Source organism: Amycolatopsis sp. NPDC102389, assembly GCF_044765885.1.
Taxonomy (GTDB): Bacteria; Actinomycetota; Actinomycetes; order Mycobacteriales; family Pseudonocardiaceae; genus Amycolatopsis.
Genome location: NZ_JBIWKX010000032.1, coordinates 1 through 94,452, shown reverse-complemented (window position 1 = coordinate 94,452; position 94,452 = coordinate 1). Strand labels below are relative to the sequence as shown.

General features: G+C 69.3%; 84 protein-coding genes, 2 pseudogenes and 1 riboswitch. Of the genes and pseudogenes, 45 read left to right on the top strand and 41 right to left on the bottom strand.

Annotated elements, in window-relative coordinates; translation table 11 throughout:
• Positions 1-121: 121 nt before the first annotated feature.
• From ACIRGA_RS25320 to ACIRGA_RS25300, 5 genes are all read right to left on the bottom strand, one after another.
• Complete coding sequence (locus tag ACIRGA_RS25320; protein ID WP_400945080.1) at positions 122-1,972, bottom strand: glycosyltransferase family 39 protein; 1,851 nt, start codon at positions 1,970-1,972, stop codon at positions 122-124.
• A gap of 3 nt (positions 1,973-1,975) precedes the next feature.
• Positions 1,976-3,226 carry a glycosyltransferase gene (locus tag ACIRGA_RS25315; protein WP_400945078.1) on the bottom strand — a complete coding sequence of 417 codons (1,251 nt, stop codon included), beginning with the start codon at positions 3,224-3,226 and terminating at the stop codon, positions 1,976-1,978.
• A 74-nt stretch (positions 3,227-3,300) separates the two neighbouring features.
• Entirely contained in the window at positions 3,301-5,148 is a 1,848-nt protein-coding gene (locus ACIRGA_RS25310) for an ArnT family glycosyltransferase (protein ID WP_400945076.1), read from the bottom strand.
• A gap of 10 nt (positions 5,149-5,158) precedes the next feature.
• On the bottom strand, positions 5,159-6,679 hold the full coding sequence (locus ACIRGA_RS25305) for a sensor histidine kinase (protein WP_400945074.1): 1,521 nt from the start codon (positions 6,677-6,679) through the stop codon (positions 5,159-5,161).
• Between the two features lie 162 nt (positions 6,680-6,841).
• The gene (locus tag ACIRGA_RS25300; RefSeq protein ID WP_400945104.1) at positions 6,842-8,854 is read right to left on the bottom strand and encodes a fatty acid desaturase; all 2,013 of its coding nucleotides are present in this window, start codon (positions 8,852-8,854) and stop codon (positions 6,842-6,844) included.
• A gap of 453 nt (positions 8,855-9,307) precedes the next feature.
• Between ACIRGA_RS25300 and tig the strand changes: the two genes are divergently transcribed.
• From tig to ACIRGA_RS25270, 6 genes are all read left to right on the top strand, one after another.
• Positions 9,308-10,678: a trigger factor gene (gene tig, locus ACIRGA_RS25295; RefSeq protein WP_400945072.1), complete on the top strand. Its 1,371-nt coding sequence runs from the start codon at positions 9,308-9,310 to the stop codon at positions 10,676-10,678.
• A gap of 172 nt (positions 10,679-10,850) precedes the next feature.
• Positions 10,851-11,453 carry a ClpP family protease gene (locus ACIRGA_RS25290; RefSeq protein ID WP_016332353.1) on the top strand — a complete coding sequence of 201 codons (603 nt, stop codon included), beginning with the start codon at positions 10,851-10,853 and terminating at the stop codon, positions 11,451-11,453.
• A 28-nt stretch (positions 11,454-11,481) separates the two neighbouring features.
• Entirely contained in the window at positions 11,482-12,153 is a 672-nt protein-coding gene (locus ACIRGA_RS25285; RefSeq protein ID WP_016332354.1) for an ATP-dependent Clp protease proteolytic subunit, read from the top strand.
• 221 nt (positions 12,154-12,374) lie between these two features.
• The gene (gene clpX / locus ACIRGA_RS25280; protein ID WP_400945069.1) at positions 12,375-13,670 is read left to right on the top strand and encodes an ATP-dependent Clp protease ATP-binding subunit ClpX; all 1,296 of its coding nucleotides are present in this window, start codon (positions 12,375-12,377) and stop codon (positions 13,668-13,670) included.
• Positions 13,671-13,773: 103 nt separating this feature from the next.
• Positions 13,774-14,154, top strand: coding sequence for a hypothetical protein (locus ACIRGA_RS25275; protein WP_400945067.1), 381 nt, complete (start codon positions 13,774-13,776; stop codon positions 14,152-14,154).
• Positions 14,155-14,229: 75 nt separating this feature from the next.
• A complete protein-coding gene (locus tag ACIRGA_RS25270) occupies positions 14,230-15,150 on the top strand; it encodes an anti-sigma factor RsbA family regulatory protein (protein WP_400945065.1) in 921 nt (306 codons plus the stop codon).
• On the opposite strand, the gene ACIRGA_RS25265 is transcribed toward ACIRGA_RS25270, so the two are convergent.
• Together ACIRGA_RS25265 and ACIRGA_RS25260 are read right to left on the bottom strand one after the other, a co-directional pair.
• Entirely contained in the window at positions 15,147-16,088 is a 942-nt protein-coding gene (locus ACIRGA_RS25265; protein ID WP_400945063.1) for an alpha/beta hydrolase-fold protein, read from the bottom strand. The genes ACIRGA_RS25270 and ACIRGA_RS25265 overlap by 4 nt on opposite strands.
• A 99-nt stretch (positions 16,089-16,187) precedes the next feature.
• On the bottom strand, positions 16,188-16,886 hold the full coding sequence (locus tag ACIRGA_RS25260) for a TetR/AcrR family transcriptional regulator (protein ID WP_400945061.1): 699 nt from the start codon (positions 16,884-16,886) through the stop codon (positions 16,188-16,190).
• A gap of 71 nt (positions 16,887-16,957) precedes the next feature.
• Here ACIRGA_RS25260 and ACIRGA_RS25255 point away from each other — a divergent pair, with 71 nt between their 5' ends.
• On the top strand, positions 16,958-18,397 hold the full coding sequence (locus tag ACIRGA_RS25255) for a carotenoid oxygenase family protein (protein ID WP_400945059.1): 1,440 nt from the start codon (positions 16,958-16,960) through the stop codon (positions 18,395-18,397).
• A gap of 1 nt (position 18,398) precedes the next feature.
• Here ACIRGA_RS25255 and fdhD read toward each other — a convergent pair whose 3' ends face one another.
• A complete protein-coding gene (fdhD, locus tag ACIRGA_RS25250) occupies positions 18,399-19,229 on the bottom strand; it encodes a formate dehydrogenase accessory sulfurtransferase FdhD (protein WP_400945057.1) in 831 nt (276 codons plus the stop codon).
• 102 nt (positions 19,230-19,331) lie between these two features.
• On the opposite strand from fdhD, the gene ACIRGA_RS25245 reads away from it, so the two are divergent.
• Genes ACIRGA_RS25245 through ACIRGA_RS25230 form a run of 4 tightly spaced genes read left to right on the top strand, consistent with a single transcriptional unit; the run spans position 19,332 to position 23,027 of the window.
• On the top strand, positions 19,332-20,693 hold the full coding sequence (locus tag ACIRGA_RS25245; protein WP_400945055.1) for an OFA family MFS transporter: 1,362 nt from the start codon (positions 19,332-19,334) through the stop codon (positions 20,691-20,693).
• On the top strand, positions 20,690-20,818 hold the full coding sequence (locus tag ACIRGA_RS25240; protein ID WP_400945053.1) for a hypothetical protein: 129 nt from the start codon (positions 20,690-20,692) through the stop codon (positions 20,816-20,818). The genes ACIRGA_RS25245 and ACIRGA_RS25240 overlap by 4 nt, the downstream gene beginning before the upstream one ends.
• A 13-nt stretch (positions 20,819-20,831) precedes the next feature.
• Complete coding sequence (locus ACIRGA_RS25235) at positions 20,832-21,575, top strand: SDR family NAD(P)-dependent oxidoreductase (protein WP_400945051.1); 744 nt, start codon at positions 20,832-20,834, stop codon at positions 21,573-21,575.
• Positions 21,576-21,623: 48 nt separating this feature from the next.
• Complete coding sequence (locus ACIRGA_RS25230) at positions 21,624-23,027, top strand: LCP family protein (RefSeq protein ID WP_400945049.1); 1,404 nt, start codon at positions 21,624-21,626, stop codon at positions 23,025-23,027.
• Between the two features lie 162 nt (positions 23,028-23,189).
• Here the strand turns inward: ACIRGA_RS25230 and ACIRGA_RS25225 are convergent, their stop codons facing one another.
• The 4 genes from ACIRGA_RS25225 to ACIRGA_RS25210 form a co-directional block, all read right to left on the bottom strand.
• Positions 23,190-23,423, bottom strand: a complete 234-nt coding sequence (locus ACIRGA_RS25225; protein WP_400945047.1) for a hypothetical protein — start codon at positions 23,421-23,423, stop codon at positions 23,190-23,192.
• A 37-nt stretch (positions 23,424-23,460) separates the two neighbouring features.
• Complete coding sequence (locus ACIRGA_RS25220) at positions 23,461-25,767, bottom strand: FdhF/YdeP family oxidoreductase (protein ID WP_400945045.1); 2,307 nt, start codon at positions 25,765-25,767, stop codon at positions 23,461-23,463.
• Between the two features lie 99 nt (positions 25,768-25,866).
• On the bottom strand, positions 25,867-26,187 hold the full coding sequence (locus ACIRGA_RS25215) for a hypothetical protein (RefSeq protein WP_400945043.1): 321 nt from the start codon (positions 26,185-26,187) through the stop codon (positions 25,867-25,869).
• A gap of 28 nt (positions 26,188-26,215) precedes the next feature.
• Positions 26,216-27,190 (bottom strand): hypothetical protein, encoded by a 975-nt coding sequence (locus ACIRGA_RS25210; protein ID WP_400945041.1) that lies wholly within the window; start codon positions 27,188-27,190, stop codon positions 26,216-26,218.
• A gap of 107 nt (positions 27,191-27,297) precedes the next feature.
• Here ACIRGA_RS25210 and ACIRGA_RS25205 point away from each other — a divergent pair, with 107 nt between their 5' ends.
• Positions 27,298-29,931, top strand: coding sequence for a valine--tRNA ligase (locus tag ACIRGA_RS25205; RefSeq protein WP_400945039.1), 2,634 nt, complete (start codon positions 27,298-27,300; stop codon positions 29,929-29,931).
• 60 nt (positions 29,932-29,991) lie between these two features.
• Here ACIRGA_RS25205 and ACIRGA_RS25200 read toward each other — a convergent pair whose 3' ends face one another.
• Both ACIRGA_RS25200 and ACIRGA_RS25195 read right to left on the bottom strand, forming a co-directional pair.
• On the bottom strand, positions 29,992-30,867 hold the full coding sequence (locus ACIRGA_RS25200) for an SGNH/GDSL hydrolase family protein (RefSeq protein ID WP_400945037.1): 876 nt from the start codon (positions 30,865-30,867) through the stop codon (positions 29,992-29,994).
• Between the two features lie 107 nt (positions 30,868-30,974).
• Positions 30,975-31,604, bottom strand: a complete 630-nt coding sequence (locus tag ACIRGA_RS25195; RefSeq protein WP_400945035.1) for a class I SAM-dependent methyltransferase — start codon at positions 31,602-31,604, stop codon at positions 30,975-30,977.
• A 70-nt stretch (positions 31,605-31,674) separates the two neighbouring features.
• Here ACIRGA_RS25195 and ACIRGA_RS25190 point away from each other — a divergent pair, with 70 nt between their 5' ends.
• Together ACIRGA_RS25190 and ACIRGA_RS25185 are read left to right on the top strand one after the other, a co-directional pair.
• Positions 31,675-33,351, top strand: coding sequence for a bifunctional folylpolyglutamate synthase/dihydrofolate synthase (locus tag ACIRGA_RS25190; protein ID WP_400945033.1), 1,677 nt, complete (start codon positions 31,675-31,677; stop codon positions 33,349-33,351).
• Entirely contained in the window at positions 33,348-33,746 is a 399-nt protein-coding gene (locus tag ACIRGA_RS25185) for a DUF4233 domain-containing protein (RefSeq protein WP_034316250.1), read from the top strand. The genes ACIRGA_RS25190 and ACIRGA_RS25185 overlap by 4 nt, the downstream gene beginning before the upstream one ends.
• 61 nt (positions 33,747-33,807) lie before the next feature.
• Here the strand turns inward: ACIRGA_RS25185 and ACIRGA_RS25180 are convergent, their stop codons facing one another.
• Positions 33,808-35,052, bottom strand: coding sequence for a DUF222 domain-containing protein (locus ACIRGA_RS25180; RefSeq protein WP_400945031.1), 1,245 nt, complete (start codon positions 35,050-35,052; stop codon positions 33,808-33,810).
• A gap of 188 nt (positions 35,053-35,240) precedes the next feature.
• A complete protein-coding gene (locus ACIRGA_RS25175) occupies positions 35,241-35,438 on the bottom strand; it encodes a chaplin family protein (RefSeq protein WP_400945102.1) in 198 nt (65 codons plus the stop codon).
• 183 nt (positions 35,439-35,621) lie between these two features.
• On the opposite strand from ACIRGA_RS25175, the gene ACIRGA_RS25170 reads away from it, so the two are divergent.
• The gene (locus ACIRGA_RS25170; protein WP_400945029.1) at positions 35,622-37,184 is read left to right on the top strand and encodes an alkaline phosphatase D family protein; all 1,563 of its coding nucleotides are present in this window, start codon (positions 35,622-35,624) and stop codon (positions 37,182-37,184) included.
• On the opposite strand, the gene ACIRGA_RS25165 is transcribed toward ACIRGA_RS25170, so the two are convergent.
• A complete protein-coding gene (locus ACIRGA_RS25165; RefSeq protein WP_400945027.1) occupies positions 37,138-37,980 on the bottom strand; it encodes an NAD(P)-dependent oxidoreductase in 843 nt (280 codons plus the stop codon). The genes ACIRGA_RS25170 and ACIRGA_RS25165 overlap by 47 nt on opposite strands.
• 97 nt (positions 37,981-38,077) lie before the next feature.
• On the opposite strand from ACIRGA_RS25165, the pseudogene ACIRGA_RS25160 reads away from it, so the two are divergent.
• The 4 genes and pseudogenes from ACIRGA_RS25160 (at position 38,078) to ACIRGA_RS25145 (ending at position 43,122) form a co-directional block, all read left to right on the top strand.
• Positions 38,078-38,375 (top strand): annotated as a pseudogene (locus tag ACIRGA_RS25160) (winged helix-turn-helix transcriptional regulator).
• A 64-nt stretch (positions 38,376-38,439) separates the two neighbouring features.
• On the top strand, positions 38,440-38,850 hold the full coding sequence (ndk, locus tag ACIRGA_RS25155) for a nucleoside-diphosphate kinase (protein ID WP_005158515.1): 411 nt from the start codon (positions 38,440-38,442) through the stop codon (positions 38,848-38,850).
• Positions 38,851-38,905: 55 nt separating this feature from the next.
• A complete protein-coding gene (locus ACIRGA_RS25150) occupies positions 38,906-39,649 on the top strand; it encodes a maleylpyruvate isomerase family mycothiol-dependent enzyme (RefSeq protein WP_400945025.1) in 744 nt (247 codons plus the stop codon).
• A gap of 128 nt (positions 39,650-39,777) precedes the next feature.
• Positions 39,778-43,122, top strand: coding sequence for a phosphodiester glycosidase family protein (locus ACIRGA_RS25145; protein ID WP_400945100.1), 3,345 nt, complete (start codon positions 39,778-39,780; stop codon positions 43,120-43,122).
• Between the two features lie 81 nt (positions 43,123-43,203).
• On the opposite strand, the gene ACIRGA_RS25140 is transcribed toward ACIRGA_RS25145, so the two are convergent.
• Positions 43,204-44,211 carry a M14 family zinc carboxypeptidase gene (locus ACIRGA_RS25140; RefSeq protein WP_400945023.1) on the bottom strand — a complete coding sequence of 336 codons (1,008 nt, stop codon included), beginning with the start codon at positions 44,209-44,211 and terminating at the stop codon, positions 43,204-43,206.
• Between the two features lie 118 nt (positions 44,212-44,329).
• On the opposite strand from ACIRGA_RS25140, the gene ACIRGA_RS25135 reads away from it, so the two are divergent.
• The 3 genes from ACIRGA_RS25135 to ACIRGA_RS25125 are packed head-to-tail and all read left to right on the top strand — an operon-like array spanning position 44,330 to position 46,888.
• Complete coding sequence (locus ACIRGA_RS25135) at positions 44,330-45,244, top strand: ABC transporter ATP-binding protein (RefSeq protein ID WP_400945098.1); 915 nt, start codon at positions 44,330-44,332, stop codon at positions 45,242-45,244.
• On the top strand, positions 45,244-46,059 hold the full coding sequence (locus ACIRGA_RS25130) for an ABC transporter permease (protein WP_400945021.1): 816 nt from the start codon (positions 45,244-45,246) through the stop codon (positions 46,057-46,059). Before ACIRGA_RS25135 ends, ACIRGA_RS25130 begins: the two co-directional genes overlap by 1 nt.
• Before the next feature lies 1 nt (position 46,060).
• The gene (locus ACIRGA_RS25125) at positions 46,061-46,888 is read left to right on the top strand and encodes an ABC transporter permease (RefSeq protein ID WP_400945019.1); all 828 of its coding nucleotides are present in this window, start codon (positions 46,061-46,063) and stop codon (positions 46,886-46,888) included.
• Positions 46,889-46,892: 4 nt separating this feature from the next.
• On the opposite strand, the gene ACIRGA_RS25120 is transcribed toward ACIRGA_RS25125, so the two are convergent.
• Positions 46,893-48,323, bottom strand: coding sequence for a S8 family peptidase (locus ACIRGA_RS25120; RefSeq protein WP_400945017.1), 1,431 nt, complete (start codon positions 48,321-48,323; stop codon positions 46,893-46,895).
• A 525-nt stretch (positions 48,324-48,848) separates the two neighbouring features.
• Here ACIRGA_RS25120 and ACIRGA_RS25115 point away from each other — a divergent pair.
• The 5 genes from ACIRGA_RS25115 to proB all read left to right on the top strand — a co-directional run bounded on the left by ACIRGA_RS25115 (position 48,849) and on the right by proB (position 55,419).
• Positions 48,849-51,953, top strand: a complete 3,105-nt coding sequence (locus tag ACIRGA_RS25115) for a translation initiation factor IF-2 N-terminal domain-containing protein (protein WP_400945015.1) — start codon at positions 48,849-48,851, stop codon at positions 51,951-51,953.
• 174 nt (positions 51,954-52,127) lie between these two features.
• Positions 52,128-52,442, top strand: coding sequence for a 50S ribosomal protein L21 (gene rplU, locus ACIRGA_RS25110; RefSeq protein ID WP_005158538.1), 315 nt, complete (start codon positions 52,128-52,130; stop codon positions 52,440-52,442).
• A gap of 38 nt (positions 52,443-52,480) precedes the next feature.
• Complete coding sequence (rpmA, locus tag ACIRGA_RS25105) at positions 52,481-52,738, top strand: 50S ribosomal protein L27 (RefSeq protein WP_003067129.1); 258 nt, start codon at positions 52,481-52,483, stop codon at positions 52,736-52,738.
• A 111-nt stretch (positions 52,739-52,849) separates the two neighbouring features.
• Positions 52,850-54,313 carry a GTPase ObgE gene (gene obgE / locus ACIRGA_RS25100; RefSeq protein WP_400945012.1) on the top strand — a complete coding sequence of 488 codons (1,464 nt, stop codon included), beginning with the start codon at positions 52,850-52,852 and terminating at the stop codon, positions 54,311-54,313.
• On the top strand, positions 54,310-55,419 hold the full coding sequence (gene proB / locus ACIRGA_RS25095; RefSeq protein WP_400945010.1) for a glutamate 5-kinase: 1,110 nt from the start codon (positions 54,310-54,312) through the stop codon (positions 55,417-55,419). Before obgE ends, proB begins: the two co-directional genes overlap by 4 nt.
• Before the next feature lie 53 nt (positions 55,420-55,472).
• On the opposite strand, the gene ACIRGA_RS25090 is transcribed toward proB, so the two are convergent.
• Positions 55,473-56,108 carry a TetR/AcrR family transcriptional regulator gene (locus ACIRGA_RS25090; RefSeq protein ID WP_400945008.1) on the bottom strand — a complete coding sequence of 212 codons (636 nt, stop codon included), beginning with the start codon at positions 56,106-56,108 and terminating at the stop codon, positions 55,473-55,475.
• 91 nt (positions 56,109-56,199) lie between these two features.
• On the opposite strand from ACIRGA_RS25090, the gene ACIRGA_RS25085 reads away from it, so the two are divergent.
• Positions 56,200-57,474: an FAD-dependent oxidoreductase gene (locus tag ACIRGA_RS25085; RefSeq protein WP_400945006.1), complete on the top strand. Its 1,275-nt coding sequence runs from the start codon at positions 56,200-56,202 to the stop codon at positions 57,472-57,474.
• On the opposite strand, the pseudogene ACIRGA_RS25080 reads toward ACIRGA_RS25085, so the two are convergent.
• The 3 genes and pseudogenes from ACIRGA_RS25080 to ACIRGA_RS25070 form a co-directional block, all read right to left on the bottom strand.
• Positions 57,469-58,851: pseudogene (locus ACIRGA_RS25080) on the bottom strand (arginine--tRNA ligase). The gene ACIRGA_RS25085 and the pseudogene ACIRGA_RS25080 sit on opposite strands and share 6 nt — an antisense overlap.
• 70 nt (positions 58,852-58,921) lie before the next feature.
• Entirely contained in the window at positions 58,922-60,208 is a 1,287-nt protein-coding gene (locus ACIRGA_RS25075) for an MFS transporter (RefSeq protein WP_400945004.1), read from the bottom strand.
• Positions 60,209-60,293: 85 nt separating this feature from the next.
• A complete protein-coding gene (locus tag ACIRGA_RS25070) occupies positions 60,294-62,399 on the bottom strand; it encodes a RecQ family ATP-dependent DNA helicase (RefSeq protein WP_400945002.1) in 2,106 nt (701 codons plus the stop codon).
• Between the two features lie 161 nt (positions 62,400-62,560).
• On the opposite strand from ACIRGA_RS25070, the gene nadD reads away from it, so the two are divergent.
• The 7 genes from nadD (at position 62,561) to ACIRGA_RS25035 (ending at position 69,090) form a co-directional block, all read left to right on the top strand.
• Entirely contained in the window at positions 62,561-63,193 is a 633-nt protein-coding gene (gene nadD / locus ACIRGA_RS25065; protein ID WP_073846459.1) for a nicotinate-nucleotide adenylyltransferase, read from the top strand.
• Between the two features lie 22 nt (positions 63,194-63,215).
• A complete protein-coding gene (gene rsfS, locus ACIRGA_RS25060) occupies positions 63,216-63,620 on the top strand; it encodes a ribosome silencing factor (RefSeq protein WP_005158575.1) in 405 nt (134 codons plus the stop codon).
• Positions 63,617-64,231 carry a histidine phosphatase family protein gene (locus ACIRGA_RS25055; RefSeq protein WP_400944999.1) on the top strand — a complete coding sequence of 205 codons (615 nt, stop codon included), beginning with the start codon at positions 63,617-63,619 and terminating at the stop codon, positions 64,229-64,231. The genes rsfS and ACIRGA_RS25055 overlap by 4 nt, the downstream gene beginning before the upstream one ends.
• Before the next feature lie 3 nt (positions 64,232-64,234).
• Entirely contained in the window at positions 64,235-64,963 is a 729-nt protein-coding gene (gene octT, locus ACIRGA_RS25050) for a diglucosylglycerate octanoyltransferase (protein WP_400944997.1), read from the top strand.
• A gap of 10 nt (positions 64,964-64,973) precedes the next feature.
• Positions 64,974-65,819: a DegV family protein gene (locus tag ACIRGA_RS25045; RefSeq protein ID WP_400944995.1), complete on the top strand. Its 846-nt coding sequence runs from the start codon at positions 64,974-64,976 to the stop codon at positions 65,817-65,819.
• A 146-nt stretch (positions 65,820-65,965) separates the two neighbouring features.
• On the top strand, positions 65,966-66,688 hold the full coding sequence (locus ACIRGA_RS25040) for a helix-hairpin-helix domain-containing protein (RefSeq protein WP_400944993.1): 723 nt from the start codon (positions 65,966-65,968) through the stop codon (positions 66,686-66,688).
• A complete protein-coding gene (locus ACIRGA_RS25035; protein ID WP_400944991.1) occupies positions 66,685-69,090 on the top strand; it encodes a ComEC/Rec2 family competence protein in 2,406 nt (801 codons plus the stop codon). Before ACIRGA_RS25040 ends, ACIRGA_RS25035 begins: the two co-directional genes overlap by 4 nt.
• Positions 69,091-69,142: 52 nt before the next feature.
• On the opposite strand, the gene thrC is transcribed toward ACIRGA_RS25035, so the two are convergent.
• Positions 69,143-70,408, bottom strand: coding sequence for a threonine synthase (gene thrC, locus ACIRGA_RS25030; RefSeq protein WP_005158594.1), 1,266 nt, complete (start codon positions 70,406-70,408; stop codon positions 69,143-69,145).
• 12 nt (positions 70,409-70,420) lie between these two features.
• Positions 70,421-70,553: riboswitch (SAM riboswitch) on the bottom strand.
• Between the two features lie 135 nt (positions 70,554-70,688).
• Between thrC and holA the strand changes: the two genes are divergently transcribed.
• A complete protein-coding gene (gene holA, locus ACIRGA_RS25025; RefSeq protein WP_400944989.1) occupies positions 70,689-71,672 on the top strand; it encodes a DNA polymerase III subunit delta in 984 nt (327 codons plus the stop codon).
• 68 nt (positions 71,673-71,740) lie between these two features.
• Here holA and rpsT read toward each other — a convergent pair whose 3' ends face one another.
• Positions 71,741-72,001, bottom strand: coding sequence for a 30S ribosomal protein S20 (gene rpsT / locus ACIRGA_RS25020; RefSeq protein ID WP_007034798.1), 261 nt, complete (start codon positions 71,999-72,001; stop codon positions 71,741-71,743).
• A gap of 360 nt (positions 72,002-72,361) precedes the next feature.
• On the opposite strand from rpsT, the gene ACIRGA_RS25015 reads away from it, so the two are divergent.
• Both ACIRGA_RS25015 and ACIRGA_RS25010 read left to right on the top strand, forming a co-directional pair.
• Complete coding sequence (locus tag ACIRGA_RS25015) at positions 72,362-73,240, top strand: EamA family transporter (protein ID WP_400944986.1); 879 nt, start codon at positions 72,362-72,364, stop codon at positions 73,238-73,240.
• A 22-nt stretch (positions 73,241-73,262) separates the two neighbouring features.
• Complete coding sequence (locus tag ACIRGA_RS25010) at positions 73,263-73,637, top strand: VOC family protein (RefSeq protein WP_400944984.1); 375 nt, start codon at positions 73,263-73,265, stop codon at positions 73,635-73,637.
• Here ACIRGA_RS25010 and ACIRGA_RS25005 read toward each other — a convergent pair.
• Positions 73,634-74,221: a class I SAM-dependent methyltransferase gene (locus ACIRGA_RS25005; protein WP_400944982.1), complete on the bottom strand. Its 588-nt coding sequence runs from the start codon at positions 74,219-74,221 to the stop codon at positions 73,634-73,636. The genes ACIRGA_RS25010 and ACIRGA_RS25005 overlap by 4 nt on opposite strands.
• 113 nt (positions 74,222-74,334) lie before the next feature.
• Here ACIRGA_RS25005 and lepA point away from each other — a divergent pair, with 113 nt between their 5' ends.
• The gene (lepA, locus tag ACIRGA_RS25000) at positions 74,335-76,176 is read left to right on the top strand and encodes a translation elongation factor 4 (protein WP_400944980.1); all 1,842 of its coding nucleotides are present in this window, start codon (positions 74,335-74,337) and stop codon (positions 76,174-76,176) included.
• Between the two features lie 49 nt (positions 76,177-76,225).
• Here the strand turns inward: lepA and ACIRGA_RS24995 are convergent, their stop codons facing one another.
• Together ACIRGA_RS24995 and ACIRGA_RS24990 are read right to left on the bottom strand one after the other, a co-directional pair.
• A complete protein-coding gene (locus ACIRGA_RS24995) occupies positions 76,226-76,672 on the bottom strand; it encodes a pyridoxamine 5'-phosphate oxidase (protein WP_400944978.1) in 447 nt (148 codons plus the stop codon).
• 60 nt (positions 76,673-76,732) lie between these two features.
• A complete protein-coding gene (locus ACIRGA_RS24990; protein WP_400944976.1) occupies positions 76,733-78,496 on the bottom strand; it encodes a family 20 glycosylhydrolase in 1,764 nt (587 codons plus the stop codon).
• Positions 78,497-78,649: 153 nt separating this feature from the next.
• Between ACIRGA_RS24990 and ACIRGA_RS24985 the strand changes: the two genes are divergently transcribed.
• Positions 78,650-79,699 carry an NAD(P)H-dependent flavin oxidoreductase gene (locus tag ACIRGA_RS24985; RefSeq protein WP_400944974.1) on the top strand — a complete coding sequence of 350 codons (1,050 nt, stop codon included), beginning with the start codon at positions 78,650-78,652 and terminating at the stop codon, positions 79,697-79,699.
• Here ACIRGA_RS24985 and ACIRGA_RS24980 read toward each other — a convergent pair.
• The 3 genes from ACIRGA_RS24980 to ACIRGA_RS24970 all read right to left on the bottom strand — a co-directional run bounded on the left by ACIRGA_RS24980 (position 79,674) and on the right by ACIRGA_RS24970 (position 83,421).
• Complete coding sequence (locus ACIRGA_RS24980; protein ID WP_400944972.1) at positions 79,674-81,149, bottom strand: amino acid permease; 1,476 nt, start codon at positions 81,147-81,149, stop codon at positions 79,674-79,676. The two genes, ACIRGA_RS24985 and ACIRGA_RS24980, sit on opposite strands and share 26 nt — an antisense overlap.
• A gap of 79 nt (positions 81,150-81,228) precedes the next feature.
• Positions 81,229-82,272 (bottom strand): alpha/beta hydrolase, encoded by a 1,044-nt coding sequence (locus ACIRGA_RS24975; RefSeq protein ID WP_400944970.1) that lies wholly within the window; start codon positions 82,270-82,272, stop codon positions 81,229-81,231.
• 183 nt (positions 82,273-82,455) lie between these two features.
• Positions 82,456-83,421 (bottom strand): zinc-binding dehydrogenase, encoded by a 966-nt coding sequence (locus ACIRGA_RS24970; RefSeq protein WP_400944968.1) that lies wholly within the window; start codon positions 83,419-83,421, stop codon positions 82,456-82,458.
• 59 nt (positions 83,422-83,480) lie between these two features.
• Between ACIRGA_RS24970 and ACIRGA_RS24965 the strand changes: the two genes are divergently transcribed.
• From ACIRGA_RS24965 to ACIRGA_RS24955, 3 genes are read left to right on the top strand one after another with little or no spacing between them, the layout of a single operon-like run.
• Positions 83,481-83,684 carry a hypothetical protein gene (locus tag ACIRGA_RS24965; RefSeq protein WP_400944966.1) on the top strand — a complete coding sequence of 68 codons (204 nt, stop codon included), beginning with the start codon at positions 83,481-83,483 and terminating at the stop codon, positions 83,682-83,684.
• 11 nt (positions 83,685-83,695) lie between these two features.
• The gene (locus ACIRGA_RS24960; protein WP_400944964.1) at positions 83,696-84,166 is read left to right on the top strand and encodes a ribonuclease domain-containing protein; all 471 of its coding nucleotides are present in this window, start codon (positions 83,696-83,698) and stop codon (positions 84,164-84,166) included.
• Complete coding sequence (locus ACIRGA_RS24955) at positions 84,163-84,519, top strand: barstar family protein (RefSeq protein ID WP_400944962.1); 357 nt, start codon at positions 84,163-84,165, stop codon at positions 84,517-84,519. The genes ACIRGA_RS24960 and ACIRGA_RS24955 overlap by 4 nt, the downstream gene beginning before the upstream one ends.
• Here the strand turns inward: ACIRGA_RS24955 and ACIRGA_RS24950 are convergent.
• The 10 genes from ACIRGA_RS24950 to ACIRGA_RS24905 all read right to left on the bottom strand — a co-directional run bounded on the left by ACIRGA_RS24950 (position 84,516) and on the right by ACIRGA_RS24905 (position 92,509).
• Positions 84,516-85,289, bottom strand: a complete 774-nt coding sequence (locus ACIRGA_RS24950) for an enoyl-CoA hydratase family protein (protein WP_400944960.1) — start codon at positions 85,287-85,289, stop codon at positions 84,516-84,518. The two genes, ACIRGA_RS24955 and ACIRGA_RS24950, sit on opposite strands and share 4 nt — an antisense overlap.
• 79 nt (positions 85,290-85,368) lie before the next feature.
• Complete coding sequence (locus ACIRGA_RS24945) at positions 85,369-85,992, bottom strand: cyclase (RefSeq protein ID WP_400944958.1); 624 nt, start codon at positions 85,990-85,992, stop codon at positions 85,369-85,371.
• A gap of 192 nt (positions 85,993-86,184) precedes the next feature.
• On the bottom strand, positions 86,185-86,934 hold the full coding sequence (locus ACIRGA_RS24940; protein ID WP_400944956.1) for a sirohydrochlorin chelatase: 750 nt from the start codon (positions 86,932-86,934) through the stop codon (positions 86,185-86,187).
• Positions 86,931-88,193 (bottom strand): sulfate adenylyltransferase subunit 1, encoded by a 1,263-nt coding sequence (locus tag ACIRGA_RS24935; protein ID WP_400944954.1) that lies wholly within the window; start codon positions 88,191-88,193, stop codon positions 86,931-86,933. The genes ACIRGA_RS24940 and ACIRGA_RS24935 overlap by 4 nt, the downstream gene beginning before the upstream one ends.
• Complete coding sequence (gene cysD / locus ACIRGA_RS24930) at positions 88,193-89,113, bottom strand: sulfate adenylyltransferase subunit CysD (RefSeq protein ID WP_400944952.1); 921 nt, start codon at positions 89,111-89,113, stop codon at positions 88,193-88,195. The genes ACIRGA_RS24935 and cysD overlap by 1 nt, the downstream gene beginning before the upstream one ends.
• An 11-nt stretch (positions 89,114-89,124) precedes the next feature.
• On the bottom strand, positions 89,125-89,820 hold the full coding sequence (locus tag ACIRGA_RS24925; protein ID WP_400944950.1) for a phosphoadenylyl-sulfate reductase: 696 nt from the start codon (positions 89,818-89,820) through the stop codon (positions 89,125-89,127).
• Positions 89,817-89,969, bottom strand: a complete 153-nt coding sequence (locus ACIRGA_RS24920) for an Insertion element protein (protein WP_400944948.1) — start codon at positions 89,967-89,969, stop codon at positions 89,817-89,819. The genes ACIRGA_RS24925 and ACIRGA_RS24920 overlap by 4 nt, the downstream gene beginning before the upstream one ends.
• Positions 89,966-91,660 carry a nitrite/sulfite reductase gene (locus tag ACIRGA_RS24915; protein WP_400944946.1) on the bottom strand — a complete coding sequence of 565 codons (1,695 nt, stop codon included), beginning with the start codon at positions 91,658-91,660 and terminating at the stop codon, positions 89,966-89,968. Before ACIRGA_RS24915 ends, ACIRGA_RS24920 begins: the two co-directional genes overlap by 4 nt.
• Before the next feature lie 36 nt (positions 91,661-91,696).
• Positions 91,697-91,783, bottom strand: coding sequence for a putative leader peptide (locus ACIRGA_RS24910; RefSeq protein WP_350573702.1), 87 nt, complete (start codon positions 91,781-91,783; stop codon positions 91,697-91,699).
• Positions 91,784-91,936: 153 nt separating this feature from the next.
• Positions 91,937-92,509: a TetR/AcrR family transcriptional regulator gene (locus tag ACIRGA_RS24905; RefSeq protein ID WP_063272848.1), complete on the bottom strand. Its 573-nt coding sequence runs from the start codon at positions 92,507-92,509 to the stop codon at positions 91,937-91,939.
• Positions 92,510-92,588: 79 nt separating this feature from the next.
• On the opposite strand from ACIRGA_RS24905, the gene ACIRGA_RS24900 reads away from it, so the two are divergent.
• Both ACIRGA_RS24900 and hemW read left to right on the top strand, forming a co-directional pair.
• Positions 92,589-93,002 (top strand): VOC family protein, encoded by a 414-nt coding sequence (locus tag ACIRGA_RS24900; protein WP_400944944.1) that lies wholly within the window; start codon positions 92,589-92,591, stop codon positions 93,000-93,002.
• A gap of 113 nt (positions 93,003-93,115) precedes the next feature.
• Positions 93,116-94,330, top strand: coding sequence for a radical SAM family heme chaperone HemW (gene hemW, locus ACIRGA_RS24895; RefSeq protein ID WP_400944942.1), 1,215 nt, complete (start codon positions 93,116-93,118; stop codon positions 94,328-94,330).
• Positions 94,331-94,452: the final 122 nt, after the last annotated feature.

Sequence of the window (94,452 nt, the reverse complement as noted above, 5' to 3'; positions counted from 1 at the left end):
GGGGTTGGGGTGGTGGGGGGTGGGGGGGGTGTGGGGGGGGGGGGGGGGGTGGGCCCCCCCCCCCCCCCCCCCCCCCCACGACCCACCCGCACCGACCATGCCACGTTTGACTTACCCCTCTTTAAGAGAGCAGGCGGTACACCGTCTGTTCGCCGACCGTGGTGGCGGTGAAGTTCGCGGCGACCCATTCGGCGATCTCGTTCGAGCCGCCACCCGGCCCGCCGCCACGGCCGCCCTCGACGTAGTAGGTGATGTCGCCGTTCGCCACGTACTGCTGGAATTCCGCCAGCGTCGGCGCCGGATCCGAGCCGCTCCAGCCGCCGATGCCGATCACCGACTTCCCGCTCGCGAGCTCGAGACTCGCCGCCGACTGCGAACTCGCCGTCGCGGCCGCCCATTTCGTCGTGGTCGCCGCGAGTGCGGCCCCGATCTCCGCCGAGGAATCCTCTTCCATTCCCATACCCATTCCCCGCTCGCCACCGGTGGACGGGCCGGAGATCGGGATCGAGCCGGAATGCGACTGCGAAGCGGTTTCGATGCCGTACGCGGTGGTGCCGAGACCGATGGTCAGCACGCTGACCGTCGCGACGACGGCGACAAGCTTGCGCAGCGGCGGGACACCCACCAGCACGACGGTGGCGGTCACCAGGCCGAGCGCGACAATGGTCCAGCGCAGGGCGGGCAGCCAGTCCGCGTCACGGTCCAAGAGGATGTACGCCCAGACGGCGCTGGCCGCGATCATCAGCGACAGGAACACGCGGGGCGCGAGGTGTGCCCGGCCGCGCCACAGCGAGGTCCCGGAGATCGCCACCACCGCGGCGATCGACGGCGCCAGCGCGACCGCGTAGTACGGGTGCACGATCCCGCTCATGAAACTGAACACCAGCGCGGTGACGAGCATCCAGCCGCCCCAAACGATCAACGCGGCCCGAGTCCGGTCGGTCCCGGCGGCCCGCCTGGTGAACCACAGCCCGGCGACCAGCCCGATCAGCGCGGCGGGCAGCAGCCACGACACCTCGCCGCCGAAGCTGGCGCCGAACATCCGGGTCAGGCCGCTCTCGCCGCCGAAGCCGACATTCCCGCCGCCGGAACTCACGGAGCCGCCGGGGCCGCCGACCATCATGCCGCCGCCCATGCCGAAGATCCGGCCGAGCCCGTTGTAGCCCAAGGCCAGTTCGAGCAGGCTGTCTCCGTCCGAGCCGCCGATGTACGGCCGCGAATCGGTCGGCCACAGATCGACCAGCGCGATGAACCAGCCCGCCGAGACGACCACCGCGGCCACCGCGCCGGCCAAGTGCAGCAGGCGTTTGCCGAGCGAGGTCGGCGCCGCGACCAGGTACGCGAGCCCGAACGCGGGCAGCACCAGGAACGCCTGCATCATCTTGGTCAGGAAGCCGAATCCGATGGCGACGCCGGCGAAGGCCAGCCAACGCGGGCTCGCCTTTTCGATCGCGCGGATCGTGCAGTAGCCGCCGGCGATCAGCAGCAGCGTCAGCAGCGCGTCCGGGTTGTTGAACTTGAACATGAGCGCGGCGACCGGCGTGACGGCGAGCGCCGCCCCGGCGAACAGACCGGCGACCGGTCCGGAGGTCCGTTTCACCGTCAGGTACAGCAAACCGACCGAAGCGACGCCCATCAGCGCCTGCGGGGCCAGCACGGTGAAGCTGGAGAAACCGAAGAGCCGGGCGAACGCCGTCGTGACCCAGAGCGCGGCCGGTGGTTTGTCGACGGTCAGCACGTTCCCCGCGTCGAGGGAACCGAACAGCCACGCCTTCCAGTCCTGTGTGCCCGATTGCACGGCCGCCGCGTAGAACGAGTTGCCGTAGCCGGAGGCGGTCAGATTCCAGAAGTACAGCAGCGCGGTGGCGGCGAGCAGGCCGAAAACGGACGGCCGGACCCATCGGCCGGGTGGCTTCGTGGCGTTTTCCCCGACGTGGCCGGGTTCCGCCCGGGAAGCGAGTGCGGTGGTCATGGATCAGCTCTCCATCTCGGTGGCGGGACGGCGGCGGAACACCCAGCCGCGCAGCAGCAGGAAGCGCAGGACGGTGGCCGCGAGGTTCGCGAGCACGAGCGCGGTGATCTCCAGCGCCAGCCCCGGCGCGGTCATCGTGTGCAGCAGTGCCAGTGCGCCACTGGTGAGCGCGAGCCCGAGACCGAACACGATGAGCCCCTGGAACTGGTGCAGCCCGGCGCCTTGCCTGCCGCGGATGCCGAAGGTCAGGCGCCGGTTGAGCGCGGTGTTGCCGATCGCGGTCACCAGCAGCGCGAAGAGGTTCGCCGCCTGCGCGCCGGTGAACGTCCGTAGCAGCAGGAAAAGCACGAGGTAGGCGACGGTGCTGGCGACCCCGACGGCGGCGAATCGCACCAGCTGCCGCACGAGGCTCGGTGCCACCCCCGGTGCCCGAACCTGGATCGGCGCGCGGCCGAGTTGTTCGCGCAGACCGCTGATCGGGATCCGCCCGGTCATCGTGGCCTTGGTCAGCCGTGCGATGCCTTTGAGGTCGGCGGTCGCGGTGGCGAGGATGTTCACCGACGAGTCCGGGTCGTCCACCCAGTCGACCGGCACCTCGTGGATCCGCAGCCCGGCCTTCTGTGCCAGCACGAGCAGCTCGGTGTCGAAGAACCAGCCGGTGTCCTGGATGTGGGGGAGCAGCCGTTCGGCGACGTCGGCGCGGATCGCCTTGAACCCGCATTGCGCGTCGCTGAACCTCGCCGCCAGCGTGCCGCGCAGGATCAGGTTGTAGCAGCGGGAAATGAACTCCCGCTTCGGTCCGCGCACCACCCGCGCGCCGCGGGCGAGCCTGCTGCCGATGGCGAGATCGGAATGGCCGGAAAGCAATGGCGCGATGAGTGGCCCGAGCGCGGCCAGATCGGTCGAGAGGTCGACGTCCATGTAGGCGAGCACCGGAGCGTCCGAAGTGGACCAAACGGCACGCAACGCGCGGCCGCGGCCCTTTTCGTCGAGGTGCCGGACTTCGACGTCGTCGAACTCGCGGCTCAGCCGTTCGGCCACCCGCAGGGTGCCGTCGGTGCTGGCGTTGTCCGCCACGGTGATCCGGAACGGGTACGGGAACTGCTCCACGAGGTGGGCGTGCAGCCGCCGGATGCACGGTTCGAGGTCGGCTTCCTCGTTGTAGACCGGGATGACGACGTCGAGCACGGGGGAGCCGTCCGGGGCGATGGCGGGGCGGCCGGTGTCGGCGCCGGAGAGGATCGCGGTTGTCATAGCGTCAATCTCGGCCATCGCGCTGAGGTCGCCTTGTGCCCGAGCTGTGCTGTCGCTGTGTCCTGTCACGGGATTCACCGGCTCAGGTCGTAGACGGCGACACCGTCCACAGTGGTCGGTGTATAGGTCTCCGCGACCCAGTCGGCGATCCGCTCGGCGGCGTCGCTGCCGGTCTCCCCGCGCATCATCATGCCTTCGCCGAGGAAGTAGTGGATCTGTCCACTTCGGACGTATTCCTGGAACTGTTCCAGTGTGGGAGCCGGGTCCGTGCCGTTGAATCCGCCGACGGCCATGATGGGCGCGCCGCTGCCCAGCTGATAGCCCGCGGCGTTGTTGGAGCCCACGGTCGCCGCCGCCCAGGTGTATTTCGCGCTGTCCTGCCGGATCAGGGCGGCCAGCTCGTCGCCGGGCAGGCTCGTCCCGAGCAGCCCGCCGCCACCCATCCGCATACCCCGGCCCGTATCCGGCCCGGCGGAGGGAAGCGCGCCGGAATGCGGAGTGGCGGCGGTCGCGACCGTGTACGCCCCGGTGCCTGCGAGAACGGTGACCAGCGCGCCGACGGCGACCAGACGCCTTGCCACGTCAGGCAATCGCGAGGCGAAGAACACCAGGAACGCGCACAGCAGACCGGCCACGAGGATCGCGATCGCGAGCCCGGGGAGCCAGTCGGATTGCCGCGACAACAGGAGATACGCCGTCAGAGCGCTGAGGCCGATTCCCGCGCTCAACGCGCCCGCGGCGGCCGGATTCCCCCGTGCACGCCACAATTGGGTGCCCGCGATCCCGACGAGCGCGGCGACCGCCGGGGCGAGCGCGATCATGTAGTACGCGTGGATGATGCCGCCCATGTAGCTGAACACCACCGCGGTCACCTGGAACCAGCCGCCCCAGACGATCAGCGCCGCGCGTCCGCGATCGGTGCGCGGGGCCCGGCGCGTGAACCACAGCCCGGCGGCCAGCGCGACCGCGGCGGCAGGCAGGAGCCAGGCGATCCCGCCCGCCATCTCGCTGCCGAACAACCGATCCCAGCCCGTGCCGCCCCAGCCGCCGTTGGGATTCCCGCCGACGCTGCCGACTTCGTCACCGGTGATGCGACCGAAGCCGTTGTAGCCGAAAGCGAGCTCCCACAGGCTGTTCTCCTGCGAGCCACCGATGTAGGGCCGGTCGGCGGCGGGCCACAACGCGACGACGGCGAGATACCAGCCCGCGGAGACGAGGGTCGCGCTCAAGGCTCCGAACAGGTGCAGCAGGCGTTTGCCCATCGATGTCGGCGCGGCGATCAGGTAGGCGAGCCCGAACGCGGGCAGCACCAGGAACGCTTGCAGCATCTTGGCGAGGAAGCCGAAGCCGACGGCGACCCCGGCGAGCGCCAGCCAGCGCGGGCTCGCCTTCTCCAGCGCGCGGACGACGCAGTAGGCGCCCGCGGTCAGGAGCAGGACGAGCAACGCGTCGGGGTTGTTGAAGCGGAACATCAGCGCGGCGGCCGGGGTGAGCGCGAGGACGGTGCCCGCCAGCAACCCCGCGGCCGGACCGGATGTCCGGCGCACGGCGGCGTACAGCAACGCCACCGAGCCGACGCCCATCAACGCCTGCGGCACCAGGACACTCCAGGCGTCGACGCCGAACAGGCGCGCGGAAAGGCTCATCACCCACAACGCGGCCGGTGTCTTGTCGACCGTGATCGCGTTCGCGGCGTCGCTGGAACCGAAGAACAACGCCTTCCAGCTCAGCGATCCGGCCTGCGCGGCCGCCGAGTAGAAGGCGTTGGCCCAGCCGGATTCCCCGAGGTTCCACAGGTACAGCACGGCTGTCGCGAGCAGAAGCGCGGCAAGGGACGGCCGGACCCAGCGCGGGTCGGCGGGCCTGCCTCGGGCGGGGGGAGCGGTTCGATCGGCTTCGTCGCGGGAGGCGAGGAGGGTCATGGCCTCAGCGTCAGGGGCCGACCTGGGGTGTGGTTGTGCCGAAGCTGTGCACCCGCTGTGAGGATTCGATCACCGGCAGATGGACGGCGAACTCGGTGCGCCCGGGACGGCTGTGCACCTCGATCGTGCCGTGGTGGGCCACGACGATGGCCGACGCGATCGCCATCCCGAGCCCGGTGCTCCCCGCCGTCCGCGACCGGGAGGAGTCGCCGCGGGCGAAGCGTTCGAACACGCTCGGCAGGAGGCCCGGGTCGATACCGGGGCCGTCGTCGGTGACGGTGAGCACCGCGGCCCCGCCGTGCGCGCGGGTCAGCGCGGTGATCACCCTGGTACCCGGCGGGGTGTGCGTGCGCGCGTTGGACAGCAGGTTCGCCAGCACCTGGTGCAGGCGCTGGACGTCGCCGCGGACGAGGACCGGGACCGGCGGGAGCCGGAGTTCCCATCGATGGCCCGGACCCGCCACGTGCGCGTCGCCGACGGCGTCCGCGGCCAGCCGGGCGAGGTCGACCTCGCCCGCTTCGAGCGGCCGCCCGGCGTCGAGTCTCGCCAGCAGGAGGAGGTCCTCGACCAGCGTCGTCATCCGGGCCGCCTCGGAGTGGATCCGCGACAGTGAACGCGCGATCTCCGGCGGCGCCTGCGCGCCGCCGCGGCCGGCGAGTTCGGCGTACCCGCGGATCGCCGCGAGCGGGGTGCGGAGTTCGTGGCTCGCGTCGGCGACGAACCGGCGGACCCGGGTCTCACTGGCCTGCCGGGCTTCCAGCGCCCGCGAGATATGCCCGAGCATGAGGTTCAGCGCCGAACCGACCTGGCCGACCTCGGTCCGCGGATCGGTGTCGATCTCGGGCACGCGCACGGAAAGCGCGACCTGACCGCGGTCGAGCCGCATCGCCGACACCCGGCCCGCGGTCGCCGCGACCCGGTCGAGCGGCCGTAGCGTGCGCCGGACGGCGAACGCGCCGAGGAAACCGGCGCCGGTCACCCCCGCCGCCGCGACCCCGAAGAGGATCCATCCGACGGTGGCCAGCGTGTCCTGCATCGGCCCGAGCGGGAGCCCGGTGACGACCACGCCGCCGGGGATCGAGGCGGCTTGCACGCGATAGTCGCCGAGCCCGCTGAGCGTCATCGTCATCGGCGGCCGGTCCGCCGGGATCGAGAACAGCCCGGATTCCTGCTCGGTCGACAATCCTTGCGGAAGTCCTTGCACGGTAAGGACTCCCGCGTAGAGCACGTGGTCACCGGAGACGCGCACGCTGAGCGTCCCGGAGGCCTGGCCCGGCGCGTTGAGCGGATTGGGACCGAGGCCGTCCTCCGGTGGCCGGTTCGCGAAGTCGTGGGCGCGGGCCGACGCGGCCGAAAGCTGATCGTCGATCTGGCGGGTGAGGAACGACCGCAGGGCGATCTCGCTGGCGACGCCGATCACCAGGCAGACGAAGGTGAGCAGCAGCACCATCGAGCCGGTCAGCTTGGCGCGCAGGGAAAGCCGCCCGGGCCGGGTCCACCGGCGCGGGCCGGTGGTCGGACCGGATGCCATGGCCCGAGGGTGCGCCGCGGTCGTATGCGCGCGTTGTGTCCCGCCTGTGAGCCCGCTGTGCGCTGTGGTCACGGGAACGCCGGTCCGTGAAGGCCTCCTTGCCTACCCTGAGGGTAGTGAAGGAGGCCTTCACTACCTGGGGGCGCGCGGAGAAGGCAGGGGTCAGCGGTCGTAGTCCACGGCCAGTTCGGGAGAGGTGGCCACCGCCCGGCAGGTCAGGATCCGCCCCGCCGCGACCTCGTCGTCGCCGAGCGCGTAGTGCACGTCCATCCGCGCGTCGCCTCGCACCACCGTCGCGCGGCAGGTGCCGCAAGCCCCGCCGACGCACGCGTACGGCGCGTCGACGCCGTGCCGGAGCGCGGCGCTGAGCACGGTTTCGCCCACCGTCGCGGGGATTTCGACGGTCTTGCCGCCCGCGGTCACCGTCAGGGTCGAGCCAGGGCGCCGCGAGGGCCGGACGGGAAGCGCGCCCTGGAACAGTTCGAAGTGGACGTTCTCCTCAGGGACGTCCCGGTCTGCCAGTGTCCGGCGGGCCATGTCGACGAGGTCGCGCGGGCCGCACAGGAACCAGTCGTCCACCTTCGCCGGGTGCAGCCGCGCCTGCAGCAGCGCGCGGAGGCGGGTGCTGTCGAGGCGGCCGCGCTGGTAGCGCTCGTGCGAGATGGCCAGCGCCTCGCCGACGATGTCGAACGGCTTCTCGATCCGTTGCGTGCGCAGGTCCGGGTCGCGTTCGTCGGTGCGGTAGTGCACCACGTGCAGCCGTCCGCCGAGGCGGGCGGCGAGGGCGCCGAGCTCGTCGGCGAACATCGTGCTGGCGCCGGAAGTGTTGATGTACAGCAAGGTCGCCTTGCTGTTCGGTTCGTTCCGCAGGGCGGCGGTCAGGATCGAGAGGATCGGCGTGATCCCGCTGCCCGCGGCGAGCGCGACGTAACGGCCGGCCCGGCCCCGCTCCGGGGTCAGCGTGAACTCCCCGTCCGGCGGCAGAACGTCCAGTACGTCGCCCGCCGCGAGTTCCGTGGTGGCGAACGTCGAGAACGCGCCGCCCAGCTGATGCTTGATCGCGATCCGCAGCACACCGGAGTCCGGCGTCGAGCAGATCGAGTAGGCGCGCCGCACCTCTTCCCCGTCGACCTCCGCGCGGATGACGAGGTGCTGGCCGGGAACGAACCTGAAGGTCTCCCGCAGCCGTTCCGGCACTTCGAACGTCACGGTGACGGCGCCCTCGCACAGCGGCCGGACCTCGGCGACCCGCAGCGAGTGGAACCGGCTCGGCCGCAGGGGCTGGGGTGCGGGCGGTTCCTCGTCGAACGAGCCGGTGAGCCGGCGCCATTCGCGGTACTCCGCCGAGGTCAGCTCGCGGCCCCACGGCGTCGCGATCGGCACGTCCCTGGCGAGGTAGGCGTCGCGGTTGTCCCGCCACGTGCGCAGGTACCGGTAGAACGGGATCGCCGGGTGGAGATGGTGCACCAGATGGTAGTTCTGGCACAGCATGATCGGCGTCATCAGCCATTCGAGCCCGACGCGGACGCGGGTGGCGCCGAACCGGTTCTGCCGCTGCGCGCCGAGGTCGTGATGCGGGAGCCAGTCGAACCACCAGGCCAGCACGGCCAGCCCGACGCGCTGCGGGATCAGGTAGACCATCAGCAGTTCCCAGCCGTACCCGCTCACCGTCAGCCAGGCGAAGGCGGCGAGGCTCAGCGCGACGACGGCCGCGGTCTCGATCCGCTCCGACGGCGGCCGCGTGCGCTGCCGAGCCACGTAGAAGCGGGCGTACCAGAAGTCGATGGTCAGCCAGCGCAGCGGCAACTGCCACCAGGGGCCGTGCGCGGTCCAGGCGTCGGGGTCGGTGTGCGCGTCCTCGTTGGTGTTGCGGTGGTGCTCGAGATGGATGTAGCGCACCAAGGGGAAGGAGCCGTAGGCCGCCACGAACGGCATCGCGAGCCTGCCGAGCAGTTCGTTGACCCAGGTGAGCTGCCCGGCCGCGTGATGCGTCGATTCGTGCAGCACGGTGAACATGGTGAAGGTGACGAGCGCGTGCAGGGGAATGGTCACCCAGAGCGGCGCGGCTTCGGTGACGACCAGCCAGGTGGCGCCCGTCCAGACCATGGCGCCGCCGGTGAACAGCAGCACCGTCGGCACCGAGACCATCGGCAGCGGCAGCCGCGGTTTGGGCACACCGCGTCCGGGTCTTCTCTCGGGCGATTCCCCCGTGTCCTCGGACCGGGTTACGGCGATGGTCATCGATCGTTCCCCCTCGGCCGATGGCTACCGGGACAAGCCGTCACACCGTAGACAATTAGTACTGGTTTGTAAACTTCATCCGAGTGCCGAAACGCCTCGTCACGGCGCCCGATGGTGAAGCGTCGCACGCATCCGTGTCCAGGAAAGGGTCGGTTCGTAACAGAGAAGAACCGAAAACTGGTCCGATCGGGTGGTCGGAGGCCTCTTGGTCCGAGGCTGTTCGAAACCTGTGACCGGCGGCGAGGGCGGGCTGGTGGCCCCGGGCCCGGACCGGTAAGCGACACGGCCTAGACTCGGACGGCCCGGTCTGCAAGGTGACCTGGGCACATCCGCCGTCGAAGACATGCGGATGCTCAAACACATCGTTTACCGCTCGAGGAGAATACGTTGAAGAGCACCGTCGAGCAGCTCAGCCCGACGCGAGTCAAGATCAATGTCGAGGTGCCGTTCGACGAGCTCAAGCCGAACTTCGACCGCGCCTACCGCAAGATCGCCCAGCAGGTGCGCATCCCCGGCTTCCGCCCGGGCAAGGCGCCGGCTCGCGTGCTGGAAAGCCGGATCGGGCGAGCCCCGGTGCTCGACGAGGTCGTCAACGAGGTCATTCCGGCCAAGTACATGGAAGCCGTGCGCGCGGGCGAGGTCCGCACGCTGGGCCAGCCCGAGTTCGAGGTGACCAAGCTGGAGGACCGTGAGGTCCTCGAGTTCACCGCCGAAGTGGACATCCGCCCGGAGATCTCGCTGCCCGACCTCGAAGGCTTCGCGGTCAGCGTCGACGACGTCGAACTGACCGACACCGAGGTCGACGAGCAGCTCGACGAGCTGCGCGCCCGCTTCGGCACCCTGACCGGCGTCGACCGCCCGGCCGAGAACGGCGACTTCGTCTCGATCGACCTCGCGGCCACCGTCGACGGTCAGGAGGTCGAGGAGGCTTCGACCACCGGGCTGTCCTACGAGATCGGCTCCGGCCAGCTCGTCGACGGCATCGACGAGGCGATCATCGGCGCGAAGGCCGGCGAGACCAAGACCTTCACCACGAAGCTGGTCGCCGGCGAGCACGCGGGCAAGGACGCCGACGTCACCGTCACCGTGCAGACCATCAAGCAGCGCGAGCTGCCCGAGGCGGACGACGAGTTCGCCCAGATGGCGAGCGAGTTCGACACGATCGACGAGCTGAAGGGCGACCTTCGCGACCGCCTCGGCCGCGTCAAGAAGATGCAGCAGGGCGTCCAGGCCCGCGACAAGGTCCTCGAGGAGCTGCTCGAGCGCACCGAGGTCGCGATCCCGGAGAAGGTCCTCGAGGCCGAGATCGAGAACCGCAAGCACGACGCGATCCACCCCTTCGACCACGACGAGGCGCAGTTCGCGAAGGCGCTGGAGGCCGAAGGCCGCACGATCGAAGAGTTCGACACCGAGGTCCGTGAGGAGTCGGAGAAGGCGGTCCGCACGCAGCTGCTGCTGGACAGCATCGCCGACGCCGAGCAGACGTCGGTCAACGACGGCGAGCTCACCGAGCGGATCATCTACCAGGCGCAGCGTTTCGGCGTCAGCCCGGACGAGTACGTCCAGCGGGCGCAGCAGTCCGGTCAGCTGACCGCGATCTACGCCGACGTCCGCCGCGGCAAGGCGCTGGCCTCCGTGGTCCGCAAGACCACCGTGACCGACGCTTCCGGCGCCACGGTCGACCTCGAAGAGCTCTTCGGCCCCGCAGCCGAGGAGACGCAGGTCACCGAGGAGACCGCGAAGACTGCGGCCGAGTAGGGAATATCCGGTCCGGGCGAAACGGACCGTAAAGCTGTAAGCGAACTTGGGCGGTGTCAGGCATTCTGCACCGCCCAAGTTCGTTAGGGTCGGTTGCAAGATCCTCAAGCATCTGGACATACGCGGCGGCGAACGTTCCACCCGCCGCCGTCGGCGAAAAGGCAGGCATGACGTGACGCAGCACACGCCCCAGGCGCGGACCGGTACCGCAGGGCTCAACCTCACCGACTCGGTCTTCGAGCGGTTGCTCCAGGAGCGCATCGTCGTCCTCGGCTCCGAGGTCAACGACGAGGTCGCCAACCGGATCACCGCCCAGTTGTTGCTGCTCGACGCAGACGACTCCGAGTCGGACATCCGCTTCTACATCAACTCGCCCGGTGGCTCGGTCACCGCGGGTTTCGCGATCTACGACACCATGCAGCTGATCCGCCCGGACGTCGCGACCTACGCGATGGGCCTGGCCGCGTCGATGGGGCAGTTCCTGCTCTCCTCCGGCACGCCCGGCAAGCGGTACGCGCTGCAGCACGCGCGCATCCTCATGCACCAGCCCTCGGCGGGTGTCGGCGGCACGGCCTCCGACATCGCCATCCAGGCCGAGGTGTTCGGCAAGTGGAAGCAAGAGCTGGCCCGGATCACCGCCGAGCAGACCGGCCAGACGGTCGAGCAGATCGTCAAGGACGGTGACCGCGACCGCTGGTTCACCGCGCAGGAGGCGAAGGACTACGGCTTCGTGGACCAGGTCCTCACTCGTGAGAACCCGCTTCCCAACAGCTGATCCGCGCCCGGCACACAGGAGAATTTCAATGAGCAACTTCCAGCTTCCGATCGGGTCGCAGGCGCCCGGGATGCAGTCGCGGCTCCAGCTGCCGCAGTCGCGGTACGTCCTGCCCTCGTACGTCGAGCGCACGAGCTACGGCATCAAGGAATCGAACCCGTACAACAAGCTGTACGAAGAGCGTCAGATCATGCTCGGCGTGCAGATCGACGACGCGTCGGCGAACGACGTGATGGTCCAGTTGCTGCACCTCGAGCACGAGGACCCGGACCGCGACATCATGATCCTGATCAACTCGCCCGGTGGCTCGTTCACCGCGCTGATGGCGATCTACGACACGATGCAGTACGTCCGCCCGGACATCGTCACCATGTGCATCGGCCAGGCCGCTTCGGCCGCCGCGGTGCTGCTGGCCGCCGGTACCCCCGGCAAGCGGTTCACGCTGCCGAACTCGCGCGTGCTGATCCACCAGCCCGCCACCGAGGGCACCTACGGCCAGGTGTCGGACCTGGAGATCCAGGCCAACGAGATCCAGCGGGTGCGGCGCCAGATGGAGGTCATCCTGGCGAAGCACACGAACAAGGACGCCGACGAGGTCAAGAAGGACATCGAGCGCGACAAGATCCTGACGGCCGACGAGGCCAAGGCGTACGGGATCGTCGACGAGGTGCTCGAGTACCGCAAGGCTTCGAGCAGCTGATCGCGGGAGGGGGACCGGTGCGTGTCGGGTGACGACACGCACCGGACCCCTGGTCTATGGTCAGCTTCTGGCGTGCTCAGATGTGACGTTGGTTCTCCCGTCGGCGGCATCGGACGGGTACCGTCAGTGGCAGTGTGTGAGGCTCCGAGCGGTCATCCGTGACCGGGGCGGTAAGACAGTCAGGCGCGTACATCGCGCCGGAGGGGACGAGGTCAACGGCCATGGCACGGATCGGTGACGGCGGCGACCTGCTGAAATGTTCTTTCTGCGGCAAGAGCCAAAAGCAGGTGAAGAAGCTCATTGCCGGCCCCGGGGTCTACATCTGCGATGAGTGCATCGATCTCTGCAACGAGATCATCGAAGAGGAACTGGCCGAGGCCGGTGAGGTCAAGCTCGACGAGCTGCCCAAACCCGCCGAGATCCACGAGTTCCTCGAGCAGTACATCATCGGCCAGGACGACGCGAAGCGATCGCTGGCCGTGGCGGTGTACAACCACTACAAGCGTGTGCAGTCCGACGACAAGGCCGGGCCGAAGGATTCCAAGGACGAGACCGTCGAGCTGGCGAAGTCCAACATCCTGATGCTGGGCCCGACGGGCTGCGGCAAGACCTACCTGGCCCAGACCCTGGCGAAGATGCTGAACGTCCCGTTCGCGATCGCGGACGCCACGGCGCTCACCGAAGCCGGGTATGTGGGCGAGGACGTCGAGAACATCCTGCTCAAGCTGATCCAGGCGGCGGATTACGACGTCAAGCGCGCCGAGACGGGCATCATCTACATCGACGAGGTCGACAAGATCGCCCGCAAGTCGGAGAACCCGTCGATCACCCGCGACGTGTCGGGCGAGGGCGTGCAGCAGGCGCTGCTGAAGATTCTCGAAGGCACCACAGCGTCGGTGCCCCCGCAGGGCGGTCGCAAGCACCCGCACCAGGAGTTCATCCAGATCGACACGACGAACGTGCTGTTCATCGTGGCCGGCGCGTTCGCCGGGCTGGAGAAGATCATCAACGAGCGGGTCGGCAAACGCGGCCTCGGGTTCGGCGCGGAGATCCGCACCAAGGCCGAGATCGACGAGAGCGACATCTTCTCCGACACCATGCCGGAGGACCTGATCAAGTTCGGGTTGATCCCGGAGTTCATCGGCCGGCTCCCGGTCGTGGCGACGGTGACCCACCTCGACAAGGACTCGCTGGTCAGCATCCTGACCACGCCGCGCAACGCGCTGGTGAAGCAGTACAAGAAGCTCTTCGAGATGGACAACGTCGAGCTGGAGTTCACCAAGGCCGCGCTCGAGGCCATCGCCGACCAGGCCGTGCTCCGCGGCACCGGTGCCCGTGGCCTCCGCGCGATCATGGAAGAGGTCCTGCAGCCGGTCATGTACGACATCCCCAGCCGCGACGACGTCGCGAAGGTCGTCATCACCGAGCAGACCGTCCGCGAGAACGTGAACCCGACGATCGTGGCACGTCAGCCGTCACGCCGTCGCAGCAGCGAGCGCGGCGAGAAGTCCGCCTGAGAGCGAGCTTTCCCCACCGATGCCCCGGCCGGATCCCTCCGGCCGGGGCATCGGTTTCTCCGGCCCGGTCCGGCCGGTGACCGGACCGGGATAGGATGCGAAGGTGCCGCTGACTCCCACGAAGGACGAGAACGAGGCTCCCGAGCTGGCAGCCGCGAGTCCACGCGAAGTCAGGGGACTCGTCGAACTCACCGAACGCATCGTCGTCGGGGCCTACCGCGGGCATCCGTGGATCCCGCGCGCGCTGACGATCGCGCTGGGCGTGCTGGTGGCGACCTGCCTGGTGGCCGGTGTCGTCCGGTTGTCGCCCCTGCCGCTGATCCCGCTGCCGTTCTTCGCCGTTTCGGCGTACGCGCTAGTCCGGCTCAAGGCGGCGCGGAGCGCGGAGGCGAACCAGCCGCTCGTCGCCTGGACCGGGCTGTTCACCGGCGCGACGCTCGCCGGCTTCTGGTTGATCTCGATGGCGGGACGTTGGCTCGGCTGATCGGCCCGGCTCCGTTTCCGGACTTCCCTCCGTTAGCAGGGTTTCAGAATCGTCTACACGGGGTAAGACGAGTCCGTGACAGTCACCGCGGGCCCCTTCTCCCACGTGGGCCTGCTCTACTCCGGTGACGCCGAGTACCTGGACGGTACGGTTCCGTACATCCTGGAGGGTTTGAAGCTCGGCGAGCCCGTCGCGGTGGCCGTCCCCGGCCGGAACCTGACGCTGATCGAAGCGGCCCTGGGCGATTCCGCCGCCGAGGTCGAGCTCATCGACATGACCGAGGCGGGCCGCAACCCGGGCCGCATCCTCCCGGGTGTGCTGCTCGCGTTCGCGGACAACCGCCCTGGCCCGGTCCGGATCATCGGCGAGCCGATCTGGGCGGGCCGGTCGGCTCTCGAGTACCCGGCGTGCGCGCAGCACGAGGCGCTGATCAACTTCGCCTTCGGGGAGCGTGAGCTCGGCATTCTTTGCCCGTACGACCGGAACCGGCTCGAAGACGACGTCCTGGCCGACGCCGAGCGGACCCATCCGACCCTCTCCGGCGCCGGAGGGGATCGCCCGAGCGCGGGTTACGCCCCCGACGCGGTCGTCGAGAAGTACAACCTCCCGCTGCCCGAACCGCGGGCGGCCGACGCGTTCCGCTTCGACCTCGCCCGGCTCGGCGCGGTGCGGAGTTTCGCGCAGGTCCGGGCCGTGGAGAGCGGACTCGAGCGGGAGCGGGTGGAAGACCTCGTACTCGCGGTGGCGGAACTGTCCGCCAACAGCGTGCTGCACGGTTCCGGTCACGGCGTCGTCCGCATCTGGCGTGAAGAGGGCTACGTGCTCTGCGAGGTCATCGACGAAGGCACGCTGAGCGATCCGCTGGCGGGCCGCCGTCCCGCCTCGCCGGGACAGATCGGCGGCCGCGGTCTGGTGCTGGTGAACCAGGTCGCCGACCTGGTCCGGCAGTACCTCAGACCGGGCTGGACCGTGACCAGGATCTACTTCCGCGCCTAGGCGTTCTTCGGGACGTGCTTGCCGAGGAACGCGATCAGGCTCGGCACGACCGTCCGGTTGAAGGTGTCGCCGTGTTTGCCGCGCGCGGTGTGCGCGACCATGGGCCGCGCCTCGGAGATGAACTTCCGTACCCCGCCGATGAACGGGTCTTCGGTCCCGCACCAGATCCCGGTCGGCACGCTTTTGGTGACGTCGATGTGGCGCAGCGGGTCCAGCGAGCCCCAGTCGGCGGCGTCGCGGAACGCGCGTCGTTTGCTCATCTCGGCCCACGAGGTGATCAGCGCGGGCGCGAGGGCCGCGACCGCGGCGGGCGGGCGACGGCGTTCCAGACGGCGCCGGGTGTACAGCAGTGCGCCGAAGCCGCCCATCGAAAGCCCGGTGGCGGCGAACGGCAGCCCGTCCCGGCCGCCGAGGCCGCGGGCGGCCAGCCAGCGGGGGACCTCTTCGAGCAGCATCGCCATCGGGTTGTCGCCCGGTTTGTTCTCGTGCCAGTAGTGGTCACCGCCGTCGACGGCGACGAACCCGAACGGGGGCACGGCCTTGCGGGCGACGTCGCTGCCGAGCTGCTTCAGCAGCCCTGTCGGGGCCGCGTGCCGCGCGGTGCCGTGGAGGCCGTGCAGCATCAGCGACATCGGCAGGCCCTTGGGCGGCGCCTTGGTGGGCAGCATGAGCACGAGATCGACCTCGCGGCCGCGGGCTTCGGAGTAGACGCGTTCGACACGGGGGCTGCCCAGCTGGGTGGCCGGGGTCGGCGACGCGACGCCGAGCGCCCGCTGGAGCGCTTCGCTGAACGGCAGGGCTCCGGTGGCGGTTCCGGCGGCGAGCCCGGCGACGCCGAGACCGGAGGCACCCGCGATCAGCACGGAACGACGGCTCAGCCACCGGCGGGCACCGTCCACCCCCGGCAGCGTCGTGTGCCCCTGGTCGTCCTCGTTCACCGATCCCCGTTCCCCCGTGTTGAGCTTCCACCAGGTCAGACGCGCGTTTCCGCTCGAAGGTTGCACGGTTCACCGACCTGTGACCGGGGTATCGCCGGATCAGGTGCCGATGTTTCCCTCTTTCGCGCGCCACGCCTCGATCGAGACCCGCGCGGACCGCGTCGCGGCCTCGTAAGTGTCGCCCAGACCCACGCCCAAGGCGGTGGCCAGGGGAATCAGGATGTGGTCCACACCATTCTCGCCGTCGCCGAAGTGGCCGGCGACCTCCAGCGTGATGTAGCCGTGCACGGCGCTCCAGAGCTGGGCGGCGACTTCGAACTCCGGGGCGGGGCGGAACCGGCCGGCGTCGATCACCCGTTTCGCGGCGCGGACGAGGTAGCCGAAGGCCTCGATGCCCTCTTCGCTGGCGTTCTGGCGGGTCTCCTCGCTGGTCATGTCGCCCAGGGTCGCCTTCTGCCCGTTGGGCTGGCTCTGGCCGAAGGTCACCGCGTAGAGGTGCGGTTCGTCCAGCACGGTCCGCCGGTACGCCAGCGCCAGGGTGAGGATGTCGGCCGCCGGGTCGGCGGTCTCCTCGACCTCGCCCAGATTCGCCGACAGCCGCCGGAATCCCTCGCGCGCGACTTCGTCCACGAGCGCGCCCATCCCGCCGAAGTGGGTGTACACGGCCATGGTGGACGCGCCGATCTCGGCCGCCAGCTTGCGGGCCTGGAGTGCCTCCGGGCCGCCGTCCGAAAGCAGCCGGATCGCCGCCTCGATCAGCTTGCGCTTGACCTCGGCGGCCGAAGGTTTCGGTGCCATGCTTGCCAGTATCTCATAACCCTGTTATAAATGAGCGCATAACATCGTTATTCCAGGGTAGGGGGTCTGTGATGGGCAACAAGTTCCTCGAAGGCAACTTCGCTCCGGTCAGCCGTGAGCACACGATCACCGAACTGCGCGTCACCGGGCACATCCCGGAGTACCTGGACGGGCGTTATCTGCGGAACGGGCCGAACCCGCTGTCCGAAGTGGACCCGGCGACGTACCACTGGTTCATGGGCGACGGCATGGTGCACGGCGTCCGGCTAAGGGACGGCCGCGCCGAGTGGTACCGCAACCGCTGGGTGCGCACTCCCCGGTTGTGCGGGGAGATCGGCGAGCGCTGGGAAGGCGGGCCGGTCGACGGCGTCGCGTCCATGGGGGCCAACACGAACGTGATCGGCCACGCGGGCAAGACCCTCGCGCTGATCGAGGGTGGCCCCACGAACTTCGAACTGACCGACGAGCTCGACACCGTCGGTGCCTGCGACTTCGACGGCACCCTTCCCGGCGGCTACACCGCGCATCCGAAACGCGATCCGGAGACCGGTGAACTGCACGCCGTGTCGTACTTCTTCGGCTGGGGCAACAAGGTGCAGTACTCGGTGATCGACGCGCAGGGCCGCGCGCGGCGCAAGGTGGACGTCGAGGTCGCCGGTTCGCCGATGATGCACGACTTCTCCCTGACCGAGAAGCACGTCGTCTTCTACGACCTCCCGGTCACGTTCGCGACCGAACAGGCCGTCGCCGCGACGGTCCCGCCGTTCCTGCGCACGCCCGCCCAGCTGGTGGTGTCCGCGCTGGTGGGCAAGGTCAAGGTGCCGGATCCGCTCAGCGCGCGGCTGCGGCAGCGGATCTCGGGCAACGCCGGCCTGCCCTACCGCTGGAACCCGAAGTACCCGGCGCGGATCGGTGTCATGCCGCGCGACGGCGGCAACGGCGACGTCCGCTGGTTCGAGATCGAGCCGTGCTACGTGTTCCACCCGATGAACGCCTACGACGACGGCGACGACATCGTGCTGGACGTCGTCCGCCATCCGAAGATGTTCGACACCGAATTCCTCGGGCCCGCCGAGGGGCCGCCGACCCTGGATCGCTGGACCATCGACCTGAGTGTCGGCAAGGTCATCGAAGAACGCCTCGACGACCAGGGTCAGGAGTTCCCGCGCGTCGACGAACGGCTGGTCGGGCGGAGGCACCGCTTCGGGTACTCGGTGTCCACAAAGGATGGTTCGGCTTCGTCGGGTTCCTTGCTGAAGCACGATCTGTGGAACCGGTCGGTCCAGTCGAGGGAATTCGGCGACGGCTCGCAGGTGGGGGAGTTCGTGTTCGTCCCGTCCTCAGTGGACGCGGGCGAGGACGAGGGCGTGCTGATGGGTTTCGTCTACGACGCCGCGACGCAGAAGAGCGACCTGACCATTTTGGACGCGGGGACGCTGGAGACCGTCGGCGCCGTGCACCTGCCGGACCGCGTGCCGAACGGCTTCCACGGCAACTGGGTCGGGGCCTGAGTCAGTCGAGGCCGAGCACCCGCTGTTCGCCGGTGTAGAGGTTCATGCTGTCGCCGCGGAGAAAACCGATGAGGGTCATACCGTTCTCCTCGGCCAGTTCCGCGGCCAGCGACGACGGCGCGGAGACCGCCGCCAGCAGGCCGATCCCGGCCATGGCGGCCTTCTGCACCAGTTCGAACGAGGCGCGCCCGGACACCAGCAGCCCGGTGTCCCCGGCGGGGATCCGGCCCGCCTGCAGTGCCCGGCCGAGCACCTTGTCGACGGCGTTGTGCCTGCCGACGTCCTCGCGGACCACGGCGAGGTTCCCGTCGCCGTCGAACAGGGCGGCCGCGTGCAGCCCGCCGGTGCTGGAGAAGACCTTCTGGTGCGCGCGCAGCGTGTCCGGGAGCTTCGCCAGCACTTCGGTGCTCACCGCGAACTCGGACTTCTCCGGGGAGAACCGGCTTTTCAGTTTCACCGCGTCGAGCGCGGCCTTGCCGCAGACACCGCACGAGGACGTCGTGTAGAAGTTGCGCTCGACGCCGGTCTCCGGCGGGGCGACCCCTTCGGCCAGCGCGATGTCGAGGACGTTGTAGGTGTTGCGGCCCTGGTCGTCGACGCCGTCGCAGTACCGCGCGACCGCGACATCCTCGCGTGAGGCGAGTACGCCTTCGGACAGCAGGAACCCGTGCGCGAGCTCGACGTCGTTGCCGGGTGTCCGCATGGTGACCGCGAGTGCCTTGCCACCGACGCGGATCTCCAGCGGCTCTTCGGCCGCGAGCGCGTCGGGCCGCCGCACGTCCTTGGTCGCGGAGATCTTCCGCACCGGACGCCGCACCGTCACCCTGCCCACTTGTCCACCCTTCTGACCCGTTCATTCGACACCTGAGTACTGCAACGTGGGGAATTAAGTAATACATTCCCAGTGCACATCCTCAGAGTACGGAGGCGCCGGATGGCTGTCGGCTTCCTGGACCGTTCCCGCATCGTCGCAGCACCGGGCTGGAGCCGCTGGCTGGTGCCGCCCGCCGCGCTGGCCGTCCACCTGTCGATCGGGCAGGCGTACGCGTGGAGCGTCTTCAAACCGCCGCTGGAGAAGACCCTCGGCCTCACCGGTACCGAGAGCGCGCTGCCGTTCCAGCTCGGCATCGTGATGCTCGGCCTGTCGGCGGCGTTCGGCGGGACGCTGGTCGAGCGCAACGGGCCACGCTGGGCGATGTTCGTCTCGATGGTCTGTTTCAGCTCGGGCTTCCTGCTCTCCGCGCTCGGCGTGGCGACGTCGCAGTACTGGCTCGTCGTCCTCGGCTGGGGCGGGATCGGCGGCATCGGGCTCGGGATCGGCTACATCTCGCCGGTTTCGACCTTGATCAAATGGTTCCCGGACCGGCCGGGGATGGCCACCGGGATCGCGATCATGGGCTTCGGCGGCGGCGCGCTGATCGCCTCGCCGTGGTCTTCGCAGATGCTGGGCGCCGCGCCGTGGTCCATCGGGACGGTCGCGACGGCGTTCCTCGTGCACGGCCTGGTCTACGCGGTCTTCATGACCCTCGGCATCCTGCTGGTGCGGGTCCCCGCAGACGACTGGAAGCCGAAGGGCTGGGAGCCGAAGACCGACCACGGCAACGCGATGATCACCACCGCGAACGTGTCGGCGCGCAACGCCATCAGGACGCCGCAGTTCTGGCTCCTCTGGGTGGTCCTGTGCTTCAACGTGACCGCGGGCATCGGCATCCTGGAGAAGGCCTCGCCGATGATCGCGGATTTCTTCCGCGAGACCTCGACACCGGTCGGCACCGCCGCCGCGGCCGGGTTCGTCGCGTTGCTCTCGCTGACCAACATGCTCGGCCGGTTCGTCTGGTCGTCCACTTCGGATCTGGTGGGGCGCAAGAACATCTACCGGCTGTACCTCGGCGTCGGCGCCCTGCTGTACCTGGTGATCGCGCTGACCACCAACGCCTCGAAACTCGTGTTCGTCCTGTGCGCGATGCTGATCCTGTCCTTCTACGGCGGCGGTTTCGCGACCGTGCCGGCGTACTTGAAGGACCTCTTCGGCACCTATCAGGTGGGCGCGATCCACGGCAGGCTGCTGACCGCGTGGTCGATGGCGGGCGTGCTCGGGCCGCTCATCGTCAACGCCATCGCCGACAGTCAGAAGGCGGCGGGCAAGGTCGGCCCCGACCTCTACTCGACGTCGCTGATCATCATGATCGGCTTGCTGGTCGTCGGCTTCGTCGCCAACGAACTGGTGCGCCCGGTCAACCCGAAGTTCCACGAACCGGCGTCGTCCGGTGAGCCCGCGAGGAGTGAGACCCGATGACCGAACAGGCTCCCGAACGCCGCCGCACCGGGCTGATGATCTTCGCGTGGCTGTGGGTCGCGCTCCCGTTCGCCTACGGCGTCTACGAACTGTTCCGCAAGGTGGTCCAGCTCTTCGGCGGCTGAGTAGGGTCGGCTCGTGGGAGTTCTGGTCACCGGGGCGTCGCGCGGCATCGGCCGTGCGATCGCTCGCGCCTTCGCGGAAAAGGGCGACCGTGTCGCCGTGCACTACGCCTCGAAGCGGGAGGACGCCGAGCGGACCCTCGGCGCTCTGCCCGGTTCCGGCCACGGGCTGGTCCAAGGCGACCTCTCAGAGCCCGACGTGGCCCAACGGGTCGCCGACGAGGCCGAGGCACTGGTAGGCGGGGTCGACGTCCTGGTGAACAACGCCGCCTTCGCGCCGACCGCGGCATCGGCCCATCCCGTGGCCGAAGTGTCCTACGCGGACTGGCAGCGGGCTTGGCGGCGGATGCTCGACGTCAACGTGCTCGGCACCGCGAACGTGACCTACTGCGTGACGAGGCACATGATCGAGCGCGGCGCGCCGGGCCGCGTGGTCAACATCGGCTCGCGCGGCGCCTTCAAGGGCGAACCCGACTTCCCGGCGTACGGCGCGAGCAAGGCCGCGCTGCACTCGCTGGGGCAGTCGCTCGCCGTCGCCCTCGCCCCGCACGGGATCGCCGTGACCTCGGTCGCCCCCGGTTTCACCGCGACCGACCGCGTCGCGGCGAAGGTCGAAGGCGCGAGTGGCGACAGTCCGTTCGGCCGGGTCGGCACGCCGGAGGAGGTCGCGGCGGCGGTGCTCTACCTGGCTTCCGGCGAGGCCGCGTGGGCGTCCGGCGCGATTCTCGACCTGAACGGCGCGTCGCATCTCCGGATGTGAAGTGGATCACTAATGCAGCGATGAGCGGCTCCCGCGCGTCCATAGAACGTGCACAAGCTGGGGAAGGTCCTGGTCGCCGCGCTCGCGGTGACGGTGTTCGGAGGGACCGCGTACGGATACTCGACCATGAAGTCGCTGGACGACGTGACCCGCGAAGACGTGATCGAGGCGCCGGATCCGGGCGAGCAGCCCGCCGACGGGTCGCTGGACATCCTGCTGGTCGGGCGTGATTCGCGGACCGACGAGCACGGGAATCCGCTGTCCCCGGAGATGCTGCGCGAGCTGCGGGTGGGCGCGAACGGCGACGACCTGACCGACACGCTCATCGTGCTCCGCATCCCCAACGGGCAGCAGGCCGTGAAGGCCTTCTCGATCCCGCGCGACTCCTGGGTCGCGGAGCCGGGGACGAAGGACAAGACCAAGATCAACGGGATCTTCGGCCACGCCAAGTTCGCTTCGGCGAGCGAGCAGCGCACAGCGGGCAAGACCGATAAGGCCGAGATCGACAAGGTGGCGATCACGGCCGCGCGGAAGGCGACCCTGAAGGCGGTCGAGGACCTCACCGGCGTCAAGATCGATCACTTCGCCGAGGTCAACCTGCAGAGCTTCTACGACATCAGCAAGGCCGTCGGCGGGGTCGAGGTGTGCTTGAAGCGGGACACCAAGGACATCAAGTCCGGGGCGAACTTCAAGGCCGGCAGGCAGACGATCCAGGGCGCCGACGCGCTCGCCTTCGTCCGCCAGCGCGAGGATCTGCCCCGCAGCGACCTCGACCGCGTCCGCCGTCAGCAGGTGTTCCTGGCCGGGCTGGCGAAGCAGGTGCTCTCCGCCGGGACACTCGCCAACCCGGGCCGCCTCTCCGAACTGATCGACGCGGTGAAACGTTCGGTCGTGCTCGACGGCAAGTGGGACCTGCTCGACTTCGTCCGGCAGATGCGGGGCGTCACCGGCGGCGGCATCGCCTTCGACACGATCCCGGTGGTCAACCCCGACTACCGCTACAACCCCCGGCAACCGACCGCGACCGCCGTGCAGGTGGATCCCGCCCAGGTGCGGGCTTTCGCCGCGTCCCTGATCGGTGCCCAGCCCACGACATCGCAGGAGCCCGCCGGCCCCAAGGTCGACGTCGTCAACGCCAGCGGCAAGGACGGCCTGGCCGCTCGCGTCTCGGATCTCCTGACGGAGAAGGGATTCGGCAAGGGCGAGACCACGGCCGATTCCGGACGGCGGACCTCCGTCGTCCGGTTCAGCGACGCGTCCGGGCCCGCCACGGAGATCGCGAAGCTGCTCGGCGGCCTGGAAACCGAAAAGGCCGCTTCCGTCGCGGCGGGCCATGTCCAGGTCGTGCTGGGACAGGTCTACAAGGGACCGGGCGTGTCCGCGGGCGGCGGGGCGGCCGGGGTCCGGACCGACCAGCCCATCACCTCCGACGACACCGGGTGCATCAACTGAGCCGCTTCACTCCCGTGGCGGGATCTTGCCGTTCTTCGTGACCGGCACGCAAAGCAAGCGCGGAGCCGATCTTCGTGACATGGCAAGGCCTTTCCGCGAAGTGGGTTGGCCACTTCACGGTGGACCTCGCGCGGCGCCGCGCTGCACCGCCAAGCGGGCAACCTAAGGTGCGGTGTGGCTCAGTCGCACCTCGTAGATCGACGGGGGCAGGGGCAGGAACAAGTCCGCCAGCGCCGTCATGTCGGCATTGAGGTACCGGCCGCTGTCGGTCTCCGCCTGGATGGAGAGCCCGCCGCCGGTGTTGTGGATCCTCAGTACGGCGCTCGTGAACACGACCGAACGCGTGCTGTCCCGCAGAAGGCGCGCCATCTCGCGGCCGATGTCCCCAGGGTTCATGGGCGTGAACCTAGCGGGAGGGACCGACAAGAAACCGTCAGGCCACGGGCTCCAACCGCACGACGATCGCCTTCGACACCGGCGTGTTCGACTTGTCCGCCACCGAATCCAGTGGCACCAAGGCGTTCGCCTCGGGGAAGTACGCCGCCGCGCAGCCCTTCGCCGTCGGATAGGAGACCACCCGGAACCGCGGGGCCCGGCGGTCGCCGTCCCGCCATTCCGAGACCAGGTCGACCATCGCGCCGTCGGACAGCCCGAGCGCGGCCAGGTCGTCGGGGTTGACCAGCACTACGCGCCGCGCGTCTTCGATGCCGCGGTAACGGTCGGAAAGGCCGTAGATGGTGGTGTTGTACTGGTCGTGGCTGCGCATCGTCTGCAGCAGCAGCCTGCCTTCGGGCACCTGGGGGTACTCGAGTTCGGAGACGGTGAAGTTCGCCTTGCCGTTCGCGGTTCCGTTGAACTGCCGGGAATCGCGCGGCGCGTTCGGCAGGACGAAGCCGTCGGGCTCGCGCACGCGGGCGTTGTAGTCGTGGCAGCCGGGGACGACGCGGGCGATCCGGTCACGGATCAGGTCGTAGTCGGCGTGGAAGTCCCGCCACGGCACGGGATGCCCGGCGCCGAACAGCGCTTCCGCGAGGTGGCAGATGATCGCGACCTCGGAGAGCAGGTGCTCACTGGCCGGGGCCAGCCTGCCGCGTGAGGTGTGCACCTGCGACATCGAGTCCTCGACGGTGACGAACTGCTCGCCGCCCGCCTGGACGTCGCGTTCGGTGCGGCCGAGGGTCGGCAGGATCAGCGCGGTCTTGCCGGGGACGACGTGCGAGCGGTTGAGCTTCGTCGACACGTGCGCGGTCAAGGAGCACGACTTGAGCGCCTTCTCCGTGAGCTCCGTGTCCGGTGTGGCGGAAGCGAAGTTGCCGCCGACGGCGAAGAAGACCTTGCCCTTGCCGTCCCGCATCGCGCGGATTGCGTCGACGGTGTCGTGACCGTGGTCCCGTGGCACCTTGATGCCGAATTCGGCGTCGAGACTGTCCATAAAGGACTCCGGCATCTTCTCCCAGATGCCCATCGTCCGGTCGCCCTGGACGTTGGAGTGCCCGCGCACCGGGCACAGGCCCGCGCCCGGCTCGCCGATCATGCCGCGCAGCAGCGCCAGGTTCGCGATCTCGGAGATGGTCTGCACCGCGTGCTTGTGCTGGGTCAGTCCCATCGCCCAGCAGTAGATGGTCCGCTTCGACGTCGCGATCATCCGCGCCAGCCGCTCGATCTGCTCACGCGGCAGCCCGGTCGCGGCGCCGACCTCGGCCCAGTCGATCTCCCGCAGATGCTTCGCGTAGTCCTCGAAGCCCTCGGAGGACGACTCGATGAACGCGCGGTCGACGATCGTGCCGGGCGTCTCCTGCTCCCACTGAAGCAGGAGATGACCGATCGCCTGGAACAGCGCGAGGTCGCCGCCGAGCCGGATCTGCGCGAACTCGTCGGCCAGCGGGGTGCCCTTGCCGACCACGCCGCGGACGTTCTGCGGGTTCTTGAACCGCATCAGGCCGGCTTCCGGCAGCGGGTTGACCGCCATGATCTTGGCGCCGTTGCCCTTGGCCTCTTCCAGCGCGGACAGCATGCGCGGATGGTTCGTGCCGGGGTTCTGGCCGACCACCACGATCAGGTCCGCCTTGTGGATGTCGGCGAGTGTCACCGAGCCCTTGCCGATGCCGGTCGTGGCCGCGAGCGCCGCGCCGGAGGACTCGTGGCACATGTTGGAGCAATCCGGCAGGTTGTTCGTGCCGTAGGAACGCACGAGCAGCTGGTAGAGGAACGCGGCCTCGTTGCTGGTGCGGCCGGAAGTGTAGAAGATCGCCTCGTTCGGGTCCTGCAGCGCGCGAAGCTCGTCCGCGACCAGCGTGAAGGCGTCGTCCCAGGAGATCGGTTCGTAGCGCGAGGCGCCTTCGCGCAGCACGAACGGCTCGGTGATGCGGCCCTGCTGGCCGAGCCAGTAGTCCGTCTTGTCCGCCAGCTCGTGGATGGAGTGCGCGGCGAAGAACTCGCGGCCGACCCGGCGCTTCGTCGCCTCCTCGGCGACGGCCTTCGCCCCGTTTTCGCAGAACTCCGCGAGCTTGCGATGCTCGCCGTCGACCTCGCGCGGCTCCGGCCAGGCGCAACCGGGGCAGTCGAAACCGTCGCGCTGGTTCAGCAGGCGCAGCGTCTTGACGGTGCGCGCGGCGCCCATCTGCTCCATGCCGCGCATCAGGGAAACGGCGACCCCGGGGATCCCGGCCGCCCAGCTCTTCGGTTTCCCGACTTCGAGCTGTGTCTCGTCAACGTCGTTCGCGGGTGCTTCGCGGGTCATGACCCCATCGTGCGCCTTGCCGCTCCCGCGCGCGACCGAGGGGTGCCCGGCCGGTCATGCGCGTTCCCAATGTCGCATCAGGGATGCTGAGGGGCGCGATCAGGCGTCGGTGACGAGCCGGGTGATCTGCGATTCGTCCAGCGGGAACCAGGGCGTCTCGTTGACGCCGCGTTCCTGCACCGCGTTCACCGTCACCGCGGCCACGACCAGCACGATCAGGGCGACGATCGCGGCGACGCCCGGCCACCGGCTCGTCCCCGGAGCGGAGTAGCCGCCACCGGAGGCCGCCTTGCGCTGCTTGCGGCGCTTCTTCTTGAGCTCCTTCTTCGCACCCAGCCAGGCGTCCAGCTCGGCGTGCTTCTGCCAGTTCGGGTCGACCAGGTCCGGATGCGTCTCGATCCGCCGGTCCTCTTCGTCCATCTCGTCCTCTTCCCCAGGATTCGGCCGACTACCCGCAGGTGTCCAGCGACGGCAAGGGTTTCGTCGGGTCGTAGGTGGCGACTTCGTCGGCGACGGGTGGGCCGACGAGGGGTCTGTCCTTGTCAGCGTACTGGGGCGCGAGGATGCCGGTCTTGATCGCGTCGCAGGCCATGCGTGAGCGGTAGCCCGCGCCTTCCCCGAAGGCGAGCCCGGCGTCGCCCTTCACGAACGGTGGTGCCTTGCGGATCACGTAGTCCTGTTCTTCGCGGAGGAACGGGACGATGTCCGCCGGCGACAGTGCCTCGCCCGGGCGCGCGTCGAAGGCGTACGCGGTCGTGTAGCTCGCGTGGATGACCAGCTCGCCTCGGTCGCCGGACTTCGCCGTCAGCGAGCCGGTCATCCGCGGGGGAGCCTTCGACAGCCCCTTCGGCCCGATGAGGGTCAGGTACCGGTTCTTCTCGACGGTGGGACCGCTCGTGAGCATCTCCTGGAGAGGGGCGCGCTGGTTCGGGGCCAGCAGCGCGAGCAGTTCCGAACCGTCGTGGTCACGCAGCGCCCGGGACCCGAGCCGCGCGGCCGCGATGGCCTCCGTCACCTTCCGGTACGCGGCGTCGACCTCCTGCGCGGAGAAGCCGCCGACGGCCTGCCCCGGCGGCACGGTGATCCCGGCCAGACCTTCACGCCAGGTCGCGGCGGGGGTGCGGTCGAAAGGCCGGTCGAGATCGACACCGCTGATCACCGGGGCCGGCTTCGGAGGCTGCTCCGCGCTTGAGCTTCCCCGCATCTGGTGCACGACGACCGCCGCGGCCCCGAGCAGGGCCACGGTCCCGGTCACGAACAGGGCCACGACGACCTTGCGGGTCATCCGGAACCGTCGGCGCGGCCGCTGCTTCCGCCGCCGCTTGAGGTCCTTCTTCGCGCCGAGCCGAGCTTCGCGTTCGGCTTGCTTGCGCCATTCCGGATCCATCAGATCCGGATGCGTCTCCAACCGCGCGTCCTCCAAGAACCCGCCCCTCCCCAGTGCGTGACGACATCCCCTCATCGGCTGGGAACGGCGGGCGTTACGGCCGGTGAGGAACTCGTTAGAGGGGGTTCGTAGACTTGTCAACTGTGACCGAGAACGCCCAGCAGCAGCAGACCGACCTTCCGGGTGCCTGGAACCCGGCCGACGAAGAAGCCTCGCTCTACCAGCGTTGGGTAGACGCCGGCTACTTCACGGCCGACCCCACGTCGGACAAGCCGCCGTTCACGGTAGTCATCCCGCCCCCGAACGTGACCGGTTCGCTGCACATCGGGCACGCGTTCGAGCACACCCTGATCGACGCCATCACCCGCTACCACCGCATGCTCGGCGACGAGACGCTGTACCTGCCGGGCATGGACCACGCGAGCATCGCGGTCCACGCGCTGGTCGAGAAGCAGCTCCGCGCCGAGGGCACCAGCCGCCGCGAGCTCGGCCGCGAGGCCTTCGTGGAGCGCGTCTGGCAGTGGAAGAACGAGCACGGCGGCAAGATCCTCGCCCAGATGAAGCGCCTCGGCGAGGGCGTCGACTGGACCCGCGAGCGGTTCACCATGGACGACGGCCTGTCCAAGGCCGTCAACACGATCTTCAAGAAGCTCTTCGACGACGGCCTGATCTACCGCGCCGAGCGGCTGGTCAACTGGTCGCCGGAGCTGCGGTCGGTGCTGTCCGACGCCGAGGTGAAGCACGAAGAGGTCGAGGGCGAACTCGTCTCGATGCGCTACGGCGACGGCGAGAACGCGATCGTCGTGGCCACCACCCGGATGGAGACGATGCTCGGCGACACCGCCGTCGCGGTCCACCCGGACGACGAGCGCTACACGCACCTCATCGGCACCGAGGTCGAGCTGCCGCTGACCGGGCGCAAGATCCCGATCGTCGCGGACAAGCACGTCGACCCGGAGTTCGGCACCGGCGCGGTCAAGGTGACCCCCGCGCACGACCCGAACGACTTCGAGATCGGCCAGCGCCACGACCTGCCGATGATCACGATCATGGACGAGCAGGGCCGGATCGACGGCACCGGCACCGAGTTCGACGGCATGGACCGCTTCGAGGCCCGCGTCGCGGTGCGGGAGAAGCTGCGCGAGCAGGGCCGCATCGTCGCGGAGAAGCGTCCGTACCTGCACAGCGTCGGGCACTCCGAGCGGTCGAAGGAGCCGATCGAGCCGCGGCTCTCGCTGCAGTGGTTCGTCAAGGTCGGCCCGCTCGCGAAGGCCGCCGGCGACGCGGTGCGCGACGGCCGCGTGAACGTCCACCCGGCCGAGATGGAGAAGCGCTACTTCGACTGGGTCGACAACCTGCACGACTGGTGCATCTCGCGCCAGCTGTGGTGGGGCCACCGCATCCCGGTCTGGTACGGCCCGAACGACGAGGTCGTCTGCGTCGGACCGGACGAGGAGCCGCCTTCGGGTGAGGGCTGGACCCAGGACCCGGACGTGCTCGACACCTGGTTCTCCTCGGGCCTGTGGCCGTTCTCGACCCTCGGCTGGCCGGAGAAGACCCCGGACCTGAACAAGTTCTATCCGACGTCGGTGCTGGTCACCGGCTACGACATCCTGTTCTTCTGGGTCGTGCGGATGATGATGTTCGGCCTCTACGCCACCGGCGAGGCGCCGTTCAAGACCATCGCGCTGCACGGCATGGTCCGCGACCAGTTCGGCAAGAAGATGTCGAAGACCGCGGGCAACGGCGTCGACCCCATCGAGTGGATGGACAAGTACGGCACCGACGCGCTGCGCTTCACCCTCACGAGGGGCGCGAACCCGGGCACCGACGTGCCGATCGGCGAAGAGTGGGTCGCGGGCTCCCGGAACTTCACCACGAAGCTCTGGAACGCCACCAAGTTCGCGATGATGAACGGCGCGGACGCGACCGCCCCGCTGCCGCCGGCCGCCGAGCTCACCGAGGCCGACCGCTGGATCCTCGGCAGGCTCGGCAACGTCGTCGACGAGGTCACCGGTTACCTGGCGGACTACCAGTTCGCGAAGGCCACCGACACGCTCTACCAGTTCACCTGGACCGAGTTGTGCGACTGGTACCTGGAGCTGTCGAAGGTCCAGGTCTTCCAGGGTGACGAGGCCCGCGTGACGGCGACGCGCGCGGTGCTCGGGCACCTGTTCGACACCGTGCTGAAGCTGCTGCACCCGTTCATCCCGTTCATCACCGAGAAGCTGTGGACGGCGCTGACCGGCCGCGAGTCGCTGGTGGTCGCCCCGTGGCCGGTGGCGGACTCTTCGTACGCCGACGCCGTGGCGGACAAGCGGATCGCGGACGTGCAGAAGCTGGTCACCGAGGTGCGCCGGTTCCGCGCGGACCAAGGCCTCAAGCCCAGCCAGAAGGTGGCGGCGCGGCTGTCCGGCGACGGGTTCGCCGAGATCAGCGGGCACGACGAGCCGATCCGCGCGCTGGTCCGGCTCACCCAGCCGGAGGAGGGCTTCGCGCCGAGCGCGTCGCTCGAGGTCGGGCTGTCGGCCGGTGTGGTGACCGTCGAACTGGACCTGTCCGGCACCATCGACGTCGCCGCGGAGCGCAAGCGCCTGCAGAAGGACCTCGGCGCGGCGGAGAAGGAACTGGCGCAGGCCGAGGCCAAGCTCGGCAACCAGGCCTTCATCGACAAGGCGCCGGAGCCGGTGATCGGCAAGATCCGGGCCCGCAAGGAGACCGCGGTCGCGGACATCGAGCGCATCAACGCCCGGTTGGCCGCCCTGCCCGCCTCCTGACGAACGCTATGAACGGGCCGTTCCTTGCAAATTTGGCAAGGAACGGCCCGTTCATTGCATTCAGCGGAGGTGACGGAGGATCACTCCGGCCACCCCCACCATCCCGGTGCGGTACGGGTGGTACGCCGCCGCGGCGAGCAGTTTCGTGTGCTGCCCGTTGATCCACGCGGCCCCGTTCGGCGCGCAAGCGTCATGCCCGGCGGAAGGGCCGAAGGTGTCCACGAAGGTCGCCTTGCCGTCGGCCGCGACGGCCTTCTCGATCGCCGAGTTCAACGCCTTCTCGACGTCGTTGAGCCAGGCGTAGTCGCCCTCGGCGAAGGGCAGGATCTTCGGACAGTAGCCGGATTCCGGCGCGATCCGCGGGTAGCCGACGACGAGCACGTCGGCGCGGGGCGAGCGGGCGTGGACGCCGGCCAGCACCTTCTCGACGTTCTTGCCGGTTTCGGCGATCTTGGCCTTGATGGTGTCGACGCCGTCGACGGTGAACCTGTCCTGGCACGGGCTCCCGGTGGGATCGCTCGCGCGCAGCGACGGGCAGGTGCCGACCAGGGTGCCGAAGACGCCGTAGTCGTTGCCGCCGATACCGACGGTGACCAGGTCGGTGTTCGCGCGCAGGGCGCTGAACTGCGGCGGGTTGCTGCCGAGGGTCACGTTCTGCCGCTGCGTCATGTTGGTCGTGTCCGCGCCGCCGCAGCTGATGTCGGTGAAGGAGCGGACCCGCAGTGCCGAAGCGAGGATCGACGGGTAGTTCTGCGTCGACTTGCCGCAGAAGAGCGGGTCGAGGCGGGGGAGCGGGATGAGCGGTCCGGAGGTGTAGGAATCACCCAGCGCGACGTAATTCCGGTAGGACCGCGTGGTGGCGGTGGCCGCCGTGGCGGAGGCGATCAGCAGGACGATGGTCGAGACGGCCGCGAACAGGACGCGTCTGTGGCGCATGAGGACCCCGATCTCCGGACTGGATGGCCTCTCAAAAATGAACCGGATCCGGCCGGGTCGGCGCCGCCGATCGGGTGGTCGAGCGCCGGTTTCACCCGCTTGGGGTGTCACATCGGGTGGTCGTCTTCCGGCCGCCGGTAGACGAGGAGATAGCGGTAGAAGAGCAGGTTCCGGACCTTGCTCCCCGGCAGCAGCCGGGCCGCGTCGCGCCGGATCCGGTTCATCGGCGGGAAGGTCTCCACGATCGGCGCCGACGGCAACGGATCGACCCCGCCGTTCAAGCGCTCGCCCGCGTACACGACCACCCTGGCCAGCGCGTTGACCGGCGAGGCCACGAGGGCACGTGCGTAGTCGGCGAGCGTGCTGGGCCTGCCGAGACCCAGCACGGCCAGCACCCCGCCGGGAACCAGCGCGTCACGCAGCTTCGTGACCGTGTCGAACGGCACATGATGCAGCGCCGCGAGGCAGGAGATGAAGTCGTACGCCTCCTCCGGCAGCTTCTCGGCGGCCACGTCGGCCTGCCGGTACGAGATCGTGCCGGGGCCCGGCGAACCGGCGGCGCGGGCGAGGTCGATCATCGGACCGGACCGGTCGATGGCCTCGACGTGCATCCCGGTCGCCGCGAGCCGCCGCGCGAACCGCCCGCTGCCGCAGCCCACGTCCAGCGCCACGCCGGGGCCGGGAGGCAGCTGGTCGAGCAGCAGCGGGTGATAGTGGTCGTTGTGGTTGAACCCCATGCGTCGAGAGTGCCAGGAAAAGCCGCACGTAGACTCGGCACGACAGGCAGCAAGGGTAAGAGGAGAGTTCGTGCCGCGAGGTGACGGCCGGGATTCCGAAGATTTCAGGGAATCCCCGGACCTGGCAGATCTGGACAGTTTCGCCGGTGTCGACGAATTGGGGGCACGTTCCCACGATCCGTCCGACGACACCGACCCGGATCTGGACGCACCCGACGCCGCGTACCAGGCGGGCGGCGGTTCGCGGGGCGGCATCGGCGGAATCGGGCAGCTGGGGGACAACCTCGCGCTCGGCCCCGTGCCGGACCTCGTCGCCCCGGAGGACGTGGAACTGCACGAACTGGACGATCAGGGCGACGACTTCGCCCCGGCCGACCCCAACGGGCAGCAGGCGCGCCGCGAACTGCTCGCCGTCGAGGCCGAGCTGAACCAGCGCTGGCCCGAGACCAAGATCGAGCCGTCCCTCGCCCGGATCGCGGCCCTGGTCAACCTCATGGGTGAACCGCACCGTGGCTACCCGGTGCTGCACGTCGCCGGGACCAACGGCAAGGGCTCGACCACCCGGATGATCGACGCGCTGCTGACCCGGATGGGCCTGCGCGTCGGCCGGTACACGAGCCCGCACCTGCAGCTGGTCACCGAGCGGATCGCGCTCGACGGCGCCCCCATCTCCGCCGCCGCGTACGTCGACCTGTACCGCGACGTCGCGCCGTACGTGACCATGGTGGACAACGCGGGCGGACCCGACGCGGTGCCGATGAGCAAGTTCGAGGTGCTCACCGGGATGGCGTTCGCGGCCTTCGCCGACGCGCCCGTCGAAGCCGCGGTCATCGAGACCGGGCTCGGCGGCTCCTGGGACGCCACGAACGTCGTGGACGGTGACGTCGCCGTCATCACGCCGATCGGCGTCGACCACGTGGAGTACTTCGGCGGCACGCCGGCCAAAGCCGCGGTGGAGAAGGCCGGGATCATCAAGCCCGGCAGCGTCGCGGTCATCGCCGAGCAGGACCCCGAAGTGCAGAAGATCCTGCTGGAGCGCGCCATCGAGGTCGACGCGAGCGTCGCCCGCGCGGGCAGTGAGTTCGGCGTGATGGAGCGTGAGATCGCCGTCGGCGGGCAGATGCTGAAGCTGCAGGGTCTCGGCGGGGTCTACGACGAGATCTTCCTGCCGCTGCACGGCGCGCACCAAGCGGCCAACGCCGCGCTCGCGCTGGCCGCCGTCGAAGCGTTCTTCGGCGCGGGCAAGGACAAGCAACTGGTCATCGAAGCCGTCCGCGAGGCCTTCGCCGAGGTCGAGACCCCCGGCAGGCTGGAGCGCGTCCGCGCCGCGCCGACCGTGCTGCTCGACGCCGCCCACAACCCGCACGGCGCCAAGGCGCTCGCGACCACCGTCGCCGAGGAGTTCGCCTTCCGCCGTCTCGCCGCCGTGGTCAGCGTGATGGCGGAGAAGGACGCCCGCGGCATCCTGGACGCCCTCGAACCCGTCGTCACGGAGATCGTCGTCACCAAGAACTCGTCCCCGCGCGCGATGCCGCTCGACGAACTCAACGACGTCGCCATCTCGATCTTCGGCGAAGACCGTGTCGTGGCCGAGCCCAGCCTCGACGCCGCGATCGAGACCGCCATCGGCCTCGTCGAGCAGAGCGACGACCCCGAGGAACCGCTGGCGGGCGGCGGCGTGCTGGTCACCGGCTCCGTCGTCACCGCGGGCGAGGCCAGGACCCTGTTCGGTAAGGAGCCGGCGTGACCGACGAGACCCCGAAGCCGCCCGCCAAGGACCCGATGAAGTCCTTCCGCGGCGTGATGGCCGGTTCCCTGATCATGGAGGGCATCACCGTCGCGCTGGCGCTGCCGGTGGTGGCGAAACTCGGCGGCGGAGTCGGCTCGCTCACCGGGTGGTCGGTGATCGTGATCGCGGTCGCGCTGATCGTGTTGTGCGGTTTCCTGAAGAAGCCGTGGGCGGTTCCCGCGGTGCTCGTGCTGCAGGTCGCGTTGATCGCGTTCTTCGTCGCGCTGCCCGCTGTGGCGATCCTCGGGGTGATCTTCCTGGGGATCTGGCTGTGGCTGTTGTGGCTGCGGCGGGATGTGGCGCGGCGGATGGCGGCGGGGACGCTGCCGAGTCAGCAGCAGCAACCGCAGTAGGGCTGGCCTTTGGGCATGCCGAGGGGCCCGTCGCCGGTGGTGGTCGGCGGGCTCCTCGGGTTCAGCGGTGGTTGTGGCGGGGTGTTTGTAGCGGGTCGAGGTATTGCGGCGGGATGAATTCGGGTCGGCCGTTGGTGATCTGGACTTTCCAGCCGGATTGTCCGTGGATGACCATGTGGTGGTAGCGGCAGAGCAGGCAGAGGTTGTTCAGGTCGGTGTCGCCGAGTTGGCCCCAGGGCAGAATATGGTGTGCTTCGCAGTGTTTGGGTCTTCGGTGACAGCCGGGGAAGGCGCAGCCGTGATCCCGGAGGTTCAGGGCCCGGCGTTGCGCGGGGGTGACGGACCGGGTCGCGCGACCGATGTCGAGGGGTTCGCTCTCGGCCCCGAGCACGGCGGGGATGATTTTGGCGTCGCAGGCGAGCATGCGGGCGTGCCGTGCGGTGATCTGGGAGACTCCGTCGACGCAGGCCGACCCCAGTCCTGAGGTCAGGGTCTCCAGGGGAATGGTGACCACGACGGTGGTGCGGTCTCCGGAGAGGGTGGGGGCCTTGTCGTTGGTCATCGCGTAGTGGATCGCGTCGAACAAGGCGTCCCCATGGCGTTCGCCGGGGGTGCGGGGATCACGGTTGCCGTCGTCGTCGACGGGTCTTCGTTGTCCCCAGGTGTCGAACAGCGCGTTGACGCGGGCCCCGAATTCGGGGTCCAGTAAGCCATTGAGTCGCCACCAGCCGTCGTCGCGTTTGCGCAGATACACCTCGCGCGACGGTGGTTTCAGGTCCTCGTCCTTCGGTTCATTCCCGTCGGGATCCATATGCGCCAAGAGTTCCGCGCCGACGTTGACGATCTCCTGTGGACCGGCGTGGCGGGCCAGGTCCACCAGGATTTGTTCGGCGCCTGACCGGTCGTCCTCCGAGACCTCGGAAGGAATCTTCTTCAGTACGGCGAGGATCGGGTCGAGTTGCTGGTGCCCGAGGTCGCCTTCCGCGGCGGCGGTACCGGCGATGGGGGCGAAAGCGGGGGCGGGGGTGCCGTCGAGGTTGCGGCTTTCGTTCAGTGCCAATGCCCGCGTCACGGTGCCGCTGGCTTCTTTGGGGCTGATGCGGGCGGTTTCGGCGAACCAGCCCGCCGTCGACCCGTGCCCGAACAGTTCCATCGGGCCCCGGGATTCGATCTCGACCAGGAACTGCCCGACCTCGGCCAACGCCTGTCGTGCCAGCGACAACCGCTCGACCACGCCGTGTGCGAGCTCGCGCGCACCGGCACGCCACAGCTCGTGTGGCGGTTCGAGGATGCGTTGGCTGGACACCCCGCAAGAATACCAGGAATCGAACAGGTGTGCGAACGCGAAAGAACCTTCAGAATTGGTTTCGCGTTCTGGCGATATCTGACAGGCCGCGCTATCTGTCGCCTGATCACGTCGTCAGGGAATCGAAACAAATGGAGACCAAAGGGCCTCGGCCGCGTTCGGTCGAGGCCCTTTAGCGATGGCGCTGTCTATCTCGGCTCGTCGGCCTCCACGACGGTGGAATCCTTCAGGTCCTTCGCCGTGCCCAGGATGCTTATGGCATTGCCCGACAGGTTGATCGGCAAGGTGATCGGCGTGAGTACTTGGTTGCCACCGAGAAGTGATTCTCTCCACTGGGCAGCACCGACAGCGGCTGAGCGTCTAGTCGGCCAATGTCCGGTTGCTATCCATTGTGGACATTCTTTGATGAACTCTTCACTGGGCGACGGAAGCCTAGCGTCGAGACCCGCCGCCCTTCACGATCGCCGAACAGCTTCGCGCAGACCGCCGGAACGGCTACCGTCCGTTCGTTCATCACCGCGCAAACCGCCGTTGGCCCACCGGCCGTGGCCGCGGGATAGAACCGCGCCATGACCGCAACCCACCACAGCCGCCGCACGCTGCTCAAAGCCGGTCTCACCGGCGCCGGAGCGGTCGCGGGCGGCCTGCTCCTCCCCGGCACCGCGACCGCGACCCCGAACCCGGTCGCACTGCTCCGTGGCGACCGTCCGGTGCTCACCCACGGTGTCCAGTCCGGCGACGTCACCACCGGTTCCGGCATCGTCTGGTCGCGCGCGGACCGGCCTTCGCGGCTGATCGTGGAGGTCTCCCGGGATCCGTCGTTCCGGCACGTGCGCCGCGTGCTCGGCCCGGTGATGAGCCCGGAGACCGGCGGCACCGGCAAGGTCCGCGTCGCAGGCCTCCCGCCGGGGACCGAAGTCCACTACCGCGTGACCGCGGAAGACCTCGACGGCCGCACCCGCAGCGAGGCCGTCACGGGCCGCTTCGCCACCGCCCCCGTCGGCCGCTCCGACGTGCGGCTGCTGTGGTCCGGCGACGTCGCGGGGCAGAACTGGGGTATCAACCCCGAACGCGGCGGGATGACGATCTACCGCGCGATGGCCGAACGCCGTCCGGATTTGTTCCTCCACTGTGGAGACACGGTCTACGCCGACGCGCCGCTCACCGAGACCGTTGCGCTGCCCGGCGGCCGGGTGTGGCGCAACATCGTCACCCCGGAGAAGTCGAAGGTCGCCGAGACGCTCGACGAGTACCGCGGCCAGTTCGCCTACAACCTGCTCGACGAGAACCTCAAGCGCTTCACGGCGAACGTGCCCGCCTATGTCCAGTGGGACGACCACGAAGTCGTGAACAACTGGTACCCGGGTGAGATTCTCAACGACCGCCCCGAATACACCGAGAAGCGCGTCGACGTGCTCGCCGCGCGGGCATTCCAGGCGTTCCACGAATGGCACCCGATCGACCGGCGCCAAGCCGTCGACGGCCGCGTCTACCGCAACTTCCGCCACGGCTCCCGCGCCGAGGTCTTCGTGCTGGACATGCGGACCTACAAGGACGCCAACACCGCCGACCAGACCAAGCCGGGCCACATTCTCGGCGATCGCCAGGCCCGTTGGCTCGTCGACGCGCTGGACCGCAGCACCGCCACCTGGAAGATCATCCAGGCCGACCTCCCGATCGGTCTCACCGTCCCGGACGGCAAGGCCATCGAGGGCGTCGCCAACGGCCTGCCCGGCGCGCCCGGCGGCCGCGAGACCGAACTCGCCTGGGTGCTGCGGGAGATCGCGCGGCGCCGGGTGCGCAACGTCGTCTGGCTGACCGCGGACGTGCACTACACCGCGGCGCACCACTACTCGCCGGATCGCGCGTCCTTCACCGATTTCGACCCGTTCTGGGAGTTCGTCTCCGGCCCGCTCAACGCCGGCGCGTTCGGCCCGAACACCCTCGACCCGACCTTCGGGCCGGAAGCGGTGTTCGTGCACGCCCCGCCCGCCGCGAACACCTCGCCCGCCGACGGCTTCCAGCACTTCGGGGAGGTGAACATCGACGGGCGGAGCGGTGCGCTCACGGTCGACCTGCGGGACGCTACGGGCGCGTCGTTGTGGTCGAAGACCCTGCGGCCCCAACGCTGAGCAGTTCCGTCAGGACCGCGATGCCGCGGTCGCCGTGCCCGGCCTCGGCGGCCCGTCGTACGAGGTCGTGCATCGGCCGCTGCCAGCCGACGTCGACGCCTTCCTCGGCCAGTTCGAGGTCGGCGGCGGCGCCGGCGTGGAAGATGCCCACCGAGGCCGCGGGATCCGAGTAGTCGCCGCTGTCGATTTCCTTGGCGTACATCGGAAGCAGCGAAATGATCAGCTCGAACCATTTGGTGGCGTAGGGCAGGAGTGTGCCGGCTTCGAGCCCGCGCGACCGCAGCGCGGCGGCACCCTGGAAGAACCCGACCAGCGCGGGCAGCAGGGTGCCGCCGACGGCCATCTCGTACAGCGCCGCGAGGTCCGTGTCCTCGCCGAGATGGACGGTGTCGCCGCCCAGTACCCGCAACGTGTCCGGCGCTCCCACGGCCGACGGCACGTTCTTGATCGCGCCGTCGAGGTAGCGTGCGCCGCGTTCCCGCGCCCATCCGGCCATCCGGCGCGCTCCCGCCGGTGATCCGCTGTTCAAGGTGACCAAAGCGCGTCCGGTCAGGGAAGCCTGCTCCAAGGCCGCGCGCGTGTCTTCGTAGGTGGTCAGGCAAGCGATGGTCACCGGGCTCGCCCGCACCGCGTCTCCGGCCGTCGCGGCCCGATTCGCTCCGCGTGCGACAAGGGGATCGGCCTTCGAGGCCGTCCTGTTCCACACGGTGGTCGGATGCCCGGCATCGAGGAAGGCACCGGCCAGTGCCGATCCCATCGAACCGAGGCCAAGGACGGTCACCGGTGTCTTCGACATTTTTCGCTCCAGTCAAAGGCCGGGTACCGACAAAGAGGTAAGTGACGATGACCAAGAACGCACCTTCACCTGCGGCCTCGACGCCGCGATAGCCGTCATGGGTGGCAAATGGAAAAGGGCTCATCCTGTTCGCGCTCCAGGACGGGCCGCTGCGCTTCGGGGAGCTGCGGCGCGCGGTGCCCGGCATCAGCGAACGGGTGCTGATCCTGCAGCTGCGCGAGATGGAGAGCACCGGACTGCTGCATCGCGAGGTGTACCACCAAGTTCCGCCGAAGGTGGAGTACTCGCTGACGGAGTTCGGGGATTCCCTCAACACCGCGATGGCCGCGCTCGGGGAGTGGGGCGAGGAGCATCTCGAGCGGATCGAGGCCATTCCCTGGTCCGAAGTGAAGTGAGCGGCGAAGCACCCAGTAGGCTCCGGGCGAATAGCACGAATCCCACCCAAGGAGAAATACCGCCGTGACTGAACGCACGCTGGTCCTCGTCAAGCCCGATGGCGTCGCGCGCGGCCTCGTCGGCGAGGTCATCGCTCGCATCGAGCGCAAGGGCCTTAAGCTCGCCGCCCTCGAACTGCGCACCGTCGAGCGCTCGGTCGCCGAGGAGCACTACGCCGAGCACAAGGAGCGCCCGTTCTTCGGCGACCTCCTCGAGTTCATCACCTCGGGCCCGCTGGTCGCGATCGCCGTCGAGGGCCCGCGCGCCATCGCCGCCTTCCGTCAGCTCGCCGGCGGCACCGACCCGGTCGAGAAGGCCACCCCCGGCACCCTGCGCGGCGACTTCGCACTGGAGACCCAGTACAACCTGGTGCACGGTTCGGACTCCCCGGAGTCGGCCGAGCGCGAGCTCAAGCTCTGGTTCCCCGAGGTCTGACAGACTCGTGGACGGCGCGGGACCGCCGCGCCGTCCACGAATCGGGGGAGCCGTGATGACACCGGACGAGTACCTGGAACGCCTGCGGGAGCTCACCGCCGGTTTCGCGCGGGTGGCGAGCACCGGTGACCACACCGCGCCCGTGCCCTGCTGCGGCGACTGGCACCTGCGTGACCTGGTCGTCCACCTCGGCAATGTCCACCGCTGGGCGGCCGGGATCGTGCGCACCGGCGACCCCGCCCCGCAGATCTTCGAAGCCGATCCGGGCGCGGACCTCGCCGCCTGGTACCGCGAAAGCGCGGACGATCTCATCGAAGCGCTGAGCGAGGCATCTCCCGGCGACGGCGCTTGGAACTTCACCGCCGCCGCCAAGACCAAAGACTTCTGGTTCCGCCGTCAGGTCCACGAGACCGCGGTGCACCTGCTCGACGCGCATCGCGCGGCAGGGACCGAATACACCCTGGACCCGTCCGTCGCCGCAGACGGTGTGGACGAGGTCCTCCTCGGCATGCTGCCGAAGGTGAAGCGCTGGCACACGCCGCCCGCGGTCACCGTTCCGTTGCTGCTGAAGACCTCCGACACCGGACACGCCTGGTTGATCACACCGCCGGGCGAAACCGACGTCCCCGGCTCGCGGCGGGCGGACCCCGCCGAAGCGGCGGCCGCCGTCGTCGAAGGGACCGCGGAAGGTCTGGACCTGCTGCTGTGGCAACGGGTCGAGCTCGCCGGTGCTGGCCTCGCGATCACCGGTGATGTCGCGGCGGCGGAAACCTTCCTCGCCGGGCCGTTCACACCCTGACCTTCGGCGCCCTACGCCGTTCGGTTCACGTTCACCTCGGGGTCTTCTCCTGGCGGTCCGCGTCCGCTGTGCTGAGCGGTGCTGCCTGTCACTCGATCGTGGGGTATTCCGTGAGAAATTCACGCCTGTTGCTGCTCGCTGCCCTGCTGCCCGGATTGTTCGTCGCCGCACCGGCGCACGCCGATCCCTTGGCCGCTCCGCTCGGCCCCGCGCCGGTCGAAGCCGCTCCCTCGGCCTCCTCGGCGAAGGAGGGGCCGTCCGCGTACGCCGTGGCCGCGCCCGACGACGGACTCGTCACCACCAGCGCGACTTCGCGCGTGGCGCCGGGCCTGAGCCTGACCGAGTTCGACCGCTACGACCCGGCGGGCTGGATCCGCGGCGACACGCTCGCCGTCGACCTCACCAGCAAGACCCTCAAGCCGACGTATCTCAGCCCTGGCACGGTTTCCGCGCGGACACCGCTTTCGCAGCAGGTCGCCAGGGCCGGTGCGGTGGCCGGGGTCAACGGGGACTTCTTCGACATCAACGCCAGCGGCGCGCCGATCGGTGTCGGCATCGACGGCGGAAAACTCCAGACGGCGCCCGCGCGCGGCCACAACCTGACCGCGTCGATCACCGAGGAAGGCAAGGCGCGGCTCGCGGAGGTGTTCCTCGACGCGTCGATCACCCTGCCCGACGGCCGGGTCGTGCCAGCGTCGAACTTCAACAGTCCCGTGCTGAGCGGCGACGCGATCGGCGTCTACACGCCGTTGTGGGGCGCGTCCTCGCGGCGGACGTCGGTCGCGGGCGCTCAGCGCGTCGTCGAGGTCGAGGTCTCCGACGGCGTCGTCACGCAGGTGCGTCCGCAGCCCGCGGACGGCCCGATCGCCGCGGGCGCGACGATTCTGCTCGCCCGTGACGGCGGCGTGGACTCGTTGTCCGGCTTGAAGATCGGCGACAAGGTGAGCGTCGCGTACGCGCCGAAGAGTGACACGGGCAAGCTGTCGGTCTCGGTCGGCGGGAACAAGGTCCTGCTGCGTGACGGCGCGGTCCAGCCGGTCGACAACGTCGCCATGCACCCCCGGACCGCGGTCGGGTTCTCCGCCGACGGCACGAAGATGTGGCTGGCCACGGTCGACGGCCGTCAGGCGGACAGCCGCGGCATGACGGAACTCGAGCTCGCCCGCCACATGAAGTCCCTCGGCGCGGACGACGCCCTCAACCTCGACGGCGGCGGATCGTCGACCATGCTCGCCCGCGAAGAGGGCGAGAAGGCGCCGCTGGTGCGCAATGCGCCGTCGGACGGCGGGGAACGCCTGGTACCCAACGGGATCGGCGTCACCACCGGGCCGGGAAGCGGGCGGCTGACCGGATTCGCGCCCGCTCCCGCGCAGGACACCGCCGACGCGACGCGGGTGCTCTCCGGGCTGACACGGAAACTCGCCGCGGGCGGCCACGACGAGACCGGTGCCGCCGTCGACGGCAAGGTCCAGTGGCTCAGTACGAATCCCTTCCGCGGCACCGTGACCGACGGCGTGTTCACCGCGCACGCCGACCGGCTCCGGCCCGACGCGCCCGCGAACGTCGACGTCTACGCGAAACGCGGCGGCGTCATGGGCAAGACCACGCTGAACGTCCTCGGCTCGCCGGTCCGCCTCGGCACGAGCACCGAACAGGTCGCGTTGTCCGGCGAAGGCGCGAAGAGCACGTTCAAGGTGTTCGGCTACGACGCCGACGGCTACGGCACGTGGATCGAGCCCGACGACGTCAAACTCGGCTACGACCCCACGGTGGTGAAGATCGAACCGTCCGGCGACGGGTTCGCGGTCACCGCGCTGAAGGCTTCGGGCGCTTCGGCGATCACCGCCACCGCCGGTGGGAAGGTGACGCATCTGGCGGCTTCCGTCGGCACGGAATCGCGGGTGGCGGCACCGCTCGACGGCCCGGCGGGCTGGACCGCGAGCGTCTTCCCCGCCGTCGTCGGCGCCGCGCTTTCCGAGGCACCCGGCCGTGACGGCGGACGTGGTCTCGCGCTGGACTACCGGCTGAACGGGACCAACGCGACGCGCGCGGCCTACGTCAACTCGGCGGCGCCGATCGCGGTGCCACCCGGCACCCAGCGTGTCGGTCTGTGGGTGAACGGTGACGCGAAGGGCGCTTGGCTGCGTGCGGAACTCCGTGACGCCGCCAACGTTCCGTCCATTGTGGACTTGACGTTGAGCGTCGACTGGACGGGCTGGCGCTACGTCCGCGCGGCCATCCCGGCCGGGCTTCCCGACGGGCAGCGGCTGACGAAGTTCTACGCCGTCGAGAACGTCCCGGATCAGCAGTACGAAGGACGTTTGGTGTTCGACGACCTCACCTTCGAGGTCGCGCCCGCGGCCGCCGTCCCCGCCGATCCGGCGCCGCGTGATCCGGCGCTGATCACGGATGGCGTCGCGACCGGTGGCCTGCGGATCGCCGTGGTCAGCGACGCGCAGTTCACCGCCGATCAGCCGGACGGCCCGCTGGTCGCCCAGGCCCGGCGCGCGTTGCGCGAGGCGGTGGCGGCGAAACCGGATCTCGTGCTGATCAACGGCGACTTCGTCGACCGCGGTACGGCGGCCGATTTCGTGCTGGCGAAGTCGGTCATCGACGAGGAACTCGTCGGCAAGGCACCCTGGTACTACGTTCCGGGCAACCACGAGGCCGACGGCGGGCACGGGCTCGCGGAGTTCCAGGCGGCGTTCGGGGAGACCCACCGCGTCGTCGACGTCGCCGGGATCCGGCTGGTGCTCATGGATTCCTCGCGCGGATCGCTGCGCGCGGGCGGGTTCGACCAGATCCGGATGCTGCGCGAGGCGCTGGACGGAGCTAAGGCGGACAAGCGGATCCGCGGCGTGGTCGTCGCGATGCATCATCCGGTCAAGGACCCGAGCCCGGCCGGGAACTCTCAGCTGGCCGACCGCAAGGAAGCCGCCATGCTGACCGGCTGGCTGACCGCCTTCGAACGCGAGTCGGGCAAGCAGACGGCCGCGATCGCCTCGCATGCGGGCGTTTTCAGCCTTTCGCGCGTCGATGGCGTGCCGTATCTGGTGAACGGCAACTCCGGGAAATCGCCCGCGGTGGCCCCGGGTGACGGCGGGTTCGTCGGCTGGACGATGGTCCGGTTCGAGCCGGGGGACAAGGCGCAGCCGGTGCGGTTCGAGACGCGGCCGAACGTCGACGCGCTGACGCTGTCCGGGCCCTCGTCGCTGGCACGCGGGGAGAAGGCGGACATCCGGGCGGTGGTGACGCAGGGAGCGCGTCAAGTGCCGGTTTCGTACCCGGTCAGCGCGGACTGGAAGGGCGGCTGGGGCACGCATGTCGCCGGCGGGTTCCTGCCCGCGATGCCCTGGGACGTCGCGTCGTTCGATCCGGCGACCGGGGTGCTGACCGCGCTGCGGCCCGGGACGGCGAACCTCTCGGTGACCGTCAACGGGGTCACGAAGAGCCTGTCGGTCACTGTGGGCTGAAAGCGTCCTTCACCGCATCAGACGCCACGAAGGGGCCCTTCACCGCATCGCATGCGGTGAAGGGCCCCTTCAGCCCACGCGTCAGGCGGCTTCGTGCGCCTCTTCGACCGTGCCCGGCAGCGCCGGACCCCGCGGCGGGATCGCGTCGGCGTCGGCCGGGTCCACCTTCCGCACCGAACCGTCGGCCGCGGTCTGCGCGATCGCGACCATCGAGGCCAGCGCGTCCTGGATCTGCTGCTGCTCCCGCTCCGGGATGAGGCTCAGCTCGATCAGCACGCTGCCGTTGCCGAGCAGTCCGTAGCCGTTGCGCGCGATGCCCTGGTAGTCACCGCCGGGGTACTGCGAGACGTAGCCGCCGTTGCCGTCGATGGACCGCCGCACCACGACCGCGATCTGCTTCGCGAAGTCCACATCGGACTGTTTCACGCCCGGATTCGTCGGCCACAGCGTGGAAGCGGTGATCTCCTTGCCGTTCGCGTCCCGGTACCGGCCCTGCATGTGGTAGTCGACCATGATGTCCGGCTTGAACGCCGCGTTCCGCCGCTGGATCAGGCCGGCTTCGGTGGCCGGGTTGTCCTTCGGCGCCACGGCCGGGTCGTGGTAGCGGTTGATGTCGTACCCCTTGCCCTTCTCACCGTATTCGGGAGTGGCGTCCGGGTCGTAGTTGTAGCGCCAGTCGTGCTCATGCCCGTCGGGGTTCGCGCGCACGACGATGTCGACGGTCACCTTCGCCAGCAGTTTCCGCGCCCACGGGCTGTGCCCGACCCCGACCTTCCGCAGGAATTCGAGCGCGGCGGGGGTGCCGAGCGGCTCGTCGCCGTGCTGCTGGGTGACGTACTGGATCCGTGTCTTGCCATGGCCGACCCTGGCCGCCCACACCGGACGGCCCTCGTTGCTGAGGCCGATCTTGTCCACCCGGATCTTGCCGTGGCTGAGCGCCGCCAGCTTGTGCAGTTCGAAGGCCAGCTTCGCGGTGGACGGACGCGGGTCGACGGCCCGGCCGGTTTCGGCCGCCTGCGCCGCGGGCGCCACCAGGAGCCCGGCACTGACAAAAACGGACAACAGGGCGATTTTGGGCTTGAGACTCATGGGCGGTGAGTATCGACGAGCGGGGACCGGCCGACAAGGGCCGGGATAAACCGGTCGAATTTTGTCGGTGGCAGGTCCTAGGGTGCCTACCGTGGGTGACTCGGAGCACGAATCGGCGATGGTGCAGGCGAAGGCGTTGGTCAAGCGCTTCGGCGATTTCGAGGCCGTACGCGGGATCGACGTCGAGGTCCGCCCGGGGGAGGCGTTCGGCTTCCTCGGGCCCAACGGCGCGGGCAAGTCCTCCACCATGCGGATGATCGCGAGCGTCTCCCCGCGCACCGACGGTGACCTGCGGGTCCTCGGGATGGATCCGGATGTCGAGGGGCCGAAGATCCGCGCCCGGCTCGGCGTGGTGCCGCAGCAGGACAACCTGGACACCGAGCTCACCGTCCGGCAGAACCTGCAGATCTACGGCCGCTACTTCGGGCTCTCGCGCTCGCACGTGCGGAGCAAGGCCGAGGAACTGATGGAGTTCGCCCAGCTCACCGACCGGGCGAACGCGGAGGTCGATTCGCTCTCCGGCGGGATGAAGCGGCGGCTGACCATCGCGCGCTCCCTGGTCAACGATCCGGAGCTGCTCCTGCTCGACGAGCCGACCACGGGGCTGGATCCGCAGGCCCGGCACCTGTTGTGGGACAGGCTGTTCCGGCTCAAGGCCGGCGGGACCACGCTGATCATCACCACGCATTACATGGACGAGGCCGAGCAGCTGTGCGACAGGCTGGTCGTGATGGACAACGGCCGGATCGCCGCCGAGGGCTCGCCCGCGGACCTGATCAGCCGGTACTCCACCCGCGAGGTCGTGGAGCTGCGCTTCCCGAACGGCGAGCAGGAGGCGGCCGCGAAACGGCTCGACGGCCTGGCCGAACGCGTCGAGGTGCTGCCGGATCGTGTCCTCCTCTACACGATGACCGGTGAGGCCACCCTCGAACAGGCGCACGCGCGCGGGCTGCGTCCGCTGTCGAGCCTGGTCCGCCGCAGTTCGCTGGAGGACGTCTTCCTCCGCCTCACCGGCCGGACGCTGGTGGACTGATGACCACAGCGCAGACGAAGGCGTCGACGGGCCGTGTGGTCTCGCGCTGGGCGGGAGCCTGGCTGCGGGTCGAGGGCCATTGGATGTGGTACCGCCGCTACTGGGTGTCCACTTTGTACTCGACGGGCCTGCAACCGGTGCTGTTCCTGGCCGCGATGGGCCTCGGGTTCGGCTCGCAGGTCCAGGCGGGTGCGGCGACGAGCGGCTTCTCGTACCTGGAGTACGTCGCCCCGGCGCTGCTCGTCGCCGGTGCGGCGCAGCTGGCGGTGGGGGAGTCGAGCTACCCGGTGCTGTCGGGTTTCAAGTGGCAGCAGGACTACATCGCCGTCACCGCCACCCCGATCACGCCGGGGCAGGTGCTGGGCAGCCAGATCATGTGGGTGAGCCTGCGCTTGGCCCTGGCGGGCACGATCTACGCCGTCATCGCGGCGCTCTTCGGTTCCTGGACGAGTTTCGGCGTGCTCGCCGTCATCCTGATCGGGGTGCTCACCGGGATCGCCTGCGGCACCCCGGTGATGGCGCTGGCCGCGACCACCTACGACGAAGGCACCCGGTTCGGCCTGGTGTTCCGGTTCATCCTGATCCCGATGACGTTGTTCTCCGGCACGTTCTTCCCGATCAGCCAGCTGCCGGCCCCGCTGATGTGGATCGCCTGGATCTCCCCGCTGTGGCACGGCAACGAGGCCGCCAGGGCGGTCAGCCTCGGCACCGTCGGCCCGCTCGCCACGCTGGGCCATCTCGCCTTCCTGATCGTGCTGGCCGGCGCGGGCTGGGCGTTGGCGCACAAGTACTTCTACCGACGGCTGGTGGTCTGAAATGTCGGTGCTCGCCGAAGCCCCGCGCCGCGGGGTGCTGCTGCGCGTCCTGCCCTCGGCGCTGTACAGCGGCCGGTCGACGGCGGTGCTGGAACGCACCTTCCTGACGTACTCGCACGCCTGGATGTTGTTCGTGTCCGGCGTCTTCGAGCCGCTGTTCTACCTGATGGCCTTCCAGCTCGGCTTCGGCAAGCTCGTCGGCGAGGTCGTCGGGCCCGGTGGCCAGGCGATGAGCTACGTCGCCTTCGTCGCGCCCGGTCTGCTCGCGGCGTCGGCGATGAACGGCGCGATCCTCGACTCGACGTACAACCTGTTCTTCAAGCTGAAGTACGCCAAGCTGTACGACGCCATGCTCGCCACCCCGATCGGGCCGCTGGACATCGCGCTCGGCGAGGTCGGCTGGTCGGTGCTGCGCGGCGGGATCTACTCGGTCACCTTCCTCGGCGTGATGACCGTGATGGGGCTGCCCGGGTCGTGGTGGGCCCTGCTGATGATCCCGGCGGCGCTGCTGATCGCGATGGCGTTCTCGGCCATCGGCATCGTGCTGGTGACCTTCCTGCGGTCGGTGTCGCAGTTCGACTACATCAACCTCGTGCTGATGCCGCTGTTCCTGTTCTCCACGACGTTCTACCCGCTTTCGGTCTATCCGGCGGGGATCCAGTGGATCGTGCAGATCTTCCCGCTCTACCACGGGATCGAGCTGATGCGCGGGCTCTCCGTCGGCGTCCTGTCGTGGGGCATGGCCGGGAACGTGGCGTACCTGCTGGCGCTGGCGGCGGTCGGGATCTACGCGTCCTCGAAGCGGTTCGGCAAGCTCCTGCTGCGCTGACTCGTCACCGGGCCGGGTTCGAGCCCGTCCGGCGGGGCGCCACCGCGGCCAGCGCGTCGACCAACCCGTGCCCGTAGAAGCCGTTGAATCCCGCGTAGCCGGTGCAGTACGCGTCCTGCGAGCCGTCACCGGTCAGGTCGTAGTCGGCCGGACACGCGATCGGCGTGGCCTGGGCGTCCAGCGCGCGCCTCAGCTGACGGGCGCCGTAGCCGGGGTGCTTCGAAGCGAGCAGCGCCGCGACACCGGCGACGTGCGGCGCCGCCATCGACGTCCCGCACAGTGGCGCGTACCCGCCGGGAACGGTCGAGAGCACGCACTGACCGGCCTCGCCGCCCGGAGCGGTCACGTCGATCACACCCAGCCCGTACGAGCTGTAGCCGGCCTTGACCCGCTCTTCGCTCACGGAAGACACCGCGACGACGTCACGCAGGCCGGCGGGCAGCGCCTGACAGCCTTCGGATTGGTGCCGGGCACCCGAGCGCGGTGAGGGCACCAGTTCGGCGGCTTCGTTGGTCGCCGCCGCGACGTTGAGGACGCCCGTCGAGGTCGCGTACTCGACGGCGCGGGCCATGACCTCGTTCACCACGCCCCGCCGGTCGTCGTGGGCACACGTGAGCGACCACGGATCGACGAAGTAGCTGCTGTTCGTCACCGTCATGCCCTGTGAAACGGCCCACATCAGCCCGCAGACGGCGGCTTCGGGGTCGGCGTACCCGCGATCGTCGATCACCTTCACCGAGGCGATCCGCACGCCGGGCGCCACCCCGGTGACGCCTTTGCCGTCGTCGGCGGCGGCGATGATCCCCGCGACGTGCGTGCCGTGCACCGACGTCGTCGCGGCCCAGTTCCGGTCGGGCGCGCCGGTCAGGCACCCCGCGGACTTGGCGGGGTCGAGGGCGTTCGCCAGTTCGGGATGGGTGGGGTCGACGCCGGAGTCGAGGACGCCGACGACGACGTCCCGGCTGCCCGGTTCGACCATGCGGGCCTTGTCGGCGCCGATCGCGCGCATGTCCCACTGCTCGCCGGTGCGGTCGGCGGAGGGCACCTTCGCCGGATCCGTCGGTTCGAGTTCGGCGCGGGCGGGCGCGGACCTGCCCGGCGACGTGCCGGTGGCCCGCTGCACCGCCAGCCGTTCCGCCTGCGCGCTGAACGCGGCGGCGGGCCGGACCAGTTCGGCGAAGTCGCGATCGGCCGAGGTCGCCACGGCCACCGCGATCTGCGGGTAGTAGACGGTCGTGCTGCCGCAGCCGCTCGCGACGGCCGCCCTGGCCTCGGCCTCGGAAGTGCCCTGGTCGAAGGCGACGACGTACCGCAGCGCCCGTCCCTGGGGGTGACACGAGGGCTCGGCCTCGGCCGTCGCGACAGCGGCGACCGAACCGCAGAGCACCACGAAGGCGCACACGGCCGCTCGCAGGGACCGCCCCAGCAGGGACACCGGACCTCCCACCGGAGAACATCGGACAACGAGGGCACCGTGGCCTACGCTTCAGTACCCCCGAGCGGCACGCTAGCCACCCTCGGCCGGGTCGACAAGCTCTCCCGCGAAGTTCGCTCGCCCGGTGACCGCGGCGCGCCCGGGAGCCAGCTCTGTGGCACCGAGTACACCGGAGTGGGGCCGGTGTGTGGGATACTCGCGGTGGCCGCTGGCCGACGGGCACACGTGAGAGGTGGCGCTCGCGGTCTCGTGGCCCGGTGGTGTGCTGCACATCCTCCACACGCGTCGCCGCTGTATGCGGCTCGACGACGTGGCGGGCGGCCCGATGTCGCGAACGTGGCCAGCGCTCCGCCGAGCAGACCTTCAGCCGTACGCGGCGCCCGGACAACCCCGGCGCCGTCGCGGTGCCGGGCAAGGATTCCCGCTGCTGGTGACCACCACGGCGGAACGAACAGAAAGGGGCCCCTGCGCGGCCGCGTCGAGCCGGTGTGAGCCAGCCGACGCGCCCGGGGGCGGAGGAGATATATGTCGAACGCGGACACACCCGCCGTCACCGGCGGGAATACCGCCACACCCATCGCAGCTCAGCTGGCCGAACTGCCGCCCCGGATCCGGGTGCACGCCTTGGCGAAGCTGCTGGGATCGAACAGCCGTGAACTGATGGCCAAGCTCGGTGAGCTCGGCGAGACCGTACGCAGCGCGCAGTCCAGCGTCACCCGCGACGTGGCTCTCAAGCTCGCCGAAGCCCTCGCCGGCGGAGACGAGCCCGAAACCACCGAAACCACCGAGGCGCCCGTCGCCGAGACCCCCGCGGCTCCCGAGCCCGAGGTCAAGGCGGAAGCCAAGCCCGAGGTCAAGGCAGAGCCCGCCGCGCCGCAGGTGGAGGCCCCTTCGCGGCGCGTTCCGCCCGCACTGGCCGCCCCGGTGACCCCGGAGCCGCCGCAGCCGACGACCAAGCGCGCGAAGGCCGCCGTGCACGTCCCGGTGTTCGCCGCGCCGTCGCCGGTGTTCCTGCCGCCGGAGCCCGTCGCGACGAAGCCCGCCCGCAAGCCGGAGCCCGCCTTCACCCCGGCCGAAGAGACCGCCTCCGACGAGGACGAGACGCAGGCTGAGCAGGCCGAAGGTCACGGCACCGACGAGGACGGTGACGACGCCAACGGCCGTCGCCGCCGTCGTCGTGGCCGTCGTGGCCGCGGCCGGGGCAAGGGCGGCGACGAGACCTCGGATTCGGCCGAGTCCGAGAACGAAGACGAGCAGTCCGAAGAGCCTCGAGCCCCGCGCAACCGTCAGCAGCGCGCGAAGGACAAGGACGCCGAAGAGGCCGGCGCCGAGAGCACCGAAGAGGCGTCCGGCGAGTCCGACTCGGACAACGACGGCGATTCGGACAACGGCAGCAAGCGTCGCCGTCGCCGCCGCCGTCGCAAGGGCGGGGACGACGACAACGCCGAGACCACCAGCGACGACCCGCCCAACACGGTCGTCCACGTGCGCCAGGCCAAGGCCGCCGAGACCGAGCGTCCCGCCAGGGACGAGGTCCGCAGCGTGCGCGGCTCGACCAGGCTCGAGGCCAAGCGCCAGCGCCGCCGGGACGGCCGCGAGGCGGGCCGCCGTCGTGCGCCGATCCTGTCCGAGGCCGAGTTCCTCGCCCGCCGCGAGTCGGTCGAGCGCACCATGGTCGTCGCCGAGAAGGGCGAATCCACGCAGATCGGAGTGCTCGAGGACGGCGTCCTGTGCGAGCACTTCGTGACTTCGTCGGGCACCGGATCGATCGTCGGCAACGTGTACCTCGGCCGCGTGCAGAACGTCCTGCCCTCGATGGAGGCCGCCTTCATCGACATCGGCCGCGGCCGCAACGCCGTGCTCTACGCCGGCGAGGTCGACTGGGACGCCGCCGGTCTCGAGGGCAAGGCCCGCAAGATCGAGCAGGCGCTCTCCACCGGCGACTCCGTGCTGGTCCAGGTCACCAAGGACCCGGTCGGGCACAAGGGCGCCCGGCTGACCACGCAGATCTCGCTGCCGGGCCGTTTCCTGGTCTACGTGCCCGCGGGCGGCGCCACCGGTATCTCCCGGAAGCTCCCGGAGAACGAGCGCCGCCGCCTGAAGGACATCCTCAAGCGCATCGTCCCCGAGGACGCCGGTGTGATCATCCGCACCGCCTCCGAGGGCATCGCCGAGGAGGAGCTGGACCGGGACGTCCGCCGCCTCAAGGCGCAGTGGGACGTCATCAAGGAGAAGGCCGAAGCCGGCAACGGCGGCAAGAAGAACAGTGCGCCGGTCATGCTCTACGAAGAGCCGGACCTGCTGGTCAAGGTCGTGCGCGACCTGTTCACCGAGGACTTCGCCAAGCTGGAGATCCAGGGCGACAAGGCCTGGGACACCATCTACAACTACGTGCAGCACGTGGCGCCGGACCTGGCGGATCGCGTCAAGCGGTACACGGGCACCGGTTCGGCCTTCGCGGACCACCGGATCGACGAGCAGATCACCAAGGCGCTGGACCGCAAGGTCTGGCTGCCCTCGGGTGGCTACCTGGTCATCGACCGCACCGAAGCGATGACGGTCATCGACGTCAACACCGGCAAGTTCACCGGATCGGGTGGAAACCTCGAGGAGACGGTGACCAGGAACAACCTGGAGTCGGCGGAGGAGATCGTCCGCCAGCTCCGGCTCCGGGACATCGGCGGCATCATCGTCATCGACTTCATCGACATGGTGCTCGAATCCAACCGCGAGCTCGTGCTGCGCCGGCTGACCGAATGCCTCGGCCGCGACCGCACGCGTCACCAGGTCGCCGAGGTCACTTCGCTCGGCCTGGTGCAGATGACCCGCAAGAAGATCGGCACCGGGCTGCTCGAGGCGTTCTCGACGCCGTGCGAGCACTGCAAGGGCCGCGGCGTGGTCGTCTCGACCGAGCCGCAGCGCACCGGTGGCGGCGGCAACGGTCACAGCCACGGTGGTGGCAGTGGCGGTGGCGGCGGCAAGGAGCAGGGCTCCCGCCGGTCCCGCGGCCGGGGCAAGGGCGAGGACCAGGGCCAGAACGAGCCCGCCGCGGCCAAGGCCGAGGCTCCGCCGGCGCCCGCTCAGCGCGAGTCGGTGGTTTCGGCGGTCCAGGCCGTGGCCAACGCCACGAAGGCGGCCAAGGGCGAGCACTCGCACGAAGCCACCGAGAACGCCGAGGGTGCCGCGCTGAACGGCCATGCCCCGCAGGCGGCTGAGCAGCCCGCTGAGCCGGTGACGGCTTCTTCGGAGCCCGTTGCCGAGGCGACCGTCGAACAGGCGGCGGAGGCGGCTTCCGAGCCGGTTCCGGAGCCGGTCGCCGAGGCTCCCGCGACGGAACTCGCCGGTGAACCGGTGACGACTCCGGACGACGAGGCTCCGGCCGTGCGTGAAGAAGAGATCGCCGTCGTCGCGGAATCGGGCCCGGAGCCCGAAGCGCCCGAGGTTCCGGTGACTCCTGAGGCTGTTGTGACAGAAGAGGTTTCCGAGCCCGAGGCTCCTTCCGCTCAGGAGGAGACCGAGCCCGAGGTGGACGTTCCGGCCCCGGCCGTGCGCTCCACCACCCGCCGTCGTCCGCGACGGGCGGCCTCGCGGCCGGCCGGTCCGCCGGTCAAGGCGTCGGAAAAGAGCTAGTGAACACCTAGGGGCACCCCGGTGTGATCGCACCGGGGAGCCCCACGTAACCTGTAGAACGGCCCGCCACCTAGAGGCGGGCACCTTGCGCAGCATCTGGACCACCCACAGAGAACTTCTGGGTGGGCCGATCACGCAAGCCCCCACCCGTTGTCGAGTAAGCAGGAGACTTCCGTGTCGGCGTACGCGATCGTCAAGACTGGCGGCAAGCAGTACAAGGTGGCCGTCGGCGACGTCGTCGAGGTCGAGAAGCTCGAAGGCGAGCCGGGTACCGAGCACACCTTCCCCGCAGTCCTTTTTGTGGACGGTGGCGACGTCACCACGGACGCCGACGCGCTGGCGAAGGTCTCGGTCACCGGCAAGGTCGTCGAGCAGACCAAGGGTCCGAAGATCCGGATCCACAAGTTCAAGAACAAGACCGGCTACCACAAGCGCCAGGGTCACCGGCAGAAGCTGACCCGCGTCGAGGTCACCGGCATCTCCAAGTAGGACTTTCTCCGGATCTTCGTCAGAAAGAGGATTGAGCCATGGCTCACAAGAAGGGTGCGTCCAGCTCCCGCAACGGTCGCGATTCGAACGCGCAGCGGCTGGGCGTCAAGCGCTACGGCGGCCAGGAAGTCAACGCGGGCGAGATCCTGATCCGCCAGCGTGGCACCAAGTTCCACCCCGGCGTGAACGTCGGCCGTGGCGGCGACGACACGCTGTTCGCGCTGGCCGCCGGTGCGGTCCAGTTCGGCGAGAAGCGTGGCCGCAAGACGGTCAACATCGTGCCGTCCGAAGCCTGAATTTCGGCTTCGAGTTAGAACCTCTGACGAGGGGTGGGCCGGAATATCCGGGCCCACCCCTCGTTTGTTTTATGTATCCCCTTTTCTTTCGCGAGTGAATAGAGGCAAGTCATGGCGTCCCGGTTCGTGGACCGAGCGGTGATCCATCTGGCCGCCGGTGACGGTGGGAACGGCTGCGCCTCGGTGCACCGCGAAAAGTTCAAACCCCTCGGCGGCCCGGACGGCGGCAACGGCGGCAACGGCGGCGACGTGCTGCTGATCGTCGATCCGAACGTCCACACACTGCTCGACTTCCACTTCCGCCCGCACGCCCGCGCCGGCAACGGCAAGCTGGGCCAGGGCGGCAACCGCGCCGGCGCCGCGGGGGAGACGCTGGAGATGCGCGTCCCGTCCGGCACCGTCGTGATGACCGAGGACGGCGAGATCCTGGCCGACCTGGTCGGGCCGGGCACCACCTTCGTCGCCGCTCAGGGCGGCCGTGGCGGTCTCGGCAACGCGGCGCTGGCCTCCAAGGCCCGCCGGGCGCCCGGGTTCGCGCTGCTGGGCGAGCCGGGGGAGGCCCGCGACCTCGTCCTGGAGCTGCGTTCGGTCGCCGACGTCGGCCTGCTGGGCTTCCCGTCCGCGGGCAAGTCGTCGCTGATCTCGGTGCTGTCCGCGGCCAAGCCGAAGATCGCCGACTACCCGTTCACCACCTTGGTGCCGAACCTGGGCGTGATCACCGCCGGATCGACCGTGTTCACCATGGCCGACGTGCCGGGGCTGATCCCTGGCGCGAGTGAGGGCAAGGGCCTCGGCCTCGACTTCCTGCGCCACATCGAACGCTGCGCGGTGCTGGTGCACGTCATCGACTGCGCCACCTTGGAACCCGGACGCGATCCCCTGTCCGATATGGACGCGCTCGAAGAGGAACTCGCCCGCTACACCCCGAGTCTCGGCGGCGACCTCGCCGACCGGCCCCGCGTGGTGGTGCTCAACAAGATCGACGTCCCGGAGGCCGCCGAACTCGCCGAGTTCGTGCGCCCGGAACTGGAAGCCCGCGGGCTCAGTGTGTTCGAGATCTCCACGGCAACGCGGCAGGGGCTCAAGGAGCTGACCTACGCGCTCGCCGCAGTGGTCGAGAAGTACCGCGCCGACCAGCCCGCACCGGAGCCGGCGAAGGTCGTGCTGCGCCCGATGGCCGTCGACGACGCCGGCTTCACCGTCGAGCACGACCCGGAGGAGGAAGGCGCCTTCATCGTCCGGGGTGTCCGTCCCGAGCGGTGGATCCGCCAGACGAGCTTCGGCAACGACGAGGCCGTCGGCTACCTCGCGGACCGGTTACAGCGGCTCGGTGTCGAGGAAGCGCTGGCGCGCAAGGGCGCCGTGCCGGGGAGCCCGGTCACCATCGGCGACGTCCAGTTCGAGTGGGAGCCGTCGACCCCGGCCGGGGTCGCGGTGCACCTTTCGGGCCGCGGCACGGACGTGCGGCTGGAGAACACCAACCGGATCGGTGCCGCCGAGCGCAAGGAAGCCCGCCGGATCCGTCGTGACGGCCCGGACGGTATCGAAGACGAAGGCGAGATGGACGACGAGTGAGCTCAACCCGTGGTGCGATCGCCGACGCGAAGCGGGTGGTCGTCAAGGTCGGTTCCTCCGCGCTGACCACCGCCGGTGACGGTCTCGACGTGGCCAGGCTGGACGCACTGGTGGACGCGATCGCCGACCGGGTCTCCCGCGGCACGCAGATCGTGCTGGTGTCCTCGGGGGCGATCGGCGCGGGGCTCGCGCCGCTCGCGCTCGGCAAACGGCCGCGTGACCTCGCCACCCAGCAGGCCGCGGCCAGCGTGGGCCAGCTCGCGCTGGCCCACGCCTACGCCGAGTCGTTCGGCCGGTTCTCCCTGACCGTGGGCCAGGTGCTGCTGACGTCGGACGACGTCGTGCGCCGTGCGCACTACCGCAACGCGCAGAACACCTTCACGCGGCTGCTGGCCCTGGGCGCGGTTCCCGTGGTCAACGAGAACGACACCGTGGCCACCGAAGAGATCCGCTTCGGCGACAACGACCGGCTGGCCGCGTTGGTGGCTCATCTGATCGGCGCCGACGCGCTCGTTCTGCTGTCCGATGTGGACGGTCTTTACGACGGGGATCCCCGTGACGGCGCCACCCGCAAGATCGCCGAGGTCGCGGGGGAGTCCGATGTGGACGGCATCACCGTCGGAATGTCGAGCTCCGGGCTCGGCACCGGCGGCATGGTCTCGAAGCTGGCCGCGGCCCGCACCGCCGCCGGCGCCGGCATCCCGGTCCTGCTCGCCGCCGCTTCCGAAGCCGCCCGTGCCCTGACCACCGCCGAGGTCGGCACGGCGTTCGCCGCCGCGGACTCCCGGCTGTCGGCCCGCCGGTTCTGGCTGGGCTACGCCGCGGGCGCGTCCGGGAAACTGCACCTCGACGACGGCGCGGTCGCGGCCGTCGTCCGCCGCCGTCGTTCACTGCTGGCCGCCGGGATCACCGGCGTCGACGGCGACTTCCAAGCGGGCGACGTCGTCGACCTGCTCGATCTCCGGCAGCGGACCGTGGCGCGCGGTGTCGTGGCCTTCGATGCGGGCGAACTGCCCGACCTCATCGGCCGCTCCAGTCACGACCTCCCCGCGGAGCAGCGGCGTGAGGTCGTCCACGCGGACGACCTCGTTCCCCTGCGTCGCTAGGGCGCCAGGCCCGGGGGACACGAAAGGTCCAAGCGGTAGCAAGGGACCTTTTGCTACCGCTTTCCCGGAACGGCGAGGTGACCGATGAGGCGAGCCAGCTGGTCGCCGTAGGCCTCGGCGAACTCGGCGGACCCGGGGTCCTGGCCCGAGACGGCCCGGACGACGCGCGGCAGCGCCAGCGCGGCACTGGACGCGGCCATGAAGATCACCAGCAGGAAAGCCGGGTCGAGGTCGGCGGGGAAATCGCCCGCGGCCTGCCGGGCTCGCACGTACTCCACCTGCCGCTGGAGGAATCCGCGCTGCCCCTCGACGCCGATCGCGTCGGGCGCGCCGTCGGTCAGGTTCTCCCAGAGGAACAGCTTGGCGAGGTCGTGATCCCGGATTCCCGACTCGACGAAGAACCGGACGACCTCCGCGAACGGCTTGTCGTTGTCGGCGGCCGCGACGTAGTCGTCGTACATCGTCGCGGTCAGCGCGTTGTACAGCCCTTCCTTACCGCCGAAGTAGTACGAGATCAGTTGCTTGTTCACGCCCGCTTTCGCGGCGATCTCGCTGACACGCGCCGCGGCGTAGCCCTTCGCGCCGAACTCGGCCTTCGCCGCCTCCAGCAGTTGTGCCTTCGTGCGCTCGGGATCGCGCTGGCGTTCGACGGGTGCGCGGCGAGGGCTGCGCGGGGCGGCTTCGGACATGCGGCTCAGCTTAGCCGCTGACTCTCTCAAACGTACGGTTGACTTTATTATCCGTATGGTTGATAGTTGTCGGCGGAGAGAGGAGAAACCCATGACCACGAGAATCGCGATCATCGGCGGCGGAACGGGTGGGCTCTGCCTGGCGCAGGGGCTGCGCAAGGCGGGAATCGACGTGTCCGTTCACGAACGCAGCCGCACCCGGACCGAGCGGCTGCAGGGCTACCGCGTGCACATCAATCCGCACGGCTCCGCCGCACTGCACGAATGCCTGCCGTCCGAGCTCTGGCAGCGGTTCCTGGACACGACCGGCACCACGAGCGGTCCGTTCAGCTTCGTGACCGAGCGGCTGCGGGACCTGATGGTGATCGACAGCGAGCTCACCTCGAGCCCCGATCCCGCGTCGAACCATCATTCGGTCAGCCGGATCAGCCTGCATCAGGTGCTGTCCGACGGGCTCGACGGAGTTCTGCACCATGGCAAGGAGTTCGTCGGCTACCGCCGTGAAGGCGAGGTGGTCGTCTGCGAGTTCGCCGACGGCAGCAGTGTCGAAGCCGACTTGGTCATCGGCGCCGACGGGGCCAATTCCCGGGTGCGCAAACAGTTCCTTCCCGAAGCCGAGCGGGTGGACACCGGGATCATCGCGATCGCGGGCAAGCATCCGCTGACCGAAGAGACCCGCAAGCGTCTGCCCGGCCGGCTCACCGATGGTCCGAGCTTGGTGATGCCGCGGACCGGGGCGGGCCTGTTCACCGCGCCGCACGAGCTGGCCGGTGTCTCGTCGGTCAACGACGAGACCGCGGACTTCGACCCAGTCCTGTTCGACAACACCTCGAGTTACGTCATGTGGGCGTTCGCGGCGGACAACCGGCGCTACCCGGCGAATCTGTCCTCATTGGACGGTGCTGCCCTGCGGGCCTTGGTGCTGGAGCTGATCGACGGCTGGGATCCCGCGTTCAAGGAGCTGGTCGGCGGCTCACCCGAGGAGGCGGTGTCCCGGCTGCCGATCTTCACCTCGAAGCCCGTGGAGCCATGGCCGACGGGCAACGTCACCTTGCTCGGCGACGCGATCCACAGCATGACCCCGTTTCGCGGCATCGGCGCGAACACCGCGCTCCGGGACGCGCAACTGCTGTGCCGCAACCTCGTCGAAGCGCGGAAGACCGGCGCGGTGCGCTCCGCGGTCGCCGACTACGAGCAGCGGATGCGTGACTACGGCTTCGCGGCGGTGCGCGACTCGGAACGCAGTGCCCGCCAGTTCGTCTCGGAGAACCGGGCGGGCCGCACGATGGCACGGGGGATGTTCCGCTTCTTCCAGGCAGTGCCTCCGCTGAAGCGCAAGGTCTTCAGCGACCACGGCGACTCATAGCCGGGAAGGTGTGGAGATGCCCAGCAGGGACAGGCCCAGTGTCAGCGTCTTCGAGGTGAGTTCGGCCAGCAGCAGTCGTGAGTCGCGGACGCCGGGGCCTTCCGCGTCCAGCACCGGGCACTGTTCGTAGAACCGCGAGAAAACGACCGCGGTTTCGTACAGATACGTGCACAGCTTGTGGGGGAGATGCCCGGCGGTCGCGGCGCCGACCGCCTCGGGGAAGCGGGTCAGCGCGAGCGCCAACGCGCGCTCCGCTGGATGGCCGAGGAGCACCCGCGCGCCGGTGAGGTCCTGATCCGCTTTCGCCAGCACGGAACGGATCCGCGCGTTGGCGTACTGCAGATAGACCGACGTGTTCCCGCTCTTGACGAGCATCCGGTCCCAGGAGAAGACGTAATCACGTTCGCGATCGCCGGAAAGGTCGGCGTACTTGATCGCGCCGATCCCGATCGCCCTGGCGACCTCTTCCCTGCTTTCGGGGGAGAGGTCCGCCCGGTCGTCGATCACTTCGGCGGCGTGGGAGATGGCCTCGGTGAGCAGGTCGGAAAGACGGACCGACTCACCCGCCCGGGTCTTCATGGCACGGCCGTCCTCGCCGAGCACCGAGCCGAACCCGATGTGCTCGGCTCGATGCTCCTCGCGGAGCCAGCCGGCGGCCCGGCACACGGCGAACACCATCGCGAAGTGCTGCGCTTGCGGCGCACCGACGACGTAGAGCAGATCGGTGACGCCGCGTTGTTCTGTCCAGTACCGCAGGGTCGCGAGATCGGTGGCCGCGTAGCCGTCTTCACTCGACCTGGGTGAAATGCTGTGTCAACTCGTCGACCAGACGCTGCCACAGCGCCAGAGTCTCTTCGTCACCGCTTTGCAGGAGCACGACACGCTCGCGCCGAGATGGTTGTGCGGGACGACTTCATGCCCGGCGAACCGTGACAGCCGGACGATCGCGTCGCCGATGACGGACGACCGCCGGTGCCCGACGTGCATTTCCTTCGCCACGTTCGGGCTGCTGTAGTCGACGGCGATCCGCCGAGGATGTGGCGTCGCCGCGACACCCAGCCGCGGGTCGCTGTTGAGCGCGGTCGTCCGCTCTTCCAGCCAGGAAGAGCGCAGCGTGAAGTTGAGGAAGCCCGGCCCCGCGACCTCCGGTGGTTCGGCGAGATCGGCGACGTCGAGGCGCGCCGCGATGTCGGCGGCGATCTCCCTCGGCGGTTTCCCGAGCCGTTTGCCCAAGCTCATCGCGAGATCGCACTGATAGTCGACGCCGTTCTGTGCGGAGACCCGCACGAGGGCGGACGGCGGTTCGAAGTCGGTGACGTGGCGAAGGGCCGCCATCACGCGTCGCGCCAATTTCTCGCTTACATCGCCGAACAACACGGTGTCCCTCCTTCGCGCTAGTCGTAGGAGCGCGAGGGTAGCCACCTACCTCGTCGTCGGCGACGGAGTTTCAGCGCAGGTCGCTGCCCTTCGTCTCCGGCAGGGTCCGGATGACGAAGAACGCGATCACCGCTCCGGCGGCCACGTACCAGAAGAACAGCGTCGAGAGCCCGGCGTCGGACAGCGCCGTGAGCACCAGGGGAGCGGTCCCGCCGAATAACGCGACGGTCAGGTTGTACCAGGCGCCGATGCCCAAGCCGCGCAGTTCGGTGGGGAACAGCTCGCTCATGATCGCGGGCGCGATCGACGTCATCGCCGTGTACAGGCAGAGCCCGACGCAGAACACGACGAGCAGCCCCGGCAGTCCCGGCCGGACCAAAGTGGACAGCGGGACGATGAGGATCGCGGTCGCCGCCGCCCAGACGAGCAGCTGTGGCTTGCGGCCGAAGCGATCCGATAGCGCGCCCATCGGGTACTGAAGCGCGACGAACAACGCCGTCGCGATCGACAACGCGAGGAACACGTCGACATCGTCGGCCTTGCGGGTCTTGACCGCGAACGAGGTCAGGGCGCTGAAGAACGTGTAATAGCAAAGGGTCGACAGCATCGAGAAGCCCACGAGCTGCACAACGGCCCGCGGGTGCTCGCGAAGCGTGGTGCGCAGCGGTCGCTCGACCCTGCGCGCCGTCGACTTCTTCTCCTCGAAGATCTCGGTCTCGGCGAGACTGCGCCGCAGCCACAGGCCGATGATGCCGAGAACGCCGCCGAGCAGGAACGGGATCCGCCAGCCGTACGCCGTCAGATCCGCCTTGGACATCGTCCGCGCGAGCGCGAACCCGAGGATCGAGGCGATCAGGACGGCGGAACCGGTCGAGATGTAGAAGAAGGCGGAGTACCGCCCGCGGCGGGCGGGCGGCGCGATCTCCCCGAGGTACGCCGAAGCGTTCGAGACCTCGCCGCCGAGCGACAATCCTTGAGCCACCCTGGCCAGCAGCAACAGGATCGGGGCCAGCCAGCCGACCTGGTCGAACGTCGGCAGGAGGCCGATGGCCACCGAACCGCCCGCCATCAGGACGATGGTCAGGATCATCGCGGGCTTCCGGCCTTTGATGTCGGCGAACCGGCCGAGCAACATCCCGCCGAGCGGCCGGAAGAAGAACGCCAGCGCGTACGTCGCGAAGGTGTTGATCAACGCCAGGGCTTCGTTGCCCTTCGGGAAGAACTCGCTGGCGAAGTAGATGCTGAAGGTCGCGTAGATGGTCCAGTCGAACCATTCCAGCGCGTTCCCGACACTGGCGGCGAACAACTTCTTCACCGGGAGCCGATGCCTCAGCCGCTCCGTCGTCGCGTCCGCCATCGGCACCTCCGTACTCGCGCGTGGACGGAACCTTGCCAGAAAGTCCCCGCTCGGGGAAGAACCTGTCGAATGTCGGGATTATCGGTTACGAAGTGCTCGCGAGAGCGAACGGCAGTACGGCGCGAGCACCGGCCTGTCGGAGCAAGCGCGCGGACAGCGTCATCGTCCATCCGGTGTCGATCAGGTCGTCGACGAGCAGGATCGGTCCCTCGGCCGAGGCGACTTCGGCGGCGAGCCCTTCGGAAAGGCTGAGACGATTCCACAGGTCGGCCAGCCGCTGCGCGCTGTTCGCCTGGCGAGGGGGCGGCCCCGCCGAAGTCATGGCGCCCAGATAGTTCAGCCGCCCGATGGAGGCCAGCTTCGTCGCCAGGCTGTGGACCAGCTGGGGACGGGTGGCGGACGGCACCTCCACGACCGCGACCGGACGCTCGGCCCACTGCCAACCCTTGAGCACCTCGATACAGGCTTGGAAGACCGGATCGGGGAGTTCGGTGTCCCCCGCGGACGGGCCGACGAGTTCGCGCAGCCGCGTGCCCCAGCCGACGTCGGTCACCCGCCCGACGACCTGGCCGGTCTCGGCCTGCTCACCCGCGGGCAGCCGTCCGGAGAGCGGGACCTCCAGCCCGGCCATCCCGGTCGGCCACATCTTCCGCGGCGCGACCTCGACCCCCGGACGGCGCAGCCGCTGCCGGGTGGCGTCGACGACGTCGTCGGAAATCGTGGTGTCCCACTGCTTTCCGGTGCAGTTGTCACACCGCCCGCAGGGTGTCGCCTCGGGATCGTCCAGCTGCTTGCGCAGGTACTCCATCCGGCAGCCGGTGGTTTCGAGGTACGCCAGCATGGCGTTCTGTTCGTTCGTCCGTGCCGCGCTCACCCGCGCGTAGCGTTCCTTGTCGTACTGCCACTCCTCGCCGGTGCCTTCCCAGCCGCCCTTCACCCGCCGGACGGCGCCGTCTACGTCCAGCACCTTGAGGACCATCTCCAGCCGGGACCGGGACAGCTCGACGAACGGTTCGAGCGCGGGTGTCGACAGTGGACGGTCCGCGTACGCCAGCGCGTTGAGCACCTGGGTCACCCGCAGTTCGTCCGGGAACGCGAGCGAGCCGAAGTACGCCCAGATGTCCTTGTCCTCGTGGCCCGGCAACAGGATCACTTCGGCGCGATCGACGCCACGTCCGGCACGGCCGACCTGCTGGTAGTACGCGATGGGGGAGGACGGAGCCCCGAGATGGACGACGAAGCCCAGATCCGGCTTGTCGAACCCCATGCCCAGCGCCGAAGTGGCCACCAGCGCCTTGACGTTGTTGTTCAACAGATCGTCTTCGGCCGCTTGCCGGTCCGCGGGGTCGGTCTTCCCGGTATAGGCGGCGACCGGATAGCCGCGTTCGGTCAGCAATCCCGCCACGTCGTGGGCCGCGGCGACGGTGAGCGTGTAGATGATCCCGGAGCCAGGCAGTTCCTCCAGATGGTCGGCCAGCCAGGCGAGCCGGGCCTGCGACGTCGGCAGCTTGGCCACCGAGAGGTGCAGGCTTTCGCGGTCCAGGCTGCCGCGCAGGACGAGGGTGTCGCTCCCGTTGCCGATGCCGAGCTGTTCGGCGACGTCGGTCGCCACCCGGTCGTTCGCGGTCGCGGTGGTGGCGAGCACGGGGACGCCGTCGGGCAGGTCCTTCAGCAGCGTTCGCAGCCGGCGGTAGTCCGGCCGGAAGTCGTGACCCCAGTCCGAGATGCAGTGCGCCTCGTCGACCACGAGCAGGCCGGCGCTCGCGGTCAGCTTCGGCAGGACGGTGTCCCGGAAGTCCGGGTTGTTGAGCCGTTCCGGGCTGACCAGGAGGACGTCGACCTCGCCTGCCGCGATCGCGGCCTGGACCTGATCCCACTCCTGCGGGTTCGCGGAGTTCATCGTCGCCGCGTGGATGCCCGCCCTCGCCGCCGCGGAGATCTGGTTGCGCATCAGCGCGAGCAGCGGCGAGATGATCACGGTCGGGCCGTTGCCCCGCTCCCGCAGCAACGCGGTGGCCAGGAAGTACACCGCGGACTTCCCCCAGCCGGTGCGCTGCACGACGAGCGCGCGACGGCGGTGCGCGACCAGCGCCTCGATGGCCGTCCACTGGTCGTCACGCAGGCGGGCGCCCTCGCCCGCCAATGACTGGAGGAGGGTCTCGGCGCGATCCCGGAGAGTCGATGTGTCCACGTCCCCACCTCTACCCCATGCCACCGACGAAGTCGCGATCGGCATGTCGTGAACGGACCGTTCATCCATGGAACCGACTGTAATGTGATCCAGATCACCACCGGTCGGTGGGTCCGGCGACCCGAGCGTGAAGCCTCGAGCGCTGTATAGGCTCACGACCCATGTCACCACGCAGGATCGGGGTCATGGGCGGCACGTTCGACCCCATTCACCACGGGCACCTCGTCGCGGCCAGTGAGGTCCAGTCGCGGTTCGCGCTCGACGAGGTCATCTTCGTGCCCACCGGTCAGCCGTGGCAGAAGTCCGACAGGGTGGTCACCCGCGCCGAGGACCGCTACCTGATGACGGTGATCGCGACGGCGTCCAACCCCGTCTTCTCGGTCAGCCGCGTCGACATCGACCGCGTCGGGCAGACCTACACCGTCGACACCCTGCGCGACCTGCGCGCGGAGTACCCGGACGACCAGCTGTTCTTCATCACCGGCGCGGACGCGCTCGAACAGATCCTCACCTGGCGCAACGCCGACGAGCTGTTCGACCTCGCGCATTTCATCGGCGTCACCAGGCCGGGTTACCGCCTCAACTCGCAGCATCTGCCGAGCGGGAAGGTGAGCCTGGTCGAGGTGACCGCGATGGCGATCTCGTCCACCGCGTGCCGCGAGCGGGTCGAAGGCGGGGAGCCCGTCTGGTACCTCGTCCCCGACGGTGTGGTGCGCTACATCGCCAAAAAGGACCTCTATCGCAAAGACCGGGGATCCCCACCGGGTACCCTCGTCGGGCGCACCCGCGAGTAAAGCCATCTGTTTGAGGAGAACTGTGACAGCCACGTCCGAGGCACGAGAGCTGGCCGTAGCGGCCGCCCATGCGGCGGCGGACAAGAAGGCGAGCGACGTGGTCGTGCTGGACGTGTCCGACCAGCTGGTCATCACCGACGCCTTCGTCATCGCGTCCGCGCCCAACGAGCGCCAGGTCGGCGCCATCGTCGACAACGTCGAGGAGCAGCTGCGGCTCGGCGGGCACAAGCCCGTCCGCCGTGAAGGCGCCCGCGAGGGCCGCTGGGTCCTGCTGGACTACGTCGACGTCGTCATCCACGTCCAGCACCAGGAGGAGCGCTCCTTCTACGGTCTCGAGCGGCTCTGGAAGGACTGCCCGCGGATCGAGGTCGAAGGTTTGGAGACACCCGCCGAGGAGGACCCCGCCGACGCGCAAGGCGCCTCGTGAGCCCGCGGCGGCTGGTGCTCTGGCGCCACGGCGAGACCGATTACAACGCGGCGGGCCGGATGCAGGGGCATCTGGACTCCGCGCTGACCCCGGTCGGCTGGAACCAGGCCAGGTTCGCCGTGCCCGCGCTCGCCCGGTTCTCCCCGGATCTGGTGATCGCCTCGGATCTGCGCCGCGCGACCGACACGGCCACGGTGCTCACCGAGGCCATCGGCGTCCCGCTGCGCATCGACAAGCGCCTTCGGGAAACCCATCTGGGTGAATGGCAGGGCTTCACCGGCCGGCAGGTCGACGAGGCGTACCCCGGTGAACGCGCACGCTGGCGCGTCGACGCGACCTGGGCGCCGCCCGGCGGCGAGTCGCGGGTCGACGTCGCCGGACGCGCGATGGAGGTCGTCGCGGACCTGGACCAGCCCAATTCCGACGCCGGCGACGCGGTGCTGCTGGCGACGCACGGCGGTCTGATCATCGCGCTGACCGCGAAACTGCTCGGTCTGCCGGTCGAGTCCTGGCCGTCGCTGGGCGGGATCGCGAATTGCCACTGGGTCGAGCTGACCAGGCGCGACGGCAACTGGCGCTTGGCCGCCTACAACGCGGGAATCACCGGCTGATCCATGGCCCCGCGCCTGCTCGTGTTCGGCGATTCCCTCAGCTTCCACGGCCCGGACGGCCCGCACGCCGCCGACGACGCACGTCTGTGGCCCAACATCGCCGCCGAAGCGCTCGGCGGCGGTGGAGTGGACCTCGTCGCCGGATTCGGCTGGACCGCCCGTGACGCCTGGTGGTCGTTGATCGGCGACCCGCGGGTCTGGGCGGATCTCCATCACGTCGACGCCGTCGTGCTGGCCGTCGGGAGCATGGACACGCTGCCCTCTCCGCTGCCCACCTACCTGCGCACCGGCCTCCGCTACCTGCGGCCTGACCCGCTGCGACGCGTGGTGCGCAAGGCGTATCTGGCCGCCCAGCCCCGGCTCGCGATCGCCCTCCGGGGACGTCCGGTGGTCTTGCCGTCGAAGCTCACCGTCCAGTACCTCGACACCGCCGTCGGAGCCTTGCGCGCGCTGCGACCGGAGCTGCCGATCTTCGGCATGCTGCCCTCGGTGCACCGATCCGACTCGTACGGCCGGGTCCACACCGCCCGCGCCGGTGCCACGGCCGCCCTTGCCGAATGGGGCCGTCGTGCGGACGTCCCGCTGCTGGATCTCGAAGCGGTGGTCGGCGAGCACGTGCTGAGCGGCCGGGGCAATCCGGACGGCATGCACTGGGGATGGGAAGGACATACCGCCGTCGGCACGGAAATGGCCCGCCTGATGGCCCCGGTGCTCCGCCCCGCGGCAACGTAGGCTGGCTGCCGTGTCGGTCGCCGTAGTCACGGATTCCACCGCCCACCTACCGGAAGGCTTCGCCGAACGGAACGGGATCCGGGTGGTCCCGTTGCACGTCCTCGTGGACGGCGTCGTGTTCCTGGACGGCGTCGAGATGGGTCCCGCGGCCCTGGCCGAGGCGCTCGGTAAACGCAGCCTGGTGACGACTTCCCGGCCGACGCCCGCCGAGTTCGTCAAGGAGTTCCGGGCGGCGCTGGCCGAGGGCGCGGACGCCGTCGTGTCGGTGCACCTGTCCCGGGAGTTGTCGGGGACCTGGGAGGCGGCCGTGCTCGCGGCACAGGAGGTCGGGCCGGACAAGGTGCGCGTGGTCGATTCGCGCAGCACCGCGATGGGGCTCGGGTTCGCCGCCCTGCGCGCGGCGAGCGCCGCCGCGAACGGAGCCGAGCCTGCCGAGGTGGAGGCGGCCGCGGTCGACGCGGTGAGCCGCTCGGAGACCCTGTTCGCCGTCGAGACCCTCGAATACCTGCGCCGTGGCGGGAGGATCGGCCCGGCGGCCGCCCTGCTCGGCACGGCGCTCGCGGTGAAACCGGTGCTCCACATGTCCGAAGGCCGGATCCAGCCTCTGGAGAAGGTGCGGACGATGAATCGCGCGGTGGCGCGGCTGGTCGAACTCGCCGTGAAGGCGGCCGAAGGCGGGCTCGCCGACATCGCCGTCCACCACCTGGCTTCGCCGGAACGCGCGGTCGAACTGGCCAACCGGCTCGAGGAATCCATCGACTGCCCGGAAGGGTGCGTGGTCTCGGAAATCGGCGCTGTCATCGGGGCCCATACCGGCCCCGGTGTGCTCGGTGTCGTGATCCAGCGAGCGGGTTAGGGAAACCCGCCAGCGTCCCATACGGCCCCGACGGAAACCGGTGATCCGGTCTCGGCCGCGGCCGGGTTGTCCACAACACCCCACTTGTCCACAGTCTCGGGATTCACCACTGCCGCCCGTCGCCCCCGCTCCGTAGCGTCGTTCACGTGTTCGACCAAACCGCCCGGTCACCGGGTCCCTCCGTCAACGCCAGGCTGGCGTGGCTGGCCGCGCAGCTGTCGGCGCCCACCCAGGGCCCGCCCGCGGGCAGGCTCGTACGCCGCTGGGTGCCCGCCCGGTTCACGGCGGACGGGATCCCGGTGAACCGGCGGTGGCTCGCCGTGGTGGCCGTGCTGATCGCGGTGGCCGTGATCGTGACCGGAGCGATCGCCTGGTTCGGACACCGGCCAGGGGCGGAAACCCCGCCGCCCCTGCCGTCGGCGAAGGCCGCCGGAGATGTCCCCGCCGCGGCGGGCAAGGCGCCTCTGGTGGTCAGCGTCGTCGGCCGGGTGCTCAAACCCGGCCTGGTCACGCTCCCTCCGGGCGCACGGGTCGCCGATGCCCTCACGGCGGCCGGTGGGGCACAGCCCGGAACGGATCTGACCGGCGTGAATCTGGCCCGGCGGCTCGCCGACGGTGAGCAGGTGGCCGTCGGCGTCGCCGTTCCGGCCGCGGCCGGAACGGCGGCACCGGTGGGGAAGCTCGACCTGAACACGGCGACGGCCGAGCAACTCGACACCCTGCCCGGGGTCGGCGAAGTGATGGCGAAACGCATCGTCGACTGGCGGTCCGGGCACGGTGGGTTCACCACCGTCGAGCAACTCCGTGACGTAGAAGGGATCGGCGAAAGTAAATATCGAAAACTCCGGGAAGTGGTGTCCGTCGGATGAACCCGTCCGCCGATCCGTCCGAAGTGGACACCGCGTCGTGGCGGGGTCAAGACCTGCGGCTGTTACCGGCCGCGGCGACGGCCTGGCTCGGCACTCTTTCCGGGTTACTCGCCGGCTGGTGGATCACGATGCTCTGCGGTGCGGCCGCCGTGGTGCTCGCGATCGCCGCCGGTGTCCGTGCCCGCCGGACGGCGTCCCGGTGGGTGGCGGGCCTGGCCGCCCTGGCGGTCCTCGGCGTGCTCACCGCCGGTCCGGTGGCGCTGCGGATCCGGGCCGCCGAGCACGACGACCTCCGTGCCGCCGCCGCACGGGGGAGCGACCTCACCGCGAGGGTGGTGGTCACCGAGCGGCCACGTCCGGTCCGCGGTGCCGGATACGCCGATCGCCAGGCAGGCACCCGCCTGGTGGTCGTCGCCGCGACGGTGGACACCGCGGTGGCGGGTGAGCAGGTGGTGGATTCGGCCGGCCGGATCCTCCTGCTCGCTCCCGCCGAGGGGTGGACGGACCTGCTGCCCGGGCAGCAGGTCACCGCCTCCGGACGGCTCGCGCCGGCGAAGGGGGCCGAACTGACGGTCGCGGTCCTCTCGGTGCGAGGTCCGCCGTCGGCCGTAGGACCGGCGCCCTGGTGGCAGCGAGCCGCGGAATCGCTGCGCACCGGGCTCCGGGAACTGTGCGCCGTCCTCCCGGAGGAGGAGGCCGGTCTCGTGCCCGGACTGGTCGTGGGGGACACGAGCACGCTGTCCCCGAGGGTCGAACGGGAGTTCACGGACTCCGGCATGTCCCACCTGATGGCCGTGAGCGGTGGGAACGTGGCGATCGTCTGCGGCTCGATCCTGCTCCTGTTGAGAGTGCTCCGGGTCGGGCCGCGGACTTCCGCCGCCGCGGCCGCCGCGGGGCTCGCCGGGTTCGTGGTCCTCGCCGGGCCCGCACCCAGCGTGCTCCGCGCCGGGGTGATGGGAGCGGTCGGGCTGCTGGCGCTGGCGCTGGGGCGCCGGGGTTCGGCGCTGCCCGCGCTGGCGTTCGCGGTGGCCGGGCTCGTCGTGGCTGACCCCGCGATGGCCGCCGACTTCGGGTTCGCGCTTTCGGTGCTGGCCACGGCCGGGCTTGTACTGCTGGCGCCGAGGTGGGCGGAATGGCTGGTCGGACGCGGTGTCCCGGCCGGCTACGCCGAGGGGCTGGCCATCCCGCTGGCCGCGTTCGTGATGACGGCGCCGGTCATCGCGGGTATGGCGGGATCGGTCAGTCTCGTCTCGGTGGTGACCAACTTGCTCGCGGCGCCGGTGGTCGCCCCGGCCACCGTGTTCGGCGTGCTCGCCACCGCCGTCGGGCCGTGGTGGCCGTCCGCGGGCAGGCTGCTGGTCCGCTTGACCGAACCCGAGGCGAGCTGGCTCATCACCGTGGCCCGCCATGGCGCCCGGGCGCCGGGAGCGGTCGTGGACTGGCCGGATGGCTGGTGGGGCGGGCTTCTGGCGGCCGGTCTGCTCGCCGTGCTGCTCGTCCTCGTCCGGCTGCGGCACGCCAGGATCCTGCTGGCGATCGCGTTGGCCACCGGGCTGGTCGTCTTCGTACCGGTGCGGGTGCTGGCACCGGCATGGCCACCGTCGTCGTGGACTGCCGTCGCCTGCGACGTCGGACAGGGCGATGCCGTCGTCCTCGCCACGGGCGAGCAGGGGAGGGCGGTCCTGGTCGACACCGGGCCGGAACCGGGACCGGTGGACGAATGCCTGAGCAGGCTCGGTGTGGACCGCCTGCCGCTGATCGTGCTGAGTCATCTGCACGCCGACCACATCGGCGGTCTCGGATCCGTCTTCGAGGGCCGGTCGGTCGGGGCGGTCGCCGTCGGCCCGGGCCGGGCCCCCGCGTGGGCGTGGCAGCAGGTCGCGGACGAGACGGCGCGCCGCGGGATTCCCTTGCTGGAGCTGGAGATCGGGCAACGGCTGGACTGGCCGGCGTTGTCACTCGACGTACTGGGACCGCGCTATGTCACCCGGCGATCGGTTCGCGAACAGGACGGTACGGTGATCAACAACGGTTCCGTCGTCCTGCGCGCCGGGACCTCGGCGGGCCGGTTGCTGCTGACAGGTGACATCGAGCTCGCCGCACAGGCCGACCTGATGGCCGAGGGCGCCGATCTGCGTGCCGACATCCTTAAGGTCCCGCACCACGGAAGCCGTTACACGGCACCGGATTTCCTCAACGCCGTCGCGCCGAGGGCCGCGTTGGTGAGTGTCGGTGCCGGAAACACCTATGGTCATCCGAACAAGTCCACTTTGGACAATCTGGTGGCCGTCGGCGCGTCGGTCGCCAGGACGGACACGGACGGCGACACCGCGGTGGTCGCCGACGCGCGCGGCCTCGCCCTCGTGCGCCGGGGCGAGCCCCGCGGCCCGCCTCGTTCGTGAGGCGGGCCGGCGGGAACTCAGATGCCTAGGGCCTTTCAGATGCCTAGAGCCTTCAGATGCCTAGAGCCTCGCGGACCGCGTCGGCCGAGGCGCTGACGGTGGCCTTCGGGCCGATCTTGTCCTCGACGGCGTCAAGGGTCTTGAGGCCGTCACCGGTGATCAGCAGGACGATCTCCTCGTCCGGGTTCAGCTTGCCGGTCTCGATGAGCTTCTTGGCCGTCGCGACGGTGACCCCGCCCGCGGTCTCGGTGAAGATGCCCTCGGTGCGGGCGAGCAACCGGATGCCCTCGACGACCTCTTCGTCGGTGACGTCTTCGATCGCGCCGCCGGTGCGGTTGACCACGTCGAGGACGTAGGGGCCGTCGGCCGGGTTCCCGATCGCCAGCGACCGGGCGATCGTGTCCGGCTTGACCGGCTGGACGACGTCGTGTCCCGCGCGGAAGGCCGCCGAGACGGGCGAGCAGCCGGTGGCCTGCGCGCCGAACACCTTGTACGGCGTCTCGTCGACGAGGCCGAGCTGACCGAACTCACGGAAACCCTTGTCCACCTTGGTGAGCTGGGAACCGGAGGCGATCGGCACCACGATCTGGGAGGGGAGCCGCCAGCCGAGCTGTTCGGCGACCTCGAAGGCCAGCGTCTTGGAGCCCTCCGAGTAGTAGGGCCGGACGTTCACGTTGACGAACGCCCAGCTCTCCTGCTCGGCGGCGAGCTGGGTGGCGAGCCGGTTCACGTCGTCGTAGTTGCCGTCGACCGCGATCAGGTCTCCGTCGTACACGGCGGTGGTGAGGATCTTGGCGCGCTCGAGGGTCTTCGGGATCAGCACGACCGACCGCCAGCCGGCGCGGGCCGCCGCGGCGGCGACGGCGTTGGCCAGGTTGCCGGTCGACGGACAGGCCAGCACGTCGAACCCGAACTCACGGGCGGCGGCCAGTGCGACGGCGACCACGCGGTCCTTGAACGAGTGGGTGGGGTTCCCGGTATCGTCCTTGACCCAGACCTTCTTGACGCCCAAGGCTTTCGCGAGCCTGTCGGCCTGGATGAGCCGGGTGGCGCCGGGTTCGGTGTTGGGGATTTCTTCGACGTTCGAGGGAACGGGAAGGAGCTTCTTGTAGCGCCAGATGTTCTTCGGCCCGGCTTCGATGTCCTCGCGGCGCACGCGGCCGAAGTCGTAGGCGACCTCGAGCGGCGAGAAGTCCTCGGCGGAAACGAATTCGGGGGCGAGCGGCTGCCGGTGTCCCTCTTCCTTCGACACCAGTTCGACGGCCGGTCCGAGATCCGGGGTCTTGGTGGTGGAGGTCGTGCCGAGGGTTGCGGTCATCGCGAGGTCCTTTCCTCATCTGCCCCGCCGTGGCGGGCCGGAATTGGCACCGTGTTCGTCAGCTACCCCGCGATCGCGGGATGACAGGCTGACGCCGGTTGCCGGGGCTTCATCGGGCCGTTCCCTCTGCCCCTCTGGATGAGCGGTATTCGATTGTCGGCACGCGTGTCATCGCGTCGCCTCGCCAACACCGTACGACATGAGGCTCAGGTGGGGCCACCGTGCCCGGAACACATCACCGGGCAAAGCACACGAGAGGAGGAGTGGCAGGATCGTCACCGTGACGACGCAAGCTTCCGCCCCATCGCCGCTGGTCCTGGTTCTCGGTGAGGAAGAGCTGCTGATCGAACGTGCGGTCCGCAGTGCTTCGGACGCGGCCAAAGCGGCCGATCCGACGGCGGATCTCACCCGGATCCGGGTGTCGGACCTCACAGTCCCGGCACTCGCGGAAATGGTCAGCCCCTCGCTGTTCGCCGAGGGCCGGGTGATCGTCCTCGAATCCGCGCACGACATCTCGCAGGAGCTCGCCGACGGCGTCATGGCCTACGTCAAGGCGCCCGCCGACGGCATCGTGCTCGTCGTCGTGCACAGCGGAGGCGGCCGGAGCAAGGCCGCGAAAGGGCTTCCCGCCGCCTTGAAGAAGGCCGGCGCGGAGGTCGTCGAGTGCCCGAAGCTGACCAAGGCCGCGGAGCGGGAATCCTTTGTCCGCAACGAGGTCCGCCGGGTCGGCGGGAAGATCGACGGTGCGGCCGTGCTCGCGCTGATCGACGCCGTCGGCTCGGATCTGCGCGAGCTGTCATCGGCCGCGACCCAGCTCGTCGCGGACGCCGGTGGGGTGGTCGACGAGCAGGCGGTCCGGCGCTACCACCGTGGCCGTGCGGACGTGAACGGATTCGCGGTCGCCGAGAAGGCCGTGGCCGGCGACAAGGCGGCGGCGCTGGAGTCGCTGCGCTGGGCGATGCAGCTGGGCGTACCGCACGTGCTGGTGGCGGACGCCCTCGCCGACGCCGTCCGGACGATCGCGCGGGTGTCCGGCGCCGGTCGCGGGAACCCGAATCAGATGGCCGGCGAGCTGGGGATGCCGCCGTGGAAGGTGCGCAAGGCGCAGGGGCAGGCCCGCGGCTGGGGGCAGGACGGCCTGGCCACCGCGATGCGGGTGGTCGCCCGGCTCAACGCCGAGGTCAAGGGGGTCGCGGCCAACCCGGAGTACGCGCTGGAGCGGGCCGTCCTGGAGGTCGTCGGCGCCCACGGCACCAGCCGCTGAGAAACAAGCCGCCGAGAACAGCGAAAAGGCCCCGGCGACTCGTGTCGCCGGGGCCTTTCGAAAGCCGATCAGAGAGAGTTCGCGCGCTTCGCGAGCGCGGACTTCTTGTTGGCGGCCTGGTTGGCGTGGAGAACGCCCTTGGTCACGGCCTTGTCCAGCTTCTTGGCCGCGTCCTTCTGCAGCTCCAGGGCCTTGGCCTTGTCACCGGCGTCGGCGGCCTCGCGGAACTTGCGGATCGCGGTCTTCACCGAGGACCGGATCGCCTGGTTGCGCTGACGCGCCTTCTCGTTGGTGGTGATGCGCTTGATCTGCGACTTGATGTTGGCCACGGGGGCGCTCCTCTTGAATCTCTCGGTGGTTTCACCGTCGCGCTGTGACCGGCCCTGCGCGCTCGCGAGAGCGGCGCGGGTTTCCTCCATGACGGAATGCCACACGACGGCGAGAAGCAAGCTTAACAGCCGTCCCGGGGTGGCTCGCGGCAGCCTCGGGACGGCTGCTTGCGGTACGGTGAAGATCGTAGTGCCTAGGGTTCCGCCGCCTGCCCGGCCGGCGAAAACACACAATCAGGGCAGACGGGACCGGTCCGAGCGGCACCATCGGCGGAGCCGGAAGCGCCGCCGTTCATCTGACGGGACAAAAGCCTGGAGGACCGGGTTTTCCGCGTGCGCGGAAAACGTGAAAGGTCCGCCGTGAACGCCACCGCCCTGTCCTTCGTCATCATCGCCGCGGTCATCCACGCGGGCTGGAACCTCGCCGCCAAGCGGATCCGCCGGGGCGGAGCCCGGTTCGTCTGGGCTTACTACAGCCTTTCCGCGATCCTGCTCATCCCCGTGATGGCGGTCTCGCTGGCCGTGGAGCCACAACGTCCACAGTGGACCTGGCTGTTCGCCGCCGTGGTCACCGCGGTGTTCCACGTCACCTACGGCGTTGTCCTCCAACGGGGATACGCCGTCGGCGATCTGTCCGTCGTCTATCCCGTCGCCCGCGGCACCGGGCCGTTGATCTCGGTGCTCGCCGCCGTCGTGTTGCTCGGTGAGCGGCCGGGGCTCCTCGGCCTGGTGGGCGCGTTCCTCGTGGTCGCCGGGGTGCTGGTGATCGGCACCGGGCGAGCACCGGCGCACGCCGACGCCGCCGATCGTGCCGCTCGCCGCAAAGGTCTGGCCTACGGCCTGCTGACCGGTCTCACGATCGCCGCCTACACACTGTGGGACGCGCATTCGGTCACCGGTCTCGGTGTCCCGCCGATCGTGTACTTCGGGACCGGTGCGATCGTGCAGAGCCTGCTCATGGCGCCGTACGCCCTGAAGGATCGCGAGGAGATCTCGTGGCTCTGGCGTGAGCACAAGCGTGAGGTCGTCATCGTCGGCGTGCTCTCGCCGGTCGCCTACCTGCTGGTGCTCTACGCCCTCCAGATCGCCCCGGTGAGCCTCGTCGCACCCGCGCGCGAGCTGAGCATCGTCTTGGGCGGCATCGCCGCCTGGCTGGTCCTGGGGGAGGCGAACGCCGTCCGCAGGCTGGCCGGTTCGGTGGTGGTGCTGGCGGGGATCGCCGCGATTGCGATGGCCTGAACCCATCCGGTAGGGATGAGCCATGGACGTGCTGAGCAGCAGGGTGCTGATCCACCCGAAGGACCTCGACGTGTCGACGGCGTTCTATCGGGACACCCTGGGCCTGGCCATCGACAAGGAGTTCCCCGGCGGCACGGTGTTCTTCGCCGGGAACGGATCGATCGAGATCGTCGGTACCGGAGAGACCGGTCCGACCCCTGACGTCGCCTTGTGGCTGCAGGTCCGGGATCTGGCCGCGGCGCTCGAGGAGCTCGAGGCGAAAGGCCTGGAACCCGTCCGCGGCGCGCGGCGCGAACCGTGGGGACTGGACGAAGCGTGGATCGCCGACCCGGACGGCACCAGGATCGTGCTGGTCGAAGTGCCGCGCGAGCATCCGTTGCGCACTGATCCGCGCTAGCTCAGCGGCTTGATCGCGCGCAGCTGAGCGGCGAGGGAGGCGCCGAATCCCGGAGGGTCCCAGGTCCAGGTCTGCAGATCGACGAAGCCGGCGTCGGCCGCTTCGTCGGCCAGCTCGTGCCGGGAGACCGGAAGCCACTTCTCGTGCGACGAAATCAGCAGCCTGCCACCGGGGCGCAACACCCGGAACAGCTCGGCGAATCCGGCCGCCCGGTCGTCCCACAGCTGCACGTTGTTGACGCTCAGGACCACGTCGACGCTCTCGTCGGGCTCACCTGTGGAGTCCGCGGTGCCCTGCCGCAGCTCCACCCTGTCGCCGCAGCGGCGGCGAGAACGGGCAAGCATCTCCGGGGACGGGTCGACACCGATGGCGCGGCCCGCGAGTTCGGCCGTGGCCTGCAAGCCGACGCCGGGGCCGGGGCCCACGACCAGGGCGGTCTCGCCGGATTCGATCGACGCGAGCTCGACGACGCGAAGCTCGGTGGCGGCATTGCCGTGCGCCATCGCCCGGCCGCCGAACCGGCCTAGCAATCCCCGGGGATGGCCGAACGTGCGGTCGAGCATTTGGGACAGTGAAGTACTCATACATCGAGGGCACCACAGCTCATCACGGGCCGCATCGGGGATGACCCCCACTCGCACCCGGAGCGGCATGGGACCATAGAGCTGGCACACCCCGACCTTCGCGAGGAAACCCGTTGACGACGTTCGCCGACACGACCTTCACGCCCCCGGAGCTCATCCGGAACTTCTGCATCATCGCGCACATCGACCACGGCAAGTCGACCCTGGCCGACCGGATGCTGCAGCTCACCGGCGTGGTCGAGGAACGGGCCATGCGGGCTCAGTACCTCGACCGGATGGACATCGAGCGGGAACGCGGGATCACCATCAAGGCGCAGAACGTGCGCCTGCCCTGGAAGGTCGACGGGCAGGACCACGTCCTGCACATGATCGACACCCCCGGCCACGTCGACTTCACCTACGAGGTCTCCCGTGCGCTCGAGGCGTGCGAAGGTGCCGTCCTGCTGGTCGACGCCGCGCAGGGGATCGAGGCGCAGACGCTCGCCAACCTGTACCTCGCGCTGGAGAACAACCTCCAGATCATCCCGGTGCTCAACAAGATCGACCTGCCGTCGGCGGATCCGGACAAGTACGCCGGCGAGATCGCGCACATCATCGGCTGCGAGCCCTCGGACGTGCTGCGCGTGTCCGCGAAGACCGGCGTCGGTGTCGGTGACCTGCTCGACGCGGTCGTGAAGCAGGTCCCCGCGCCGCAGGGTGACGCCGACGCCCCGGCACGGGCGATGATCTTCGACTCGGTGTACGACACCTACCGGGGCGTCGTGACCTACATCAGGGTCGTCGACGGCAAGATCACGCCGCGCGAGCGGATCAAGATGATGTCCACCGGCGCCACCCACGAACTGCTCGAGGTCGGGATCATCTCGCCGGAGCCGAAGGCCAGCAAGGGGCTGGGCGTGGGTGAGGTGGGCTACCTCATCACCGGGGTGAAGGACGTCCGGCAGTCGAAGGTCGGCGACACCGTCACCTCCGAGCGCCAGGGCGCGCAGGAGCCGCTCGCCGGTTACCGAGAGCCGAAGCCGATGGTCTACTCGGGCCTGTACCCGGTGGACGGTTCGGACTACCCGGACCTGCGCGAGGCTCTCGACAAGCTCCAGCTCAACGACGCCGCGCTCGACTACGAGCCCGAGACTTCGGTGGCGCTCGGCTTCGGTTTCCGCTGCGGCTTCCTCGGTCTGCTGCACCTGGAGATCACCCGTGACCGGCTGGAGCGCGAGTTCGGCCTCGACCTGATCTCCACCGCGCCGAACGTGGTCTACGACGTGGTGCTGGACGACGGCAAGGAGATCCACGTCACCAACCCGTCGGACTGGCCGACCGGGAACAAGATCGACAAGGTGCTCGAACCGGTCAGCAAGGTGAGCATCCTGGCGCCGTCGGAGTTCATCGGCACGATCATGGAGCTGTGCCAGAACAAGCGCGGCACGCTGCTCGGCATGGACTATCTGTCCGAGGACCGGGTCGAACTGCGGTACAACCTGCCGCTGGGCGAGATCATCTTCGACTTCTTCGACACGCTGAAGTCGCGGACGCGCGGTTACGCGTCGCTGGACTACGAAGAGGCCGGCGCGCAGGCGGCGGACCTGGTCAAGGTCGACATCCTGCTCCAAGGCGAGGGCGTCGACGCGTTCTCCGCGATCGTGCACAAGGACGATGCCTACAACTACGGCAACCGCATGGTGAACCGGCTTCGCGAGCTGATCCCGCGGCAGAACTTCGAGGTGCCGATCCAGGCCGCCATCGGCGCCCGCATCATCGCCCGCGAGACCATTCGCGCGATCCGCAAGGACGTGCTCGCGAAGTGCTACGGCGGTGACATCTCGCGTAAGCGCAAGCTGCTGGAAAAGCAGAAGGAAGGCAAGAAGCGGATGAAGACCGTCGGCCGGGTCGAGGTCCCGCAGGAGGCCTTCGTCGCCGCGCTGTCCACAGAGGACTCCGGCAAGAAAAAGCAGTAACGGCATACGAAAGGCCGCCCGGGTCGCGATCCGGGCGGCCTTTTTCGTGTCAGCTGTTCCCGCTGATGCGGTTCGCCGTGACGAAGACGGCGACGCGGCGTTCGGCGGCCATCACGCGGTCGTACTCGTCCCAGTCGTCGTGGGTTCCGGTCGCCGCGATGAACACCTCGCGCAGGAGCCCGGGGAGTCCGCTCGGGTCGAAGTCGGGGTCCGGGTCGTCGGGGCCGATGAGGTGGACGGTGCCCTGGACCGCCGCCCATTCCCAGCCGCGGCGGAAGGTGATCGTGGCGTGGCCCGCCTGACGGAAGAGATCGAGTTTCTTCGCTCCGCCCACGGCGACGAAACCGACCCCCGGGGCTTTCGTGACCGGGTCTTCGATCACCCCGGCGTTCACCACCGACGAGTGCACGGTGCCGTCCGCGCGGACCGTCGAGACGGTCGCGAGTCCGTTTTCGCGCAAGGAAAGTGTGCGGACTGGTTCGAGGTCTGCGGCCATGGAACCACCGTAGCCCCGCTCGGCCGGGTGGAGGGGCCGAGCGGGGCGGACGGAGAGGGATCAGCAGGTGCCGTTGTCTCGCCAGACACCCCATTGACCGCCCGCGCCGGGCTCTTCGCCCTGCGTCCACCACTGTGCCGTCCACTTGTGGCCGTTGTGGGAGACGGTCGCGCCGCCGGTGTAGACCGAAGCACGGTCCCACGCGGGGAGCGCGCAGGCGCCCGGGTTGCCGGATCCGGTTTCCCAGGGCACCTGGCTCGACTTGTAGTAGTCGATGCCCTGCGCCTGCCAGCGCGGCGCCTGCGCGCCGAGGCGCACCCGGAAGGTGTTCCAGTCGTGTGTCGACCACGGTGACCAGCCGAGTTCGGCGTGCGCCGGGAGCCGCGGGAAGGCGAGGAAGTCGATGTTCGCCGGAGTCACCACCGTTTCGGTCCACAGCGGGGATTCGACGCCGCGGACGGCGGATTCGGGTACGCCGGAGAGGTAGGCGCCCGGGTTCCAGTTGTAGGCGTCCTGGACCTCGATGTAGCCCGCCCACGAGAGCCCGATCGGCGTGCTGGAGTTGTACTTCATGTCCAGGTACGCCTTGTTCGCCGGCGACAGGATCACCTTGCTGCCGCGGGCGACGGCGTTCGAGACCTCCGTGCTGGACGTCGTCGTGCCCCAGAACTGCGGGGTCGCCGTGGCGGGCAGGGTGGCCTTGCCGATCTCGTGCCAGCCGACGACCTGTTTGCCCGCGGCGGCCACCATCGGCAGCACCCGGTTCATGAACGTGCGGTAGTCCGTGTCGCTGGTGGCCTGGGCCTCGTCGCCGCCGAGGTGGAAGTACGACCCGGGGGTCAGCGCGGCGACCTCGCGGATGACGTCGTTGACGAAGGTGTACGTGATGTCCTTCGAGATGCAGAGCGAGCTGTAGCCGACGGCGGTGTCGGTACGCAGCGGGGGAGCGGTGTTGTTGCAGTTCAGCTCGGCGTACGACGCCAAGGCGGCGTTGGTGTGCCCGGGCATGTCGATCTCCGGGATGACCGTGATGAACCGCGAGGCCGCGTAGTTCACGATCTCCGTGTACTGCGCCTTGGTGTAGTAACCGCCGGCGCCGCCACCGACCTGGGTGCTGCCGCCGTAGGTGGTCAACCGCGGCCAGCTGTCGATCTGGATGCGCCAGCCCTGGTCGTCGGCGAGGTGCAGGTGCAGGTTGTTGATCTTGTATTGGGCCAGCTGGTCGATGTACCGCTTGACCGTGGCGACCGGGTGGAAGTGCCGGGCGACGTCGAGCATCGCGCCCCGGTAGCCGAATCTCGGGTAGTCCAGGATGTCGGCGCCCGGGATCGTCCAGGGACCTTGCTGCGCCGTGGGGCTTTCGATCTTGCCCGGCAGCAGCTGGCGCAGTGTCTGTACGCCGCCGAAGAGACCTTGAGCCGTCGTCGCGCGCACGACGACCGAAGCGGACGTCGAGTTCAGCTGGTAGCCCTGGTCGCCGACGCGGGAGTCGGCGCCGGACAGGAGGAGCGAGATACCGTCGGCCGGTGTACCCGATGGCGCGTCGGTGACGGGCAGGGGGAAGCCGGTGGACGGGCGGAAGATCCCGGCGAGGTACTCGCCGACGGCCTTGGCCTGAGCCGACCCGGCCTGGGTGTAGATCTTGGTGTTCGCGGTCAGGGTGTGGTCGGCGCCGGTGACCGCTTGGGCCGAGACCGGGACCGGGACGATCGCCTGCAGCGGCGGTGTGGCCGCGTCGGCGACGGGGGCGGCTGCGGTGGTGGCGCCGGCGAGCAGCGCCACCCCGACGAAGGCGCGGCCCAGTCGCGCTCTCAAGGTCTTCACCGGGACCTCCAAGGGGGACGGGGAGCGTGACGCGCGTCACGACCGTCCGATCGTCGCATTTTCGCCGTTAAAGGTCTAGACCACCACGAGGGAACGTTGGAGTGACTCGAAGGTCACAATGCGTGTCGCCGCGAGGGGACTATCGTCGGAAACGTGTTCGAAGACTTGCGTTTCCCCGTGATCGCGGCCCCGATGGCGGGCGGGCCGACCACTCCCGAGCTCGTGGCCGCGGTGACCGCGGCGGGTGGATTCGGCTTCCTGGCCGGGGGCTATCTGAGCGCCGACGCCCTCTCGGACCGGATCGCCAAGACAGCCGAGCTGACCGGTGAGCCGTTCGGCGTGAACCTCTTCGTACCGGGCGGTTCCGCCGATGCGGATCTCGGTGTGCACCTCGAGCGCTGGCGGGCGGAGGCCGGGCGCCTCGGCGTCGAGCCCGGCGAGCCGCGCTGGGATGACGACGCCTATGCCGCGAAGCTCGAGGTCGCCTTGGAACGGAAGGTTCCGGTCGTTTCCTTCACCTTCGGCACGCCTTCGGCCGAGGACGTCGAACGCTTGCACGCCAACGGGAGCAAGGTGGCCGTCACCGTCACCGGCCCGGAGGAAGCCGATCAAGCCGTGGCCATCGGCGCGGACGCGCTCGTGGTCCAGGGATTCGAGGCCGGAGCGCATCGAGGGCTTTTCGCCGACGAGCCCGGAGTCGAAGGTGGCGGTGCGCAGTATGGCGCTCTGAGTCTGCTCCGGCTGGTCTCGGCGCGGACGGACTTGCCGCTCGTCGCGACCGGTGGGCTCGTGCACGGTGCCGACATCGCGGCGGTGCTGGCGGCGGGGGCCGTCGCGGCGCAGCTGGGCACCGCGTTCCTGCGGGCGGACGAGGCCGGGACGCAGCCCGCGCACCGGCAGGCGCTGGCGGACGGGGGAAGGCCGACGGCGTTCACCCGGGCGTTCAGCGGACGTCCCGCCCGGTCGCTGGTCAACCGCGCGGTCGCGGACTTCTCGGCCACCGCGCCGTCGGCGTATCCGGAGATCAACAACCTGACCAAGCCGATCCGCGCGGCGGCGGGGAAGGCGGGCGACCCCGAGATCATGTCCCTCTACGCGGGGCAGACCTACGAACTCGCGGGCTCCGGCCCGGCGGCGTCGATCGTCGAACGCCTCCGGACCGAAGCCCGCGAAGCCGCTACGCGTTTGAGTCGTCTCCGCTGACCTGCTTCGCGTCGCCGTTGTTCGTGTTCATCAACGAGTGACGGCGGCTGTAGGCGAAGTAGATGATCAGGCCGATCCCGAACCAGACCGCGAACCGCAGCCAGGTCTCCGGGTTCAGGAACGTGATCAGCCAGATCGAGAAGACGACACCGATGATCGGCACGATGGGCATACCCGGCGTCTTGAACGTGCGAGGCAGGTCCGGCTGCTTGTAGCGCAGCACGATCACCGCGACGCAGACGACGACGAACGCGAGCAGGATGCCGATGTTCGTCAGTTCCGCGGCCTCACCGATGGGCAGCAGCCCGGCGATGACCGCCGACGCGATACCGAGGACCCAGGTCATCCGGCTCGGCACCTTGCGCACCGGATGGGTCTTGCCGAACCACTTGGGCAGCAGGCCGTCGCGGCTCATCGAGTAGCCGACGCGGCTCGCGCCCATGAGGAAGGTGAACAGCACCGTGGTGATACCGATGATCGCGCCGACGGCGATGATCAGGCCGAGCCACTTCATCCCGAGGCCCGCGAAGGCGCTGGAGAAGGCGGCTTCGCTGTCGATGTCCTTGTAGTTGACCATCCCGGTCAGGACCAGGCAGGCCAGCACGTAGAGCACCATCGAGATCGCGAGCGAGTAGATGATCGCCTTCGGCATGTGCTTCTGGGAGTCGGTCGATTCCTCGGCCGCGGTGGACATGGCGTCGTACCCGAAGACCGCGAAGAACACCGTCGCCGCTCCGGTGAACGCGCCGCTGAGGCCGAACGGGAAGAAGTTCGAGTAGTTGTCGGTGTTGATGTGGAAGACACCGACGACGATCACCAGCAGGACCAGGCCGACCTTCAGGTAGACCAGCAGTGTTTCGAACCGGGCCGCGTTCTTCATGCCCTGGTTGAGGATGAAGGCGATCAGCAGGCACAGCAGCACGGCGAACAGGTTGATCTTGTAGGACCCAGGTTCGACACCGGCTTTTTCGGTGCCCGGAGCGCCCAGCATCCACGTCGGGAGATCGATGTTGAGATAGCCCAGCAGCTCGTTGAAGTAGCCGGAGATGCCGATCGCGACCACCGCCACGATCGCGGTGTACTCCAGCAGCAGGTCCCAGCCGATGAACCAGCCGACGATCTCGCCCAGCACGGTGTAGCCGTAGGTGTAGGCCGACCCGGCGCGGGGGATCAGCCCGGCGAACTCGGCGTAGGAGAACGCGGCGGCGGCGCTGGCGATACCCGCGATGAGGAACGAGATCAAGACGGCGGGGCCCGCCGTCTTGTTCGCGACCGCGCCGGCCAGGGAGAAGATCCCCGCGCCGATGATGCCGCCGACGCCGATCGCGGTCAGCTGCCGCAGGCCCAGCGTGCGTTGAAGCCCTCCGCCTCCGCTGAGTTCTTGGATCTGCTCGATCGGTTTGCGGCGGAATATCCCGGATCCCGAGCCCAGGCTGCGCGGTGCGGACATCGTCGTCTCCCAACAGGTTGTGACTTTCGAACCGGGTCACAGTTCGAAGGGCACGGTACTGGCAGACGGGAGCTCGCACCTATCCGGCGACGGTGTCCTCGCTCACTTCGGCGGCCACGCGGGAGGCGATCTTCGACGGCCTGGACGCGCCGGCGGAGAAGTAGGTCAGCAGCTCCGAGATCTCGACGGGGTCGTCCAGCTGAGGGCAGTGGCCCCAGTCCTCGCGCACCATCAGCCTGCTGTGCGGGACCAGCGCGTGCAGCTGTCGCCCGGAGGCGGCGCTGACCAGCTTGTCCTTGCCGCAGACGACCACCAGGAGCGGGACGCGGATCTCTTCGAGCCGGTACGCGTTCGCCAGCTCTTCGACGAGCTGCCTCGCCTGTTCGAGCCTGGTGGTGGTCGAGCGGTAGTCCGGGAACAGCGAGGTGAACCGGCGCACCTGTTCGGCGTCGGCGGCGGCGGAGTCGGCGTACAGGAGCCGGGGGACGACCTGCTCGGCGACGGCGCGCACGAGGAAGCCGGGGATCGGCAGCGGCAGGGCCGAGTACATCCGCAGTGGCAGGGGGTACCGGGCCACGGTGCGGATGAGCCAGCTGTCCACGAAACCGGGCGCGGCGATCGACACCACGCCCGCGACCGGCAGCCGGTGGTTCTCGGCGGCACGCAGGCTCATCGTCCCGCCGAGCGAGTTGCCGGCGAGGACCACCGTGCCGAGTACGGCCTGTTCCTTGACCACGGCCGCGGTGAACGCGTCCAGCTGCGGCAGCATCGGGCCCGGCCGCAGTGGCTGAGCGTCACCGAATCCGGGCAGATCGACCGCGACCGCCGGAACACCGGCGGCCGCGAGCAGCTCCAGAACCGGGCGCCAGGTGTCGGCGCTGTCGCAGTAGCCGTGCAGCAACACCAGCCTCGGCGCGGTCGGCTTGACCTGTCCGCGCGCCGTGGCCCGTTTGCCGAGCATCCGCCGTGGGGCGCGATCGGCGGATTCCACCGGCTGCGGCCCGACTTCGAGCACTCTGGTGCGGACACCGGCGTAGCGCCGGAACGAGACGCGGATCGGGTCGGTGTCGCTGGTGGTCCGGCCCCCGGGGTCCGCCGGTTCGGGCCGCTGCGATGCGGTCATGGTTCCAGGCTAACCGCGAGAGGTCGGATTTTGGTCGAACTTTGGTCGTAAGAAGCTCGCCAAGTCATAACGTTCTTGACACTTGACAAGATCGCGAAATGGCTGTTTGACCTGCGTGGAACGCGCGGACGTGCGCCTGTGTGCGCGCTTGATCGCGGCGAGGGGGTGAACTCACCCCTCCGATCAATGCGTGAAGACGACCTTGCCGGAAGTTTCCCCGTCGAGCATGTTCTTAAACCCGGTTTCGGCTTCCGTGAACGGCAGCTCGGCGCCGATCTGCGGACGAACCCCCGTGAGCTCCAGGTAGGCGAGGAGATCGTTCAGTTCGTCCCTGGTACCCATGGTCGAACCGGCGATACGCAGTTGCAGAAAGAACACACGCTGCAACTCCGCGTGAGCGTCCGGGCCGCTGGTCGAACCCGAGACGACGATGATCCCGCCCGGTTTCAGCGACTTCACCGAGTGGGACCAGGTCGCCTTGCCGACGGTTTCGAAGACCGCGTCGACCCGCTCCGGCAGCCGCGCGCCGGACTCAAAGGTCTGATGTGCGCCCAGATTCTCGGCCAGCGCACGCTTCTCTTCGCTACGCCCGGTCACCCAGACCCGGAATCCGGCCGCACGCCCGAGCTGGACGAGCGCGGTCGAGACGCCGCCGGAGGCACCCTGGACGAGCATCGTCTGTCCCGGCCGCAGCCCGGACTTCACGAACAGCATCCGGTACGCGGTCAGCCACGCCGTACCCATGGTCGCGGCTTCCCCGAAGCTCAGGCCCGCCGGCTTCGGCACGACATTGCGCGCCGGAACCACCACCTGCTCGGCGAAGGTGCCCTGGTGCTTCTCGGTGAGCAGGGTGCGCTTCGGGTCGAGCGTGTCGTCGCCCTGCCAGCCCGGGGCGTTGATCACCGAATGGACCACGACCTCCGTGCCGTCGTCGAGGGTGCCCGCGCCGTCGCAGCCCAGGATCATCGGGAACTGCTCGGGTTTGATGCCGACACCGCGCAAGGTCCACAGGTCGTGCATGTTGAGGCTGGCAGCCTTGACGTGGACCCTCACCCAGCCTTCGGGCACGTCGGGCTCGGGTCGCTCGCCGATCACGAGCGAGTCCAGCGGCTTTTCGGCGTTGGGTTCGGAAGCGTAAACGGCGAACATGCCAGCAACTTACCCGGCCTGAGCGGCGGTGGCAGTGCCCGCGAGCGTAGGCTCACAATGTGTTCAACGGGCTTGCGGACTGGTGGGACGGCGTCGAGCTGTGGCTCGCGCAGGCCCCGTTTCCCGTGCAGTTCGTGCTGGTCATGGTGGTCGTGGTGCCGCTGTGCCTGGTCGCGGCCTGGGTACTCGACGCGGTCTTCGGCAAGGTCGCCCGGCGCTTCGGCACGGCCCGCGATGCGAACGACCCCGACCGGCCCTCCTAAGCTGGCACACCATGTTCAACCGTAGGCGGATCACCGCCGCCCTGATCGGCCTGATCGTGCTCGTGCTCGCAGGCTGGTTCGTCAAGGACGGCATCAGCGGTGACGACACTAAGAGCGCTCCGGCGAGTTCGGCGGCGCCGTCCGGCGACGCCAAGGCGAGCGGGGCGAAGGGCAAGGTCGCGGGCGAGGACTCCGGTCTCCCGGTCAAACCGCTGACGAAGCTTCCTCCGCAGGCGTCCGACACCTGGAAGCTCATCCAGGCGGGCGGGCCGTACCCGTATCCGCGCAACGACGACGTCAGCTTCCAGAACCGGGAGAAGGTCCTGCCCGCCAAGGGGTCCGGCTACTACCGGGAGTACACGGTCAAGACGCCGGGCAGCCCGGATCGCGGGGCGAGGCGGCTGGTGACCGGTTCCGGCAAGGAGCTGTACTACACCGAGGACCACTACAAGTCCTTCGTCGTCGTGGACCCCAGCCGATGAGCGCGGGCAAGGAAGCGGCGGACAAGGCGTTCGCCCGCGGCGCGTACCCGCACCTGATCGACGGCGCGCGGACGGTCGACAAGGACTCGACGCTCGACGCGATCGCCGAGGCGCTGTCGTTCCCCGACTACTTCGGGAAGAACCTCGACGCGCTCTACGACTGCCTCACCGACCTGTCCTGGCTCCCGGCCGGCGAGCACGTGCTGATCTGGGCCGGTTCCTCGGGCCTCCGGGAGCGTGATCCCAAGGCTTACCTGGCCGTCCGCAGCGTGCTTTCCGACGCGCAGCGGGCGCTGGGGCCGTCCGGCGAGCGGACGGACTCCCGGCGCCTCACCGTCGTCCTGCCGGACTAATCCGCCGGGACCCAATTCGGCTTGCGCTTCTGCGCGAAGGCAGTGATGCCCTCCTGGCCTTCTTCGCTCGCGAAGAACCCGGCGGACAGCTTGTTCATGGCCTCGAAGCCTTCGCCCGGGGTCGCCGGACGCGGCTTGCTGAGCAGTTCCTTCGTCGCCGCGAGCGCCTTCGGTCCGCCGAGCGCGAGCGCCTTGACGTAGCGGGCGACCTCGTCGTCGAGTTCGTCGGCGGGGACGGCCGAGTTCAGCAGGCCGATCTCGACGGCGCGCTTCGCGTCGAAGGTGTCGCCGGTCAGGAAGAGTTCGTGCGCGGCGCGGGCGTTGAGCCGGGGCAGCACGGTGAGCGAGATGACGGCGGGTACGACGCCGATGCGCACTTCGGAGAAGGCGAACGTCGCTTCGGGCACGGCGACGGCGATGTCGGTCGCGGCCACCATGCCGATACCGCCCGCTCGCGCGGGGCCCGCCAGCTTCGCCACGACGGGTTTGGGGCTGGTCCACAGCTGCTCGAGGATCTTCGGGAACTCGTTCACGCCCTGGGCGCCCGCACCGGCGCCGCGCGCCTCCTTGAGATCCATGCCCGCGCAGAACACCGGACCGGTGTGGGTGAGCACGATGACCCGCACCGCGTCGTCCGCCTGTGCCTTGTCCAGCGACTCGCTCAGTTCACGCCGCAGCTGGGCGGAGAGCGCGTTGCGGTTGTGCGGGGAGTCCAAGGTGATCGTGGCGGTGCCGCCCACCACGTCGTAGTGCACCAGTTCGTCAGCCATGCCCCACCTTCGCATGGGCGAAGTCGGGCCGGGCAGTGGCCTGCGCCACCGTCACCTCCGACGGTGGCGCAGGCACGGGTCAGCCGATCGTCGTCGTGGTGAACGTCGGGCTCGGGTTGGGGAAACACGCGGTCGGCGCGGAGACGTCGAAACCGGCGCTGACCACGGCGGTGAACGTCAGGCCCGGGTCGCTGTAGCTGGAACCGCCCAGTTTCGTCTCGATGGTGCCGGACGAGCCCGCCGTGAGGTGCGCGGTCACGGTCGGCAGTTCGAACGTCGAGCCGCCCGAGATCGGGCCGGGGAAGCTCAGCGTCGCGACGCTGCCGGACACGGTGATCTGCGGCGGGGTCGAGCCGATACCGGAGCCGCCGGCGAGGTCGGCGCTCACCCAGGTCGAATTCGCCGGGATCGGGATCTTCAGGGAGAAGTCCTTGATGTTCTTGACCTGATAGCCGCTGACCTCGGCCGGGACGGTGTTCGGCGCCGGGTCGATGACGATGTCGAGCGCGGCACCGGGGGCGACCGTCGCCGGAGCGGTGACGTCCGCGTCCTGGTTGAGCTTGAGGTACTTGTTGCCGACGAGCGGCGGCTTCGCTTCGCAGTCGAAGACGACCGTGGTCGCCGCCGAAGCCGGCGCGGCTAGACCGGCGAACGGGACGAGCACGGCCGACGCGCAGAAGAGGGCACGGATGGCAGCCTTCATGTTCCACCTACCTGGGGGTTCGATGGGGAGAGAGGGAGCTGCGCAGCGTTTAGATAGTTACCGGCAAGTTAAGTAACTCGTCAAGAAATCTCCGTTCCCATACGCCGGGGTGTCACGGAACTGGGAACGGAACTCCCCGAAAATCGGCATCAAGCGCCCGAACGGGACACGGCGCTCTACTGTGCCGATGAATCAGGCGGCGAGCCGGGCGGCGGCGACGTCGTAGCGGTCCAGGACGAGCCCGGCGATCCGCGGATCCGGCCCCAGTGGCCCGGCGACGATCACCGACGGGTCGGCTTCGCGGGCCAGGCGGGCGATCCGGTCCGGCAGGAGCCCCGGCGCGAGGAACCAGCCCGCGACCGCGAGCCGCCGCGCGCCGTTGAGCCGCAACCGCGCGATCGCGGCGGGTACGTCCGGCTGAGCGGCGCTGGCGAAGGCGGGCGTCGCGAGCAACCCGCGACGCAGGTGCCAGCGAGTGGTGATCCCGGCGACCGCGTCGTTCGCCGCGACGTTCGACGAGCCGACACCCGCCAGCAGGACACCCAGCCCGGGATCGTCCAGCTCGGCGCCCGCCTCGGCGAGCCGGTCCAGCGCGACCGTCTCGATGAGCGGGTCGATGCCCAGCACCCCGGAAACCCGCACGTCGAGGCCGGGGCAGTCCGCGGTCACCTCGGCGACGAGCGCGGGAAGGTCGACCCGGGCGTGGTACGCGACGCCGAGCAGCAGGGGCACCACGACGACCTCGCGGTGCCCCTCGGCGTAGAGGCCGCGCAGGGCGTCGATGAGCAGCGGCTCCGAGAGGTCCAAAAAGGACTCGCGGATGTCGAGCTCCGGCGCCAGCCCGCGGGAGACGTCGAGCAGGGCGCGGATGGTCGCGGCGGACCGCGGATCGCGGCTGCCGTGGGCGACCGCGACCAGTGGCGGAGTGGGGCTTGGGGTCATGCGAACCTTTCGCCGACGAGTCCGGCCGCCAGTGTATCGCCGTCCTTCGGGTCGATGACCAGGAAAGCGCCCGTCCGCGGGCTGACGCCGTAGTCGTCGACGCCGATCTCCTCGGCCAGCCGGAGCGTGACCCGGCCGATGTCGTTGAGTTCCAACGTTCCCGGATCGTCCACACTGGACAAGGTCTGCTCGTCGAACCGGGCGTGGAGTTCGCCGACGAGGGCCTGCACCGTCCGTGTCCCGTGCTTCACCAGCACCCGCGCACCCGGCTTCAGCGCCTTCGCCGAGAGCCAGCACAGGGTCGCTTTGATCTCGTCGGTCACCGTCGGCTGCCGGTCGGCGGCGGCGATCAGGTCACCGCGCGAGATGTCGACGTCGTCGGCGAGCAACAGGGTCACCGAGGTGCCCGCGCCGGCTTCGGCGAGCGGCCCGTCGGCGGTGTCGATGCCCTCGACCCGGCTGCGGATTCCTTGCGGCAGCACGACGATCTCGTCACCCGGCCGGACGGTGCCCGCCGCGATCTGTCCCGCGTACCCGCGGTAGTCGGGATGGTCGGCCGTGCGCGGCCGGATCACGTACTGCACCGGGAAGCGGAACGCCGAATCGTGCGGATCCGGCGCCACCGGCACGGTTTCCAGATGCTCCAGCAGGGTCGGGCCGGAGTACCACGGGGTCTTGTCCGACTTCTCCGCCACGTTGTCGCCCACCAGCGCCGAAACCGGCACCGCGAGCACGGAACCCCGTTCGTAGCCCAGCGACGCGGCGTGCTGGGCGAACTCCTCGGCGATCACGGTGAACGTCGCTTCGTCGTAGCCAACGAGGTCGATCTTGTTCACCGCCAGCACGAGGTTCGGGACGCCCAGCAGCGCGAGCACCGCGGCGTGGCGACGGGTCTGCTCGATGACGCCCTTGCGCGCGTCGACCAGCAGGACGGCCAGTTGCGCGGTGGACGCCCCGGTCACCGTGTTCCGCGTGTACTGCACGTGGCCCGGGGTGTCCGCGAGCACGAAACTGCGCTTCGGTGTCGCGAAGTACCGGTACGCCACGTCGATCGTGATGCCCTGCTCGCGTTCCGAGCGCAGGCCGTCCACGAGCAGCGAGAGGTCCGGAGTGGACAGTCCTTTGTCGACACTGGCGCGGGTGACCGCGTCCAGCTGGTCGGCGAGGACGGATTTGGTGTCGTACAGGAGCCGTCCGACCAGGGTCGACTTCCCGTCGTCCACACTGCCCGCGGTCGCGAGCCTGAGGAGGCTGGACATCAGAAGTACCCTTCCCGCTTGCGGTCTTCCATCGCCGCCTCCGACATCCGGTCGTCGGCGCGGGTGGCGCCGCGTTCGGTGAGCCGGGAGGCCGAGACCTCGGCGATGACCTCGTCCACCGTGGCGGCGGTCGATTCGATGGCACCCGTGCACGAACCGTCGCCGACGGTCCGGTAGCGCACGGTCAGTTCCTTGACGACCTCGTCCGGCCGGGGCCCGCCCCACGGGCCTTCGGCCAGCCACATGCCGTCGCGCTGGTAGACCTCGCGCCGGTGCGCGTAGTAGATCGACGGCAGTTCGACCTTCTCCCGCGCGATGTAGTTCCAGACGTCCGCCTCGGTCCAGTTGGACAGCGGGAAGACGCGGACCTGCTCGCCGGGGCGGTGCCGCCCGTTGTAGAGGTTCCACAGTTCCGGGCGCTGCCGCCGCGGCTCCCACTGGCCGAAAGCGTTGCGCAGGCTGAAGATCCGCTCCTTGGCGCGGGCGCGCTCCTCGTCGCGGCGCCCGCCGCCGAAGACCGCGTCGAACTTGTTCTCGGCGATCGTGTCGAGCAGCGGCGTGGTCTGCAGCGGGTTGCGCATCCCGTCGGCGCGCTCTTCGAGCCTGCCGTCGTCGATCCAGTCCTGGACCTTCGCCACCACCAGCCGGAGCCCGTGCTGCTCGACCACGCGGTCGCGGAAGTCGATGACCTCGTCGAAGTTGTGCCCGGTGTCCACATGCAGCAACGGGAACGGCACCGGAGCGGGCCAGAACGCCTTGATCGCCAGGTGCAGCAGGAGCGTCGAGTCCTTGCCGCCGGAGAAGAGGATCACCGGCCGGTCGAACTCACCCGCCACCTCGCGGAAGATGTGGATGGCCTCGGATTCCAGCGCCGCCAGGTTGTCCTGAGCGGCGTCAGTGGCCGGTTCGAGCGTGGTCATGTCGTCCCTTCTCACCCGTGGAGGCCGCATTCGGTCTTGCCCTGTCCGGCCCACCGGCCGCTGCGCGGGTCCTGGCCCGGAGCGACCTTGGCGGTGCACGGAGCGCAGCCGATCGACAGATAACCGATGGACACCAACGGGTTCTCGAGGATCCCGTGTTCGTCGATGTAGTCCCGGAACTCGTCGTCGGACCACGGCGCGATCGGGTTGATCTTCACCAGCCCGTTGCGGTCGTCCCAGGTGACGATCGGGGTGTTCGCGCGGGTCGGCGCGTCGACGCGGCGGACGCCGGTCACCCACGCCGAATACTTCGCGAGCGTGTTCCGCAGCGGCACGACCTTGCGCAGGTGACAGCATTGGTTCGGGTCGCGCTCGTGCAGCTTCGGGCCGTACTCCGCGTCCTGTTCGGCGACGCTCTGTTCGGCTTCGGCGTTGACGATCCGCACGCCGGGGTACACCGCCTGCACCGCGTCACGGGTGCCGATGGTCTCCGGGAAGTGGTAGCCGGTCTGCAGGAACAGCACGTCGATGTCGGGTTTGACCTGGGTGGCCAGATCGATCAGGACGGCGTCCTGCATGTTCGACGCGACGATGAAGTCGTCGCCGAAGGTCTCCGCGGTCCAGCGCAGCGCTTCGGTCGCGGTCGCCTCCGCGAGCTCCTTCGAGGCTCGTTCGGCGAGGGTCTTGTAGTCGGCAGTGGCGGTCATCCTTGCGACACCTCCGGAAAGGACAGTCCGAGGAACTTCACGGTGAAGACCCGGCGGCAGCCCGAGCAGAGCCACGAGCCGCCTTCCTCCGGCCGGAGGTCTTCATCGCCACAGAAAGGGCAGTAGTGCGGGTTCGCGCGTTCGGTCATTGCAGGACGCTTTCGTCGGCCCGCAGAACCCACTGGGCGAACCGTTCGCCGGGTTCGCGGCCGGCGATGTACGCCCGCACGACCCGCTCGACGTACGCGGTCAGCTCCGACGCGGTCACCTTGTGCCCGCGCAGTTTCCGGCCGAACCCGGCGTCCAGGCCGAGCCCGCCGCCGAGGTGCACCTGGAAGCCTTCGACCTGCTTGCCGTCCTCGTCGGTGACGATCTGGCCCTTGAGCCCGATGTCGGCGGTCTGGACCCGAGCGCAGGAGTTGGGGCAGCCGTTGAGGTGCACGGTCACCGCGTTCTCGATCTCGGCCTGGATGTCGGCGAGGCGCTTCTCCAGGTCGGTGACCAGTTCGATCGCGCGGGCCTTCGTCTCGACGATCGCGAGTTTGCAGAACTCCAGACCGGTGCACGCCATGATCCCGCGCCGCCACGGCGAGGGCTCGGTCTGCAGGCCGAGATCGGCCAGTTCGGTCTTCAGTCCGTTCACCTCGGCCTCAGGGACGTCGAGGACCACGAGCTTCTGGTGCGGGGTCAGGCGGACGCGGTTCGACCCGGCCCGCTCGGCGGCCTTGGCGACCGCCAGCAGGGTGGCACCGGAGACGCGGCCCGCGACCGGCGCGGCGCCGACGTAGAACTTCCCGTCGATCTGCGGGTGCACGCCGACGTGGTCGATCTGGGTGGCGGGCACCTCGGGCGCCGGACCGTCGGTCAGCTTGCGCTTGAGGTACTCGTCTTCCAGCACCTGGCGGAACTTCGCGACGCCCCAGTCCTTCACCAGGAACTTGATCCGGGCGCGGGCACGGAGCCGCCGGTAGCCGTAGTCGCGGAAGACACTGATCACGCCTTCCCAGACGTCGGGGACCTCGTCGAGCGAGACCCAGGCACCCAGCCGCTGCCCGATCATCGGGTTGGTGGACAGGCCGCCGCCGACCCAGACGTCGAAGCCGGGACCGTGTTCGGGGTGGTTCACGCCGACGAAGGCGACGTCGTTGATCTCGTGCGCGACGTCCTGCTGCCCGGAGACCGCGGTCTTGAACTTGCGCGGCAGGTTCGCATAGCGCGGGTCGCCGATGAAGCGGCGTTTGATCTCGTCGATCGCGGGCGTGCCGTCGATGATCTCGTCGGCGGCGATACCCGCGACGGGGGAGCCGAGGATGACGCGCGGGCTGTCGCCGCACGCCTCCATCGTGGTCATCCCGGCCTTCTCCAGCTTCGCCCAGATCGTCGGGACGTCCTCGATCTGGATCCAGTGGTACTGGATGTTCTGCCGGTCGGTGATGTCGGCGGTGTCGCGTGCGTGGGTCTGCGAGATCTCGGCGAGCACGGCCAGCTGCTCGGTGGTCAGCGCGCCGCCGTCGAGCCGCACCCGCAGCATGAAGTAGCGGTCGTCGAGCTCTTCGGGCTCCAGCGTCGCGGTGCGGCCGCCGTCGATCCCCGGCTTGCGCTGGGTGTAGAGACCGAACCAGCGGAACCGGCCGCGGAGGTCACCCGGGTCGATCGAATCGAAGCCGCCGCGGGCGTAGATGTTCTCGATCCGCGCCCGGACGTTGAGCGGGTTGTCGTCCTTCTTGGACCGCTCGTTGGGGTTCAACGGCTCGCGATACCCCAATGCCCACTGTCCCTCGCCCCGTTTCTGTTTGACCCGGGGGGTGCGGGCAGGGGTCTCGCGCGTGGGCGACGACATGGGAATCCTCCGGCTGATCGTGGTGGTGGCGGGGAGTCAGCGGTTCGTCGCACAGAGCGCGCTCGCCACACGACGGAGGTCCACGTGGCGGCGTGCCACGAGGCTGATTCCGGCGCGGGTCATTCATTCAGCGTGCCACGCGCCCACTATGTGGTCTAGGCCGGTCCGAATACTGGGAACAGCGTTCGAACGCCATTGTTTTCCCTGTTCAGAGGCATGCTTGGCGGGTCAAGCCCGGGCTTGTGGCACGGCATTGTGACGCAGAACGCGCAGGGTTCAAGAAGGCAAGACGCGGTCCACGATGATCCGGATGACCTCTTCGTCGGTGACGTCCGCGAGCACCTCGGGCAGGGTGAGCCGTTCGACGGTGAGCCCGGTCAGCGCGAGATACATCAGCAGTACCTCGGCGCGCCCGCCCGGCATCCCCGCCGCGACGTGCCAGTCGACGCTCATGTCGATGCCTTCGCGGACGGTCTTGGTCAGTTCGGCCGACAGATCCGGGCGGCGGGTGGCTTCGAGGCGAAGTTCGAGCAAGGCGAGATAAGGCTCCCGGTGGCCGGTCAGCCGTCCCATGAGCTCACCGAGCAGGACGCCGACCCGGTCGTGGGACGGCGACTCGGCCTGCGGGTTCGCCATCACCTCGGCCGGCGCCGACAGCCGCTCCTGCACGCGGACGCCGACCTCGCCGAGCAACTGGTCACGGTTGCGGAAGTAGTTGGAGGTCGTTCCCGGTGGGACATCCGCTTCGACGTCCACGGCGCGGTAGGTGAGGCCGCGTGCGCCCTCGCGGGCGAGGACTGTGATGGCGGCGTCGGTGAGCGCGGTCCGGCGCTCCGGGTTCTGTCGCATCGGAACATTCTCCTTGCCTCAGTCAAACCACTGTGCTTATAGTACTACACATCAAGTGGTTCAACTGGGAGGAACACGGATGCAACTCAACGGTTTCGGCGCCTGCGTGGTCGTCGAGGACATCGCCGAGACCACCGCCTGGTGGAAGCGGCACCTGCAGCTGGAGGTGACGATCGAGCTGGACTGGTTCTCCAGCCTCAACGTCGGAGTGCCGGGTTATGAGATGAGCTTCGTGAAGCGCGGCCACAAGGCCACGCCGGAGCCTTGGCGGGCGCAGGAAGCCGCCGGTTCGATGGTCGGGCTCATGGTCGCCGACGCCGCGGGCGAGTACGAAAGGCTGCGCGGGGAGGGGGTCAAGATCGTGACGGACCTCGTGGACGAGGAATTCGGTCAGCGGCATTTCTACATCGAGGACTTGAACGGCTTCCTGGTCGATATCGTCGAGGCCATCCCGCCGTCCGCGGAATGGCTGGCCGCGAACGGGTTGGCCTAAATACCGCTTCGGGTGAGTGAGGCCGCGCGGAGCCGCCGTCGCCGCTAGCCCGCCTCCGTGAAGGCCTCTTTCCCCGGGGAAGGAGGCCTTCACGGCATGGGGGACACTGGGGTGTGCCTGCGTTGCTGCCCGAAACCACCACGCCCGTCGACTCCGCGCTCCCCGAGAGCGCGCTGGAAGGGCTCGGCACGCGACCGTTCGGCGTCTACGTGCACGTCCCGTTCTGCGCGACTCGCTGCGGCTATTGCGACTTCAACACCTACACCGCCGGGGAGCTGGACAGCGATTCGTCGCCTCAGTCGTGGCTCGAAGGCCTCAAGCGCGAGTTCGACCTGGCCGCGCGTGTGCTGAAGGCGCCGCCCATGGTCGACACCGTCTTCGTCGGCGGCGGTACCCCGTCTCTTCTCGGGGCCGACGGGCTCCGAAGCGTTCTCGGCGCCGTTCGTGACACTTTCGGGCTCGCGCCGGACGCCGAGGTGACGACCGAGTCCAATCCGGAGTCCACGTCGCCCGGGTTCTTCGCGGGCATCCGTGACGCCGGATACAACCGGATCTCGCTCGGGATGCAATCCGCTGCGCAGCACGTGTTGAAGATCCTCGATCGCGTGCACACCCCGGGCCGTCCGGTGGCGGCCGCCGAAGAGGCGCGCGCCGCCGGGTTCGAGCACGTCAACCTCGACGTCATCTACGGCACGCCGGGGGAGCGGACCGAAGATCTCCAGGCATCGCTGGACGCGGTGCTGGCCGCCGGGGTGGACCACGTCTCGGCGTACGCGCTGATCGTCGAAGAGGGCACCGCGCTCGCCCGCCGCATCCGTCGCGGCGAACTGCCGGCGCCGGACGACGACGTGCTGGCCGCAGACTACGAGCTGATCGACCGCGTCCTCGCCTCGGCGGGGTTGCGCTGGTACGAGGTGTCCAACTGGGCGACTTCGGCGGAAGCCCGCTGCCGGCACAACATCGGCTACTGGCGCGGCGGCGACTGGTGGGGCGCGGGGCCGGGCGCGCACAGTCACGTCGGCGGCGTCCGCTGGTGGAACGTCAAGCACCCGGCCCGCTACGCCGCGTCCCTCGCGGCCGGGGACTCGCCTGCCGCGGGCCGTGAACTGCTGACCGCCGATGACCGGCATCTGGAACGCGTGATGCTGGAACTCCGGCTGTCCGAAGGACTTCCGCTCGACGCCCTCGACGACGACGGCCGGGCCGAAGCCCGCGCCGCCGCCGCCGAAGGGTTGCTCGAACAGTCCGCTTTGGACGGTCAGGGACGCGCGGTGCTGACCGACCGCGGGCGATTGCTGGCCGACGGTCTGGTGCGACGGCTCACCTGAGCGTGGGTCCCGTGGGTGGTAAGTAGGGTTCTATTTTGAGCCGAAGGTCAAACGTGGCGTGTTCTTGGGCGGGCCGATGGTGGGATGAAGGCTCCCTTCGCCGCGTCTAATGCGGTGAAAGG

Coding starts and splice junctions, on each gene's coding strand:
- ACIRGA_RS25135 (WP_400945098.1), top strand. CDS start 44,330: ATGGTGCAGGCGAAGGCGTTGGTCAAGCGCTTCGGCGATTTCGAGGCC.
- ACIRGA_RS25085 (WP_400945006.1), top strand. CDS start 56,200: ATGACCACGAGAATCGCGATCATCGGCGGCGGAACGGGTGGGCTCTGC.
- ACIRGA_RS24995 (WP_400944978.1), bottom strand. CDS start 76,672: ATGGCCGCAGACCTCGAACCAGTCCGCACACTTTCCTTGCGCGAAAAC.
- ACIRGA_RS24915 (WP_400944946.1), bottom strand. CDS start 91,660: ATGTCGTCGCCCACGCGCGAGACCCCTGCCCGCACCCCCCGGGTCAAA.
- ACIRGA_RS25215 (WP_400945043.1), bottom strand. CDS start 26,187: ATGGACGAAGAGGACCGGCGGATCGAGACGCATCCGGACCTGGTCGAC.
- ACIRGA_RS25005 (WP_400944982.1), bottom strand. CDS start 74,221: ATGAGTACTTCACTGTCCCAAATGCTCGACCGCACGTTCGGCCATCCC.
- ACIRGA_RS25125 (WP_400945019.1), top strand. CDS start 46,061: ATGTCGGTGCTCGCCGAAGCCCCGCGCCGCGGGGTGCTGCTGCGCGTC.
- cysD (WP_400944952.1), bottom strand. CDS start 89,113: ATGACCACGCTCGAACCGGCCACTGACGCCGCTCAGGACAACCTGGCG.
- ACIRGA_RS24900 (WP_400944944.1), top strand. CDS start 92,589: ATGCAACTCAACGGTTTCGGCGCCTGCGTGGTCGTCGAGGACATCGCC.
- ACIRGA_RS25320 (WP_400945080.1), bottom strand. CDS start 1,972: ATGACCACCGCACTCGCTTCCCGGGCGGAACCCGGCCACGTCGGGGAA.
- ACIRGA_RS25150 (WP_400945025.1), top strand. CDS start 38,906: ATGACACCGGACGAGTACCTGGAACGCCTGCGGGAGCTCACCGCCGGT.
- obgE (WP_400945012.1), top strand. CDS start 52,850: ATGGCGTCCCGGTTCGTGGACCGAGCGGTGATCCATCTGGCCGCCGGT.
- ACIRGA_RS25260 (WP_400945061.1), bottom strand. CDS start 16,886: ATGGCACCGAAACCTTCGGCCGCCGAGGTCAAGCGCAAGCTGATCGAG.
- ACIRGA_RS25225 (WP_400945047.1), bottom strand. CDS start 23,423: ATGAACCCTGGGGACATCGGCCGCGAGATGGCGCGCCTTCTGCGGGAC.
- clpX (WP_400945069.1), top strand. CDS start 12,375: ATGGCACGGATCGGTGACGGCGGCGACCTGCTGAAATGTTCTTTCTGC.
- ACIRGA_RS24920 (WP_400944948.1), bottom strand. CDS start 89,969: ATGACCGAACGCGCGAACCCGCACTACTGCCCTTTCTGTGGCGATGAA.
- ACIRGA_RS24950 (WP_400944960.1), bottom strand. CDS start 85,289: ATGGCTGACGAACTGGTGCACTACGACGTGGTGGGCGGCACCGCCACG.
- ACIRGA_RS24970 (WP_400944968.1), bottom strand. CDS start 83,421: ATGTTCGCCGTTTACGCTTCCGAACCCAACGCCGAAAAGCCGCTGGAC.
- ACIRGA_RS25195 (WP_400945035.1), bottom strand. CDS start 31,604: ATGGGGTTCAACCACAACGACCACTATCACCCGCTGCTGCTCGACCAG.
- ACIRGA_RS25200 (WP_400945037.1), bottom strand. CDS start 30,867: ATGCGCCACAGACGCGTCCTGTTCGCGGCCGTCTCGACCATCGTCCTG.
- ACIRGA_RS25285 (WP_016332354.1), top strand. CDS start 11,482: ATGAGCAACTTCCAGCTTCCGATCGGGTCGCAGGCGCCCGGGATGCAG.
- ACIRGA_RS24960 (WP_400944964.1), top strand. CDS start 83,696: ATGTTCAACCGTAGGCGGATCACCGCCGCCCTGATCGGCCTGATCGTG.
- ACIRGA_RS25315 (WP_400945078.1), bottom strand. CDS start 3,226: ATGACAACCGCGATCCTCTCCGGCGCCGACACCGGCCGCCCCGCCATC.
- ACIRGA_RS25305 (WP_400945074.1), bottom strand. CDS start 6,679: ATGGCATCCGGTCCGACCACCGGCCCGCGCCGGTGGACCCGGCCCGGG.
- ACIRGA_RS24945 (WP_400944958.1), bottom strand. CDS start 85,992: ATGAAGGCTGCCATCCGTGCCCTCTTCTGCGCGTCGGCCGTGCTCGTC.
- ACIRGA_RS24955 (WP_400944962.1), top strand. CDS start 84,163: ATGAGCGCGGGCAAGGAAGCGGCGGACAAGGCGTTCGCCCGCGGCGCG.
- ACIRGA_RS25010 (WP_400944984.1), top strand. CDS start 73,263: ATGGACGTGCTGAGCAGCAGGGTGCTGATCCACCCGAAGGACCTCGAC.
- nadD (WP_073846459.1), top strand. CDS start 62,561: ATGTCACCACGCAGGATCGGGGTCATGGGCGGCACGTTCGACCCCATT.
- thrC (WP_005158594.1), bottom strand. CDS start 70,408: ATGACCGCAACCCTCGGCACGACCTCCACCACCAAGACCCCGGATCTC.
- ACIRGA_RS24910 (WP_350573702.1), bottom strand. CDS start 91,783: ATGACCCGCGCCGGAATCAGCCTCGTGGCACGCCGCCACGTGGACCTC.
- ACIRGA_RS24975 (WP_400944970.1), bottom strand. CDS start 82,272: ATGACCGCATCGCAGCGGCCCGAACCGGCGGACCCCGGGGGCCGGACC.
- ACIRGA_RS25255 (WP_400945059.1), top strand. CDS start 16,958: ATGGGCAACAAGTTCCTCGAAGGCAACTTCGCTCCGGTCAGCCGTGAG.
- ACIRGA_RS24905 (WP_063272848.1), bottom strand. CDS start 92,509: ATGCGACAGAACCCGGAGCGCCGGACCGCGCTCACCGACGCCGCCATC.
- ACIRGA_RS25240 (WP_400945053.1), top strand. CDS start 20,690: ATGACCGAACAGGCTCCCGAACGCCGCCGCACCGGGCTGATGATCTTC.
- ACIRGA_RS25115 (WP_400945015.1), top strand. CDS start 48,849: ATGTCGAACGCGGACACACCCGCCGTCACCGGCGGGAATACCGCCACA.
- ACIRGA_RS25035 (WP_400944991.1), top strand. CDS start 66,685: ATGAACCCGTCCGCCGATCCGTCCGAAGTGGACACCGCGTCGTGGCGG.
- ACIRGA_RS25140 (WP_400945023.1), bottom strand. CDS start 44,211: ATGAGTCTCAAGCCCAAAATCGCCCTGTTGTCCGTTTTTGTCAGTGCC.
- ACIRGA_RS25170 (WP_400945029.1), top strand. CDS start 35,622: ATGACCGCAACCCACCACAGCCGCCGCACGCTGCTCAAAGCCGGTCTC.
- ACIRGA_RS25165 (WP_400945027.1), bottom strand. CDS start 37,980: ATGTCGAAGACACCGGTGACCGTCCTTGGCCTCGGTTCGATGGGATCG.
- rpmA (WP_003067129.1), top strand. CDS start 52,481: ATGGCTCACAAGAAGGGTGCGTCCAGCTCCCGCAACGGTCGCGATTCG.
- ACIRGA_RS24980 (WP_400944972.1), bottom strand. CDS start 81,149: ATGTCCGCACCGCGCAGCCTGGGCTCGGGATCCGGGATATTCCGCCGC.
- ACIRGA_RS25220 (WP_400945045.1), bottom strand. CDS start 25,767: ATGACCCGCGAAGCACCCGCGAACGACGTTGACGAGACACAGCTCGAA.
- ACIRGA_RS25075 (WP_400945004.1), bottom strand. CDS start 60,208: ATGGCGGACGCGACGACGGAGCGGCTGAGGCATCGGCTCCCGGTGAAG.
- ACIRGA_RS24925 (WP_400944950.1), bottom strand. CDS start 89,820: ATGACCGCCACTGCCGACTACAAGACCCTCGCCGAACGAGCCTCGAAG.
- ACIRGA_RS24935 (WP_400944954.1), bottom strand. CDS start 88,193: ATGTCCAGCCTCCTCAGGCTCGCGACCGCGGGCAGTGTGGACGACGGG.
- ACIRGA_RS25130 (WP_400945021.1), top strand. CDS start 45,244: ATGACCACAGCGCAGACGAAGGCGTCGACGGGCCGTGTGGTCTCGCGC.
- ACIRGA_RS25310 (WP_400945076.1), bottom strand. CDS start 5,148: ATGACCCTCCTCGCCTCCCGCGACGAAGCCGATCGAACCGCTCCCCCC.
- ACIRGA_RS25090 (WP_400945008.1), bottom strand. CDS start 56,108: ATGTCCGAAGCCGCCCCGCGCAGCCCTCGCCGCGCACCCGTCGAACGC.
- ACIRGA_RS25245 (WP_400945055.1), top strand. CDS start 19,332: ATGGCTGTCGGCTTCCTGGACCGTTCCCGCATCGTCGCAGCACCGGGC.
- octT (WP_400944997.1), top strand. CDS start 64,235: ATGGCCCCGCGCCTGCTCGTGTTCGGCGATTCCCTCAGCTTCCACGGC.
- ACIRGA_RS24940 (WP_400944956.1), bottom strand. CDS start 86,934: ATGACCCCAAGCCCCACTCCGCCACTGGTCGCGGTCGCCCACGGCAGC.